This window comes from Brevibacillus centrosporus (genome assembly GCF_046622605.1).
Classification (GTDB): Bacteria; Bacillota; Bacilli; order Brevibacillales; family Brevibacillaceae; genus Brevibacillus; species Brevibacillus centrosporus.
Genome location: NZ_CP176856.1, coordinates 2,507,156 through 2,622,498, shown reverse-complemented (window position 1 = coordinate 2,622,498; position 115,343 = coordinate 2,507,156). Strand labels below are relative to the sequence as shown.

The 115,343-nt window shown below is 49.5% G+C and carries 124 protein-coding genes, 1 tRNA gene and 1 other annotated feature (1 of these 126 cut by a window edge); of the genes, 11 read left to right on the top strand and 114 right to left on the bottom strand.

Features of this window, described 5'->3' with window-relative positions; genetic code table 11:
* Window positions 1-469 precede the first annotated feature (469 nt).
* From asnS to ACLIN2_RS13390, 22 genes are all read right to left on the bottom strand, one after another.
* Complete coding sequence (asnS, locus tag ACLIN2_RS13495; RefSeq protein WP_122923031.1) at window positions 470-1,759, bottom strand: asparagine--tRNA ligase; 1,290 nt, start codon at window positions 1,757-1,759, stop codon at window positions 470-472.
* A gap of 193 nt (window positions 1,760-1,952) precedes the next feature.
* Entirely contained in the window at window positions 1,953-4,367 is a 2,415-nt protein-coding gene (locus ACLIN2_RS13490; protein ID WP_411504260.1) for a WIAG-tail domain, read from the bottom strand.
* A gap of 216 nt (window positions 4,368-4,583) precedes the next feature.
* The gene (locus ACLIN2_RS13485) at window positions 4,584-6,101 is read right to left on the bottom strand and encodes an AAA family ATPase (protein WP_092272285.1); all 1,518 of its coding nucleotides are present in this window, start codon (window positions 6,099-6,101) and stop codon (window positions 4,584-4,586) included.
* On the bottom strand, window positions 6,094-6,621 hold the full coding sequence (locus ACLIN2_RS13480) for a hypothetical protein (protein ID WP_411504259.1): 528 nt from the start codon (window positions 6,619-6,621) through the stop codon (window positions 6,094-6,096). The genes ACLIN2_RS13485 and ACLIN2_RS13480 overlap by 8 nt, the downstream gene beginning before the upstream one ends.
* A gap of 255 nt (window positions 6,622-6,876) precedes the next feature.
* Complete coding sequence (gene ltrA / locus ACLIN2_RS13475; RefSeq protein WP_411501843.1) at window positions 6,877-8,175, bottom strand: group II intron reverse transcriptase/maturase; 1,299 nt, start codon at window positions 8,173-8,175, stop codon at window positions 6,877-6,879.
* Between the two features lie 581 nt (window positions 8,176-8,756).
* Entirely contained in the window at window positions 8,757-9,239 is a 483-nt protein-coding gene (locus tag ACLIN2_RS13470) for a DUF5590 domain-containing protein (protein ID WP_411504258.1), read from the bottom strand.
* A gap of 29 nt (window positions 9,240-9,268) precedes the next feature.
* On the bottom strand, window positions 9,269-9,964 hold the full coding sequence (locus ACLIN2_RS13465) for a hypothetical protein (RefSeq protein WP_411504257.1): 696 nt from the start codon (window positions 9,962-9,964) through the stop codon (window positions 9,269-9,271).
* A 376-nt stretch (window positions 9,965-10,340) separates the two neighbouring features.
* Window positions 10,341-11,645, bottom strand: a complete 1,305-nt coding sequence (locus ACLIN2_RS13460; protein WP_411504256.1) for an amidohydrolase — start codon at window positions 11,643-11,645, stop codon at window positions 10,341-10,343.
* 16 nt (window positions 11,646-11,661) lie between these two features.
* Window positions 11,662-12,285 (bottom strand): redox-sensing transcriptional repressor Rex, encoded by a 624-nt coding sequence (locus ACLIN2_RS13455; protein ID WP_411504255.1) that lies wholly within the window; start codon window positions 12,283-12,285, stop codon window positions 11,662-11,664.
* A 16-nt stretch (window positions 12,286-12,301) separates the two neighbouring features.
* Window positions 12,302-13,198 carry a ComEC/Rec2 family competence protein gene (locus ACLIN2_RS13450; protein ID WP_411504254.1) on the bottom strand — a complete coding sequence of 299 codons (897 nt, stop codon included), beginning with the start codon at window positions 13,196-13,198 and terminating at the stop codon, window positions 12,302-12,304.
* A 40-nt stretch (window positions 13,199-13,238) separates the two neighbouring features.
* Complete coding sequence (gene dinG, locus ACLIN2_RS13445) at window positions 13,239-16,148, bottom strand: ATP-dependent DNA helicase DinG (RefSeq protein WP_411504253.1); 2,910 nt, start codon at window positions 16,146-16,148, stop codon at window positions 13,239-13,241.
* A gap of 94 nt (window positions 16,149-16,242) precedes the next feature.
* Window positions 16,243-17,727: a tetratricopeptide repeat protein gene (locus ACLIN2_RS13440; RefSeq protein ID WP_411504252.1), complete on the bottom strand. Its 1,485-nt coding sequence runs from the start codon at window positions 17,725-17,727 to the stop codon at window positions 16,243-16,245.
* A gap of 83 nt (window positions 17,728-17,810) precedes the next feature.
* Window positions 17,811-18,194 (bottom strand): aspartate 1-decarboxylase, encoded by a 384-nt coding sequence (gene panD / locus ACLIN2_RS13435; protein ID WP_092272259.1) that lies wholly within the window; start codon window positions 18,192-18,194, stop codon window positions 17,811-17,813.
* Window positions 18,195-18,224: 30 nt separating this feature from the next.
* A complete protein-coding gene (gene panC / locus ACLIN2_RS13430) occupies window positions 18,225-19,085 on the bottom strand; it encodes a pantoate--beta-alanine ligase (protein WP_328211337.1) in 861 nt (286 codons plus the stop codon).
* On the bottom strand, window positions 19,082-19,945 hold the full coding sequence (panB, locus tag ACLIN2_RS13425; protein ID WP_411504251.1) for a 3-methyl-2-oxobutanoate hydroxymethyltransferase: 864 nt from the start codon (window positions 19,943-19,945) through the stop codon (window positions 19,082-19,084). The genes panC and panB overlap by 4 nt, the downstream gene beginning before the upstream one ends.
* 261 nt (window positions 19,946-20,206) lie before the next feature.
* Window positions 20,207-21,190 carry a biotin--[acetyl-CoA-carboxylase] ligase gene (locus tag ACLIN2_RS13420; RefSeq protein WP_411504250.1) on the bottom strand — a complete coding sequence of 328 codons (984 nt, stop codon included), beginning with the start codon at window positions 21,188-21,190 and terminating at the stop codon, window positions 20,207-20,209.
* The gene (locus ACLIN2_RS13415) at window positions 21,180-22,403 is read right to left on the bottom strand and encodes a CCA tRNA nucleotidyltransferase (RefSeq protein WP_400582019.1); all 1,224 of its coding nucleotides are present in this window, start codon (window positions 22,401-22,403) and stop codon (window positions 21,180-21,182) included. Before ACLIN2_RS13415 ends, ACLIN2_RS13420 begins: the two co-directional genes overlap by 11 nt.
* A gap of 153 nt (window positions 22,404-22,556) precedes the next feature.
* Window positions 22,557-23,675, bottom strand: a complete 1,119-nt coding sequence (bshA, locus tag ACLIN2_RS13410; RefSeq protein ID WP_411504249.1) for an N-acetyl-alpha-D-glucosaminyl L-malate synthase BshA — start codon at window positions 23,673-23,675, stop codon at window positions 22,557-22,559.
* Between the two features lie 19 nt (window positions 23,676-23,694).
* Entirely contained in the window at window positions 23,695-24,390 is a 696-nt protein-coding gene (bshB1, locus tag ACLIN2_RS13405; RefSeq protein WP_092272240.1) for a bacillithiol biosynthesis deacetylase BshB1, read from the bottom strand.
* Window positions 24,387-24,797 (bottom strand): methylglyoxal synthase, encoded by a 411-nt coding sequence (locus ACLIN2_RS13400; protein WP_092272237.1) that lies wholly within the window; start codon window positions 24,795-24,797, stop codon window positions 24,387-24,389. Before ACLIN2_RS13400 ends, bshB1 begins: the two co-directional genes overlap by 4 nt.
* Before the next feature lie 49 nt (window positions 24,798-24,846).
* Window positions 24,847-25,599 (bottom strand): 4-hydroxy-tetrahydrodipicolinate reductase, encoded by a 753-nt coding sequence (gene dapB / locus ACLIN2_RS13395; protein ID WP_122961387.1) that lies wholly within the window; start codon window positions 25,597-25,599, stop codon window positions 24,847-24,849.
* Window positions 25,599-25,940, bottom strand: coding sequence for a nucleotide pyrophosphohydrolase (locus ACLIN2_RS13390; protein ID WP_092272232.1), 342 nt, complete (start codon window positions 25,938-25,940; stop codon window positions 25,599-25,601). Before ACLIN2_RS13390 ends, dapB begins: the two co-directional genes overlap by 1 nt.
* 216 nt (window positions 25,941-26,156) lie before the next feature.
* Here ACLIN2_RS13390 and ACLIN2_RS13385 point away from each other — a divergent pair, with 216 nt between their 5' ends.
* The gene (locus ACLIN2_RS13385; RefSeq protein ID WP_122961386.1) at window positions 26,157-27,014 is read left to right on the top strand and encodes a YitT family protein; all 858 of its coding nucleotides are present in this window, start codon (window positions 26,157-26,159) and stop codon (window positions 27,012-27,014) included.
* 74 nt (window positions 27,015-27,088) lie between these two features.
* Here the strand turns inward: ACLIN2_RS13385 and ACLIN2_RS13380 are convergent, their stop codons facing one another.
* The 21 genes from ACLIN2_RS13380 to trpE all read right to left on the bottom strand — a co-directional run bounded on the left by ACLIN2_RS13380 (window position 27,089) and on the right by trpE (window position 46,476).
* Window positions 27,089-27,904, bottom strand: a complete 816-nt coding sequence (locus tag ACLIN2_RS13380) for a sporulation protein YpjB (RefSeq protein WP_411504248.1) — start codon at window positions 27,902-27,904, stop codon at window positions 27,089-27,091.
* 49 nt (window positions 27,905-27,953) lie between these two features.
* Window positions 27,954-28,550: a DUF1405 domain-containing protein gene (locus ACLIN2_RS13375; RefSeq protein ID WP_092272222.1), complete on the bottom strand. Its 597-nt coding sequence runs from the start codon at window positions 28,548-28,550 to the stop codon at window positions 27,954-27,956.
* Window positions 28,551-28,625: 75 nt separating this feature from the next.
* Complete coding sequence (locus ACLIN2_RS13370) at window positions 28,626-29,426, bottom strand: menaquinol-cytochrome c reductase cytochrome b/c subunit (protein ID WP_411504247.1); 801 nt, start codon at window positions 29,424-29,426, stop codon at window positions 28,626-28,628.
* Between the two features lie 30 nt (window positions 29,427-29,456).
* Window positions 29,457-30,128, bottom strand: coding sequence for a menaquinol-cytochrome c reductase cytochrome b subunit (qcrB, locus tag ACLIN2_RS13365; RefSeq protein ID WP_092272216.1), 672 nt, complete (start codon window positions 30,126-30,128; stop codon window positions 29,457-29,459).
* Between the two features lies 1 nt (window position 30,129).
* Window positions 30,130-30,648: a ubiquinol-cytochrome c reductase iron-sulfur subunit gene (locus tag ACLIN2_RS13360; RefSeq protein WP_092272214.1), complete on the bottom strand. Its 519-nt coding sequence runs from the start codon at window positions 30,646-30,648 to the stop codon at window positions 30,130-30,132.
* A gap of 222 nt (window positions 30,649-30,870) precedes the next feature.
* The gene (locus ACLIN2_RS13355; RefSeq protein WP_092272211.1) at window positions 30,871-31,299 is read right to left on the bottom strand and encodes a DUF2487 family protein; all 429 of its coding nucleotides are present in this window, start codon (window positions 31,297-31,299) and stop codon (window positions 30,871-30,873) included.
* Window positions 31,300-31,390: 91 nt separating this feature from the next.
* Complete coding sequence (locus ACLIN2_RS13350; RefSeq protein ID WP_092272208.1) at window positions 31,391-31,606, bottom strand: IDEAL domain-containing protein; 216 nt, start codon at window positions 31,604-31,606, stop codon at window positions 31,391-31,393.
* Between the two features lie 9 nt (window positions 31,607-31,615).
* Entirely contained in the window at window positions 31,616-32,734 is a 1,119-nt protein-coding gene (locus ACLIN2_RS13345) for a hypothetical protein (protein ID WP_092272205.1), read from the bottom strand.
* A gap of 111 nt (window positions 32,735-32,845) precedes the next feature.
* Window positions 32,846-33,790, bottom strand: a complete 945-nt coding sequence (locus tag ACLIN2_RS13340) for a tetratricopeptide repeat protein (RefSeq protein ID WP_411504246.1) — start codon at window positions 33,788-33,790, stop codon at window positions 32,846-32,848.
* A 101-nt stretch (window positions 33,791-33,891) separates the two neighbouring features.
* Window positions 33,892-34,539, bottom strand: coding sequence for a zf-HC2 domain-containing protein (locus ACLIN2_RS13335; RefSeq protein ID WP_411504245.1), 648 nt, complete (start codon window positions 34,537-34,539; stop codon window positions 33,892-33,894).
* Window positions 34,539-35,129: an RNA polymerase sigma factor gene (locus ACLIN2_RS13330; protein WP_092272197.1), complete on the bottom strand. Its 591-nt coding sequence runs from the start codon at window positions 35,127-35,129 to the stop codon at window positions 34,539-34,541. Before ACLIN2_RS13330 ends, ACLIN2_RS13335 begins: the two co-directional genes overlap by 1 nt.
* Before the next feature lie 145 nt (window positions 35,130-35,274).
* Window positions 35,275-36,393 carry an amidohydrolase family protein gene (locus tag ACLIN2_RS13325; RefSeq protein WP_411504244.1) on the bottom strand — a complete coding sequence of 373 codons (1,119 nt, stop codon included), beginning with the start codon at window positions 36,391-36,393 and terminating at the stop codon, window positions 35,275-35,277.
* Window positions 36,394-36,781: 388 nt separating this feature from the next.
* A complete protein-coding gene (gene aroA, locus ACLIN2_RS13320) occupies window positions 36,782-38,062 on the bottom strand; it encodes a 3-phosphoshikimate 1-carboxyvinyltransferase (protein ID WP_400582028.1) in 1,281 nt (426 codons plus the stop codon).
* 108 nt (window positions 38,063-38,170) lie between these two features.
* On the bottom strand, window positions 38,171-39,274 hold the full coding sequence (locus ACLIN2_RS13315) for a prephenate dehydrogenase (RefSeq protein ID WP_092272188.1): 1,104 nt from the start codon (window positions 39,272-39,274) through the stop codon (window positions 38,171-38,173).
* 69 nt (window positions 39,275-39,343) lie between these two features.
* Window positions 39,344-40,438, bottom strand: coding sequence for a histidinol-phosphate transaminase (hisC, locus tag ACLIN2_RS13310; protein ID WP_122961381.1), 1,095 nt, complete (start codon window positions 40,436-40,438; stop codon window positions 39,344-39,346).
* A gap of 29 nt (window positions 40,439-40,467) precedes the next feature.
* Window positions 40,468-41,286 (bottom strand): tryptophan synthase subunit alpha, encoded by an 819-nt coding sequence (gene trpA, locus ACLIN2_RS13305; RefSeq protein ID WP_328211344.1) that lies wholly within the window; start codon window positions 41,284-41,286, stop codon window positions 40,468-40,470.
* A complete protein-coding gene (gene trpB, locus ACLIN2_RS13300; protein WP_092272179.1) occupies window positions 41,286-42,515 on the bottom strand; it encodes a tryptophan synthase subunit beta in 1,230 nt (409 codons plus the stop codon). The genes trpA and trpB overlap by 1 nt, the downstream gene beginning before the upstream one ends.
* Window positions 42,512-43,147: a phosphoribosylanthranilate isomerase gene (locus ACLIN2_RS13295; RefSeq protein WP_400582029.1), complete on the bottom strand. Its 636-nt coding sequence runs from the start codon at window positions 43,145-43,147 to the stop codon at window positions 42,512-42,514. The genes trpB and ACLIN2_RS13295 overlap by 4 nt, the downstream gene beginning before the upstream one ends.
* Window positions 43,144-43,953 carry an indole-3-glycerol phosphate synthase TrpC gene (trpC, locus tag ACLIN2_RS13290; RefSeq protein ID WP_411504243.1) on the bottom strand — a complete coding sequence of 270 codons (810 nt, stop codon included), beginning with the start codon at window positions 43,951-43,953 and terminating at the stop codon, window positions 43,144-43,146. Before trpC ends, ACLIN2_RS13295 begins: the two co-directional genes overlap by 4 nt.
* Entirely contained in the window at window positions 43,943-44,968 is a 1,026-nt protein-coding gene (trpD, locus tag ACLIN2_RS13285) for an anthranilate phosphoribosyltransferase (protein WP_122923061.1), read from the bottom strand. Before trpD ends, trpC begins: the two co-directional genes overlap by 11 nt.
* Window positions 44,962-46,476: an anthranilate synthase component I gene (trpE, locus tag ACLIN2_RS13280; RefSeq protein ID WP_411504242.1), complete on the bottom strand. Its 1,515-nt coding sequence runs from the start codon at window positions 46,474-46,476 to the stop codon at window positions 44,962-44,964. Before trpE ends, trpD begins: the two co-directional genes overlap by 7 nt.
* 122 nt (window positions 46,477-46,598) lie before the next feature.
* Between trpE and ACLIN2_RS13275 the strand changes: the two genes are divergently transcribed.
* Window positions 46,599-46,865, top strand: a complete 267-nt coding sequence (locus ACLIN2_RS13275; RefSeq protein WP_411504241.1) for a hypothetical protein — start codon at window positions 46,599-46,601, stop codon at window positions 46,863-46,865.
* Window positions 46,866-46,932: 67 nt separating this feature from the next.
* Here the strand turns inward: ACLIN2_RS13275 and aroH are convergent, their stop codons facing one another.
* From aroH to ACLIN2_RS13160, 23 genes are all read right to left on the bottom strand, one after another.
* Window positions 46,933-47,307 (bottom strand): chorismate mutase, encoded by a 375-nt coding sequence (gene aroH / locus ACLIN2_RS13270; RefSeq protein WP_092272168.1) that lies wholly within the window; start codon window positions 47,305-47,307, stop codon window positions 46,933-46,935.
* Between the two features lie 2 nt (window positions 47,308-47,309).
* The gene (aroB, locus tag ACLIN2_RS13265; protein ID WP_411504240.1) at window positions 47,310-48,410 is read right to left on the bottom strand and encodes a 3-dehydroquinate synthase; all 1,101 of its coding nucleotides are present in this window, start codon (window positions 48,408-48,410) and stop codon (window positions 47,310-47,312) included.
* Complete coding sequence (gene aroC / locus ACLIN2_RS13260) at window positions 48,410-49,573, bottom strand: chorismate synthase (RefSeq protein WP_092272162.1); 1,164 nt, start codon at window positions 49,571-49,573, stop codon at window positions 48,410-48,412. The genes aroB and aroC overlap by 1 nt, the downstream gene beginning before the upstream one ends.
* Window positions 49,574-49,778: 205 nt before the next feature.
* Complete coding sequence (locus ACLIN2_RS13255) at window positions 49,779-49,946, bottom strand: hypothetical protein (protein ID WP_170184360.1); 168 nt, start codon at window positions 49,944-49,946, stop codon at window positions 49,779-49,781.
* Window positions 49,947-50,027: 81 nt separating this feature from the next.
* A complete protein-coding gene (locus tag ACLIN2_RS13250) occupies window positions 50,028-50,801 on the bottom strand; it encodes a CheR family methyltransferase (RefSeq protein ID WP_092272159.1) in 774 nt (257 codons plus the stop codon).
* Between the two features lie 133 nt (window positions 50,802-50,934).
* Window positions 50,935-51,378 carry a nucleoside-diphosphate kinase gene (ndk, locus tag ACLIN2_RS13245; RefSeq protein WP_400582032.1) on the bottom strand — a complete coding sequence of 148 codons (444 nt, stop codon included), beginning with the start codon at window positions 51,376-51,378 and terminating at the stop codon, window positions 50,935-50,937.
* 103 nt (window positions 51,379-51,481) lie between these two features.
* On the bottom strand, window positions 51,482-52,447 hold the full coding sequence (locus ACLIN2_RS13240) for a polyprenyl synthetase family protein (protein ID WP_092272152.1): 966 nt from the start codon (window positions 52,445-52,447) through the stop codon (window positions 51,482-51,484).
* A 9-nt stretch (window positions 52,448-52,456) separates the two neighbouring features.
* Entirely contained in the window at window positions 52,457-53,320 is an 864-nt protein-coding gene (locus tag ACLIN2_RS13235) for a menaquinone biosynthesis protein (protein WP_092272149.1), read from the bottom strand.
* Window positions 53,321-53,324: 4 nt separating this feature from the next.
* Window positions 53,325-53,921, bottom strand: coding sequence for a UbiX family flavin prenyltransferase (locus tag ACLIN2_RS13230; protein WP_092272146.1), 597 nt, complete (start codon window positions 53,919-53,921; stop codon window positions 53,325-53,327).
* Window positions 53,918-54,787 (bottom strand): UbiA-like polyprenyltransferase, encoded by an 870-nt coding sequence (locus ACLIN2_RS13225; RefSeq protein ID WP_092272143.1) that lies wholly within the window; start codon window positions 54,785-54,787, stop codon window positions 53,918-53,920. The genes ACLIN2_RS13230 and ACLIN2_RS13225 overlap by 4 nt, the downstream gene beginning before the upstream one ends.
* 96 nt (window positions 54,788-54,883) lie before the next feature.
* Window positions 54,884-55,603 (bottom strand): demethylmenaquinone methyltransferase, encoded by a 720-nt coding sequence (locus ACLIN2_RS13220; protein WP_092272139.1) that lies wholly within the window; start codon window positions 55,601-55,603, stop codon window positions 54,884-54,886.
* Between the two features lie 5 nt (window positions 55,604-55,608).
* A complete protein-coding gene (locus tag ACLIN2_RS13215) occupies window positions 55,609-56,445 on the bottom strand; it encodes a heptaprenyl diphosphate synthase component 1 (protein ID WP_092272135.1) in 837 nt (278 codons plus the stop codon).
* Between the two features lie 119 nt (window positions 56,446-56,564).
* Window positions 56,565-57,080 (bottom strand): hypothetical protein, encoded by a 516-nt coding sequence (locus tag ACLIN2_RS13210; RefSeq protein WP_411504239.1) that lies wholly within the window; start codon window positions 57,078-57,080, stop codon window positions 56,565-56,567.
* Window positions 57,081-57,153: 73 nt separating this feature from the next.
* Window positions 57,154-57,384: a trp RNA-binding attenuation protein MtrB gene (gene mtrB / locus ACLIN2_RS13205; RefSeq protein ID WP_092272128.1), complete on the bottom strand. Its 231-nt coding sequence runs from the start codon at window positions 57,382-57,384 to the stop codon at window positions 57,154-57,156.
* Between the two features lie 39 nt (window positions 57,385-57,423).
* Window positions 57,424-58,116 carry a lytic transglycosylase domain-containing protein gene (locus tag ACLIN2_RS13200; RefSeq protein ID WP_122961373.1) on the bottom strand — a complete coding sequence of 231 codons (693 nt, stop codon included), beginning with the start codon at window positions 58,114-58,116 and terminating at the stop codon, window positions 57,424-57,426.
* A gap of 137 nt (window positions 58,117-58,253) precedes the next feature.
* Window positions 58,254-58,330, bottom strand: a tRNA-Pro gene (locus tag ACLIN2_RS13195).
* Window positions 58,331-58,407: 77 nt separating this feature from the next.
* The gene (folE, locus tag ACLIN2_RS13190) at window positions 58,408-58,971 is read right to left on the bottom strand and encodes a GTP cyclohydrolase I FolE (RefSeq protein ID WP_092272122.1); all 564 of its coding nucleotides are present in this window, start codon (window positions 58,969-58,971) and stop codon (window positions 58,408-58,410) included.
* A 209-nt stretch (window positions 58,972-59,180) separates the two neighbouring features.
* On the bottom strand, window positions 59,181-59,453 hold the full coding sequence (locus ACLIN2_RS13185) for an HU family DNA-binding protein (protein WP_092272119.1): 273 nt from the start codon (window positions 59,451-59,453) through the stop codon (window positions 59,181-59,183).
* Window positions 59,454-59,691: 238 nt separating this feature from the next.
* Window positions 59,692-61,170: a stage IV sporulation protein A gene (spoIVA, locus tag ACLIN2_RS13180; RefSeq protein ID WP_092272512.1), complete on the bottom strand. Its 1,479-nt coding sequence runs from the start codon at window positions 61,168-61,170 to the stop codon at window positions 59,692-59,694.
* A 184-nt stretch (window positions 61,171-61,354) separates the two neighbouring features.
* Window positions 61,355-62,080: a hypothetical protein gene (locus ACLIN2_RS13175; protein WP_411504238.1), complete on the bottom strand. Its 726-nt coding sequence runs from the start codon at window positions 62,078-62,080 to the stop codon at window positions 61,355-61,357.
* A 21-nt stretch (window positions 62,081-62,101) separates the two neighbouring features.
* Window positions 62,102-62,443 carry a 2Fe-2S iron-sulfur cluster-binding protein gene (locus ACLIN2_RS13170; RefSeq protein WP_092272112.1) on the bottom strand — a complete coding sequence of 114 codons (342 nt, stop codon included), beginning with the start codon at window positions 62,441-62,443 and terminating at the stop codon, window positions 62,102-62,104.
* A gap of 15 nt (window positions 62,444-62,458) precedes the next feature.
* Window positions 62,459-62,755 (bottom strand): 2Fe-2S iron-sulfur cluster-binding protein, encoded by a 297-nt coding sequence (locus ACLIN2_RS13165; protein WP_411504237.1) that lies wholly within the window; start codon window positions 62,753-62,755, stop codon window positions 62,459-62,461.
* A gap of 12 nt (window positions 62,756-62,767) precedes the next feature.
* Window positions 62,768-62,992 (bottom strand): DUF2768 family protein, encoded by a 225-nt coding sequence (locus ACLIN2_RS13160; RefSeq protein ID WP_246010936.1) that lies wholly within the window; start codon window positions 62,990-62,992, stop codon window positions 62,768-62,770.
* A gap of 99 nt (window positions 62,993-63,091) precedes the next feature.
* Here ACLIN2_RS13160 and ACLIN2_RS13155 point away from each other — a divergent pair, with 99 nt between their 5' ends.
* Window positions 63,092-63,604 carry a hypothetical protein gene (locus ACLIN2_RS13155; protein WP_092272105.1) on the top strand — a complete coding sequence of 171 codons (513 nt, stop codon included), beginning with the start codon at window positions 63,092-63,094 and terminating at the stop codon, window positions 63,602-63,604.
* 119 nt (window positions 63,605-63,723) lie between these two features.
* On the opposite strand, the gene ACLIN2_RS13150 is transcribed toward ACLIN2_RS13155, so the two are convergent.
* The 17 genes from ACLIN2_RS13150 to prsW form a co-directional block, all read right to left on the bottom strand.
* Window positions 63,724-63,999, bottom strand: a complete 276-nt coding sequence (locus ACLIN2_RS13150; protein WP_092272101.1) for a stage VI sporulation protein F — start codon at window positions 63,997-63,999, stop codon at window positions 63,724-63,726.
* Between the two features lie 75 nt (window positions 64,000-64,074).
* Window positions 64,075-65,103 carry an NAD(P)H-dependent glycerol-3-phosphate dehydrogenase gene (locus ACLIN2_RS13145; protein WP_411504236.1) on the bottom strand — a complete coding sequence of 343 codons (1,029 nt, stop codon included), beginning with the start codon at window positions 65,101-65,103 and terminating at the stop codon, window positions 64,075-64,077.
* Window positions 65,104-65,139: 36 nt separating this feature from the next.
* Window positions 65,140-65,742: a glycerol-3-phosphate 1-O-acyltransferase PlsY gene (gene plsY, locus ACLIN2_RS13140; RefSeq protein WP_122961371.1), complete on the bottom strand. Its 603-nt coding sequence runs from the start codon at window positions 65,740-65,742 to the stop codon at window positions 65,140-65,142.
* Window positions 65,743-65,757: 15 nt separating this feature from the next.
* Window positions 65,758-67,071 (bottom strand): ribosome biogenesis GTPase Der, encoded by a 1,314-nt coding sequence (gene der / locus ACLIN2_RS13135; protein ID WP_301170985.1) that lies wholly within the window; start codon window positions 67,069-67,071, stop codon window positions 65,758-65,760.
* Window positions 67,072-67,190: 119 nt separating this feature from the next.
* Complete coding sequence (locus tag ACLIN2_RS13130; RefSeq protein ID WP_092272091.1) at window positions 67,191-67,373, bottom strand: capping complex subunit for YIEGIA; 183 nt, start codon at window positions 67,371-67,373, stop codon at window positions 67,191-67,193.
* A 4-nt stretch (window positions 67,374-67,377) separates the two neighbouring features.
* A complete protein-coding gene (locus ACLIN2_RS13125; protein ID WP_411504235.1) occupies window positions 67,378-68,283 on the bottom strand; it encodes a YIEGIA family protein in 906 nt (301 codons plus the stop codon).
* A gap of 7 nt (window positions 68,284-68,290) precedes the next feature.
* Window positions 68,291-68,932, bottom strand: a complete 642-nt coding sequence (locus ACLIN2_RS13120; RefSeq protein WP_411504234.1) for a YphA family membrane protein — start codon at window positions 68,930-68,932, stop codon at window positions 68,291-68,293.
* A gap of 73 nt (window positions 68,933-69,005) precedes the next feature.
* Complete coding sequence (gene fni, locus ACLIN2_RS13115; protein WP_411504233.1) at window positions 69,006-70,058, bottom strand: type 2 isopentenyl-diphosphate Delta-isomerase; 1,053 nt, start codon at window positions 70,056-70,058, stop codon at window positions 69,006-69,008.
* Window positions 70,059-70,139: 81 nt separating this feature from the next.
* A complete protein-coding gene (gene rpsA / locus ACLIN2_RS13110; protein WP_092272079.1) occupies window positions 70,140-71,312 on the bottom strand; it encodes a 30S ribosomal protein S1 in 1,173 nt (390 codons plus the stop codon).
* A gap of 186 nt (window positions 71,313-71,498) precedes the next feature.
* Entirely contained in the window at window positions 71,499-72,092 is a 594-nt protein-coding gene (locus tag ACLIN2_RS13105) for a lysophospholipid acyltransferase family protein (RefSeq protein ID WP_092272076.1), read from the bottom strand.
* Window positions 72,089-72,760 (bottom strand): (d)CMP kinase, encoded by a 672-nt coding sequence (gene cmk, locus ACLIN2_RS13100; protein ID WP_092272073.1) that lies wholly within the window; start codon window positions 72,758-72,760, stop codon window positions 72,089-72,091. Before cmk ends, ACLIN2_RS13105 begins: the two co-directional genes overlap by 4 nt.
* A gap of 137 nt (window positions 72,761-72,897) precedes the next feature.
* The gene (locus ACLIN2_RS13095) at window positions 72,898-73,080 is read right to left on the bottom strand and encodes a hypothetical protein (RefSeq protein ID WP_122923086.1); all 183 of its coding nucleotides are present in this window, start codon (window positions 73,078-73,080) and stop codon (window positions 72,898-72,900) included.
* A 26-nt stretch (window positions 73,081-73,106) separates the two neighbouring features.
* The gene (locus tag ACLIN2_RS13090) at window positions 73,107-73,790 is read right to left on the bottom strand and encodes a flagellar brake protein (RefSeq protein ID WP_411504232.1); all 684 of its coding nucleotides are present in this window, start codon (window positions 73,788-73,790) and stop codon (window positions 73,107-73,109) included.
* Between the two features lie 118 nt (window positions 73,791-73,908).
* Window positions 73,909-75,276 carry a germination protein YpeB gene (ypeB, locus tag ACLIN2_RS13085; protein WP_411504231.1) on the bottom strand — a complete coding sequence of 456 codons (1,368 nt, stop codon included), beginning with the start codon at window positions 75,274-75,276 and terminating at the stop codon, window positions 73,909-73,911.
* A 33-nt stretch (window positions 75,277-75,309) separates the two neighbouring features.
* On the bottom strand, window positions 75,310-75,840 hold the full coding sequence (locus tag ACLIN2_RS13080) for a cell wall hydrolase (RefSeq protein WP_411504230.1): 531 nt from the start codon (window positions 75,838-75,840) through the stop codon (window positions 75,310-75,312).
* Between the two features lie 144 nt (window positions 75,841-75,984).
* Window positions 75,985-76,143, bottom strand: a complete 159-nt coding sequence (locus ACLIN2_RS13075; protein ID WP_183192840.1) for a hypothetical protein — start codon at window positions 76,141-76,143, stop codon at window positions 75,985-75,987.
* A 20-nt stretch (window positions 76,144-76,163) separates the two neighbouring features.
* Window positions 76,164-76,838, bottom strand: coding sequence for a glutamic-type intramembrane protease PrsW (gene prsW, locus ACLIN2_RS13070; RefSeq protein WP_092272061.1), 675 nt, complete (start codon window positions 76,836-76,838; stop codon window positions 76,164-76,166).
* An 83-nt stretch (window positions 76,839-76,921) separates the two neighbouring features.
* Here prsW and ACLIN2_RS13065 point away from each other — a divergent pair, with 83 nt between their 5' ends.
* Window positions 76,922-77,893, top strand: coding sequence for an asparaginase (locus ACLIN2_RS13065; protein ID WP_092272058.1), 972 nt, complete (start codon window positions 76,922-76,924; stop codon window positions 77,891-77,893).
* 91 nt (window positions 77,894-77,984) lie between these two features.
* On the opposite strand, the gene ACLIN2_RS13060 is transcribed toward ACLIN2_RS13065, so the two are convergent.
* The 8 genes from ACLIN2_RS13060 to ACLIN2_RS13025 all read right to left on the bottom strand — a co-directional run bounded on the left by ACLIN2_RS13060 (window position 77,985) and on the right by ACLIN2_RS13025 (window position 85,736).
* Window positions 77,985-79,274, bottom strand: a complete 1,290-nt coding sequence (locus tag ACLIN2_RS13060) for a Glu/Leu/Phe/Val family dehydrogenase (RefSeq protein ID WP_122923090.1) — start codon at window positions 79,272-79,274, stop codon at window positions 77,985-77,987.
* Window positions 79,275-79,765: 491 nt separating this feature from the next.
* Window positions 79,766-80,368, bottom strand: coding sequence for a genetic competence negative regulator (locus tag ACLIN2_RS13055; protein ID WP_092272051.1), 603 nt, complete (start codon window positions 80,366-80,368; stop codon window positions 79,766-79,768).
* A gap of 250 nt (window positions 80,369-80,618) precedes the next feature.
* Window positions 80,619-80,756, bottom strand: a complete 138-nt coding sequence (locus ACLIN2_RS13050; protein WP_411504229.1) for a hypothetical protein — start codon at window positions 80,754-80,756, stop codon at window positions 80,619-80,621.
* A 120-nt stretch (window positions 80,757-80,876) separates the two neighbouring features.
* Window positions 80,877-81,812 carry an NAD(P)/FAD-dependent oxidoreductase gene (locus tag ACLIN2_RS13045; protein ID WP_411504228.1) on the bottom strand — a complete coding sequence of 312 codons (936 nt, stop codon included), beginning with the start codon at window positions 81,810-81,812 and terminating at the stop codon, window positions 80,877-80,879.
* Between the two features lie 43 nt (window positions 81,813-81,855).
* A complete protein-coding gene (locus ACLIN2_RS13040) occupies window positions 81,856-82,518 on the bottom strand; it encodes a LysM peptidoglycan-binding domain-containing protein (protein WP_411504227.1) in 663 nt (220 codons plus the stop codon).
* A complete protein-coding gene (locus ACLIN2_RS13035) occupies window positions 82,515-83,096 on the bottom strand; it encodes a CPBP family intramembrane glutamic endopeptidase (RefSeq protein WP_411504226.1) in 582 nt (193 codons plus the stop codon). The genes ACLIN2_RS13040 and ACLIN2_RS13035 overlap by 4 nt, the downstream gene beginning before the upstream one ends.
* A gap of 16 nt (window positions 83,097-83,112) precedes the next feature.
* On the bottom strand, window positions 83,113-84,627 hold the full coding sequence (locus ACLIN2_RS13030; protein ID WP_411504225.1) for a RecQ family ATP-dependent DNA helicase: 1,515 nt from the start codon (window positions 84,625-84,627) through the stop codon (window positions 83,113-83,115).
* On the bottom strand, window positions 84,624-85,736 hold the full coding sequence (locus tag ACLIN2_RS13025) for a helix-turn-helix domain-containing protein (RefSeq protein WP_411504224.1): 1,113 nt from the start codon (window positions 85,734-85,736) through the stop codon (window positions 84,624-84,626). Before ACLIN2_RS13025 ends, ACLIN2_RS13030 begins: the two co-directional genes overlap by 4 nt.
* Window positions 85,737-85,800: 64 nt before the next feature.
* Between ACLIN2_RS13025 and ACLIN2_RS13020 the strand changes: the two genes are divergently transcribed.
* From ACLIN2_RS13020 to ACLIN2_RS12995, 6 genes are all read left to right on the top strand, one after another.
* The gene (locus ACLIN2_RS13020) at window positions 85,801-86,718 is read left to right on the top strand and encodes a hypothetical protein (RefSeq protein WP_411504223.1); all 918 of its coding nucleotides are present in this window, start codon (window positions 85,801-85,803) and stop codon (window positions 86,716-86,718) included.
* Between the two features lie 103 nt (window positions 86,719-86,821).
* Window positions 86,822-87,028 (top strand): ferredoxin, encoded by a 207-nt coding sequence (locus tag ACLIN2_RS13015; protein ID WP_031305339.1) that lies wholly within the window; start codon window positions 86,822-86,824, stop codon window positions 87,026-87,028.
* A gap of 363 nt (window positions 87,029-87,391) precedes the next feature.
* Window positions 87,392-87,632: a binding site (T-box leader), on the top strand.
* 164 nt (window positions 87,633-87,796) lie between these two features.
* Entirely contained in the window at window positions 87,797-88,951 is a 1,155-nt protein-coding gene (locus tag ACLIN2_RS13010; RefSeq protein ID WP_092272032.1) for a pyridoxal-phosphate-dependent aminotransferase family protein, read from the top strand.
* Window positions 88,944-90,527 carry a phosphoglycerate dehydrogenase gene (gene serA, locus ACLIN2_RS13005; RefSeq protein ID WP_400582048.1) on the top strand — a complete coding sequence of 528 codons (1,584 nt, stop codon included), beginning with the start codon at window positions 88,944-88,946 and terminating at the stop codon, window positions 90,525-90,527. Before ACLIN2_RS13010 ends, serA begins: the two co-directional genes overlap by 8 nt.
* A gap of 107 nt (window positions 90,528-90,634) precedes the next feature.
* A complete protein-coding gene (locus ACLIN2_RS13000; RefSeq protein ID WP_411504222.1) occupies window positions 90,635-91,918 on the top strand; it encodes an SLC13 family permease in 1,284 nt (427 codons plus the stop codon).
* A 12-nt stretch (window positions 91,919-91,930) separates the two neighbouring features.
* Window positions 91,931-92,206: a hypothetical protein gene (locus tag ACLIN2_RS12995; RefSeq protein WP_122961362.1), complete on the top strand. Its 276-nt coding sequence runs from the start codon at window positions 91,931-91,933 to the stop codon at window positions 92,204-92,206.
* Window positions 92,207-92,276: 70 nt separating this feature from the next.
* Here ACLIN2_RS12995 and ACLIN2_RS12990 read toward each other — a convergent pair whose 3' ends face one another.
* The 23 genes from ACLIN2_RS12990 to ACLIN2_RS12880 form a co-directional block, all read right to left on the bottom strand.
* Complete coding sequence (locus ACLIN2_RS12990) at window positions 92,277-93,413, bottom strand: HAD family hydrolase (RefSeq protein WP_411504221.1); 1,137 nt, start codon at window positions 93,411-93,413, stop codon at window positions 92,277-92,279.
* A gap of 14 nt (window positions 93,414-93,427) precedes the next feature.
* Window positions 93,428-95,218: an ATP-binding protein gene (locus ACLIN2_RS12985; protein WP_122961360.1), complete on the bottom strand. Its 1,791-nt coding sequence runs from the start codon at window positions 95,216-95,218 to the stop codon at window positions 93,428-93,430.
* 1 nt (window position 95,219) lies between these two features.
* The gene (locus ACLIN2_RS12980; protein WP_055743550.1) at window positions 95,220-95,936 is read right to left on the bottom strand and encodes a response regulator transcription factor; all 717 of its coding nucleotides are present in this window, start codon (window positions 95,934-95,936) and stop codon (window positions 95,220-95,222) included.
* Window positions 95,937-96,024: 88 nt separating this feature from the next.
* Window positions 96,025-97,254, bottom strand: coding sequence for a c-type cytochrome biogenesis protein CcsB (gene ccsB, locus ACLIN2_RS12975; protein ID WP_411504220.1), 1,230 nt, complete (start codon window positions 97,252-97,254; stop codon window positions 96,025-96,027).
* Between the two features lie 24 nt (window positions 97,255-97,278).
* Window positions 97,279-98,907 carry a cytochrome c biogenesis protein ResB gene (locus tag ACLIN2_RS12970; protein ID WP_092272012.1) on the bottom strand — a complete coding sequence of 543 codons (1,629 nt, stop codon included), beginning with the start codon at window positions 98,905-98,907 and terminating at the stop codon, window positions 97,279-97,281.
* A 13-nt stretch (window positions 98,908-98,920) separates the two neighbouring features.
* A complete protein-coding gene (gene resA / locus ACLIN2_RS12965; protein ID WP_092272009.1) occupies window positions 98,921-99,445 on the bottom strand; it encodes a thiol-disulfide oxidoreductase ResA in 525 nt (174 codons plus the stop codon).
* Window positions 99,446-99,555: 110 nt separating this feature from the next.
* Window positions 99,556-100,305, bottom strand: coding sequence for a pseudouridine synthase (locus ACLIN2_RS12960; protein ID WP_411504219.1), 750 nt, complete (start codon window positions 100,303-100,305; stop codon window positions 99,556-99,558).
* A 107-nt stretch (window positions 100,306-100,412) separates the two neighbouring features.
* The gene (locus tag ACLIN2_RS12955) at window positions 100,413-100,949 is read right to left on the bottom strand and encodes a spore maturation protein (protein ID WP_092272003.1); all 537 of its coding nucleotides are present in this window, start codon (window positions 100,947-100,949) and stop codon (window positions 100,413-100,415) included.
* An 11-nt stretch (window positions 100,950-100,960) separates the two neighbouring features.
* Complete coding sequence (locus ACLIN2_RS12950) at window positions 100,961-101,551, bottom strand: nucleoside recognition domain-containing protein (protein ID WP_092272000.1); 591 nt, start codon at window positions 101,549-101,551, stop codon at window positions 100,961-100,963.
* Entirely contained in the window at window positions 101,544-102,713 is a 1,170-nt protein-coding gene (locus ACLIN2_RS12945; protein ID WP_411504218.1) for a D-alanyl-D-alanine carboxypeptidase family protein, read from the bottom strand. Before ACLIN2_RS12945 ends, ACLIN2_RS12950 begins: the two co-directional genes overlap by 8 nt.
* A 96-nt stretch (window positions 102,714-102,809) precedes the next feature.
* Window positions 102,810-103,394 carry an SMC-Scp complex subunit ScpB gene (gene scpB / locus ACLIN2_RS12940; protein WP_092271994.1) on the bottom strand — a complete coding sequence of 195 codons (585 nt, stop codon included), beginning with the start codon at window positions 103,392-103,394 and terminating at the stop codon, window positions 102,810-102,812.
* Window positions 103,384-104,151 (bottom strand): segregation and condensation protein A, encoded by a 768-nt coding sequence (locus ACLIN2_RS12935; RefSeq protein WP_092271990.1) that lies wholly within the window; start codon window positions 104,149-104,151, stop codon window positions 103,384-103,386. The genes scpB and ACLIN2_RS12935 overlap by 11 nt, the downstream gene beginning before the upstream one ends.
* A gap of 18 nt (window positions 104,152-104,169) precedes the next feature.
* Window positions 104,170-104,838 (bottom strand): site-2 protease family protein, encoded by a 669-nt coding sequence (locus ACLIN2_RS12930; protein WP_092271987.1) that lies wholly within the window; start codon window positions 104,836-104,838, stop codon window positions 104,170-104,172.
* 147 nt (window positions 104,839-104,985) lie between these two features.
* Window positions 104,986-105,420: a peptidylprolyl isomerase gene (locus ACLIN2_RS12925; RefSeq protein WP_327930132.1), complete on the bottom strand. Its 435-nt coding sequence runs from the start codon at window positions 105,418-105,420 to the stop codon at window positions 104,986-104,988.
* Between the two features lie 68 nt (window positions 105,421-105,488).
* Window positions 105,489-107,765, bottom strand: coding sequence for a GGDEF domain-containing protein (locus ACLIN2_RS12920; RefSeq protein ID WP_411504217.1), 2,277 nt, complete (start codon window positions 107,763-107,765; stop codon window positions 105,489-105,491).
* 145 nt (window positions 107,766-107,910) lie between these two features.
* Window positions 107,911-109,233 carry a diaminopimelate decarboxylase gene (lysA, locus tag ACLIN2_RS12915; RefSeq protein ID WP_092268196.1) on the bottom strand — a complete coding sequence of 441 codons (1,323 nt, stop codon included), beginning with the start codon at window positions 109,231-109,233 and terminating at the stop codon, window positions 107,911-107,913.
* A 164-nt stretch (window positions 109,234-109,397) separates the two neighbouring features.
* Complete coding sequence (locus ACLIN2_RS12910; RefSeq protein ID WP_092268195.1) at window positions 109,398-110,867, bottom strand: spore germination protein; 1,470 nt, start codon at window positions 110,865-110,867, stop codon at window positions 109,398-109,400.
* Window positions 110,818-111,435 (bottom strand): stage V sporulation protein AE, encoded by a 618-nt coding sequence (locus ACLIN2_RS12905; protein WP_327930128.1) that lies wholly within the window; start codon window positions 111,433-111,435, stop codon window positions 110,818-110,820. Before ACLIN2_RS12905 ends, ACLIN2_RS12910 begins: the two co-directional genes overlap by 50 nt.
* Before the next feature lie 32 nt (window positions 111,436-111,467).
* The gene (gene spoVAE / locus ACLIN2_RS12900) at window positions 111,468-111,818 is read right to left on the bottom strand and encodes a stage V sporulation protein AE (protein ID WP_122923112.1); all 351 of its coding nucleotides are present in this window, start codon (window positions 111,816-111,818) and stop codon (window positions 111,468-111,470) included.
* Window positions 111,818-112,843, bottom strand: a complete 1,026-nt coding sequence (gene spoVAD, locus ACLIN2_RS12895) for a stage V sporulation protein AD (RefSeq protein WP_411504216.1) — start codon at window positions 112,841-112,843, stop codon at window positions 111,818-111,820. The genes spoVAE and spoVAD overlap by 1 nt, the downstream gene beginning before the upstream one ends.
* 13 nt (window positions 112,844-112,856) lie before the next feature.
* Window positions 112,857-113,342: a stage V sporulation protein AC gene (gene spoVAC, locus ACLIN2_RS12890; RefSeq protein WP_411504215.1), complete on the bottom strand. Its 486-nt coding sequence runs from the start codon at window positions 113,340-113,342 to the stop codon at window positions 112,857-112,859.
* 103 nt (window positions 113,343-113,445) lie between these two features.
* Window positions 113,446-113,865 (bottom strand): stage V sporulation protein AB, encoded by a 420-nt coding sequence (locus ACLIN2_RS12885; protein WP_092268190.1) that lies wholly within the window; start codon window positions 113,863-113,865, stop codon window positions 113,446-113,448.
* Window positions 113,862-114,476 carry a stage V sporulation protein AA gene (locus ACLIN2_RS12880; protein WP_092268189.1) on the bottom strand — a complete coding sequence of 205 codons (615 nt, stop codon included), beginning with the start codon at window positions 114,474-114,476 and terminating at the stop codon, window positions 113,862-113,864. The genes ACLIN2_RS12885 and ACLIN2_RS12880 overlap by 4 nt, the downstream gene beginning before the upstream one ends.
* A 170-nt stretch (window positions 114,477-114,646) precedes the next feature.
* On the opposite strand from ACLIN2_RS12880, the gene ACLIN2_RS12875 reads away from it, so the two are divergent.
* On the top strand, window positions 114,647-115,343 hold the 5' portion of the coding sequence (locus ACLIN2_RS12875) for a phosphotransferase family protein (protein ID WP_411504214.1). Its footprint extends 215 nt past the window's final position; only the first 697 of its 912 coding nucleotides appear in the window; its start codon is at window positions 114,647-114,649; the stop codon falls past the right edge of the window.

Below are 115,343 nucleotides of genomic sequence, written 5' to 3'. Positions count from 1 at the left end.
GCGGATGTGTTGACTTAATGTTCAGCCCTTCCCCGTTCAAGCGTCCTTTACTTGGGTACTATGGCTTCTGCTGACTTCTGCATGTTCAGCGTCTCCTTACGAAGACGGTTACCAACATTTGAAGGCACTTCATGCAGACCTCCCCAGGTAAGAGCGATAACTTTCATCCCATGTACCTGCCCAAGTTTACTGCTGTATTCCTTGGCTGTATGGGGCTTCGTCTTGTTTGGCAGACTCACCCGAATACAACAGCCTCAAATTGGGTTCGTGTACCTCAGGTCGGGACTTTGCCGCCGGCTTCCTTCAGATTCCACCTCGCGGTGGACACCCTTGCCTTGGGCTAACGGTTGGTACAGCCAACCCCCGTTCGGGACTTACACCCTAGAGCTATCGCCCATGCTGGGCGCACCAATAGGAACACCCTGCTGCCCTCCAGCAACAGGGTGTATATACAAGCGAGCAATAAAAATTACGGGTAGAGACGATACAGCATACGAGGGAATGGAATCGTTTCACGAACGTGATCCAATCCGCAGATCCATGCAATGGTACGCTCCAGCCCCAGACCAAACCCGGAGTGAGGCACGGTACCGTATTTGCGCAGATCCAAGTACCAGCGATAAGCGTCCTCAGAGAGCTCGTGCTCGGCAAAGCGCTTTTCCAGAAGCTCTGGATCGTCGATACGTTGGCTGCCGCCGATGATTTCGCCATAGCCTTCTGGAGCGATCATGTCCGCACACAGCACGACTTCTGGACGGTTTGGATCTGGCTTCATATAGAAAGCCTTGATCTCGGTCGGATAGTTCGTGATAAAGACAGGCTTGTCGAAATGCTCCGCAATGGTCGTTTCATCTGGAGCGCCAAAATCATCGCCCCATTTGATGTCGCTGCCTTTTTCTTGGAGCAGCTTGATCGCATCATCGTAGCTGATACGCGGGAAGTCGCCCTTCACGTTTTCCAGCTTGCTGGTATCGCGCTCCAAGGTTTTCAATTCCATTTGGCAATTTTTCAGGACGGATTGTACCACGTGGGATACAAATGCTTCCTGGATACGCAGGTTTTCTTCCTGGTCAACGAAAGCCATCTCCGGCTCGATCATCCAGAACTCGATCAGGTGACGACGAGTTTTCGACTTCTCTGCACGGAAAGTCGGACCAAACGAGTACACGCGGCCCAATGCCATCGCAGCTGCTTCCATATACAGCTGACCGGATTGAGACAGGTACGCGTCCTCGTCAAAATACTTCGTATGGAACAGGTTTGTCGTTCCTTCCGCAGAGGTTGGGGTCAAAATCGGAGGATCGACTTTGTAGAACCCATTTTCCTGGAAGAATTCATACATCGCACGAATGACTTCGGAGCGAACCGCCATCACTGCACGCTGACGTGGCGTACGCAGCCACAGATGGCGATGATCCATCAGGAAGTCTACACCGTGTTCTTTCAGGGAAATCGGATAGTTTTCCGCGAGCTGGATGATTTCTACACCCGTCACGTTCAATTCGTATCCGCTGGGTGCGCGATCATCTGCGCGAACAACACCTGTTATGTATAATGAGCTTTCTTGCGTCAGTTTCGTTGCTTGTTCCCAGACATCTTCAGCTACTTCTGCTTTCACAACAACCCCTTGAATAAAGCCGGAGCCATCACGCAATTGCAGGAATTGGATCTTCCCGCTGCCACGCTTGTTATACAGCCAGCAACCCAAACGTACTTCTTGTCCAACATGCTGCCCAATTCGAGCAATCGTCGTCAACATCGAATCATTTCCCTCCATTTACCGTCACAGACAAATAACTAACGGGTATACCTAGCAATTATACTATTGGGATTAGGCAAATTCAATGAAAGACTGCCTATAAAGTTTACCATAATTATATTATGAAAACAAACTCATTGATTGAGACCAGGATAAAAAAACCTTCCTGCCATTTGCAGAAAGGTTCCTATTTTTATGATTCTTCTTCTTGATCCTGTGATAATTCTGCAAAGTCTTCCAAACTCTCAAGATCCTCTTCCAATGCTGCTATCGGTTCCTCATCCGCCAGCGCTTGCAACTCGTCTGCTTCTTCCGTCGATTCGAGCAAGTCGTCTTCTTCGTCCACTCTGCTTCCTTTTTCGCCGATCGCAATCCATTGCAGAACACCGCTCGTCTCTTCATTTGCGGACTGTCGGAATACGGTAATGATCGCTGTCGACCTGTTTTGCTTTTTAAGTGCTGCTGCCAGACCCGCCTGATTTGTCATTCCGACGATACAGTAGTTCGTATTCGCGTAGTGCTCCATCAGTGACACTTTGACGTCCACGCTTGCCTGATTGGCCTCCATCCGAAAAGGGGCAAACCCAAACTGCTGCAGCGTTGTACCAAGACGCCTGTTGGTGTGCACAGTCTGGAAAGCGAGCTTATCCGCCGTAACCGATCGATCCTCCAGATGCGTCTCCTGAATCGATCCAGGTGCCAGCTTCGCTCCTGTCACACTGCCATCCGCAAGCTTCTCCTCTGTGACGACTCGGTCATTCAAATGCTTTGTCTCGACGACTTTTTGAGCCAGCTTCTCGCCTGTGACACTTCCTTCAGCCAGATGTTTGCCGGTCAAGCTTTCTAAAACGACGTGCTCTCCTGTTACCGATTTGTATTCCAGCTTGTTGCCGTCCACCACGCGATCAACCAGCTTCTCTCGCGTGACACTGCCTTCCTGCAGCTTTTCCTTCGTGATGGATTTCGGTACGAGATGTTCATTTTGAACGGACAAACTAGCCAGGTGTACGCTGGTAATTGCCTTTTCAGCAAGCTTCTCCCCTGTCACGGACGCTTTGCTCAGGTGCCGTGTTTTCACGGCCTCGCTCGCCATCTTTTGCGCTGTGACCGCTGAATCTGCCAGTTTGCCCGTGTTTACACTTAATTCCGTAATTTTATCGGTAGAAACGGATTCCGGGGCAAGCTTGGATGTCGTGATGACATGATCCGCGAGATGATGGGTTTGAACCGCATACTCCCGAAGATGGTTGCTGCCGATAAGGCGGTCGGTCAAGTGCTGTTCTTCAATGGACTTTTTGGCAATTTTTTCTGGAATGACGGCTCCGTCAGCCAGATGCTTGGCGTCCACACTGTCTTCCAGCAAATGATGACCCCATATACTGCGAGTTGCCAGCTTATCGCCGGTGATGGCACGATCCGCCACCTTGGAAGTCGTCACTTGGTCGTCGGCTATTTTTTTCGTGGTCACGACATTGTCTTGCAAGTGGGTGGTCTGAATGCTGCCCGCTTTTAGATGAACACTGCCAATCGATTCCTTCGCGACTTTCTCCGAGGTCACACTCGAATGATCCAGATGCTCAGTCAATACAGCAAACGTGCCGATTTTGTCACTGGTGACCGCCTCTGAATGGAGATGCTGACTGAAAATCGATTGAAAGCCAATATGGACATCCGTCACAGATCCGGGTGCCAGGTTGTCGCTATCGATTGCATGCTCTGCCAGATGATGATGAAAAATGGCCCCTTCACGTATGTGCTGGGACTCGACTGCATCCTCATCGATCTTGTTGGCCGTAACCGACGCATCGCGGAGCTTGTCGGTCGTAACCGCGCCATCCTCGAGCTTCACGGAATTAATGACGTAATTGGCCAAATGCCTGGTCTGTACACCGCCTGTCTTGATTTTGTCTCCGGTAATCGCCTGATCCTGAACCAGCTCAGTCGTGATCGACTGCTCCTGGATATGCTTGCTTTGAATCGCTCCCTCTGCAAATTTCATCGAGTCAATGACTTTATCCGCCAGCTTATCAGAAGTGATGCTGTTGTTCAGAAGCTTTTGACCGGAGATGGAGCGATCACAAATCATGTCACTGTTGATGATTCCTTTTGCGATGTGTTCACTTTGGACCGCGTGGGGTGCGATTTTATTCGAGGTCACACTTTGGTCGGCAAGCTTGCTGCTGTCTACGGCATAATCCTTGAGCAGCGCCGTTTCCAAGGTTCCAGGCTTAATTTTGCTAGCATCAATGGCGCGGTTTGCGATTTTTTCATTCGTGACGGATTGATCAGTCAGGTCATCTGTATAGACAAATGATCTCACCCGGTCATCATTGCGATCCTTAATCACACGGGTAAAAGTTGTTTGATTAGAAGAAATACCTTGTTTCGGTATCTTTTGAAAAGGTGGTGTCTTTGGCGCGCTTGGCTCGATGTTTGTCTGATTTGGGAAGCCTGAGGTAAGATCTACCTCCAGCAATTCTGTCTCGAGCTCCTGGAGCCAATCCGTATCTTTATTGGTTTGCAAGAGCGGAATTTCGTTTTCCAGGGAGTTTTGCCGCATCGTTTTCCCCAGATTTTTATTTAGCTTTCGCCGATTTACATTTGCCATAGAGTCTCCTTGCCTCCTGATGTCTTTCCCGTATCTTATGTAGGATATTCATGGAAATAGGCGTTTGGTACACGGTAGGAAAAATTATCCTTGATATGGCTGATAGTGTTCATTCGCGCGGTATCTCATCTGTCTCACAGACACAAAAAAACCTGCCAGCCAAAAGGATTAACCTTTGGCAAGCAGGCTTTAAAAAAGACGTAGCTTCCTTGTGTTTTACACGAGTACTTCTTCTTTTGTTTGGTTTTGTTCGAGCAGCTTACGGAACTCATCGCCCTGTAGAACCTCTGCATCCAGCAACGTCTGCAATCCGTTTTTAAAGACAGCATCGCATTTTCCAAGCATATCGTGCGTCTGCTTCAGAAGGTTGTCCAGCAGGTACTCGACTTCATCGTGAATCCGCGTCTTATCGATAAACTGCGGATGGATGATCCCCAGACGCGACATCCCACTCTGAACAATCTCCTGCGCCATACCTAACGCTTGCTCAAAGTCGTTCTTCGAGCCCGTACTGCGTCCACCATAATAAATTTCTTCCGCTACCGCACCGCCGAGGCTGACCATGATCTGTTTTTCCATGGCCTCTTTCGTATACAGGTAACGATCCTCCAGTGGATTTTGACGGACATAGCCCAATGCTTGTCCACGAGGGCTTAGGGTTACCTGTGAAACGGAGCCCGGACGTACCATTTCACTGACGATCGCATGTCCAAGCTCATGGAGAGCCACGCGTCTTTTTTCCTCAGCGGAGGCTTCACGGTCAACCTTTTCACCAAGCATGACCTTGTCTACTGCATAGGCAAAGTGACGCGCTTCAATTTTCGAGCTGCTGTCTCGCATCGCATAGATCGCCGCTTCATTCGCAACACTCTCCAGCTGAGCACCGGAGAAACCAAATGTCTCCTGCGCTACCTTTTCCAGCGCTACATCGGAACCCAGCGGCTTGTTAGCCGTATGAATCGTCAAAATTTGTTCACGAGCTGGCTTATCTGGCAAATCGACATTGATGTGGCGGTCAAAGCGGCCTGGACGCAGTAAGGCAGAATCCAGCATGTCTTTGCGGTTGGTTGCTGCCATGACGAGTACACGCGGCTTGTCGCTAGTTGCGACGCCATCCATTTCCGTGAGCAGTTGGTTCAACGTCTGGTCGTACTCTTTTTGCTGCTGGCCGTCGCGTTTTCCCCCGATGACGTCAATCTCATCGATGAAAATGATCGCACTGTCCTGACCATTTTTCTCCGCCATGGCTTTTACTTCTTTAAACATATCGCGAACACGCTGAGCACCAACACCCACGTACATCTCCACAAACTGGGATCCGGAGGCTGCCACGAAGGCAGAGTTGGTGTAGTTCGCCGCCGCTTTGGCCATAAGCGTCTTCCCTGTTCCCGGAGGTCCTGTCAGCAGGACACCTTTAATGGGACGGATGCCGTACTGCTCGATCTTGTCTTTGTACACGAGAAAATCCAGGGCTTCTTTCAGCTCCTTCTTTGCTCGCTCCTGTCCTCCGATATCAGCGAACTGTATATCCGTTTTGGGAATGACATGTTTGCTTTGCTTTTTCTTTCCTCCGAGCGCAAAGTTGCCTCCCTGACCGCCCTGCTGACGAATCAAGAGGAAAAAAAGACCCCCGAGTACCAATGCGAACAGTACAAAAGGAGTAATATTTACGCCTAGAAACAACAGAAAGATCAAGACTCCGGGGATGATACCGATCAAGGCTTCTTTACCCACGAGCCGTCACCTCATCTTCCAGGGTTCGGGGAACGATCGTATAGAAATCCTCCGTCCCCTTTTTTAGATAAACATAAATGTTGTTGTCATCCATCAAGGCAGACGCATCATCTAACTGATGGTCTTTTTTCCATTGGTCCACGAGCTGTGGAATCCGGCTGTATTGATGCAAATCGATTGCTTCTGTAAATACAAACTGACCATTCGTCCAGATCTCTCGCAAATCCTGTGACTGGTTATCAACGGAAATGACCACATTCTTGTTGGCGGACAGCTTCGATGTCACGTCCACCAGCTTGCGGTATTCTTCGGGAAACGATTCAGGCTTTGTTACCTTCAAATCTATCTGAATTTGATCTTTACCCACGTCCAAATGCGTTAATGAAGCCGATTGCAGCTGTCCGATTTCGGTACGGATCGGTTCCTCTATCTCGATCTTTTGATACAAGAACCATCCGCCGAACAGGAGAGCAAGTGTCGCTACCAAGGACAGTCCAATTGTACTCTTTTTCATTTGCACTGTAGCTTCTCCCCCTTGCCAATACGTTCTGTTCTCTCTCTTCAACGAAACCAGTATATCATATGAGTATATCATTTTATTATACAGTTACTGGTTATGATGCCATTGCAGCCTCCTCTGTAGAGTAGAAAACTGAAACTTTCGGGCGACCTTGAGGTCGCCTTACTTGTTTCAGCTCCCCCTCATCAAACCGTACGTGAGGTTTTCCCTCATACGGCTTTCCGATGTTCTTCTTTCTTTGGCATTCGGCACTGCTTATCCGGCAAGTTTCACAAGTATTCCTTGAGTATCTTTAATGACTTTTCCTTCCCACGAGTGTTTCTTTCGCACATTCCTTTTCTTGTTAACGAAAAGGGTAAGCCTTTCAATAACATACCAGTCAATCCGATTTAACCATCTTGCAGCTATTGGCGATAGCGAGTAGTAGTTCTTGAAGCCTTGAAGTTTTCGATTTAGCCCCTGTACTAACTCCGTTAACGACCAATACAACTTGCTGCGAGGTTCGGTATACACTTTTATTTTCCGGCGCATTTCCTTCATAGCTTTCTTACTCGGAATATGGGACATGACAAACACCTTCGATCCGCCCTTGTTAAGGACCGGAAATTTCCGGTGATGTAGACCAAGGAAATCAAAGCCCGAAGTATTATCCCAGATGTTGACCAGTCGAGACTTGTCCTTACTAAGTGCAAGATCCAATTTGTCCATAATAGCTTTAATGACCTGAATACTTTCCATGGCATCCTTTTTCGTTTTGCACATGATGACGAAGTCATCGGCATATCGAATCAGTTTTCCCAAATGGGCAAATTGCTTTCCCCATACCGTATCCATGTAGTTGAGATAGATGTTGGCTAACAGTGGGGAAATGACTCCTCCTTGCGGAGTACCCAATTCGGTGTCATGAAACTGTACATCTTCCATCACGCCTGCTTGTAGCCAGTTCCGAATCAGCTTTAGTACCCTACGGTCAGAAATCCTCTGCTCAACTAACTTCATCAGCTTCTCCTGATTGATGTTGTCAAAGTACCCTTTGATGTCTGCATCAACCACCCAGTAAGCATTTTTACTTGCTTTCCTGATTTGTGCAATCGCTTGATGAGCGTTACGTTTTGGGCGAAATCCGTATGAGCAATCTTTAAAGTCCGCTTCAAAGACTGGCTCAATGACCATCTTTGTCGCCATCTGAACAACCCTGTCTCGAATAGTTGGGATTCCGAGTGGTCTTTGTTTCCCATCCGCTTTCGGAATGTAAGTACGCCGTACCGGTGCTGGATGATACTGATTTCTCTTTAGGTCGAGATAAATTTCATTAAGGAATTTACTCTCTCCATACTCATGCACAATCTTATCTATCGTTTGACCATCCACTCCGCCACTTCCTTTATTGGCTCGTACTCTACGCCAAGCTTCTGCAAGAATGTCTGGTCTGTATACTTTGTCGTACAGAGCATGAAACCGCCGTTTTGGCTTTTCCTTGGCACAAAGATATAGAGTTGTCCAAAGTTGTCGAGCTTTTGCATCGGTGTAGTTAGCAAGTTTACTTGCATTCACTCACTCTTACCTCCTTTCAACTCTTGAACAAAGCAGGGCTCCTTCTCTCCATAGAGTTTTGTTGTCTCTACTTCATCGGTACTATGAACCCCTCCGACTCCCTTCCTGCCGTCCTCCATTTCCCTTTCGGTTATAGGATTCCGCTTTACGCTCCAACGGAGCGTGCAGGGGAGGGTCTCCCCAGTTCCGTTAGCTACTTTCTCAACATACCGCTCCCCATACTCCGGGAGGTTCCTGGGTGCTGCATTCCAAGTGCTACACACCTTCCATGGACTTCGCCCAATATCCCAAGGCTCGTCTCCCCCTTGTCCATCTTCCGATGGTCTCTTTTAACGAAGCGGCAGGATTCACTTTATGTTACGGTCTGCTGATTTGCTCGCACTCCTGTCGGAGTTACTTTGTCACAGGGCTTCAACCTTAGGATCTCTCCACCAGTTGCCTGTCAGCTACGAGGCGACTTGGCTCTTACCTCGGTCGGACTTTCACCGACTAGCAATTAACGGCTTGCTGGGCGCGCGAACAACAAAAAGACCTTTTCCCGTAGAAAAGGTCTTTTGCGCTTCAAACGTACTTTTCCTGTTTTAAAACGTAGGGGACAACACGTAAGAGGCAAGCAGGGCACCACTGAACAAATCGTAATGCACATAGCGGAAACGCCCATCCTTGTCTTTCAAGGTTACTTCCCAAAAACGCTTCTCGTTTTCCAGTCCAGGCACGATATGCGTGATGGTCGCTTCAGGGAAGCTTTTCAGCACGGCTGCTTCCACGTTTTTCCTCGGAACAGCACGATCCATCCGATCAAACGCAGCAGTTTTATCCGTCAGCCACGCTACGACTGGTGTTCCCACTTTGTTTTTCCCGAGTACGACTGCATAGCTCTGCTTTCCTCTGTACTCATCAATCGAATCAACCTGCGTGATCGTTGTGCGGTCTGCTACCCATTGCATGACTTGCTCATCAAAGTTACTTCGTGCCCCTACGACGGAAGAGGCTAAATGGTACGTGAAGCCCGTCCCGACAATTACGAGAGCGGCGATCACGACCACAATCATTCTCACTGCCACAGTCCAATAACTCCTTTTTCCCCATGACCCTACAGGCGGAAGCGCAGCTGATCCCGTTTTTCCCCTGCAGCGGTCTTGATTTGCATCTCGATATCCATTTGCTGGATAGTACCCGTGGCAGGCTCGTACCACAGCTGATAGGTGACGCCTATTCCTTTGGTTAGCTCCGGCGTCATCTCGGAGACCGGAAACGATGGCCCAAGCCAGAGGGATAACAGAGAAGTCACTTCCCTTGGCGGCAAGGACAGTCGATATCCCTTCCAGCCTTGCCCGCTAGGATCTTGCATAGGTTGAGGTGCTACCGATTGCATGACGCTCTTGATCACTGCCGCATGCTCGTGCGGTGTGTACAATGCGTAGGGAAGCGAGGCACTATCCTGCTTCTGCCCATCTATTTGTACGTTTACCTGTGGCTCACCGTTACGTGCAATCTCCAATTGATGACCACCAATTTCTCCACTCAACTCGAATTGTTCCTGCTGGTATCGCCCATTCAATGCTTGATCCTTCATATAAACGATGAAGGATCGCTCTTCATCCTTGGTCAATTGATCCAAAAGCATAGACAGTGTTACTGGATCATAGCCTGCCCCTGCTCCCTGCTCCATGACTCGACCGCCTTTCATGTCGCTCTCGCTGCCGAGCTTGCCAAGAGCGATACCCACGAAAAACAGACTGAGAAAGATGGGTACGAGCCACCAAAGCAGCCTGGGCCGTACATACATGTCCACATCCCCCTGTCCCGTTTTTGTCTAAGCCTATGCTATACGGGAAGGTTTTAGAACCGGACGGAAAAGTTGCTAATCATAGCATGGAACATGACGGTCATACTACATGTACACCCCGAGGAGGTGAGCGCGTGAAGAGTTCTGGGCAGACTACATCTCCTGACGTACTAGGGTTTTTGTTGCAGGAATACCGCGTCTCCTGGGCAGCATTGTCTTCACCACTGCGTAACTCGTCTCATACACCCACCCTGCATTTCCGCCATCATCTCTTGAGCGAGCTATGGCGAAAATGAACACGGCAAGTTGTTGAAACCAAATTCCCCTACCTACACCTAACCCTCTTTACTCCTGTCCTCACCTGACAGGAGCCTTTTTACCGTTTCAATGCTTGAAACACACGGTTGGCTTCGTAAATAGCCCGTTCTTCATCCAAGGTCAGCAACTGATGATTACGCATCAAATACTTCCCTGCTACAATCGTATCCTTTACATCGCGTCCATTCGCCGCGTACACCACATGGGAAATAGGTTCATGAGCCGGATGGAAATGAGCTTGATGGCTGTCCAGTACGATGAGGTCTGCTTTTTTGCCCACTTCGATGCTGCCGAGCGTATCTGCCTGGAATACACCCTCTGCCCCATAGCGAGTCGCCATCCGAAGGGCTTCCTCTGCCGGTACCGCTACAGGATCGTTGTTCACACCTTTATGCAAAATCGCAGCCAGCTTCAGTTCTTCAAACAGGTTCAGGTTGTTGTTGCTCGCAGAGCTGTCTGTACCCAGCGAGACGCTTACGCCCTTTGCCAGCATTATTGGTACAGGAGCCACTCCGCTCGCCAGCTTCAGATTGCTCACGACATTGTGGGAAACTTTCACTTGGTATTTTGCCAAAATGTCAATCTCTTCATCCGTCAGATGGACTGCATGCGCAACCAGTGTCGGACGGGCAAACATGCCGAGCTTTTCTAGATGAGCTACCGGACGAAGCCCGTAATCCTTTTCGTTTTGTCCAACTTCCCAAGCCGTTTCGGACATATGGATGTGAAGCGGGAGGGACAGCTCATCTGCTTTTTCAATGATTTGTGTAATGAACTGTGGATCGCATGTATACGGAGCATGCGGTGCCATCATGACTGTGATGCGTCCATCTGCCTGGTTGTGCCATTCCTTTGCAAACTTAACCGATTCTTGCAGCTTTGCTTGACGCTCCTCCTCCGAGCATAGGCCGATCATCCCCCGGCACAGACGAGCGCGCATACCAGCCGTATCAACTGCTTTTGCTACTTCATCCATGTGGTCGTACATATCGACGAAGGTAGTCGTACCCGTACGGATCATCTCGATCAGAGAAAGATGGGTGCCCCATTTCACGTGATTCGCCGTAAATTGTGCTTCCAGCGGCCACATCTTGTCCTCCAGCCATTGCTGCAGCGGCAAATCATCCGCGTACCCGCGCAGCAGAGACATTCCTGCGTGCCCATGCGTATTGATCAAGCCAGGAAGGACATAATCGCCCTTTTGATCGATAACTTCATCATAGCCTGCGTCAGACAGGTCCTCTGGTGTAGGACCCACATAAGTAATGGTGTCGCCTTCAAATGCGACAGCACCGTCGTGGATGACTTCGTTCGTCTCGTTGACTGTTAGAACCGTTGCGTGAATGAGGATCGTCTTTTTCATGGATACACTCCGTTCTTTACGTTAGATAATAAGCTAAGCTTTGCATATTGGATGTCACATCAGCATAGTGAATTCGCACATCTTTCGGGGCGCGAATCGTGGTGGGCGCAAAGTTCAAAATCCCTTTGATCCCCGCTTCAGTCAACTGATCACATACGGATTGCGCAGCCGGTGCAGGCACAGTGATAATCGCCAGCTTGATCTGTTGATCTGCGATGGTCTGTGCCAGCTCCTCCAAGGGCTGAATGGACAACCCAGCCACTTTTTTTCCCAGCTTTTCCGGATCGCTATCAAAGATGGCCGCAATACGCATGTTATCCTTCAAATAAGCGTTGTAGTTGCTGATCGCATGGCCCAAGTGCCCGGCACCAACCAAGGCTACCCGGATTTCATCCGTCAGCTTGAGGATTTGACGTATTTTTTCTACCAGGTAATTTACATCGTAGCCAATTCCCTTTTTGCCAAAGTCCCCGAACGTGGCGAGATCTTTTCGGATTTGCGCCGGATTGACGTCCAGATTCTTGCCCATCTGTTGAGAGGAAACAGTTGCCACGCCCACTTGCTGCAAGTAACTCAAATAGCGCAGATAGATCGGCAGGCGGCGGACAACCGCTTCCGAAATCTTTTCTTGTTTGGCCACGTTTGGTCTCCCCTCTTCATTTCTTAGCCTTCAATACCCGGTAATCTACTCCATTCGATAAAATCGTGATCGTCCCATCGTGACTGGTGATATACGTCTCTGCCCAAGACTCCCCCAGACGCTCTAGCACTTCGGAGTGGCCGTCTCTCATGCTGTCTTTGTTCTTTCCTGTCTGGATGATCGCCACCTGTGGATCGACCTTGGTCAAGAACGGCTGGGAAGAGCCTTGATTGCTGCCTTGGTCCCCGACCTTCAGCACTTCTGCTTTCAAAAGGTCTGGATGCCACTGCAGCAAACGCTCCTCCGCTTGCTCATTAATCCCACTGGTAAACAAAAATCGCAGATTCCCATGCTTCAGCTGGAAGACGAGCGAATTGTTCTGTGGAGACAGAAACAACGGCTCCTGTGGCAGCAGCACCTGCATAGATACCTCGCTGCTCAGTTTGAACTCGCCAGGAGCTGTGACTGTCATCCGTTTGAGGGTAGAGCGCACAGAGAGCGCTTTGACGATACTTTGCTCAATCAGCTTCGGTACAATCACGTTTTCAACCAGAATTTTTCCAGTGAGCTGCTCGTAGCCACCCACATGCTCCGGCTGGTCATTGGTCAGGACCAGGTAATCAAGTCGCGTTAATTTGCGCTCGGACAATCGTTCAAACAAAACTGGCCAATCTTCTGCACTTCCAGAATCGATCAGCATCGTCTTGCCACCTGGCAATCGGACAAGTGTGCTTTCTCCATGCGGAAGGTCAAAATAGGTAATTACAAGACCTGAAAAGTCTTGCTCGTTCTCACTGGCATACGGATCCTCCACCTTTACCGCACTCTGTGACGGACTCTCAAAAGAGTACGTGAAGAGAAAAGCCGCACAAAACCCCAGAAGCAACCAGCGCCATTTTGTTTTCCATCCCACTATTTTATCACCTAAATCCTTGGGAGACTATTGCTTCATTTTATGAGTCTAACAAGGTGGACATACCGAGGAATGGTTCGATTCTCTCACGTAGCTCTGGCCATGGACCGCTCTCTACGGCATAAGGCGGCAGGGATTGCAGAAAAGACCGCCCATATCTTGCCTCGACGATTCGCGTATCAAAGAGAACCACCACACCACGATCCAGGTGGTGACGGATCAATCTCCCTACCCCTTGCTTGAACAAAATCACCGCTTGAGGCAATGCCATCGACATAAACGCATTCTTTCCTTCTGTCTTCAGCAGCTCGGAACGTCCTTGATAAACCGGATGATTCGGTGGGGTAAATGGCAGCTTGACAATAACCAGACTGCTCAGTGCTTCGCCAGGGATATCTACCCCCTCCCAAAAGCTGCTCGTTCCAAGCAGTACGCTTTTCTCTATCGTTTGAAACAAACCGACCAGCTTGCTTCGGTTGTTACTGTCTATCCCATGTCCGAGAAGCGTATAGGAGTCAGGGGCATCTGTTAGACGTTCCTTCATCGCGTTGTAGACCAGACGCAGCATTGAATGAGAAGTAAACAGGATCAGCGTGCGTCCCTTCGATGCCAGTACTACATCCACACAGCCCTGCACCACTGCATCTACATAAGTCAGATCGTTTTCCTTGCCAGGCGCAGGAAAATCGGATGGGATGAGCAGCAAGCCTTGGTTTTCATAATCAAAAGGCGAAGGAATGGAGAGCGTTCTGACTCTCTCTTCCGGTAATTGATCCAGCCCAAATCGATTGATTACGTAAGAAAAGCTGTTTTTCACAGTCAAGGTCGCCGAAGTGAGAATCATGCTCTGTTTCTGAGCAAAAAGCGGCTCGGTAAGAGAATCAGAGACCTTCAAGAGCGCTGCCGAAAGATGCACCTGCTTGCGCGCTGTCCGTGCCTCTACCTCCATCCAGTACACGTACTGCGGATCTTGCTCCAGTAAAAAGAAATGGAGCAGTTCGGTTACCTTTTGCCAGTCATTCAATAGCCCGAACAGATCTGTCCGCAAACTGCGCAAAGCAAACGGCGGCTTATCGTCAGCCGGCAGCCCTCGAACAAAACGATCAAACACCTGTGCAAAAGCGGACATGCTTTCAATGAGCTTGCGCGTCGTTTTTCGGATCCGCTCATGTTTACCCGTAAAGGATTCCACTCGATAGCGGACCGTTTCTCTCCCCGCTTCCGTCGTTTCCTCCGCACGGTCCGAGGCCCAAGCATACAACAGCTGCGTCCAGTGGGTAGCTTTATCACGCAAAGGAGCGTATAGGGCTTGCAGCTCCGCCATATGTTCTGCGACAAAGTCTTGTGGAGCACCTACCCAGCTCTCCCATTCCTCTGCAAAGCGAGTCAGTGCCGCACCTGGCTCCACGGACGCCCGGTCCAAGAGAAACAAAAGCTGTGTCGTGGTAAACTGTTTTCCCATATGCTGGGTCGCGGCGTCTTCCAGATGGTGCGCCTCGTCGATTATCGCCACTTCATATGGCGGCAGTATCCGATTTTCCGCTTGCAGATCACTGATCAGCAATGCATGATTGACGATCAAAACGTCAGCGTCCTTTGCTCGATCCTTTGCCTGGAAGTAATAACAACGGCTAAACCAAGGACAATCTCTGTTCAGACAGGAGCCTGTATCGCTTTTTACTTGCTGCCAAAACAGCTGTCCGGTCGGGGGCATGCTCAGCTCTTCCACATCCCCCGTCTCTGTTTGCGTCAGCCATGCCAGCATCTGACCTTTGACCAGACGCATTTCCTGACTGCTGCCTTCGATCGGCTCCTCGAGTGCCTGCTCAAATTTGCGCAGACACAGGTAGTTTCCTCTGCCTTTCAAGGTGGCCGCACTGAATTCAAAGGGGAGTGTCTGCTGCAAGCTCATGATTTCTTTGTTGAACAGCTGTTCTTGAAGCTGGATCGTATTCGTGCTGACTACAAGCTGCTGTCCATTTTGCTTTGCCCAGATGATACCTGGAAACAGATACCCCAAAGATTTTCCTGTACCGGTACCTGCTTCGATCAGCAAATGCGTGCCGTCCTGCATTGCTTCAAAAACGGCGTGCATCATCGCCTCCTGAGCATCACGACGCTGATACCCCGCTACGTGTACGCTCATGCTTCCCGCGTCGCCTAACACTTGACCCAGCAGCTCGTCAAAAGGCGCTATTGACGTTGTGTCGTACGCAGGTGTGCGAAGCGAAGCAGTCAGCTTTTCTCGACGCTTTCGCAATGCCAGCTGACGGTAAATATCCCACATTTCAAACGGCTCGTTTAAAACGGGCTCGGCCTCGGCATCCAGCAATGGAATCTCCGCCATTTTTTCCATTTCCACATAGCGCAAAAGCGCGTCAATATCCGATCGAAAGGATGAAACGAGCATTTGCAGTCGCTGAATCGTCACGAGCGGCATTTCATTTACGATGTTCATCAGATGTAAAAACAGTTGAGCAGTTGCCATCGCATCGCTGTCCGCCTGATGCGGATTCTCATGCTCGATATCCAAATCGGAGGCCAGCTCACCCAGCCTGTAGCTATTTTGAGTGGGCATCAACAAGCGCGATAGCTCAACAGTATCGAGCACATAGCCGTCAAACGCATAATAGCCCTGGCTCAGCAGGGCTTCTTGTAAAAATTGGAGGTCAAAGCTTGCATTGTGGGCAACAAAAGCCCGTCCATCCAGCAACCGCAGCAAACGCGGAAAAACTTCCTCTAGCGAAGGAGCGTCTGCTACCATCTCCTCCGTGATACCCGTTAATTGTGTAATAAAGGGTGGGATCGCCTGTCCCGGATTCACCAAGGTGGAAAAGCTGTCAGTCACGATGCCATCGTCAATCGCAACGGCTCCGATCTGGATGATGCTGTCTCCTTGGCGTGGATGGCTTCCCGTCGTTTCAAAGTCTACAACCAGTAATCGATTCAAACGTTTGTCACCTCGTAACCTGGGCGGATCCTAGTCATCCGCTCCCCCCACACACTTCGGCAACCACAGGCGGATTTCCTGCTTTTTTGCTCCATTAGGATGGAAACAGTTCTTTATTGCGCACTGCTTCTCCTAATTTCGTTGCACACAGCTGCATGTATATCGGCACTTCGCGGAAATGCTCCGCATGTGTCAGTGTTCGCTGAAAATATTGTTCGGCAAGCCGCCAGTTTTCCTCGACGACAGCCAAACGTCCCAGATGGAAATAGCCAAGTGCACGAACATAAGGATCCTGATCGTTTGTAAAATCTTTTGCAAGACGCCTTGCCGAAGCAAGCTCACCCAGCTTTTCATACGCGGATATCATCCCGGATTGTCCCAAGCGATTGTCTCGATCCCTTTCCAGGATATGACGAAATGCTGCCATCGCCTGGTCCACCTTTCCGTCAAACAAAAGCATCCACCCGTAGCTAAAGGTAAAATCGTCGTTTTCAGGTGACAGCGTAATGGCTTTTTTCAACAAGGTCAATGCCCGTTTGGTACCTGCGATCAGCCATGTGTTCCAGGCCAGACCGTGCCAAGCCCAGCCCGCTTTTGGCAAACGCTCCGACAAGAAATGATAGCAGATCTGCGCCCTGTGATAGTTGCCCACCGATTCGTATAAGGACGCCATTTCCTGAAGCGTGTCGTTATCCAGCTCCCTCGTCGGAAGCTGCAAAGAAGGCGGCGGAGTCAGCTCTGCTTCCTCATCCATTGCTTGCAGCTGCTGGGCTGCTCGCAGCCATAGCATTTGGGCTTCCCAATCGTGCTCATCCTTTTGCATATAGCGTTCAATTTCATCCAAAGCCTCTTGAGCATCCCCGTCCAGATAGTAGCAGAGCGCCAGATTATAGCGAGCTTCCTCCTGATCCGGCTTCGCTTCCAGAGACAGCTTGAAAGCTTGAGCAGCTTCCAGCCATTGCTGCTCCTCCGCAAGAATGCAGCCTATGGCATTGTAGCTGATAGCCACGACCGTAGGAGAGCTGGCAGATCTGCTAAGCAAACGGAATTCGCGAAAAGCCCCCTCCTGTTCCTCGCAGAACAATAAGCTATACGCATAGTACAAGCGTCCGCTCTCCCAATCGGGGGATTCCTCAATCAGCTCGGCAAAGCACTTTTTCGCATCCTGATACATTCGCAGATGATAGAAGCCTTCTCCCCGGCGAAACTTCGGCTCATACGCGCTAGCTTCCTTGGGTGGAGAGGCAGGTGTATAGCTGGTTTTCTCCGTTTTTTCCATGGCTGATCCCTGCTCGTTTGTCATGGTTATCGTTGCTTTCACTGCGGACAGGCTTTCTGCAGCCGGTACACTTTTTTCTTCGGGGCTAATTTGCCCTTCCATTTCCTTCACACGCCTGATCGCATTGGATAATCGCTCTTCAAATTGTAGCCACAAATCTACGACAGTATCACTTACCTGACGCAAATAGAACAATTGGTCGGCCAGCTGCAGTCTCTCTTGCTCCGAGGCATCCGACCACTGCTCCTCAATCGTTTCCGCTTTGGAGCGCAAAACTTGGAACCACTCTTCAATTTTCACGCAAAAGCCACCCCCTATGAGGCGTGAGTACTTTCATTGTCTCACAAGGTGGGTGGCTCTATGCAGGGCGATCTGATAGCCGGTTACAGGATCGTCGCGTGGATCTCTTCTCCGAGCAATTCTTTGATCTGATTTTTCTCATCCATGATGGCAACGCGCGGCTTATAGGTGCGAGCCTCTTCGTCGGTCATCATCGCATACGCAATAATGATGACGATATCGCCTTCCTGTACGAGCCTAGCAGCCGCTCCATTCAAGCAAATGACACCGCTGCCCGGTGCTCCCTCGATCACGTAGGTTTCCAGGCGGGCCCCATTGTTGTTATTGACAATTTGCACCTTTTCATTTGGTAAAATATCCAGCGCATCCAACAAATTTTTATCAATCGTAATGCTGCCTACGTAATTGAGGTTGGCTTCGGTTACTGTGGCGCGGTGGATTTTTGCCTTCATCATCGTGCGGAACACAGGTAATTCCTCCCTTATCACTTGTGGATCTTAGATGTTTGTAATGAGATTGTCGATCAGTCTTGTATGGCCAAAACGGACCGCGAGCGCGATGATGATCGACTCTCCCGGTGTTCTCTGTTCAACAGGATTTAAATCCGGATAGCGAAGCAATTCCACATAGTCAATGGACGCAAGAGGCATCGCATCGATCATGTGGATAATCCTCTCACGAATCTCAGAAAGGGCAACCCCTTCCTCAATCCAAGACTTTGCCTGCTTCAAGCTTTGGGACAAAACCAATGCTTCCTTGCGCTGCTCGGCAGTCAAATACACATTCCGCGAGCTCATCGCCAGCCCGTCTTCCTCACGTACGATTGGGCAAGGAACGATCTGTACAGGCATGGACAAGTCATACGTCATCTGCGTGACGACTGCGACCTGCTGCGCATCCTTTTGGCCAAAGAACGCGAAGTCAGGCTGTACAATCTGAAACAGCTTGGTCACGACAGTCGCTACTCCGTCAAAATGGCCAGGGCGCGATTTACCGCACAGCTGCTCCGTTACATTGGATACGGAAATATTGGTCAAAATCGGTTTTGGGTACATCTCGCTGACTTCTGGCGTAAACAACAGGTCTACGCCTGCAGATTGGGCCATTTGCCGGTCGTGCTCGATGTCTCGAGGGTACCGCTCAAAATCTTCATTCGGACCAAATTGCAGCGGATTGACAAAAATACTCATGACCACGAGATCGCATTTTTCTCTCGCTGCTTTTACAAGACTCAGATGACCTTGGTGCAAAAAGCCCATGGTCGGTACAATTCCGATTGTTTTGCCCAGACGTCTTGCTTCCTTTATATGAACGCGCATTTCAGCTATGGTTGAAATCTGCTGCATGGTTTGAATCATTTCGTGGCCACTCCTTCGCCGTACAGCTGTTTGATGGTTTCCTCCGACGCGCGGAAGACGTGCTCAGGCGCAGGGAAGCTCCGTTTTTCCACATCTTGAACGTATCCCGCTACCGCTTCGCGAATCGTCTCTCCAATATCCGCATAACGTTTGACAAACTTAGGTGTGATCGAGGACGCATAGCCGACTACATCGTGGAAGACGAGAACTTGACCATCGCAGGTCACGCCTGCACCGATTCCGATTACAGGAATGTCCAATTTTTTCGCAATCATTCCCGTCACTTCCTCAGGAACACATTCCAGTACGATCGCAAAAATACCGGCTGCCTGCAGAGCAAGTGCATCTTCCAACAGTCGCTGTGCTTGCTCCAGATCACGTCCCTGTACTTTATAGCCACCTAGCTGATGAACGGACTGTGGCGTCAAACCGATGTGTCCCACGACCGGGATTCCCGCTTGAACACAGCGCGTAACCAGTGGAGCAAGCTCCTGTCCGCCTTCCATTTTTACCGCTTTTGCAAGGCCTTCCTGCATGAGGCGCCCCGCATTTTTTACACCTTCCTCTACCGTTCCGTGATAGCTGAGGAAAGGCAGGTCTGCTACAACAAACGCTCTTTTTGCTGCACGGGTAACCGCTTTCGTATGATGGACCATATCCTCCATCGTCACAGGAATCGTCGAGTCATAGCCGAGTACGACCATTCCAAGCGAGTCCCCTACTAATATCATGTCCACTCCCGCTTCCTCGACCAGCTTGGCGGAAGGGAAATCGTATGCTGTCATCATGGTGATGGGAATGCCCGCTTCTTTCTTCTTTCGGATGTCCGAAGTAGTGATTTGCTTAGTACCATTTGCCATCCTTTTCACCTCTGTACGCACCTAACCTGTGGGGCAAATGGAATCAAAAAACCTTCTCGCCGAAATCGGGAGAAGGTTGTCCATGCCAAAGAGACATTTAACGTCTTTTACGGATTCCTTCTGTCTCGGTCCACACAGGCTCTGAGCAGATTCTTGTCCATTCTTCATTCACTTAAGCTTTCGCAATAAGACCATAAATTACTCCGGGAGTACCGTTCACCACGTGATACAGCCTCCACTTTATGGAGTATAACAGAAGATTTACGGATTTGCACGATAATTGACGTCAGCGGAATACACTTTATGTACGACACCAGCCTGATCTTCCACCATTAGAACGCCTTCATCGTCCAGAGCGATGGCTCGTCCCTCAAGCCTTTGGGAAATCGTTTGCACATTTACCCAGCGGCCTATCGTGTAGGAATGAGCTTCCCACTCTTGTTTTACACGCCCGAAGCCGTTCTCCAAGTAGTAATCGTACTCCTCTTCAAAAAAGCGGCAAAATTGCTGGATGAACGATGCACGCTTTAAGGATTGTCCCGACTCGATCCGCAGGGAAGTCGCGATCTTCGCCAGATCCTGTGGAAAGTCCTCCTCCACGCTGTTTGCATTGATGCCAATACCGATCACAAGATAGTTCACTCGATCCGATTCTGCGTTTAGCTCCGTCAATATTCCACAAACTTTTTTATCCCCAATAAAAATGTCATTCGGCCATTTGATTTTGACGGGAAGTCCCGTTTCTTCCCGGATGGTTCGGGCGACACTTACCGCAGTCAAAAGGGTCATTTGCGGCGTCTTTGGCAGCTGTATGGCAGGTCGGATGATCAAGCTCATCCAGATGCCAGTTCCTTTCGGCGAATGCCATGGACGGCCCAAGCGACCTTTTCCGCCAGTCTGCAGCTCGGCCAAAACGAGAGTGCCCTCTTTTGCCCCTCGAGCGGCTGCTTCTTGTGCAAGCGGCTGTGTCGACACCACTTCATCGTGTGCGATAACCTGCTGTCCGATACGTTTTGTGTCCAGCCCGGCCGTGATCTCTGCTGCAGATAAACGATCCGGTGCAATCAGCAAGCGATAGCCGGATTTGCGAACAGCTTCAAATTCATAGCCGTCCTTTCGCAGCTCCTCGATATGCTTCCAAACCGCTGTACGCGAGCAGCCGCACGACTGGCTTAATTCTTCTCCAGAGATGAACTCTCCAGGGTGATCATGAAAGGCTTTTAAAATGACCTGTTTAATATTCATTTCGTGCAACCTCTTTCTTTGCCGCCTCGAGCAAGTCTTCCGGTGTATTGGGCAAACCTTGCAGGGCCACTTGAGACAACAGGGTCGCAAGTGTACGCCAAATCCATTCACCCGGCTTCTTCTGAAGTGCTGCTTGCAAATCCAAGCCTGACACCGCTAGCTCTTTTACGGTTTTGATCGGCATCGCTTCATGCGCTTTGCGCAGCGTGTGAGCAAGCGCTTCGTCCTGCCTGTTCCACCAGCAGCCTTGAAGCAGTGCAGCCAAGTCGGTGCAAACCTCCCAGCCTGCCTCCAACAGCAATGGCCCCCACTCAATCGCTTTTGGCTCATCCCAACGCGGCTGTATTCGCAGGAGTAACTCAACCAGAGTCACGCATGCTTCCGTTTCCTTTTTCGACATCCGCAGCTGCGTGCACACTTCTCGGGCAGACGAGACGGATAAGCCTGCCGCATACATCAGCATGGCCCATTTCTGCGAGAGCGTTGTCAAATGCACGAGTCTCCAAGCATGATTCGTTGATTGGACGAACAATTGGGCAAGCAGCGGCGAATAATCTAGCAGCTTCGTCTCGCACAGTAACTGACAGCCCTTTTCAGGTGCAGCGCTCGCGAGCATTTTGTTCAGCTCTTCCCTGACACGTTCGACCGCAATATGCGCCAATAACGGAGCTGTCTGCTTCATCGCATTTTGTGTATGCGCTTCTATCGCAAAGCCCAGCTGAGCGGAGAACCGAACCGAGCGCAGCAAGCGCAAGGCATCTTCCCGAAAGCGCTCTTCCGGGTCTCCAACGGCCCGCACCAGCTTCCTTGCCAGATCATCACGGCCAGCAAAAGGGTCCTGCAGTTGATCGCGCAGATCCATCGCCATGGCATTCATGGTAAAATCGCGCCGCTCAAGGTCTAGTCTCAGATCGTCCACAAATTGCACATCACTGGGCCGGCGATAATCTTCGTACTTGCCTTCAGTCCGGTAGGTCGTCACTTCAAAAAAGTGCCCGTCTATTTTCACAGAAACGGTCCCGTGCTTCAGCCCTGTAGGAACATGGTCGGGAAACAGACGGATGACGTCGCCAGGATGGGCATTCGTACATATATCTATATCATGCACGGGTCTTCCGAGCAGCCAATCGCGGACGCAGCCACCAACGAAATAGGCTTCAAAGCCGCTTTCTTCCAAGGTTTGCAGTATCCGTATCGCTAGTGCTTTTCCCATGTAATCTCCCTCCATTTCCGTCCCGTCCGCCTGCCAAAGGGGGTATTTCTGATGAAATTTTTGTACGGGTTTTTTATATTCATCTCCAAGCTGCATCAGCTGACCAAAAGCAACCTGCCGCGATCATAAATACGCGTGCAGGTCCTGCTGGCTCTACCCTTTCAGTAACTGAGTGTAAAGCTCTTCATATTGGGATGTAATCGTATCATGGCAAAACGTTTCACACGAGCGGTGGATGCTGTTACGGGAGAAAGTCTCGTATAGCTCCTGGTTTTGCAAAAGCTGTACGGTTCCACTCGCCATGCCTGCTACATCGCCGATCTCGTACAAATAGCCCGTTTCGCCATCGAGTACGACTTCTGGCAGTCCACCTGCGACAGTTGCAACCACGGGGACTCCGCAAGCCATCGCTTCCAGTGCAACCAGCCCAAAGCTTTCCTTTGAAGAAGGAAGCAGCATGATATCCGCGAGGGAGAGCACTTCTGCCACATCCTCCTGTTTACCTAGGAAACAGACATCATCTGTCAAACCCTTCTCGGCAATCATCTGGCGAACGAGTCCCATTTCCGGGCCTTCCCCGATCAGCAAGAGACGAGACGGCATTTGTTCACGTACTTTGGCAAAAACCTCAATAACGTCTGGTACCCGCTTTACGGCGCGGAAGTTGGATATGTGCATCAAGATTTTTTCCCCGTTCGGTGCAAACTTTTTCTTCAGGTCACGAACATCCTTGGGGTAGTACCTGCGTTTATCGACGAAGTTATAAACAGGAATGATTTCTTTGTCCACGTGCAACAGCTCATGTGTCTGGAATATCAGATCTTTGGATACTGCTGTCACCATATCACTGCGTTCAATACCAAACCGGATCATATCACGCAGGTTGGAATCGTAGCCCAACACAGTAATGTCGGTACCGTGCAAGGTGGTCATGATTTTCAAATGATCGCCGACCATCTGCTTCGCCAAAAAGGCGCACAAGGCATGGGGAACGGCATAATGAACATGGAGCAGATCCAGCTTCTCATTTTTGGCGACCTGCGCCATACGATTTGCCAGCGTCAAATCATAGGGCGGGTATTTAAAAACGTTGTAGTTGTTGACTTCGACTTCATGATAAAAGATGTTCGGGTGAAAGCTGCCCAAGCGAAATGGCATCCCCGAGGTGATAAAATGCACCTGGTGGCCCCGCTCTGCCAGTAGCTTCCCAAGTTCAGTGGCAACGACGCCAGATCCGCCAAGAGACGGATAACAGGTGATCCCGATGTTCATACCAGGGTGTCACTCCTTCTTACAGGTTAGCCAATACATAGGGTGTTGCGCTCATAAAACCTTCCGCATAGGTCACGCCCGCTTGCTGTCCGAAAAGGCGCTCGCGGTACTCGACCATCTCCAAATACCCGTTCGTGAGCGGCGTTGTCACACTGCCTTCCTCCAGCTCGAACTGGCTGCGGTAGCATCGGAGCACCTCCATTTTCTCTGAATAAACGGAGGTCACATCGACGACAACCTGGGGAGTCACCGTAGAATTGATAAAGTAATACAGCAACTGGCTGGGACGATAAGCAGGTGGCGTTTGATCCGCCAGATACTTGCGGATTCCAGCAGAAAAAACCGCCTCTCGCACAATTCGGCTGACGCTCTCATGGTCAGGATGACGATCCTGATGGTAGGGCGCCAGTACGATTTGTGGACGAGTCGTGCGAATCAGCTCCACCACTTTGCGAATCGCTTCCTCCTTGACCGCTTCCAACCCACGATCAGGCAAGCCAAAGTTATAACGCTCCACTACGCCAAGCAGTTTATCTGCGGCGGCGGCTTCTTGCTGACGACGCTCCACATTTCCATTCGAGGAAAGTTCAGCGTATGTCAAATCCAGAATGCCAACACGCTTTCCTTGTTTGGCAGCCAACAGCAAGCTTCCGGATGCCCCAATTTCCACATCGTCCGGATGAGCGCCAATGGCCAAAATATCGAGTGAGCTCATTCCTCATTCTCCTTGTGTACTACCTCACGCCAATCCAGCTCGCCCCGCTGCAGCGCCTTCAGTACAATTTCAGCCGTACCGAGGTTTGTCGCGAAAGGAATTTTGTGCACATCACAGAGCCTCAAGAGCGCCGTGATGTCCGGCTCATGCGGCTGGGAGGTCAGCGGATCACGCAAAAAGATGATAAGATCCATTTCATTGCGGGCAATCATGGCACCAATCTGCTGATCCCCACCCAGCGGCCCTGACAAAACGCGGCTGACGGTAAGCGATGTCGCTTCCATGATACGCAGCCCTGTTGTTCCCGTGGCAACCAGCGTATGCTTTGCCAAAATAGACTCATAGGCCATTGCCAAGTGAACGATTTCCTCTTTTTTTCGATCGTGTGCGATTAAAGCAATTTTCACGCAAACCTCTCCCTTACTGTTCACTCGAGATCGACTTTTAAACGATCGTTTAATCTATCAAATGCTCCAATCCATAGACCAGGCTGTTCATATTCACCACTGCCTTGATAGCCATATTGACGCCTGGCATGAACGATTCACGGCTGATCGAGTCATGACGAATGGACAAGGTTTGACCCACGGCACCAAATAGAACCTCTTGATGGGCAACCATGCCTGGAAGTCTTACGCTATGGATGCGGAAGCCTTCGTATTCTGCTCCACGTGCCCCGGCGATGATTTCTTTTTCTTCCGGATGTCCCTGCTTCAGCTCTTCCCGTACCGCTGCAATCATCTCGGCCGTCTTCAATGCGGTGCCACTCGGTGCGTCCAGCTTGCGATCGTGATGCAATTCGATAATTTCCACATGCGGCATGTATTTGGAAGCCAGCGCCGCGAATTTCATACACAGAATCGCCCCAATCGCAAAGTTTGGCGCGATGATTGCTCCCAATCCAGCTTCCCGATAGCGATCAGTCATTTCCTGCAATTGCTCGGGGGTCAATCCAGTCGTTCCTACAACAGGGCGAACACCATACTGCAGGCAAATTTCCATATGGCGATACACGCTATGCGGCGTCGTAAAATCCACCAGAACGTCCGGTTTCATTTCTTCCATTTGCAAGCGAATGGATTCCTCGTCGCCTCTCGTATCCAGATTTCCGGTGAAAATCAGCTGAGCATCTTCTCCCAGCATTTTTACTACTTCCTGACCCATGCGACCTTTGGCACCCGCCACTGCAACCCGAATCTGCTTCTCCATTATGATTGATTCTCCTCTATTCTTGTCCAGCGATCTTTATCGCGTGTATTAAATTTGTGCATAATACGATCAAACGCTTCTTGCATATCGATCCCAAGCGAATTGGCGAAGCAGATCACGATAAAGAGCACATCCCCAAGCTCTTCTTCCACCGTTTTCTCGCCTTCGTCACTCTTCTTTGGCTTCTCACCATAGAAATGGTTGATTTCTCTTGCCAGCTCGCCTACTTCTTCTGTCATTCTCGCCATCATCGAGAGAGGGGAAAAGTAGCCTTCTTTAAATTGCGATATGTATTGATCCACTTCCTGTTGCATCTCTTGCATGGTCTTCTTCCGTTCCATCTTCTCACTCCTTTAGTCACGCTTCTCTCTTTCACTTATCGTAACCGAAAAGGCTCCGTTTGCCAAATCTCAATACTTCCGCTTTCCAGCATATGGACAATCAAATAAACGTTCCATTATAATGGCAATCGTATGGATTCAGGTAACAGGCGATTTACCTGCATTACAGGTCAATTGGGATCGCAAACATGACCGATTGGCGAACAGGAGGACTTTATGAATGTACGTCTTAAAAGCATCATTGCCATCATCATTGGTTCTGCCATCATGGGATTTGGCATCAACTCGTTTAACATTCCCAATCACCTTGCAGAAGGCGGAATAACGGGCATCAGCATCCTCATCAAGCTGCTGTTCCCAGTCGTGGATCAAGGGGTTGTCTTTTTAGTCTTAAACATCCCGCTGTTTATTCTGGGGTGGAAGATTCTTGGCCGGACTTCTTTTTTCTATACCATTCTCGGTACCGTCTCCCTCTCTGTGTTTCTATCGGTCTTTGACGGCGTGCTCCCGCTCCCGATGAACGATCGCTTGCTGGCATCCTTGTACGCGGGGGTCGCTGTCGGTGTAGGACTGGGCATCATCTTCCGTTACGGAGGCACGACTGGTGGCGTAGACATCATCGCCCGACTGCTGCAAAAATACATGGGGGTCAGCATGGGGCGCACCCTGTTTCTCGGTGATATTCTTGTCATTGGAGCATCACTGTTCTATTTGAATCTGGAGAGCGCGATGTACACACTGGTGGTCGTCTTCATCGCCGCACGGGTCATTGACTTCTTCCAGGACGGGGCCTATGCAGGAAAAGCTCTCACCATCATTTCGGGGAAAACTGACGAAATCTGCAAGCAAATCCTCGATCTGGGCCGCGGAGTAACCTTACTTTCCGGGAAAGGTGCATTCTCTGGTGAGTCCAAGCAAGTCATCTACGTTGTCGTCAGCCGCAACGAAGTGATGCGGTTTAAAAATATCGTTCAGGAAGTCGACCCGCACGCTTTTGTCATCGTCAACGATGTTCACGAAGTATTGGGTGAAGGCTTTACCTTGGATGAAAACAAGCAGCCGATTCAAGACTAACCCTTCTATCTACAGACGAAAAGGACGCGGGAGCAGCTACCCGCGTCTTTTTGCTTTTGGCTATCCCCCGCCCTTTAGGCAGAGCGGATTTCCCCGTCATATTTTTTCCAAGCAACATAGGACAAAGCCACCAGCAGTGCAATACCAACCGACACCAGCATGACAATAGGCGAATCTGGCCTCATCATCAGCCTGGCAAAGGTACTTTTCTCTTCACCGACAAATGCCAGCTGCATCGATCCATTCAAATCACGCAGTGCTTCCCGGACCAACTGCCAATCCATCTGGGCATTGCGCATTTCTTTGGAGATCACCTCATAGGCAGTCGTGATCGAATACATCTGGCTCTCGGGAAGCTGTATGCTCATTGCCGGCTTGATCACGAGGTACAACTGATAATTTTCGTCAAACTGCTCCCGAAACTGCGCGTAATTGCGCTCGACCGCAGATTGCTGCAAATTTTGCACCTGTGTCGCAAAGGAAGGATAGTAGCTTCTCCACATGGGCTGGTGCACGTGGGTCAAAGCATCTATGGCGACTCGCACTTGCGTCGCATGCCACAGTAGCTGTTGTTCACTCACGTTTGCAGAGGCAAAGCTTTGTTTCGCTGCGAGGATCGACTGGGTCACCGCATTGAGACTTTCAATCCGGATGGGGATCGGCAAATGCTGATTGGGGAACTGATCAGCCAATTGAACGAGTTGTTTCTGAGCGTTCTCCATGTCCCCTTTTTTCACATTTGACAAGAACTCATGTGCGATCTGATCGAGGGCAGCCAGCTGCTTTTCTTCTACTGGCTGATCCAGCTGTGAGTATAGATTGTGAATCGGCCAGGATAAAAACAAGCCAACACTCAAGAAAAAGAGCAAGTAGCGGATGTTTTTCTTCAACGCAAAAAACCTCCTTTCCCTTGTACAGACTATGGAAAGGAGGACAAGATTAGACCTTGTTTGTTGTATATTTGCTATTTACAAACCATATAACGGAAATGGAAATTAAACTGAGCAGAACGGTAAACAAGCCAACTATTCCTTCGTAAGGATCGAGTACACTCGGCAGCCACGGATGGATATTCATCACGTAATCTAGAAAGTCGTTGTTAAGTGTCCATAGAGCCGCAATCCCTACTGGCAATAAACTCAGCTTGTAAAATCGAGCGTATAATACAGATTCCACAGCCATACCCGCATGCGAGACGATTAGCATGATGTCCGTCCAACGCACTTCATTTCCCATCATCCATCCAGCCAAAATAATGCAGACCGCCCAGACACCGTATTTAAAATTGGTGATGCCAGCTAAAGCTTCCAGTACAGGAATGTGGCGACCCAACAAATAGGTAAGTAGAACTAGAGCGAAAAGTCCGCTACCTGTCGGGCTATCCGGAACAAAAGGAGTTAAGAACGCAGGTGTTTCGGCCAGTTGATTACCATACCAGACAAATCCGTATATGGTACCCAAGAAGTTGACAACAAAGAGCGTCCATAGAAACCATCTTTTCCCCAACGAATGCCTAAACCACTCCCACCAGATCATGATTATCGTCTCCCGCTGTGTACGCCGCTAAAGAAAAAGCTGACCTTTGCGTCAGCCAGCTTTTTCCCTATTAGCTTATTTCAAGCTTGCCATGTATTCAGCCAGCTTTTTGATTTCCGCTTCATCTTTAATCATACCGCCTGGCATTGCAGGTGGTTTACCGTTATGGATGATATCGGCAATCTGAGTGGCATCGTATTTGCTACCGATTTTTTGAAGGTTAGGTCCCATGCCGCCTTCCATGTTTTTACCGTGGCATCCCATGCAGCTTGATTGCGCTTTCCAAACAGCGTCAGCGGTAAAGCTGGAATCAGCCGGAGCAGGTGCTGCTGCGCTAGATCCGCCGCTGCCACCGTGTTCTCCACCCGTTTTGCTGGATGGATGACTGAGGGAATGCTCATGGTCTGCAGCCCAAGTCAGATAGAATGTACCCACCAGAGCAGTCAGCATCAAGCCAGTTGCTACTGGGCGTTTGCTTGGACGACGTTCTTTGCTGGTATCCAGCCAAGGCGCCAGCATCAATGCACCAAAAGCGATACCAGGAATGATAATGGTTCCGAGGACTACCCAGTCACCGGATGCCCAAGGATACTTCAGCATTTGGTACAGGAACAGGAAGTACCAGTCTGGCAACGGTACGAATGAGGTATCATTCGGGTTTGCCTTGTCAGTCAACGGCGACGGATGGGAAACCGTCAGCACGAGGAAGCCGACCAAGCAAACAGCTGCCACCATCCACTCTTTCAACAGGAAGTTCGGCCAGAAGGCTTCGGTTTTACCTGGGAAGTCAGAGTAAGATGGAGAAATGTTTGGGATGCGCTTCGCCGATACCCGTGAGTCTCCGACGAAGGTAGCATCTTTGTCTTGTTTAGCCATGCTATTTCCTCCTTAGTAATCGAAGACTGTTTATAGTGGACCGGAAATACCTTGAGCGCGAATCATAACAAAGTGAGCTCCAAGCAGGCCGAGAAGTGCACCTGGCAGGAAGAATACGTGGATCGCGAAGAAGCGAGAAAGTGTCTGCGCCCCTACGATGTCTCCACCAGTCAAGAGCATTTTTACATAAGGACCAATGAATGGAACAGAGTTTGCGATCTCCAAACCTACTTTGGTCGCAAAGTAAGCGGTGTTATCCCAAGGCAACAGGTAGCCTGTGAAACCAAGACCGAGCATCACGAAGAAGATCAGCATTCCGACAACCCAGTTCAACTCGCGAGGCTTTTTGTAAGCACCTGTAAAGAACACACGCAACGTATGTAGGAACATCATCACGATAACCAAGCTGGCTCCCCAGTGATGCATACCGCGCACGATTACCCCGAATGCTACTTCGTTCTGCAGGTAATTTACGGACTCATACGCATTGATGATGTCTGGTACATAGTACATCGTAAGAAACATACCAGACAAGATTTGAATAACGGTAATAAAGAACGTTAGGCCACCAAAGCAGTAAACGAAAGCGGAAAAATGATGTGCTGGGTTCACGTGCTCTGGTACTTCGTGGTCAGCCAAATCACGCCACATTGGAGTAATGTTCAGGCGCTCATCGACCCAGTCGTACATTTTCTGTAACATCTTAGCCTGTCACCCCCGGACGAGGATTTCCTTTTACTTTCCCCAGATACAGCTTTCCATCTTTTACTTCCGTCTCGTACTCATCGAGGGATACTGTCGGAGGCGTTCCCAAGATGTGTTCACCGTTAATGGTATAACGGCCCAAATGGCACGGACAGAAATACTGATTTGGATGTTCAGGACTGGTGTTCCAGTCTACTGTACAACCCAAATGCTTACAGATCGGGGACAGAGCGAGGATCTCACCCTTGTCGTTTTTGGTTACCCATGCAGACAGTGTAGATTCTGATTCATACCAACCGTCCTTGGTATGTACCTTAAATTCAACACGCTTTGGCTCGGCATTAAACTCATCCGGACTGCCAACTGCCACTTTATCTCCACCTGCATGTCCTTGTAGCAAGGGGTCAACCGCAAAGCGAATCATTGGAGTGATCATACCCGCTGCAAGGAACCCGCCAGTTCCCATCAGAGCGTAGTTCAAGAATGTACGTCTGGACATTTCGCGTTTGTCGCCCATCTCTTTTTTCCCTCCTTATCCTGTAAAATAGCGCAACGATGGCGTTTTCTCACACATACACTAGGTCAATCCCAATCATAGCTAACGACTTTTGAGATGTCAAGAATGTCCAGTGGACATGTCTTCGTCCAATCCCTACTAGGGAGGTGATTGTTGCCATTTTGTCAAAAATTACACCTTGTCCCTCCCGTTTTCCTGTAGTATTACCGGAAAACGCTTACTTTATTGAGACGTTCTTTGCTGCCAATGACGAATTATTTCTTTATATAAAACGTCGACGGTAACCTCAAAGCGCAAGGAAGATTCCAGATCTTCATCCCCTACCGGCAGCATGAGCAGATTTGACTTTTGTTCAGGCTCGACGGCGCGGATGCGATCGCCTCGGAAGTGAAGCAGCACACAGAAGTTGAATCCCTCCGGCGTCTGCTGGGCAAGCTGCTCTTCGGCGAAATGATAGCTAACCGGATAAAGCAGGACCCTCCCTTTCAGTTTCTGCTCGATCGCGGCCGCTACATTCAGCAGGTAGTTCATCCGCCATGCATGCTCGGAAACTTCTTTTCCTTCCCGGTACAAATAAATAGGGAGAAGTGCGGTATCTACAAAGCTCCGCAGCTCCTCCCAGTTTTCCAATTCATTCACATTCCACTGCATATGGTCGTCTCCTCTTCCATCACGTAGATTCTGGAAACTAGCGTACCATGAATCTGTGGAGACTGGCAAATGCCAGGACGACATGATTGCCTTACGCTTGCTCGTACGCCATGATTTCCTTGAGCTCATCGGTCAGGCGCAGGAATACCTCTTTGTCTTTCGCAGCCAAAGCTTCGTCAATTTCCTGATACAATGTACGCTTCCGATATTGGCGCATCTGCTCGTCGATAACCATCTCGGACAGCAGTCCGGACACCATTTGATTGTTTGTTCCGTACGCGTTGGAATAGAAATTTGGCCACTCCATACCCATCCCTCACTTCAATAAAATAGTCGTTTCCGTAAAGCCATTGTATTTGCGAAGCCATGTCTGGCTAGCATACGTCGCGGTGTACATCCACTGCTCATTCTCATCCTGGCCTACGCGCAGCAAGCCGAGATGGACCATCATCTTGCACACGCGATTCACCAAAATATCGACAGGTGAATCGTAGTAAAACTCTTTGATCCATGGCAGAAGCGTGTCCATCAACCCTTGCTGGGTTACCCAGCCTCCAGAAGCGATTAACGGGATCAGTTGTACCAGCATCGGCAAGTTGGGAATCGCACGTTTGTACAATCTCATCCAGAAACGGATCAGATCGTGATAGTGCTGATCCTCGTACGAAAGCTGCAAACGCTCATTTCCTGCTTCCGTAATAGCCACTCTTCCGCCCGATTCGTCTATCCATTTATGGAAGTAACAAAAATCGTAGAGCAAGGAGAAGCGATCCGGGTACAGGTCAAAATGCAGGCCGTAGCCAAAACGCCATTTTTGCGGCTGCAGTGTTTCTTCTTTCACATGCAGAAACTGAAACAGTTGCTGCTGATGACGCTTGTACATCCCTCCCTCAGCCGTTAATGGAACAGGTTCCCTCTGAAGGAATTGTAAAAATTGCATGATATCGTCGCAAAGGGCAGTTCCTTCGTCTCGATACGCCTCTGGACCTGATAAAATCAGCGCTTGCTGCGTTCGCCATTTTTCCAGCCAGCCATGCAAATACGGCTCTCGGATGTCCAATGGAATCTGGTATTGACCCACCGTCTTGCTCTTCGCGGGAAAGATCCAGCCTCGCCGCATCGCTGCCGCAATATAGCGCCTCGCTTCTTCCTGCTTCTTTTCCTTGCTGCTCTCGAGGACGATCCCCGCCTTTGCCATTAAATCCTCCAAAGACATGACCGTGCGCTTATCGAGAAACAGCAGCAACATAAAATGCGTTTCTTCTTTTGAAAGCTGTTCGACTTCCTGCGAAATGGTCAACCTGTGCCTCAGACTCGACAGTAGTGAGGTGATCAGTTCGTTTTTGGAATGAGGGTTGCATTCGCATCCGTAATGGTTGGCAATCTGATGGAGCTGCCGGATATCGGTATAGACCAAGATCTCAGCTAAGTTCATCCTTGCATCCCTTCTTTACGATAACTTACTTGTATCCCTCATTCTTGCCAATAAGCGGAAAAATAAACAGGAAGCCACTAGTGTGACTTCCTGTTTTCTTCCCAGCTTTTGTTATTCTTCTTCCGACTGTTCATCCCACAAATCGTGCAGCTGTTGGTATTCCTTCGCTTCCTCGTAGCGTCCAGCCTGAGTGAGGAGGGCAATGAGTCTGCGAATTTGATCCAAATCAAAACCGGATAAAGAAACATACTGCTTCAAGGAATCGATAGCTTTTTCTGTACGGCCAAGCGATAGCTGAATATCTGCAGCAAGCGGATACGCAGCCACGTATTCTTCATCCAATGCCTGCAATTGATTGATCAGCTCGGAAGCCTCATCCAGCCGTCCCAGATGGAACGCCATCATTCCTGCTCCATAGAGAACCTCTGGAGAATGGTCGAGGACAAGCGCCTGACGGAAGACTTGATAAGCTTGCTCAAACTGTCCACTTTGTGCCAGTGAGCGACCCTTGATCATGAGCAAGGAAAGGCTCTCCTCCCCTGCCTGCTCCAGGACCTTCATCGCTTTGTCGTCTTCACCGATGCGGAAGTACAGATTGCCCAATGCCGCAAGCAAATCTTGATTATCCGGCTCTTTTTGACGTGCCTGCTCCAGGTATTTCACCGCTACTTCATCCAGATCCTGAAGCGAGTAAAGATCCGCTAACAGCAAATCCAGTTGAATGCTTTCGTAACCAGACTCTTTGCACTCATAAAGAAGATGCTGCGCTGTCTCAAAATCGCTGGAATCAAGAGCGATCTCCGCCAACAGCATTTGACATTCACGGCGCAGGGATGGCTCCATGCCCGGATTTTTTCCCATGACTTCTGTCAGGAGCGCTGACGCCTCTTCCAAATGACCGAGTCGATACCAGACCTCAGCCAAATACATCATGACATCAGGCAAGTCTTTGCCATGCTCTTGTACTTTTTGCAGAGCGGTTAGTCCGAGCTCCACTTCATCATTCTCGATCCGTTTTACTGCTTCGTCTATGACATATAGCCATTTTTTCGGCATTACTGCTCACCTCATATGTAAAGTTACGCGGATGCTATCATCCGATGTAGAGCTACAAAAGACCGTCCGAGGACGGTCTTCGTTTCTTTGATCATATACCATTATGCCCGCGTAAGCCAGCTCATTGTGATAACCGTTATGAGAATTCCAAAAACACTGAGCACAATGCTGTAGTTGGGTTTGCCCAAATCACTAGAATTCGGCTTTCCATCTAGTGGCTGGATCGACGCTGTCGCATTGGCAAGCGGGTCATCCGCTGAAATAGGAGTCTGCGCCTCTACCACATACGTACCATCGTCTGTTTGCATGGAGGACGAGATCACCTGTGCTTTCGGTGAGTTCATCGCCATCACTTCTCCGTTGATCACCAAAGAATTGGCTTCTTCTGTAGAACTTGTGTTCAGGTACAAGGTGAACGTGAACAGCATTAGCAGTGCTACCGCAACGCTTGCGCTCATGCGGCGCATTCTCGCTGTCACGCTAAAGATTTTCCGACCAATCGGAATCGCCCACTTCTCCTCGGAGAGAATCCTGGCCATGACCGCGTCCACGATGGAACGAGAAGGAGTCACATTGTGATACTCTTCTTTATCCATCTTCATCCATTCACCACTGTCTGTCCACATCTCGTAATCCGCCCGACAGGCAAGACAGCTCGCCATGTGATTGTCCACACGACGCTTTGTGACTTCGGGTAACAGATTGTCGGCGTATTCAGGCAAAATTTCCTGAACTTCTTCACATCTCATCATCGATTCATCCCTTCAGCTTCATCCAAATGAGGGTCCAGGATGTAGGTCTCCAACTGACCTCTAATACTTTGCCGAGCGCGGAACAATAGCGACTTCACAGAGCTGACCGTCAAATCGAGGATGGTCGCAATCTCCGTGTAATCCATTTGTTCATACTCTCGTAATATAAGGGCAGAACGCTGTTTTTCAGGTAGACTATTGATTGCCTGTCTGACCATCAATTCGCGTTCATTTCGCAGCAAAACCTGTTCCGGCAGAGCTTTGGCTGATGCTACAGGAACTTGCAGCGTATCATCCAAATACACGTCCGAATTACGGCTTTTGCGCAGCTCACTCAATACGGAGTTGCGGGCAATGGTATAGAGCCATGTCGAAAAGGTCGCCTCTACATCTCGGAAAGAATGAATGCTTTTATACGCCTTGTAAAACGTCTCCTGACAGATATCCTCTGCGATATGTTCCAGATGTGCCTGACGCAGTAAATGAGTGACAAAGGAGAGGATCTTTTTCTCATATCGACGAATCAGTTCAGCATAGCATTCCAGATTACCTTCTTTAATATCTCGGATAAGCTGGGAATCGGTCATGATCAGGATTACCTCCTTGCGATTCCGATCCCTAGCTGCCTTTGCATAATTAGACAGCTGGGGATGTAAAAAGTTGCGCGTCTCTACGATTCTTTTTCTCGATAGTTAGCCGGAATCCTTCACGAAAAAACCCCCATTTTTGGGGTTAAATGACATATGTGTAGGGTTTGGTGTCGAATAACCACCGCCCCATGCCTACTGTAGAACAAAATCGCGAATCTCGATATATCCACTTACCGTTCGACATAACAGATGTTGGAAGATGCGTTTCACTAAAATTGAGAATAGTGGAAACATCAGACTTTGTCAACCAATTTTCCTTTTTCAGGAAAACAATATCTGCATCTGATCCCGGGAGCAAGCTCCCTTTTTTCGGGTATAGCCCGATGGCTTTAGCGACATTTGTCGAAGCAAGACGAACTAACAGGCAGAGCAGTTCCTCATGATACCACCATCGCTTGCGCAAATCAATCTGAATATCATGCAAGGGCGCGAGAAACGGCAAGGACTGAAACCAGTTTCGGTGCAGCAGGCGCATCCCTCGATCAGTCCATTCCCTTTTCAAGCGAAATAGATGGTAGTAAGGGTCATAGCCCTCCATATCCAGCTCTGTAGTGGACTGGGTAATAACTGTTCGCAGCTTCCAATGCTTTGTCGCCTCCAGCCAGGATTTCAGCAAACGCTCCTTTTGATCCTTTGTCACGCTGCCTGTCGTCAACTGTAAATGAAGAATCGATTTATTTGACGTATGAAGTTGCGATATCGTTTCCCAATCTACGCTGGAAATTTCTTCTGGAGCTCGTCCCGTTATTTGCAGGGCCGTATATCCGTATTTTTGCCACATGGAAACCTCTTTCGGCTTCAGCTGACTGATGTCCAGTCCCACATGCCAGACATAATCAATCAAGCTGTTGAAATGAGCGGTCTGCTGATAACGGACCTGGGCGAGGTTCATCCACGCATCGGGATAAAAGGTATCAACGAGGCTTGTACAGCCCATTTTTATCAAGGAGTGCATGCTCTCTAGGTAGACAGCACGATCTCGAATTCGATAGAAGGGAGTGTGTGGCATGGCGATAAAGCCCGGAAGCAAATACATCCCGGAGACATCCACTTCGATGGGCGAATGGCCGTATGTAGTCTTGAGGAGGGTATCTTTCGCGACTCGCGTTATTTTTCCGTCTACGATCCATACATCAGCTTCCTGCACCCCGTAAGGTGAAACGACTGTTCCACCACGAAGAATCATTTCCTGCAGCGACATTGCTCGTCCTCCTCCCGATCCCCACGTCGAGATGCCAATTTGTACGAGCATATGCGCGAATCAGGAAAAAAGTACAAAAAAATACCGTCGTTGATGTAAGCGCATTCAAACGACGGTAGCACCACTGTGCTTTTTATATTGGATAGGAGTGGAGAGAAACCATACTGTAGTTTTATAATAAACGGAATGTAAGCGCTTGTCAAATCATTTTCGCTAAAAATAGGATCTTCAGACATATTTTTTTACTGGGAAGATTTGTTCGGCTTTCAAACGATTCTCTACCTGCACAGAAAACTTGGCTGTATTCGAAAACGCAGCTCCACCTTGCTTTATGGCCCTGTACAAGCAAAAAATCCGCACGACCCCATGCGGATTTTTCCTGTCTCTTCTATTTACTGATTTGCTCGAGCAGTTCAGCGAAGCCTGGGAAGGATACATTGATCGCTTCCTCATTTTCGATGATGGTTTCACCGCGTGCTGCGAGGCCAGCAATCGCCATAGCCATCCCGATACGATGATCTCCCATACTGTCGATCGTTGCCCCTGTCAGCGCTGTTTCCCCTTCAATAATCATACCATCGTCCGTTGGAGTCACCTTGGCACCGAATTTACTCAGTTGACCTACTACTGTCGCGATCCGATCCGTTTCCTTTACCTTCAGCTCCTCGGCATCCCGAATCACCGTTTTCCCCTTTGCCTGCGTGGCCATTACTGCAATCACAGGGATTTCATCAATCAGACGAGGGATAATATCACCCGCGATCTCGATGCCATGAAGCTGAGAATGCTTGACCAGTAAATCTGCCACTGGCTCTTCATTTACTACGCGCTCATTTACCAGCTCCAGGTCTCCACCCATCTGCTGTACGACTTCAATGATTCCCGTACGGCTCGGGTTGATCCCTACGTTTTCAATCAAGAGAGAACTGCCTGGCACCATCATCACAGCAGCAATCAGGAAAGCTGCAGAGGAAATATCCCCTGGTACCTGAATCGCACGTCCTTTCAGCTTTTGTCCACCCTCTACCGATACGGTAAGTCCGTCACGTACGACATGTACGCCAAAAGCTTGCAGCATGCGCTCTGTATGATCACGAGACAAGTGAGGCTCCGTGACGCTCGTGACACCCTTTGCCTGCAAGCCAGCCAGTAAAATTGCGGATTTCACTTGAGCACTCGCTACAGGAGATTGGTAGGCAATTCCTTGCAGGTCTCCCCCGCGAATCGCCAGTGGAGTAAACTCTCCGTCTTTTCTTCCGTCAATTTTGGCACCCATTTGACGCAGCGGTCCAATCACACGACGCATCGGTCTTTTCGCGATGGACTCGTCCCCTTCCATGACTACGTGGAAAGGCTGTGTGGACATAATCCCCGACATCAGACGAATCGTGGTACCGGAGTTGCCGACATCCAGCCGCTCCGCTGGCTCCTGCAAACCATACCAGCCTTTGCCGTGTACGGTTACTTTATCTCCCTGCTGCTCGATCTGGATACCCATCCGACGAAAACAACTGATCGTGCTAAGGCAGTCCGCACCGGGCAGAAATCCTTCGATCGTAGTAGTGCCCTCTGCCAAAGACCCGAACATAACTGCCCGGTGAGAAATCGATTTATCTCCTGGAACTCGAACGGTTCCTTGAATTGTATTAGCTTGACGTACGCGAAGCACTGTTCCACTCCCCTTTTTTCTCATGACAGTCATGCTGTGAAGCGTCTTCGTTGTAAAGTCTGATTATAGTAAAATACCCCTTGCTTACTGCCCGCTGCCTTTCGGTTCCTACACTCGCTTATAAACGTTGTAGTCGAAGTAACGAAGCAGCTCCTCGCCTTTTTCCATTTCAGACTGCGATTGGAACGTGATACGCAAGGCTCCGTATATATCTTCACGCGTTTCCCGAATCTGCAGGTTGATAATATTGATCTGTCGCGCGCCCAGAAGTGTCGTGATTCGTCCGATCTCTCCTGGATGGTCGGGAATATCGATATACAAATCGTATAAAGGCGGCAGCGCTCCCGCTTTACGCTCAGGCAGCCCATCGCGAAAATCTCGCGCTGTCTGGAAAAATTGCTCAATTCGATCTGCATCACCAGCTTTGACCAGATCCATGACTTCTTCCAGCGCATTCGCCCAATCCTTAGCTATCTTTAATAGAGGCTCGCGGTTTTGCAGCAAAACATCTCGCCACATTCGTGGATTACTGGAAGCGATACGGGTAATATCTCGGAAGCCCCCTGCTGCCAACCGAGCATGCCACCCGTCATCCCCGTCGTAGCCTGCTACCAGGTTGACGAGTGCCGATGCAAGCACGTGAGGGAAATGACTGACTGCCCCTACTACTTGGTCATGCGTCTCAGGGTCCATCTGTACGACTTTTGCTCTTGTCAGAGACAAAATGTCCGCTAAACGATTGACCTGCTGCTCGGAAGTTCCCGCAGAAGGAGTCAAAACGTAGTAGGCGTTTTCCAAGAGGCGGTCCGAAGCTGCTTCTACGCCGGACTTATGCGATCCTGCCATTGGATGGCCCCCGATAAAGGTCACATGGGGAGGAATCACTTTGAGCGCTTCTCGTACAATCTCTGCTTTCGTACTGCCAACATCCGTCACAATCACATCGGACTGAAGCTCCAAGTCATCGAGCATCCGGAGGGTGGAGAATATCTGTTCTACAGGTGCTGCTAAGAAAATGATGTGGGCCTCTCTGACAGCTGTTTGCAAATCTGTCGTACCCGCGTGGATGACGCCCGACGTCAGAGCCTTGTCCAGCCGATCTTGTCTCACGTCATACCCGACAACCCGAATCTCGGGGTCGCGACGCATTGACAAGGCGATTGATCCGCCAATCAGCCCAACACCTAGTACTGCTATGGTGGTTTTTTTCATTTTGACTTCTCGATCCTTCCTGCTTGCGTGTAGACAAAGATGCCGGGGGTGTCCCGGCATCTTCTATGATTATTTCAATGCGCCTGTGACGATTTCCTTCAGAACGGCTAGAACCTTCTCATTTTGCTCCGGCGTACCAATTGTAATGCGTTGGTAGCCTGGATGGCCAAGTGCATTCCCGGAGCGGAGAATGATCCCCTTGCTCAAAAACTTCTTGAATACTTCGTCCGAATCTTGATTCAGGTTCACCAGAATAAAGTTTGTTTGAGACGGGAAGTAGTCAAGACCCCATTCTTCAAAGGCATCCGTGTATTGCTTCATGCCTTCACGGTTGAGCTCGCGGCATTTTTTCACGAAGTCTTGATCGTGAAGAGCGGCACGCGCTGCCACTTGGCCCAATGCTCCTGTGTTAAACGGCTCACGAACATGCTCCAGTTGAGAGACGAGCTCTTCGGATGCAATTCCGTAGCCCACACGCATGGTAGCCAGTCCGTAAATTTTGGAGAATGTGCGCAGGATGATCAGGTTTGGGTATTCCGCCAGCATCGGAATGGTTTTCGGATATTCTGGATCTACCACGTACTCGTAATACGCTTCGTCCAAAACAACGAGCACGTCTTTCGGAACTTTCTTCAAGAAGGCTTCCAGTTCCGTTGTCGTTACGATCGTACCGGATGGGTTGTTCGGGTTGCACACCCACACAACGCGCGTCTGTTCGTTAATAGCCGCAGCCATTGCTTCGAGATCGTGAACGCCATTTTTCAAAGGAACTTCGATCAGCTCAGCACCTTCAATAATAGCATTGGAGCGATATTGTGAAAAAGTCGGCGATGCCATCACGGTATTCGTACCTTCGCTCAAATACGCGCGAGAGATCATCAGCAGACTTTCATCTGATCCATTTCCGAAAATCAACTGACCCGGTTTTACTCCGAGGAATTCAGCCAAATCCCAACGCAGATTCAGGCTTGCACCGTCCGGATACAAAGCCAAATTGTCCAAATGAGCAACGATTGCCTCTTTTGCTTTTGGCGATGAACCATACGGGTTTTCGTTAGACGCCAGCTTGATGACTTCAGTCAACCCGTATTCCCGTTTGACATCATCGATCGGTTTGCCGGGTTGGTATACTGGCGCATTCAAAATTCGTTGCTTCGGTTGCATCTACATTTCACTCCAGACCTTTTTAGTGATTATTGTAACGCACTGGCTAACTGTTGTACAAAGGTTTTTATTTTTGCGACAGCCTCTTCGGATTGCGCTGGATCTCTCAATTGCTCCTCGTGTCGCTCGATTTCGAGGACGATGGCGCTCCCGACGATCACACCATCCGTATGTGGCGCCACTGCTTTGACCTGCTCGGGAGTCGAGATGCCGAAGCCAACAGCCGTTGGAACCTTCGTGCTCGCCTTTACTCTGCTGAGGAAATCAGACAAGTCCTCCCGCAGGCTGGCGCGAGCTCCTGTTACTCCCAGGGACGACACGCAATACAGAAAACCAGTGGCTTGCTCCCCGATCGTTTGAATGCGCGATTCTGAGGTAGGTGCCACCAAGGAAATGACGTGAATTCCGTTCTTTTTCGCCGCCTCGACTGCAGGTCCGTTCTCCTCGATCGGCAAATCAGGAATCACGACGCCATCTGCCCCATAGGTAGCCAGATCCGCAAAGAATCGCTCCACACCATATTGAAGGACGGGATTAAAGTACGAGAACAGGACCAGAGATGCTTCCATGCCGGAATCACGCAATCTTTTCACGAGCTGCAAGGCATCGATGATCGAGATGTTATTTGCCAGTGCCCGTTGCGAGGCGCGTTGAATGGTTGGCCCATCTGCCAGCGGGTCCGAGTACGGAATGCCCAGCTCGATCAGGTCTGCTCCCGCTTCTACCATCGCTTGTGCTAGCTGATAAGTGGCTTCCAGCGTAGGATCCCCTACTGTGATAAACGGAATGAAGCGTTTGCGGCTGCGATCTTCGAACAATCGGTCAATACGGTTTACGGCTGCTGTCATTATTGCTCGCCTCCCTCTGCGGTTTGCTCCAGCGCATCCTGGATCGTCAATACGTCCTTGTCTCCCCGACCAGACAGGCAAATGACAAGAATTTCCTCTTTGGACATTTGCGGTGCTCTCTTGATCGCTTCCGCAATGGCATGGGCACTCTCCAGAGCAGGGATAATTCCTTCTGTTCGGCAGAGAAGCTGTACTGCCTCCAGTGCCTCAGCATCGGTAACGGACGTATAGGTCACGCGGCCACTGTCTTTTAGATACGCGTGCTCCGGACCTACCCCTGGGTAATCCAAACCTGCCGAGATCGAGTGGGCTTCCTGTACTTGTCCATGCTCATCCTGCAGCAGATACGTCAAGGAACCATGGATTACTCCGGGACGACCAAGGCTCAAGGTCGCCGCATGTTTGTCCGTGTCAACACCTTGCCCAGCAGCTTCCACCCCTCGAAGGGCAACCGCTTCGTCCGAAATAAACGGGTAGAACATCCCGATCGCATTGCTGCCACCGCCTACACACGCGATTACTTCATCTGGAAGTCTTCCGAGCATTTTCAGAATTTGGGCACGCGTTTCTTCTCCGATAATCTTTTGGAACTCACGAACGATGTATGGATAAGGATGCGGACCTACGACAGAACCGATCACATAAAACGTCTCTTCTACATTGGAAACCCAGTAACGAATCGCCTCATTCGTCGCATCCTTCAACGTGCGAGAACCCGAAACCGCCGGGATCACCTCCGCCCCCAAGAGCTTCATGCGGAAAACGTTCAAGGATTGACGGCGAATGTCTTCTTCCCCCATGAATACCTTGCAGGAAAGACCCAATTTCGCAGCGACAGTCGCACTTGCCACTCCGTGCTGACCCGCTCCTGTTTCTGCAATAATCGAGGTCTTCCCCATACGCTTAGCCAAAAGTCCTTGACCCAGTGCATTATTCAGCTTGTGTGCTCCTGTATGATTCAGGTCTTCCCGCTTGAGGTAAATACGGGCTCCACCCAGCTCTTCTGTCAAACGCTCGGCATACGTGAGTGGCGTTGGTCGGCCTGCATACTCGCTCAGCAAATGATTTAGTTCCCCGCAAAAAGCCGGATCCTGGGTCGCTTCCTCAAAAGCAGCCTCCAGCTCGGTCAGCGCGTTCATCAGCGTTTCCGGTACAAACTTTCCTCCAAACGCTCCAAAGCGTCCTTTTTCGTCTGGCACGATTCGCGTAGTTGTCGTTGCTTGCTTCATGCGCCTTTCACCCTCTCCACCAGTGTTTTTATTTTCTCGGCATCCTTTTCGCCGTCTGTTTCGACTCCACTTGATACATCAATCATCTCTGCTTGATAACGGTTAATGAGCTCCGATACATTTTCCGTATTGATCCCGCCAGCGATGATGCACGTTTTTTCCTGGCAAGCCTCCTGTAGCTGCGGGATCTGCTCCCAAGAAAAACGTTTGCCCGTCCCTCCTGCCTGGCTCGGATCGTACGTATCGAACAGGTACGCGTCAACGGAACCGGCGTAACGTGCGATTTCTGCTGCGGCATCTTCCTCTCCGCCAACCGCCAATGCTTTCCAAACAGGGAGAGAATAACGTGCTTTGACCTGCTGGCAGTACTCTGGCGTCTCCTGACCATGTAGCTGAATAACAGCTAACGGTACGTCCGCGAGAAGGTCATCCAATTCCTGAAGAGTGGGATTGACGAACACGCCGACAGCTGGTGGATGTTCAGGGATCTGACTCAGCAAGGATTTGACTGTTTGGCCATCTACCTGACGCTTGCTTTGGGCAAAAACGAAGCCTACGTAATCAACGTCCAGCTTTTTTAAGAGAGCAAGCGTCTCCACCCGTTTTATGCCACATATTTTGACGCGCGTCACAGGATCACCCCCGACTTCGCACCATTCGTTTCGCCAACCAAGGAAATCACGGCTTTCGTCACATCGGACTGTCGCATGAAATGCTCGCCTACTAGGACTGCTCTCGCCCCAGCCTTCCTCACGTTTTCGATATCCGCTGGAGCTGAAATACCGCTCTCGCTGACGACTGTGATCGAGGACGGGATCTCGGCAATCACTTCATGTGTCACTGCCAGATCCGTTTGGAACGTATGGAGGTTGCGGTTGTTAATCCCCAATAGCGTGGGAGTGATGTGCCTTAGCACCATCTCGGTCTCTCGGCGATCATGCACTTCCACCAGTACATCCAGGCCCAGCTCTTCTGCTGTCTGGTACAAATGACGCAGCTGTGATCCCTCGAGAATGGCCGCAATCAGCAGGATGGCATCTGCTCCTGCTGCCCGGGCTTCTACGACTTGCATTTCATCGATAAGAAAGTCCTTGCGCAATAAAGGTCGATCGATTGCCTCGTGGATCGTCTGCAGATAAGTCAGGCTTCCCTGGAAAAAGGATTCATCGGTTAATACAGAGAGACACTCTGCCTGCGCCGCTTGATATGCTTTGGCGATGGTCACTGGCTCAAAGTCAGGACGGATCAGTCCTTTCGATGGGGAGGCTTTCTTCACTTCAGCAATGACACTGACAGATCTTGTGCTTGTTTCCAATGCTTTGCGGAAACCTCGCGGCGCTTCTACGGATTTTGCAGCTGAAAGCAGGCCGGCCATTGTGTTCTCTATGTGCAGGCGGCTAACTTCTTCCCGTTTTTTCTCGACAATTTTACGAAGCATGAATCATTCCTCCTGCAATCTGTCGGACTTGCTCGAGCTTATTCATCACGAGTCCGTCGTCAATCAGTTCAGCGGCGCGGATCACGCCTGCTTCAATCGAGCTCACCCGATCTGCCAGGTACAGGATCGCTCCTGCGTTCAGCAAAACGATATCGCGAGGCGCTCCGCGTTTCCCTGCAAAAACATCGTGGATGATGGCCGCGTTTTCCGTTGCATCTCCACCGCGCAAGGCATCTTTTTCATAGCGCCGCAATCCGAATTGCTCAGGCTGTATTTCATAGGTAGTGATTTTGCCATCGCGCAGCTCTGCCACATGGCTGATTCCGGTTACTGTCAGTTCGTCCAAGCCGTCTTCTCCTGCTACGACCAGCGCTCGTTTGACATCCAATTGAGCAAGAACGGAAGCGATCGTCGGAAGCAGCTTGGCATCATAAACACCCATCAGCTGATGACTGGCATTGGCTGGATTCGTCAAGGGACCGAGCAGGTTGAACACGGTGCGAACAGCCAGCTCCTTGCGTGGTCCAGCCGCATGCTTCATCGCTTGGTGATACAGCGGCGCAAACAGGAAGCACAGATTCGTTGCACGCAGGCAGTCTGCCGCATTTTTCGGAGTTAGATTGACCGGAACATCCAGTGCTTCGAGCACATCTGCACTCCCACTTTTACTGGATACGGCACGATTGCCATGCTTGGCGATGCGAACCCCGTCGCTCGCTGCGACGAAAGCACTCGCCGTGGAAATGTTAAAGGTATGACTGCCATCGCCGCCTGTTCCACACGTATCCACCAAGCCCGGAAGCTCGATCGGAAACGTCGTAGCGCGTGCTCTCATCGCTTTGGCGAAGCCGAGAATTTCTTCTACCTGCTCACCTTTCAAGCGAAGGCTGGCGAGAAAAGCCCCGATCTGGGCAGGAGTCGCTTTGCCGTCCATAATCTCTCCCATGGCTTCCTCGGCAACAGCGGTATCCAAATGCTTGCCTTGCAGGATCTGCTCGAGTGCTTGCGTTAGCATGACAATTCCTCCTTGCGCGAAAACAGCTGCTCCGCTTTTTCGAGTGCGGAAATCATAGCTGCTGCCTTGTTGACAGTCTCCTGATACTCATTCGCAGGTACAGAGTCAGCGACAATCCCTGCTCCGGCCTGCACGTGTGCGTATCCATCCTGGAAAAACAGCGTGCGGATCGTAATGCAGCTATCCAGCGAACCGTCAAAGGAAATGTACCCGATCGCCCCTGCATACAAGTGGCGGGCATCCGGTTCCAGCTCTGCGATAATTTCCATCGCTCGAAGCTTGGGAGAGCCCGATACCGTACCTGCTGGAAAAGCGGAAAGCAGTGCGTCAAATGGATGCAGATCTTCCCGAAGCCTGCCTGTCACGTGCGACACCATGTGCATGACATGGGAGTAGTTTTCGATTACCAGGGCTTCCTCTACTTTGACACTACCGTAGGCGGACACTTTCCCCACATCGTTTCGTCCGAGATCGAGCAGCATGTAGTGCTCGGCTCTCTCCTTGTTGTCCGCTAGCAAATCTGCCGCCAGCAGTTCGTCTTCTTGTGGAGTAGCTCCTCTTTTGCGCGTACCCGCGATCGGCCGCATTTCTACTTTTTCATCCTCGACCCGTACCAGCAGCTCCGGTGAAGTCCCAACTACTGTTTCCCCTTCATACTCGAGGTAGTACATGTACGGAGAAGGGTTTAGCGTACGCAGCAATCGATAGACCGCAAAAGGATCCACATCTGTTTTCACGGAGAATCGCTGGGATAACACCACTTGGAAAATATCGCCCGCGGCAATGTATTCTTTTGCCTGCTCCACGATTTGCTCGTACTTCTCGCGACTCATATTGGGTTCCACAGTGAGAGGTGTCGGCTCTTGTTCAGCTACCTGGATACGGCGGTCTGCCTGAAGGGGCTCACTTACTTTCGCAGCCAGCTGTTCAAGGCGTTCACAGACTTGCTCGTATTTTTCGGCAATGACGGCTGGTGTATCTCCCGTCTCGACATGCAGGTTTACAATCAGCTGGATTTCTTGCTTCAGATGGTCAAAGGCAATCATTTCATCCACAAACAGAAAACGCATATCCGGAACAGCCAAGCGCTCTTGTCGATGGGCTGGAAGATTTTCAAAATAACGTAGTGTATTGTAGCCGAAAAACCCTACAGCTCCACCACTAAGCCGTGGGAAACGAGGCAGCTTAGGGCTTTTGAAACGATCCAATTCTTCACGGAGGTACTGAACCGGATTCCCTTGGAGGGACGTACGCTCTCCATTACGGCGCAGCACGGTAATTTCTTCTTCCTTTGCTTCGACGATCTGAAAAGGATTCATCCCGATGAAGGAAAAACGTGCCCATCTCGCTCCGCCTTCCACACTCTCAAGAAGGAACGAGTCACTTTGGCGAACCTTTTGGTACAAACGAATGGGTGTCTCATGGTCAGCTAACAAGGTCATGCTCACGGGAATTAAAGAATACGAAGCCGAAAGGGATTGGACCTCGGCTAAAGTGGGGAAATACATGGACTCTCATCTCCTTTTTCGGGGGAAAGAACGGGACGGAATTTTGATCCGTGCTCTTCCCTGCCCGCTAACTAGAGCGAGAGGTAGGGGGAGAATTTCTATACAAACAACGAGACTGCCCGTTGTTTGGTGGCCGTTTTGAGACCACGTTCAAGCCTTATGAAAATCCTGAGTGGAGTTTTCATAATAAACTTGAAATTGCCAAGCTTCTGGCACAGGTGAATGATCAGCTGCCCACCTACTATCCTGTTATGCTTACAAAGCATTGGGATAATAAAAAAACCAGTGCGAGCACTGGAATGGGCGCAAAAAATATACCCAGCCTGCTCTTCTCTCCTCAACCTAACTCATCTCAACTCTGCTCTACTTGCTCTGCTCTCAGCCGGTAATTCATCAATCCGGAAAACGAGACGCTCTCGTTTCACTTATCGTAAAAGAGAGCGCCCAGAATGTCAACTATCGATTTGTCAGATCGGGGCGTAGTTTAACCGCATCCCGCAAAAATACGTGTTGAATATCTTTTGCTTGCTTGTCCGTGTTCACATGCATCATGACACGCACACACATAGGCAGACCGCCTGGAACAGGAATTTCGCGCGCGCACATCAGCGGAACGTATTGCCATCCATCGCCCTCAAGCAAGCGTGCAGCCTGCGCAGGGAAGGTAGCACTTACATCTTCTGTCGTGGTAATGATAATACTTGCTATGTCTTCTGCTGCAATCTCATTTTTGCTGACCATTTCTTCCAACAGCCATTTGGTGGAGGACACGATCTCTTCACGTGTGTCGACCTCTACTGTAATGGCTCCTCTGACTCCTCGCACTCCCATGATTACGCCTCCACTTCTTCTCGCATCACTGTCAAGATGATTTCTTCGTCGATGTCTTTAATTAGTTCTACATGGCCGATTGCCCGTGGCAAAACAAGAGCGAGCTTGCCGCCAACGGTCTTTTTATCCCGCTTCATCGCTTCCAGCACCGCTTCCGGCGTGAGACCTGCTGGCCATTTTGTCGGGAGATGGTACAGGCTCAGCACGCGCTCTGTCTGTTCACATACGCCCTTCTCCGCAATTCCTACCCGTTCTGCCACTTTGGCTGCGATACACATCCCAATCGCGATGGCTTCTCCGTGGTTCAGCGCGGAATAAGCGCTCAATGCCTCAAACGCATGCCCAAATGTATGGCCCAAATTAAGTAAGGCCCGCTTCCCTTGCTCTGTTTCATCCTCTGACACGATCGCCGCTTTCACCGCACAGCCTCTGTGAATCGCTTTTGCCAACAATTCAGAATCGAGCTCCCACAAACGGTCTGCATTCTCCTTCAGCCAATCGACAAAGGCTTCATCCGAGATAAGCCCATGCTTGACTACCTCAGCAAAGCCAGCTGCTACTTCCCTTTTCGGAAGCGTATGCAGAGCAGATGTATCGTAGATGACCACGCGCGGCTGATGGAAGGCACCGATCAGGTTCTTCCCGAGGGGGTGATTGATGGCAACCTTGCCCCCTACCGAGCTGTCATGAGCCAGAAGCGTAGTAGGCAGCTGAACAAAGTCGATTCCGCGCATATAGGTAGCTGCGACAAAACCTGCTAAATCACCGACAACACCACCGCCCAGCGCCAGCACAGCTGACTTGCGATCGAGACCTGCCTGAATGGCTTCTGTCATAATTCGGTCGTAGACGCTCAAGCTTTTGGATTGCTCACCCGCAGCAATCACACTCGCAGTCGTACGGTAGCCTTCCGTTGCCAAGACTTCACGCAGCGGCTCCAAATAATTCTTTGCCACGTGTTCATCTGTTACAATCAGCAGCTGACTCTTCGAAGAAATGCCAGCCTCCTGCAGCAGCTTCGGTGCATGCTGCAAAAGACCTTCTCCAATAACAATCGGATAGGATCGCTCGCCCAATTCTACAGTCAGAGTCTCGTGTTTCATTAGAATTTCTCCGTGTAAGCCCGGTATTGACGAACGTTTTCCACCATGTCGTCCATCGAGTCGGAAGGGAATTTATCACACATCGCATTGGCAATTTCCCATGCCACAACTGCTTCGGCTACGACACTCGCTGCTGGAACCGCACAGCTGTCCGAACGCTCAATGCTCGCGGAAAACGCTTCTCGGGAATCGATGTCAACGCTCATGAGCGGCTTGTAAAGCGTAGGAATCGGCTTCATCACACCGCGAACCACTACCGGCATACCCGTTGTCATACCGCCTTCCAAGCCGCCTGCGCGATTGGATTTTCGGCTGTAGCCCGTCTCTTCATTCCATTCGATTTCATCATGGACCTGCGATCCTGGAAGACCAGCCGCTTCAAATCCGATACCGATTTCTACCCCTTTAAAAGCTTGAATGCTCATGATGGCTTGTGCCAGACGTCCGTCCAGCTTGCGATCCCATTGTACATGTGTTCCCAGACCAATTGGCACGCCTTCTACGATTACCTCAACGATCCCACCGAGAGAATCGCCATCCTCTTTGGCTTTATCGATCGCAGCCATCATTTTCACTTCAGCTTCCTTATCAAGGCAACGAACCGGCGATTCCTCTGTTCGAGCAATCAATTCGTCGAGACTCACATACTCCCGTTTTGCAATGATGTCATTAATTTGCAGGACTTGTCCGCCTACGCGGATTCCAAACGCTGCGAGCAGCTCGCGAGCGACAGCTCCTACTGCTACGCGAATCGTCGTTTCACGAGCGCTGGAACGTTCCAGAATATTGCGCATATCCCGCTGATGATATTTGATCGCGCCATTTAAATCCGCATGGCCCGGACGTGGACGGGATACACGACGTTTTTCCTCTGCTCCCTCTTCCACCGGTTCTGCACTCATGATTCCTTGCCAATGTGTCCAATCCTTATTTTCCACGACCAGCGTAATCGGAGCTCCTGTTGTATAGCCATGACGAACACCGGAAAGAATTTTCACCTGGTCCTTTTCAATTTGCATTCTTCTGCCACGGCCATGTCCTTTTTGACGACGAGCCAACTGCTCATTGATCGCCTCAATGGAAATCGGCAGATTGCTTGGCACACCCTCAATAATCGCAGTCAACTGCGGCCCATGAGACTCTCCTGCTGTCAAGTAACGCATTACTAGCTTCCTCCATCCTCCAGGCAGCCCGATCCCTTTTTCCCTAAGCAAACGGGATGCTGTCCTTTATCACTTTTAAGCGCTATAATATCATACCTAGTACTCGGTGGAAATACCAAAGTCATAAACGATTACAGATTCTCCCCTTTTACAGGAAAAACGCCTCTCCCTTTAGGAGAAGCGCTGCTGGACGTCTTGGCGCTGTTCAGAAATGATCTACCATCAAAAAAGGATTGGACCCCAAAGAATGACGGGAGTGATCCGCTCGCAATAAATCGTCTAGCTGCTGCTTTTCCGCACCGAGTATTTGTCCGCACTCTTGCAGAGTGATCAGACCCCGGCGATATGCCTCAATGACTTTGTATTTATCCATCTGCTGCCCCCCAGAATATACATGTCGATAATTCTAGTCTTGGGAAAAAAGGGCAGAGATATACAAGCAGCGGCACTCAAATCATCCCATTTTGCGATAAAAGAATGTATCTTCTGTCTCCAGCTGGTATTGTTGCGGTTGGAAAATTTGCTCCGTGCTGCCTACGAACAGTACTCCGCCCGGCTTCAAGGCACGGCTGAATTTTTGATACAGCTCGTGTTTCGCTTCTTCCGTAAAATAAATCATGACATTCCGGCAAATGATCAGGTCAAACTGTGTATCAAACGTATCCGCAAGCAAATTATGCTTTTTAAAGGTTACGAGATTCTTCACCTCATCCGTAACCCGATAGCTCAGCGCGTCTTTCGTAAAATACTTCGTGATCAAATCCTTCGGGCAATCCTGCAAGGAACGGTCCGTATAGACACCTTGCTTTGCCTTTGCTAATGCACCTTCATCGATATCGGATGCAAGCACAGTGGCCGCTAGTTTTTTTCGCAGCAGAATGAGCGACAGCGTATACGGCTCTTCCCCCGTCGAACAGGCAGCGCTCCAGCACTTGATCCGGGGCGATTGCTTGGTCAAGCGCGGAAGGATCTTGTTTTCTAGCACTTCCCATCTTCCAGGATTGCGGAAAAATTCGGATACGTTAATTGTCATACGATCCAAAAACTCATAGAACAACGTCTTGTCTTTGGATATCGCATCAAAATAATGCGTAAACGTATCATATCCTCGTTTTACCCGTAGAGATGTCAACCTGCGCTTCATCTGTGCTTCTTTGTAGAGGGCAAGGTCAATTCCGGTCATTTTTTTGATGTTTGCAATAAATTGAAGAAAGTCCTTATCTTCCATGGGAACGCTCCCCCTTTGACAGCTTACCTTCTATACATTCGCCAAAATTCGAGAAAACCCTATCAAATACGTGGGGATATTTGTCAAAATAACGAAAAAAACCCCGAGCTCGGGGTTTTTCTGCATTTCATTCTTAGATCCAGCGTTGGATTGTTTTTTCGAAGGAAAGAACTTCCTCAGCGGAGAACCACAGACCGATTTCACGCTCAGCGCTCTGTGGGGAGTCAGAACCGTGGATGATGTTCATACCAACGGAAGTAGCGAAGTCGCCACGGATTGTACCGGAAGCAGCATCAACTGGGTTGGTTTTGCCCATCATTGCACGAGCAGTTGTGATTACGTTGTTACCTTGCCATACCATAGCGAATACAGGACCGGAAGTGATGAAGTCTACCAGTTCGCCGAAGAAAGGACGCTCTTTATGCTCTGCATAATGTTCTTCAGCCAGTTCGCGGCTAACAACCATCAGCTTCGCGCCAACCAGTTGGTATCCTTTTTTCTCAAAACGGGAAACGATTTCCCCGATCAGGTTACGTTGTACGCCATCAGGTTTTACCATAAGGAACGTTTTTTCCATTGTAAGTATGCCTCCATTAGAGCTATGTATTGGTGCACGTTACACCAACGAAAATTTTATCAAAAGAATAGTGGTCAAGCAACAGCCACTCGGTTAAAATTCATTAAAATTTGCGTTCAATAATAAAATCGGCGATGCCGGACAAAGAAGTCTTGGCTTGGTTGTTAGGTAAATCCCTTAATATGGCATGCGCTCGCGCAATGTACCGCTCTGCAAGCTGCTGCGAAAAAGCAATGCCTTCGTCTGAACGGATCAGATGAATCGCTTCATCGACATGATCCCAAAACGTCTCTTCTTTCATCCACGTTTGAAAGCGATCCCGCGTGCGACCGAAGTGAGCGGTATAGAGGGCAGGCAACGTAATGTTGCCGTTCACAAGATCACTACCTGCAGGTTTCCCAAGCTGCTTTTCTGTTCCTGTAAAATCAAGAATATCATCCGTAATCTGAAAGGCCATACCGACATTGTAGCCGTACCAGTACATTTTCCGGATCAATTCCTCACTTGCACCGCTTGCCACAGCCCCGAGTTGGCAGCTGATTGCGATCAACAATGCTGTCTTCCGTTTGATCCGACGCAAGTACGTGCGAAAATTTTGATCCCAGTTCTTGAGATCCTTAACTTGCTCAATTTCCCCTTTGCACAGCTCCACCATTGCATTAGACAATATTTGATGCAGCTGTGGGATGGGCAGCTCAGCCGCGATAGCCAAGGCACGGGCAAAAATATAGTCGCCAGCGTACATAGCCACTTTATTGTCCCATTTCATCCGAACCGTATCTTTTCCGCGACGCTTGTCAGCATCGTCAATGACATCATCGTGAACAAGCGAAGCCATGTGAATCAGCTCCAAAGGAACAGCTACATGCTTCAAACGTTTGACATCGTAGTTTCCCCATTTTCCTCCGAGCAGGACAAAAACCGGACGAATCCGCTTTCCTCCTGCCTTGAGAAGATGAGTAGCAGATTGATTCAGCTCTCGCATATCTGTATCAATCGATTTTTCCAGCTCGTCTTCAATATACTGGACGTCCTTTTTCATTTTAAAATAAATATCGACCAGGTTCATCCGTTCCACCTATCTCGTCAACGTAGTATTGGTCTGCCGTCCACCAGCCTGCCAAAGGTCGACGGTTGCCGGTGCCGGTAGAAGTCCCAGCTCCGCTGCGCATCGGTAGTAATACAAAAGTCCAATCCGCTGTACGTCGCCGAAATCGTGCTGTAAACCTTGAAAATATTGAGCCCATTCTTGCTTGTCGCCACCAAAGTGGGTGTGGACATAGTCAATGAGCGGGGCTGGATTTTCCCTTGTCTTTCTCTTGCTCGCAAGAAAAGAGTTATGCACTTCAGCAAGCAGTTCACTTTGCTCGGCCAGGACCTCTTTTCGCACAGCCCAGATCGCAAAGGTCATTGAGTATCCGGTGAACTGATGCCACAGCTCTCCCAGATCATACACGTGGAGGTCGCCGCCGCGTCTCACTGCCTGAATCGCGTCGTCACCGATCAACAAAGCAGCATCTGCTTCGCGCAGCATGTCAGCAAGTATCGGCTCCTGTGTAACGTAAGAAATCTCATAATCGTAAAACTTAGACAGAATGATCTTCAACAAATTGACTGTCGTCGCTGACGTGTTCGTCAATGCAATCTTTGCACCATTCAGCTGTTCAATCGGCTTTTTGCTAAATAAGAAAAGGGAGCCTACTCTCCCATTGGCACTGACAGACAAATCTGCTAGTGCCACATAGCGGGAGGCATGCTCTGCGTAGCTAAAGGAAGAGATTGGACCCAAATCGATTTCTCCGCGTGCCATCGCCTGATTTAGTGTAGCGGGTACTTGCCGGATAAATTCGATCTGATCCTCAAAACGCTCCTGCTGAAAGTAAAAATAGACCGGGAGTACATTTGTATACAAGATCTGTCCAATTCGCAAGGACTTTTGCATGCTTCTATTCCCCCCAACGCCGAAACAGCGAGTGTGGTACATCCAGTGCATCCAAAGCTTTTCCTACGACGAAGTTGATGAGATCATCCATAGTTTGCGGCTTCTGATAGTAGCCAGGCATCGCTGGCAGGATTTTTACACCCAGCCTGCTTAATTGTAGCATGTTTTCCAAATGAATGGCATTCAGCGGTGTTTCACGCGGCACGAGAACCAGCCTGCGCCCTTCTTTGATCATCACATCTGCTACTCTCTCCAGCAGGTTTCCAGATGCCCCATGTGCAATTCCTGAAACGGTACCCATTGAGCAAGGAACGACGATCATCCCGTCACATTTGTAAGAACCACTGGCAGCCGGGCAATTAAAATCACGAAGGCCCCAGTAATGGAGCTGCCCGGGAAAATCCTGCTGCAGCTTATCCCGCAGCAGGCCTTCACGGTCATCCGTCACCCAATCGAGCTCGTCATGAAAGACTTGCCAGCCAGCTTCCGTGATGATGAGATGCACGGTATGTCCAGCTGACAGCAGTTCCTGCACCAGTCGAACGCCATAAATAGCACCACTCGCTCCTGTTATCCCGACAGCCCATTTCTGTTCACTCATGAAATCACCAGATCAATCATTGTAAAGGCAAACATGACCACACTCAAAATCCCGTTCATATTGAAAAAGGCTACGTCCAGCTTGGACAAATCCGTAGGCTTGACCAGGCTGTGCTCATAGATCAAAATCGCGCCGGAGATCAAGACGCCGATCAAGAACCAGATCGACAGGTCAGCTACCACATACAAGGACATGAGCCCCACAAAAGTAATCACGTGACAAATACGCGCGACCATCAAGGCATTCGCCACACCAAAACGGCTCGGCATCGAGAACAGCCCTTCTTTTCGGTCGAATTCACTGTCCTGGCAAGCATAAATAATATCAAATCCAGCTGTCCAAAAGAGCACAGATGCGAACAAGAGAAGTCCAATCCCGTCAACCTGTCCTGTCGTAGCCACCCAGCCACCCAGCGGACCAAAACCAATGGCAACCCCCAGCACAAAATGGCACAGCCAAGTAAAGCGTTTCGTATAAGAATACAAAACCAATACGAATACTGCGAGTGGCAGCAGCTTCACAGCCAAATCGTTTAATTGGAACGCGGCAATGAAAAGCACTGCGAAGGAGACGACGATAAACAGAGTGACTTCCACAATGGAAATCAAGCCTGCGGGAATCGCTCGGTTCGCTGTCCGCGGATTTTTCGCATCAATGAGACGGTCAATAACTCGGTTTAAGGACATCGCCGCACTGCGAGCCCCTACCATGGCAACTGTTACCCAAAAGATTTCCATCCAGGTCGGCCATGCTTTTTCTATAACAATATTCCCCAAAACCGCGCCCATAAAAGCGAACGGCAGTGCAAAAAGCGAGTGCTCAAACTTAATCATTTCCAGAATAATTTTCAATTTACGAAGACTCATGTAATACACTTCCCATCACTGAAAAAATACCGAAAGCAACCTACCCGGTCAGCGCTTCAAACGTTGCTCCCGCAGGTAGGCGGCCAAAAGAATCCGCTATGGCTTGGTACCGATGTGCAGGGCTGCTACTCCACCCATGAAAAGCTTGACTTGTACTGGATCAAGTCCAGCTTGTTGAAACATCTTGGCAAGCTCACGGCTGTCTGGAAAGTTGGTCAATGACTTTGGCAGCCACGCGTATTGCTCGTACTTGTTTACTGTCCACTTCGCCACCAGTGGCAAAATATTGTAGAAATAAAAGTAAAAGAGCTTGCGATAAGGTATAAACGGAGGCTTGGACACCTCTAGTGAAACGACTTTACCACCCGGCTTCACCACACGTGCCATCTCATTTAAAACGGTCTGGACATCCGGTACATTTCGGAGCGCAAACCCGATTGTCGCATAGTCAAACGTATTATCTTCATAAGGAAGCTGCATCGCATCGCCGTTGACGAGCTGTACGTTATTTCCTACGCCTTTTTGGGCCACCTTGTACGCACCGACATCGAGCATGTTCTGGCTAAAGTCGAGCCCGACTACACTGCCTTCTTTCCCCACTGCCTGCGCGAGTGTAATGGTCCAGTCAGCCGTTCCGCATGCAACATCTATCGCTTTTTGTCCGGGCTGGATGTTCATCTGCTTCATCGTGTAGTTCCGCCATGCCACATGGCTTCCAAAGCTGATGACATTGTTCATTTTGTCGTATTCATCCGCAATGCTTTCGAAAACGGAATGAACGTATTCTGCCTTCTCTTTCATCTGGGCTTGGTTCACGTAGACTACATCTCCTCAATAACCCGTTTCAGGCGGTTGATCCGGTGGGAGTAACGGGCCGTCATGGTTGCAAGCATATTGCGGGTTTCCACAGGATGCAGCGTTCGCACCATTTGCTCGCACAGACCAATCATCTCAAGTGCTTTTTGCTCAATACCGGACATGACCTGTGAGATCGTCGTTCCTGGTTTTTGCAGCAAAAAACGGGCAAAACCAAAAGGTACTTGTTCTTGCCATTTCAACTGTTCCCATTCTCCAATGACACTCTCTACTTTTGCCGTCTCTTTCATGAGATTCGTCCAGAAACGACGCTTCTCATCCGTGCCAGCATACGCTTGTACTACGGCGACGTACAATCCCGTGTCGATCGTATTTCGCAGCTCCCAATATTCTTCAGCTGATGGGAGTCTGCTGTCCTTGCCTGCCAAGTACAGCTTCATCTTCGCCTCGTTTACTCGCTGCACGGCTCCAGACAAGACTTGGATCGCCTCGATCTCACTAGCTTCTGCCAGTAGGGCATAATAGCGAGCACTGTAAAAATCTCCTGCTAGAACAGTTAACTGCCGATTACGCTCGTCACTTTGTGTCCGTTCATAATCATTTTTCACGTACTCGTGAATGTCCAAGCCTAATTGGACAAGCCCAGTCGCTGTGCAGAAAATCATCGAGCGTTCCTTGGTCATCCCTTGTTCCATCAAAAACAGGTACAAAAGGGCGAGACGATTCTCCGCCATGGAAGGAACGTCTACATAATGTTCTACATAGGAGTGGGTACTTCTCTTGTAGATCTGTTCGATGATCACTCGAACTTCTTCTACGTATGGGGTATGTTCTTTGCTCATGCGTCCTCCTCCACAAGCTGTGCACAACCTGATGATGTCTGATGTGTTCCGTACACGATCGGTCTATCTGTACTACCCGGTCAAATGGCCGTCCTTGCTATCATACCATACTTCTATCATCAGGGACTAATTCTCTCGTAAAAATACGGATCGATTCGAACCGGAAAAGAATCTCTGACGTATTGCTCCACGTCCATCTGCGCCTCGAGCGGCTTGTCAAATGCATCCGCGTCTGTCCCATTCGACTCAATGGCAACGAGAAGTCTCGACTCTTTCGGAGTGTCTCTTTCCTCCAGCACGCGAAAGTACACCTGTTTGACATTATCCGTGAGTGTGAACAGCTCGTGAGTCAAGCTGTAAAAGTCCTGATATACATGGGAAAGCTCAACCTTATCAGAGGGCTTCACCGCCAAATCGACATAAAGCGACGGGTTATCCCATTTTATACGCTTAATATTATAATGTGTTGTCATGCTTGTAAACAAATCCAATGCATTTTGCTCGCTTAGATGAATCGGACGGGAAGCTTGGAAAGTCGGAACATCCATCCGTTTCCACCCTGTGTTCGGGACAAGTGACAGCATCAGAGCCAAAAAGGCAGAAACAGCGATGGCCGCAAACAGTCTACGTGGCATAGACATCCCTCCTCTCCATCATTGTACAAACAAAAAAAGCAGGCTATGCCTGCTTTTGCACAAAACGTACAGCTTATTCAGTCGTGTCGATCGTTCCGTGTTGAGAGTAAATAACCGCTTTTCCACGTACTTTAATTGCGGAAGTATGCTCGGTAAATTGAAAAATCATGACCTCGCCTTTATCGAGCTTTTCCGTGTGATGAAAACGAGTATCGGATCCCCGAGTGAGCCCGATGACGTGGACCCCGTTTTCTTTCGCCTTTACTACGAAATAATCTTGATTGAACACGGTTGGTTGTGACACTGTTTATCCTCCTTGCCAAGCGTTATGTGTCATTGACTACTATGATGTCCGGTCAGCCTGCAATCTGTTCATGATTTTTTCCACATAGCGCTGCGTTTCCTGCGGCAACTGGCTATATTTCTCCTCCAGCTCCGCATCGTTGTCGATACCCAATCGTCCGATGCGACCCGGGCCGGCATTATACGCTGCCAAGGCTACTTTCACATTGCCATCGTAGCGATCCAAGAGACTTTTCAAGTACTTGGTTCCACCTGCCAGATTTTCATCCGGGTTGTATACGTCACGGACCTTCATCGCTTTTGCCGTCTGGTCCATCAGCTGCATCAGTCCTTTGGCACCCGCCTGCGAAACCGCCGTTGGGTTGAAATTGGACTCTGCTCGTACCACTTCACGAATGAGGTCATTGTCTACACCGATCGAACGCGCCATGCGATCAATCTTTTCTAAAAGAGCGGAAGTCGGGAGATTGGAAGCTCGTCCACCTACTGTCGTATTTGCCGCAGATGAATTCGTGTCTACCTCTTCTAGTCTCTGCGCAAAATTCCATTCTGGCGAACCGTCCAGCTCGGCAATAATCTCTTCTGCTGTAATAACACGCTGACCCGAAGCGAGCTGCGCTTGAAGTACATCAGAAAACAGGCCGTCATCCACGGATGGAAGAGCTGCCTGAGCAGTATTTGTGCCATAGGAAAGCTGGTTCAAATAGGGCTGAAGCGATACGGGTACATTCATAACTACTAACAACCTTTCCTTGCTTGTCTCCCTCTTATTATAGAAAAGAAAGAACAGGAAGCCAATAGTGAAATTGGTATCATCTTGAAAAACAAAAAGGAACCTGAATCCTCAGGTTCCGCTAATTGCGATGTAAATGGTCGGAATGCAGGGATTCGAACCCTGGACCTCACCCACCCCAAGGGTGCGCGCTACCGGGCTGCGCCACATCCCGACGTACATCTGTACTATACAATAATTTACCTGCAGCGTCAAGATAAATTTCCGTATTTTTCTTGTTTACAAGCCGTTTTACGGACGGATCAAACTGAATACTTCTGCTCTAGCAGCAGCATCTTCTTTAAACAATCCACGCACAGCTGAAGTCACTGTTTTGGAGCCAGGTTTTTTCACACCACGCATCGTCATACACATATGCTCGGCTTCTACCACAACAACGACGCCATGCGGATCCAGCTTGCTCACGATCGCGTCTGCTACTGTCGAGGTGATTCGCTCTTGCAATTGGGGACGTCGCGCTACCGTATCCACAGCGCGAGCCAATTTACTCAGACCGACAACTCTTCCGCCCTTTGGAATATACGCCACATGTGCTTTCCCAAAGAAAGGCACGAGGTGATGTTCACACATCGAGTAAAACGGAATGTCCTTGACGAGTACCATTTCTTCATGATCCTCGCTGAACACAGTCTCGAAATAGTCTTCTTCGTTTATGTGCATGCCTTCGAAAACTTCGGCGTACATTTTCGCTACACGTTTAGGAGTATCTAACAATCCTTCACGATCCGGGTTATCACCAACTGCCTCCAGAATCATGCGAACTGCCTGTTGTATTTTATCTAAATCGACGTTCATCTCGGTACCTCCTACTTTCTGACTCTCACTCTACGAGATCTTTCTAAGTTCTGACAGACAAGCAACACCAATCTTATCATATTGAAATCAAAAAAACAAAAAGATCTGACAAGAATTCCCCTATGTAAGTGTTTGAAAGGCAGAAAAAAATCCACATCACGAAAATGTGGATTTTTTTATGTAAGTGTTTCGATCACGAAATGTGACGATTACTTGATGGAGTCTTTGAGTTGCTTACCTGGTTTAAACGCAGGTACTTTGCTGGAAGCGATTTCGATCTCTTCACCTGTTTGTGGGTTACGACCTTTACGAGCCGCGCGCTCACGAACTTCGAAGTTACCAAAGCCGATCAGTTGGACTTTGTCACCTGTTTTCAATGCCTCAGCGATCGCGTCGAGTACCGCGTCAACTGCTTTGGTAGCATCTTTCTTGGTGAGTTCAGTGGTGTCAGCCACTTTTGCAATCAGTTCTGTTTTGTTCATTCTTGTTCACCTCCCCTCAAAGAACACCAAGTCCCTCGTTACTATTTTTCTTAACCGAAACAAGTCGTTTTATACACGATTGGTTGTTTTTACCGTTCTGACAAGCTTATAGTAATACACGGATTTCTTAAATTCAAGCCCCTCCTGTCGAAATAAAGCGAAATACAAGAAAAAAAGGCATCCCGTCACGCCGGATGCCTTATTCCCTTCCTACCTTTATAGGACTTTACACCTGATTTTAGAGGATGATCGCAATCAGTCCGCCCGAGCCTTCGTTGATAATTCGTCCCAGTGTTTCCTGCAATTTGTAGCGCGCATTGTCTGGCATCATCGTGATTTTCGCCTGAATTCCTTCGCGAACGATGGAGTGCAGCGAACGTCCGAAAATGTCCGAATTCCAGATCGAAAGCGGATCTTTATCAAAGTCCTGCATCAGGTAGCGGACGAGCTCTTCGCTCTGTTTTTCCGTACCGATAATCGGCGCAAACTCTGATTCTACATCCACTCGGATCATGTGAATCGAAGGCGCAGTCGCTTTCAATCTGACGCCAAAACGCGGTCCCTGGCGGATGAGTTCAGGTTCGTCCAAGGTCATCTCATGCAACGACGGAGCCGCTATCCCGTAGCCCGTACTCCGAACCATATGCAGAGCTTCTGCTACCTGGTCGTACTCCCGTTTCGCATGAGCAAACTCTTGCATAATCTTCAACAGATGATCCTTTCCGTTGATTTCCACTCCGACGATTTCCATCAGAATGCGATCATACAGCTCATCAGGAGCGTAGAGATCGATCTCCGCGATCCCTTGCCCCATATGCATGCCTGCGAGAGAGGCCCGCTCCACGAAGTCATAGTCGTTGAAAAAGCCGACGACACGGTCCACATCGCGCAACCGGCGGATATCCTGCACGGTTTCACGTACGGCCTCTTCATAGTTCTGACGCAGCCAGTGGCCATTTTCCAGGACCATAACCCAGCTCGGCAGATTGACGTTTACTTCATGGACAGGGAACTCAAACAGGACTTCTCTCATCAGAAGCAGAATTTCCTGCTCGGTCATGTGATCCACCGACAGGGCGACTACAGGTACATCGTATTTCTCCTGCAGCTGCAAGCGCAGATTTTGCGCTTCATCTGAACGTGGGCGAGTCGAGTTGACCACGATGACGAAAGGCTTTCCGACTTCTTTGAGCTCATTGACTACCCGCTCTTCGGCATCAATGTATCCCACACGCGGGATTTCCGCGATGCTGCCGTCTGTTGTAACCACGATCCCGATCGTCGAGTGCTCCTGAATCACTTTCCGCGTTCCGACCTCGGCCGCTTCTTCAAATGGAACAGGCTCCTCATACCAAGGAGTGTTGACCATGCGCGGTCCGTTGTCGTCTTCAAATCCTTTTGCACCCTGTACCGTATAGCCGACGCAGTCAACGAGGCGGACGTTGATGCTGAGCCCTTCGGTTACATGTACATTGACGGCCTGGTTAGGAACAAATTTTGGTTCTGTCGTCATAATTGTTCGGCCAGAAGCACTTTGTGGCAACTCATCCGTGGCACGGATTCGCTCTGCTTCTGATTGGATGTTCGGGATGACGACCTGCTCCATAAACCGCTTGATAAAGGTCGATTTTCCCGTACGTACAGGCCCTACCACTCCCAGGTAGATATCTCCGCCCGTCCGTTCGGCAATGTCTTTAAAGATGTCGACTCGTTCCACCATCGATGACCTCCTTCTATTTGTCTATTTTTACACTATGACCATTTTTCCGAATTATCCCTGACCGCCAGTATTTTCCCGGGAATCTCGTACTAGTTTTGTGGACAGTACAAATATATGTGAGAAACAGATAACTAGAACAAAAAAACGACTCTGCTTTGAGTCGTTTTTCCTCATGACCGATTTACAGTTTTAACAGCCGCGGCTCTCCATTCACCATTTCATAAGGGAAGGACTTCGCCGGAACAAACATGGACTCCCGTGCAAATACATAGCGCGGATCCGTATTTTTCGGAACGGCTGCTTTGGTATCTCGCAGGACTTGCGCAATATCCGCCGCGTAATCGATCCCTACTTCCCCATTTGCATTCATCACGAGAGGCAGCAAAGAGTTCCCCAGCGTGGACGGTACTTGCCACGTTTTTACTCCAATTTCCTCATGATCGATCGTAAAGTAGCCATTTCCTAAATCGTCCTTTACCGGGAGCTTGTTGTAGAAATTGCGATAGCGATTCACGGCTGATTGCACGTCGGCAACTGTACTGACAGCTCCGAGGTTTAGCAGCTTTGCCGCAGGCTTGGTCTCTACGTCAATCAAAACGTATTTGTAAACGCCGCCTTTTTCAAAGGCATTGCCTGGCACATCCGGCATGTATCGCGGCGTCATTTTTCGGAAATCAATCTCGTATTTTTCAAAAATCGGCGTATCCAACGGCTTGGTCACGATCGGCAGAACCGCTGTATCCTTCTGAAACTGTTCGATCGCCTTCTGTGTTGCTTCTAGATAAAATGTACTAGGTACTTGATTTTCCGCTTTTCGCTCATCCGGATACAAACAGCCGGAAAGCAATACGGAAAGAAGAGTCAAGCTTAGCATCAGCTTGAACGATTTTTGCCATGAATGCCACATTATGTACGTACACCTCTTAACCTAATCTTCGTTTTCCTCGCGCTGCCGCTCCAATGCCGCCTGTACGACGGATTTCAAGCGACCCTCTGGTATTCGAATCGTGCAGTCTTTATCCGTAGCCTTTGCTTGACAGCCTAGTCGGATTCCTTGTGCCAGATCCTTTTCCGGCATTTTTCGGCGCTCCAGCTGGCTTGGAGGTGACAATTCCCCACTCTCCAGAACAATGCGACACATGAGACATGAAGCATGTCCGCCACATCGCTGCGGAATGACTACCCTCGCTGCCGCTGCTGCACTCACCATAGTTTGCCCGGATCTCGATTTGATGCTTTTTCCGCTTGGTAAAAACGTTACTCTTCCCATTTGTTGAATCTCCTGTCAATACGGTCGGTGTGCGAGCTTTACGTCCCCATCCTGCACAACCTGAATCTGGCAGCCGAGCCGGAAGCCCTCTGCCCGCTCTGCTTTGCGCAGTCGGAGCTTTTCTTCCTTCGTGACTTCATTCAAAAATTCGGCACCTTCCAAAACGAATGTTCGACACTGTGCACATACTCCTCGCTTGCAGGCGTGTCCCCATACAACCTTATGTTTTTTGGCGATAGCGACCACCGTCTGGTTCAGCTCCACAGGCAACTCGTGGCTCCCAGCGCGTGTCACTAGCGTTAGTTGAGACATTCTTTCCTCTCCTTATACAAAAATAACGATCAGAATCATGACAAAAATCGCAAGTAGCATTAAAAATGCGAATGTCTTGACCAAAAATCGCAGAAACGCATTGGTCATTTTCCTTGCATAAATCATGAGTAAATTGCAGACGAACATCAGACCCATGGCAATCAGGGAAATGTTCATCTTCGTCATAGGATCGATATACATCTGGAAAAACAGCACCCTTTGCATTTTTTGCTTCATTATACCATACTTCGACGCTGTCCGTCTGACGCTTGCGAACCTCCCTCTGGACATTCGCATAGACTATCGTGATGAATTCGCCCATTGGAGGGATGGCAAGTGAGCAACAAATCGAGCAGCAGCAAACGCAAGTGGCGCAATCCCTACGCTCCCATACCCAGCAAAAAGCTGAGCGAACAAGTGACAGAAGCATCCTTGGCCGTGACACCGAAAAAATTGCTGCCGCTACCAGCTGTCGATCTGCGGACGTCCGTTTCCAAGATGCGCAATAATATTAAAGGAATCAGCACGACGATCCGACAAGTCGAGGAAACCATGGATTCCTTGTACGGGGCAATGGAGATATTTGAAAACCTGGGCAAGAGCCCTGCCGAAAAAGCAGAGACGGTTTCCGCGGAACGCCCCACTTCCAAGCGCAGAGGAGCCTCGGAGGCCTCTCGTATGGTGGAAGAATCCTCGGAGCCTGAAGCTACCACCAGCGGCAGCGGCAACCCTTTCGGAAATATCGACATCGGCCAGCTACTGGGGCTGCTGCAATCCCCGCTCGTTCAGAGCCTGCTGAGTCAGACCGTTGGCAGCAACAATTCCAAGCAACGAAAAAAAGAGGGATGAGATCCCTCTTTTTTTCTTCGTTCTGTAGGTCAGCCATGTCCCTGTAGAGCCATGATTGTTCCTAGTCTTACTGTATGACGGTTTCCCCATCAGGTAACGGGCATAATCGCCCATTTCTCTTATTTCAGGAGCTTTGTCAAGGAAGACATGTCGTGGATGTTGATTTCCTGGTTGTAAAACATCTCGATGATCTTATCTTCCTTTTCAGCTGTCAGCTGTTTCCCACTCATTGCAGCGAGTGTTTTGATGATTTGACGCAGCTTTGTCTCGTCTTCAAAATCGCTTTTCTTCACTTGGCTTGCCAACGAGCGCAGCTTGGATTCATCAATTTTGTCAGTGCCTGTTCCTTTGCCTTTCAGACGATCCAAAAAACCGCCAGAAAATGGATTGTTCATGGATGGGCCTCCTCCTGCTACCAAGGTTTACACCCTTATGGTATGTGCAGGAGCCTAAATGTGTGAGACATTCGCCTACACATGATCCGGATTCAAATATTCCGTTTCATAGGTTTTTAGTCTTCCCATCAGCTGCTCCACGCCTTGACGAGGATCTTTTCCTTCGAACAGTACGCCGTACAGAACATGGGTGATCGGCATTTCTACATCCTCGCGCTTCGCAAGCACATCAGCGGCCTGCGTGGTGCGCACACCCTCTACCACCATGCCGATTTCCTGGAGCACTTCCTCGAGCTTTTTCCCTTGTCCCAAAAGGAAGCCTGCTCTCCAGTTTCGACTGTGCTTGCTGGTGCAGGTCGCTACCAGATCGCCGATTCCAGCCAGTCCTGCAAAAGTGGGCGGCATGGCTCCGAGCTTGAGTCCCAGACGACTGATTTCTGCAAGGCCGCGAGTCAACAATGCAGCCTTTGCATTGTCGCCAAATCCGAGCCCATCCGACATGCCAGCTCCCAATGCAATAATATTTTTCAAAGCTCCCGCGAGCTCCGCCCCAATCAGATCCGGGTTGGTATAGACGCGGAAGTTGCGATTCATCAGCAAATCCTGGGAACGAAGCATGCTGCTCTCTGATTCAGAAGCTACAACAACCGTTGTCGGCTGGCGGCGGACTACTTCCTCCGCATGGCTTGGACCAGAAATGACTGCGAGTCGAGAAGAAATTTCAAACGGAATCTCCTCTTGGATCACCTCGGACATACGCTTAAGCGTCCCCAGCTCAAAGCCTTTCACCGCGTGAATCATGAGCACATCCGAAGCGAGAGATGGTGCAAGATCGCGGCAGATTTGGCGCATTGCATGCGAAGGTACCGCCAATAAAACAATCGGCTTCTCGGATACAGCTGCATGCATATCGGAGGTCGCAGCAATTCGCGCGGAAAGCTCGACTCCCGGTAAATATTTTTCATTCCTGTGTGTGGTCGTAATTGCTTCAGCTTGCTTGGGGTCCCTCACCCAGAGCGTGACTTGATGCCCGTTATCCGCCAATACGGAAGCGAGAGCAGTACCCCAGCTGCCAGCACCGATCACGGCAACATTTTGAATCAATCAAACTCCCTCCCCTTTTCCCTTATGGACAAGGTTTTAGCTTAATTTTCGGTTTGACTTTTCACCCAGTTTTCTTTCCGTGCCTGCGAGAAGATTTCGGATATTATTATAATGACGAACGTAAGCAAAAACAGCGAGAATTAAGCTTGTCCAGAAAAAAGCAATCGGCTTATCCAGTACGTACACCGTGATCGGAATCGTGGTAACCAGTACGAGCGATCCCAGTGACACGTATCGCGTCACTGCAATGACCAATACAGCCAAGACCGCTCCAATGAGAAAAGCAATGGGAGAAAAGCCAAGAGCTACCCCAAGTGTAGTCGCAATGCCCTTTCCCCCGCGAAACCCAAAAAAGATCGGCCAGTTGTGGCCCGCAATCGCAAACAGACCAGAAACGGCATAGGCAGCAGGATCGCCAGTGATCAGATGAGTAATCCCCATCGCGATGAGCCCTTTAAGCGCATCTAAAATCAATACAGCGATTCCTGGCCCTTTTCCCAATACACGCAACGTGTTCGTGGCACCCGCATTGCCGCTACCATGTGAACGGATGTCAATTCCTGCAACTTTTTTGGCGATGAGATAGCTAAAGCTGATCGATCCGATTAGATAGCTGATCACCCAGGATAATAACACCATGGCGGTTTTCTCTCCCTACGTTTTTTTACGTGTCCAGATCCGTACTGGCGTGCCTTCGAAGACAAATGCCTCACGTATCTTGTTCTCTATATAACGTTCATAGGAAAAATGCATAAGCTCCGGATCGTTCACAAACAGAATGAACGTCGGCGGCTTGACAGTTGCCTGTGTCGCATAATTGATTTTGAGTCGTTTTCCCCTGTCGGACGGTGGTGGTGTCCGGATCGTTGCATCTGTTACCAGATCGTTGAGTACGGACGTAGGAACCCGCATAGCATGCGCCTGGGAGATTTCGTTTACTTTTGGCAGGATCGTATGTACGCGCTGCTTGGATTTTGCCGAAACGTACAGGATCGGAGCGTAGTCCAGATACTTGAACTCTTCGCGGATCAGCTCTGTAAATCGCTGCATCGTCTTGTCGTCCTTTTCCACCGCATCCCATTTGTTGACGACAATCATGATACCGCGACCGGCTTCATGCGCGTATCCAGCGATTTTCTTGTCTTGCTCGATGATGCCTTCTTCCCCGTTGATCACCACGAGTACGACATCGGAGTCCTCAATGGCACGCATCGCACGCATGACACTGTATTTCTCCGTGCTTTCGTACACTTTTCCACGCTTGCGCATCCCTGCCGTATCGATGAGGATATAGCTTTGGCCATCTCGCTCGAACGGCGTGTCAATTGCATCGCGCGTAGTACCCGCTACTTCACTGACGATCACGCGTTCTTCACCCAGGATCGCATTGGTCAACGAGGATTTCCCTACGTTTGGACGTCCGATAATCGATACGCGGATGACATCCTCGCTGTATTCGTCCTCGTTTCTTTCTGGGAAGTGCAGCACGACCTCCTCCAGCATGTCCCCCAGTCCAAGACCGTGACTACCGGAAATCGGAAACGGCTCCCCTAGTCCCAACGAATAAAAGTCGTAAATATCCGCGCGCATTTCCGGGTTGTCCGCTTTATTGACGGCGAGCACGACTGGTTTTCCTGTGCGGTTCAGCATCCGCGCCAGTTCAACGTCAGCATCCGTCACACCTGTGCGGCTGTCGGTAATCATGATGATGACATCTGCTTCATCAATCGCCAATTCCGCCTGGTAACGCATTTGTGTGAGAATTTCGTCGGTCTCTCCGAACTCGATCCCACCTGTATCAATTACATGAAAGGTATGGGTTAACCATTCACCTTTTCCGTACAAACGGTCACGGGTAACACCCGGCATGTCTTCTACGATGGCGATGCGCTCACCAATCAATCGATTAAAAATCGTGGACTTGCCCACGTTGGGTCTCCCCACAATGGCTACCACTGGCAATCCCATAATCAACAACACTCTCTCTCATTAACTTTTTGAATCCATGATGAACGATCACTCGTGCACGATCACTCATCACGAAATAACCCTCACTGGAGTTATTTCACAGCTTATCATACCATAGACTACTTATGCCGAACAACGATGAGGGTATCCTCACTCACTTCATGCACCATCGCGTCTAAAATTTTTTCCAGCGTAAACGCTGTCTGCTGCATCTTTTCCTTGTTTGGCTCAATAAAAATGGGTGCCCCACCTGCTATGTTCTCCTTGGACAAAGTGATCACGGCCAAGATCTGGCTGGTCAAAAGCCTACACCTCCTGCTTGGCTGCATTCGTCTTTTGCGGCATCCGGAAAACACTTTCCAAAATCGGAACGGCGCGTATAACAGCTTCTGCCCGATCTTGATCTTTCACTTGCGGCAACAAGAACACGCCCAAGCGCCCCGTATGAAGATCTCGCTTCACCAAAGGCGTCAGCGAAGGCTCTCCTGCATCCGTAAAAACTCCCAGCTGAGTCGCTACGTCGTGCAAAATCGCCTGACGTTGCCCCGGATGGGCGATCGTGACGGTTGCATTTGCGTCTTTTGGGATAAGAATAAACCCCATGCCCTGCTCTGAAATTACTTTCTGGGACTCCTCCAAACCTACGTTCATGATGTAAATGTCACCTACGTAAAGATCCTTTCCTTCCACCCGCAGAGGTGCCTTTTCGACCTCCACGATCAGCTGGAGCGTCTTCCCCGATTTTAGCTTGGAGGCGATCGCCAGGGCAATGACACCTGCTATTACCCCTCCCCACCACTGAAAAAAGATCATCGCGGAAGTCGTCACCAGAGACGTAAACATTACCAAATAATTGCGTCCCTCGAAGACCATCGCGATCCCTTCAATATAGGGACCTCCCCGTGGAACAAGCTCCTGTTTGTCTATTTCATTCAAAGTCGTTCTCTCCATATTTCGCACATCACGGAACTGCTGTGCAGCGACCGTAAGAAAGGTGACCGCCGTATAATTTTCCTTCAGCAGTGCCGGAATAGCTAGCGCTCCCAAAGCGGATGCGATGACTCCGAGCGAAACGTGAATAATTTTGCCATGCGGATAGGTCGGGTATTGTCGATAGTCGGTGCGCAGCAAATTGATTCGGCAGAGAATCCCGAAGACAAAGCCCAGCATGAGCGGAAAGACGAACTCATTTGCTAGCAGCTCTTTAAACAAAGGAGCCTCACCACCTTTTCTGCTGGGAATGGGATGACACAGTCTTTCTCCATTTTACTATCCGTAAAACCGCAAGACGGGTGACACTCACCAAATACCATAAAGACACCGTACTCCAAAGCATATCCTGGGCATACTCACCGCCAAGCTGACAGGTTCCCGACAGCTTCCAGACAAACAGAGAATAGAGGACATCTGCCAAAGTAAGGGAGATGATCACTTGGAAAAGCTGTGCTACGCTCTGCCGGCTCATCGCCAAAATCGATAGGATGGCCGCTACCGGAATGATGATACGCTCGTCCCAGAACATCAGGATTGGATCCGTAAAGAACAGCCATTGCAGCCAAAACAGCAGAATGGCTGTTGCACATGCCCCGAGCACATGCAATCGGCGTCGCAGCTGCTGCATGCGAGCGTAATACAGCCATGCACCCGTGAGCAGCGGCAGCAATGTGCCGCTTAAGCTCACTTCAATCGGGGCAAAGTACAGCTTCCAGCTGACAAAGGTGCAAATCAAGAAGGAACAAATGACAGCAAGCACACGTTTTGGCGAGATCCTCATTTCTAGCAGCTGTGCGTCTATACTCCCCATCCAGACCAAGCAAAGCAAACTCCATTGGGAGAGGAGCGCAATGGTTCCCTCGTTCATGTTCATCTCCTCAAGATGTGGTGTTCTCCCCAAAGTATGCCTCAAGCCCCAGTCTTTCATGAGTTTTTTGCTCTTACATCTTTTGCGCCCATTCCTCCAGGGCAATTCCACGCAGACGAGCTTTTTCCGCTGTTTTTCCCGTGATCATAACGGGCTGTTCTCTCAGCTGTGCAAGCCGATGCGCACCAAGTGCCGTCATCGCGATACGCACCTGCTGATGCCACTCATCCAAAGCAGCGAGGCCGCCCTCGACGTCTCGTGTCTGGACCTGCTTCAGGACTGCACCTGCCACGCCTACTGCGGAAGCACCGAGTGCAATTGCTTTGGCTGCATCAAACCCGTTCCGAATTCCCCCCGTCGCCACGAAATGCACACCCCGGCCAGATTCGCAAGCAGCTTCCAGCAGGCTATCGACAGTAGTCAATCCCCAATCATCAAACATCGTTAACGGCTCTGGCCTGCGCATGTTCTCGACTTTTGCAAAGTTTGTGCCTCCCTTGCCACCGACATCGATGATGGTGATCCCTGCCTGTGCCAGCTCTCGGATCGTTTTTCTCGCCATCCCAAAGCCGACCTCCTTTACCATCACAGGTACTGCCGCGCGCTCCTTTATTTCATGAATGCGCTCGAGATACCCTCGAAAATCCCGATCTCCTTCTGGCATCAAAAGCTCCTGCATGACGTTCAAATGGATCTGCAAGCCATCTGCTTCGATCATTTCTACGGCTGCCATCGCTTCTTCGACAGTTGCTTCTGCTCCGACATTTGCGAACAAAATTCCTTTGGGATGCTCTTTTCGCACAACTCCATAGCTATCTTTCACTTGTGGATCACGGATGGCAGCCATCTGCGAACCGACCGCCATCGCAAGTCCCCTCTCGCGTGCGAGCACGGCGAGCTTCCGATTGATGTTGGTCGTGGTGGCTGCTCCTCCTGTCATCGCATTGATCATAATCGGAGAACGCAGGCGATAGGGCCCTACCTCACAATCCAAGGATGTCTTCTCGTAGCTCGTATTGGGCAGGCTGTTTGGCAAAAAGCTTACATCGTCAAAGGCATTGGCTCCGAATTCATTGGTTGAAAGTGCATGCTGAACATGTTCGACCTTTCGCGTAGCACGGTCCATGCTTGTCCCCCCTTGTCTGCTATATCTCCATACAAAAAGGGATACGCCTCATGCGTATCCCCTCCTCTATCTGTGCGAAGCTTACTTGAATTTATCCTTCAGATCAGCGAACAATTCGCCCAGTGTCACACCCATTGGCTGGTTGTTTTCCTGTTGGAATTGCTGTTGTTCTTTTTTGCTGGCGCGCTCTGCTTGCTCTACACGATCTTCTTCAACCGCGCGGATGCTCAGGCTGATACGCTGCTCTTGAGGGACAACGTCCAGGATTTTCACTTGAACTTCTTGCCCTTCTTTGAGCACTTCGCCAGGTGTGTTCACACGGCGATTCGCGATTTGGGAAATGTGCACCAGACCTTCAATGCCAGGAGCCACTTCAACGAATGCACCAAAGGAAACGAGGCGTTTTACTGTACCAGCAACGATCGAACCTGCTTTGAACTCTTCCGCCACTTTCGCCCAAGGACCTGCTTGCGTTTCCTTGATGCTCAGCCCGATGCGTTCATTTTCTTTGTCAACCTTGAGGACCTTCACAGTTACTTTGTCGCCCTCTTTTACTACGTCAGACGGTTTGTCTACGCGGTTCCAAGCGAGCTCCGAAACGTGAACCAGTCCATCCACACCACCGATGTCGACAAATACGCCGAAGTCAGTCATGCGTTGCACAGTACCTTCCAGCACTTGACCAGGCTGGATTTTATCGAGAATAGAGCCTTTTTGTTTTTTCGCTTCGTCTTCCAGCACAGCTTTGTGCGAGAGGATGACTTTATTCTTTTCTTTATCCATTTCAACCACTTTGAGGGTCAACGATTTTCCTTTGTAATCGGAGAAATCTTCAACAAAGTGACGCTCAACCATGGAAGCAGGGATGAAACCGCGAACGCCTACGTCAACGACGAGACCGCCTTTCACGACTTCTTTCACTACTGCCTCAATGATTTCGCCTGCTTGCATTTTTTGCTCCAGATCAGACCAAGAAGATTCCATGGCAACTGCTTTTTTGGAAACCACGAGCTCTTCTTTTTCATCGTTGAGCTTGATTACTTTCACTTCAAAGGTGTCGCCTACTGCTACTACATCCGACACTTTCTCGACATGCAGTGGGGAAAGCTCACTGATAGGAATAAGTCCATCGTATTTGTAGCCAACATCTACCAACGCTTGTTTGTCTTCAACTTTTGTGACGGTTGCTTTGACAACATCCCCCACAGAAACCGTTGCTGCATCTGTTAGACTTACATTCGTTTCTTCCATCATCAAAAAGACCTCCTTAATACCATCCAGTCCCAGACCATCTATGTAGACGTTCTTTTCACCACGTTACAAGAAGCGGGAGCAAGTATATTTTTAACTGCCGTCGTAAGACTAGCAGTTCCTGCTGATGAAGCCAGTATGTTCCAGCAGAATTAGTATTCTACCCTTTGGTAATTCTATACTCTCTGCTTAGGAACGATGCTGATCACGCAATTTTTGAATGTGCGTCATGATCAGTTCACTCGTTTCTTTCAACGTATCCGCGCTCGATTTGGCCTCGCGCAGTGTGGTGAGGTCAATCGGTTCACCGTATACGATTTTAATAGGACGGAACATCCGGTAAGGTCCAATAATGGCTACTGGAATGACTTGCGCCTGCGACTTCAGGGCAAACATCGCACTGCCCGGCATCGCTTCACCCAGTTCCCCTGTTTTGCTGCGGGTACCTTCTGGAAAGATTCCTAAGATTTTTCCATCTTCCAACAATTTCAACGTCGTACGGATGGCAGATCGATCGCCAGCACCACGTTTCACTGGAAAGGCACCGAATTTCGCGATGAGAAACCCGACCACTGGAACACGGAAAAGCTCTTCCTTCGCCATGAAGTTGACCATTCGCTCAATCCCCGAGCCGAGAAGTGGCGGATCCCACAAGGAAATGTGGTTGCAGCAAAGAATGACTGGGCCTTCCTTAGGTATATGTTCACGCCCGATCACTTGCCATCGAAAGACAAGCGAAAAAATAATTCGAAAAAATCCTCGAAAAGTACGATAATAGCTCACTGGGTAGACTCTCCCATTCGCTCGCAGATTTGCAGGATCCTGTCGACGACCTGATCGATCGAGATCCCCGTGGTATCTACCAGTACAGCATCATCAGCCTGGCGCAAGGGAGCTACATCCCGATTCATGTCGCGATAATCCCGCTCTTCAATTTCTTTCTCCAGATCAGCCAATTGTACTTGGCTTCCCTTTGCGAGCAGTTCTTTCCATCTTCTTTCCGCACGCTCCCGAATGGAAGCAGTCAGAAAAATTTTGACTTCGGCATCTGGCAGTACGTGCGTCCCTATGTCTCTACCATCCATAACAACGTTGCCCTGCTTTGCCAAATTCCTCTGCAGCACCAGCATCTGTTCACGAACGCTACCGTAGCTAGCTACGATCGAAGCGTACTGACTCACCTCGTTGGAACGAATAAAGGAAGTCACGTCGGTATCATTCCAGTACACATGCTGCTGTCCAGCTTTTCGAACCAAGCGGATCTCGTTGTTTTGCAATAATTCGGAAACAGTAGCTTCATCGTCGATCGGAAGCTGGTGATGATACACAGCCCAAGCCAACGCGCGATACATGGAACCCGTATCGATATACACGTATTCTAGCTGACTGGCAACCTTTCCTGCGACAGTACTCTTTCCTGCTCCCGCTGGCCCATCAATGGCAATGTTCATTTACATCTCACCTGCTATGTACAGTAGTTCTGAAAGGGAATAGAAACAAGAAAAGCTTCTGTCGAAGCCCCTGAAAAACGTGGTTTGTTCCTATGTTATCTATAATAGTACCATAGTATGGAAGCATGCGCAAACCCTCATGGGAGCCGAGAAACGCCTTCCAACCGCTCTGTCTCGATCAAAAGCATGCGAGCAGGTACGTATGAAATGGCGATTTCCCCAATGATTAGCATTAGGGCGCAAACTACAATTCCGATCATGATGCCTCTTTCCATCCTGCTTGCGAAACGTCGAAAGCGCTCGTTATACTGGCTCGTCATCAGGGCCACATCCTTTGTCGTAGACGTTATTCTACAACGCCTTTTTTGCGAAGCTCTAGCTGTCTTTCATAGCATGCTCTCACGACTTTTACCCGATCCTGCTCGCTTATTTCCGTAAATTTTCCGGAGATCCACTGATGCAATCCCTTTTTCTCTGCAGGCTTCTGTCTGACGACTTCCACGACTGCATAAGCGTGCTGGACTTGACCTGTTTTGCTAGGCATGGAAATCCAAACCTTCAGTGAATCATGGTCCTGAATACGGAACGACTCATCGCATGTAAAGGAAAGCCCGCCTCCAGAAATGTCCACCGTCCTCGCCACAAAATGATAATTGCGAATCGGATCTTCGAGTTTTACGGCAATATCGAGCGCGGTGTCAATCCGCAAGTAGTTTCTACGCTGTGTCCGTAAAATTTCTTCTTTCGGCGGAAGCTGTAAAAACAATACCGGGATCGGCTCGCTTCTTCTGCCTGTAATGGACGTGTGAAACTCATAGCGGGAGCCGTCTTCTCCCACATACCACACCTCACACACCGCACCTGCTCCAAACAAACCTGTCCGACCCGTCTCTTCACTGGTCGGCAGTTCGATCGAAGCGATCTCGTCTTTCATATCTACGACGCGGCTCTTGAATGTTTGTAGACTTGTATCCTCAGAGGAACCCGCAAAGGTTAGCCTGATCGTTTGTCCAATTCTTGGTAGTAACATATGGAAACGTCCCTCCTTGTCCCTTCTCACGTTCCCATTATATACCGCCTTCTTCCAATCCGGCAAATAGGGAAAGCCTTTGTAAAGATAGGCTTTCCCCATTTCCTGCAACCATTTTTTATCGCTCTGCTTGGTCGCCTTGTCCCGTATCCATTTTGACAATTTCTTCTTCGTCGCCATTCATGGCATTGATGTAAATCATGTACGGACTGCCATCAAACGAGCAGGTCATTTCCCATACCAGCACTTCTTTTCCGTCGTTTTTGCCTTCGATCAATGCCAGACGCTCGCTCGTGACCTTGACACTCGGATTTACTTTTTTCCGCGCCTCTTCTTTGCTGATACGCGGCTTGGAAAGGATCCGCTGCTTATGATTGAACAAGTACTCCGTTGAGTTAAAGGCAGTTACCTCACCATTGTCCAAAGCGACTTCCACCGTAATGGAATCCGGGTAGATCCGCACACCGCCCTGCTCTGGCACAAACGTATAGACGGCACTTCTTTCGTAGCTGTCAGTCTCCGCTACTACCAGATCGTCATAGCCATGGTCTTTTAGAAACTTGCGCCCTTTTTCTTCCGCCTGCTTCATATCGAGCTTTTCTTCCCCAACCTGCCGTTCATTCATCATCCAGACGACTTTTCCCCCACGCTTGGTTACGTCTAGATTGATAGCCTGTTTCTTGTCGGGAGAAGTAACGCGGACACTGTAAGCAGAATATTCCTGGCCTTTTCCATTCTCATCGACTTCTACCTGAGCGCCCTTTGCCCTGTCTCCCAGGAAATCAACCGCGATCTTATGCGCATCTTCTTTTGTAATCGATTTGCCATCGATCCCTTTGATCCGCTGCTGCTTCTTTTTATCCAGGCTCTGAATGCCCACTCCCCAATCGAGGTCGGGATACTCTTGCACCTTCTTTTCTATCGTCCGGAACCCATCAACAATGGTGTTGTCCGACTTCTTGTCATCAGAAGCGAGCGCTGTCTCGACATCCATCCAGCGCAGCTGCTTGTCGATGACGTTGGACTGTACTTTTCTCAGCTCGTCCTGTATACCTGCCGCATGCTTGTGCAGATTTTTCAGCGTACCGTACTCTTTTTCGGTGAGCGGCTCTTTATCCAAATCCCGTACGGCTACTCGGTACGAGAAATCCGCAACGCGCGACAGCATTTCCTCCGTCTTGTTAAACGGCATCAGCGTCAGCGGCAATTGCCCGACATCGGCTTGAGCCGCGTAGGCCAGTCTCCATACATTCGTCAAAGTCGGTGTCATCTGGCGCCGTGAATTGATGACTAGTGCTTTGCCCAGCTCATCATGCAGCTTGTCTACGTGATAGGTCAGATCATGAAAAGCTCGTTGATAGGAGTTTTCCGCTTTGATCAAGACCGAGTTTTTTTCGTTATGCTCCTGATATCCCCACATTCCGGCTCCAATCAAGGCGACTACTGCCACCGGAAGCAAGACTCGTGCTGTAGCTCCGTATACCATACGTTTCACTCCTTCTCTTACGCAATCAACTGCTTATCGGCAAAAGATATGCTTCCCAATCTTTTTGACTTGTGGTCTGCTCCAGATCCATTTAGAGGTTGCCGTGACGGGATTGAAGTAGTATGTACATCCGCCAGTTGGATCCATTCCATTCAACGCATTTTGAACAGCTTTGCGGGCATTTTCGTTAGGCGTAAGCCAGATCTGTCCATCTGCAACTGCTGTAAATGCTCGCGGCTCAAAAATGACAGCAGATGGCGTGTCCGGAAACGATGGGCTTTTTACTCGGTTGAGGATGACCGCCGCAATCGCAACCTGTCCCTGATATGGCTCCCCTCTCGCTTCTCCATAGACGGCGTTAGCCATGAGCTTCAGATCATTTGCGGAGATTTTCGAAGAATGAAAGGTTTGATTGCCTTTGGTCTTCGGTTTCTGCTTGGCTGGAGCCGTCATTTCCACTCCTGATACAGCAGCACTCCCTCTCTGTGCAAAGAAAGCTTCGTACCCGGTAAACCCAGTCGCAACGAGCACCAGTAGAACACCCGCGATCCATTTCATCCGCACGGCGTGTATCCCCCTTGGCAAGTAATGATATCTGTGCATATTGTTAGTGGAGGAAGAATGGATTATGCATCTGTTTCTGGGGGAGGCTACTAAAAAGAAAAAAGACCCATGCTGTTCGCATCGGTCCTCTTCACACATATTCGCTTATGCTTCATTGATACTAAAATGTTTATCATTGTCACACAGACACTGTTTGAAACCCGTTTCTACCTGCCCTCCCGGTTCTCGACGACCGCGCAGGGTAAACTTTTCTCCACATACGTTGCAGCGAATGGTCACTTTGGCTCGTTGATTTTTAAACACGTCTCGTCTCCTCCTCTCGTCTATTGTGGACGGGAAGAGAGCTTTTTAGAACCGTAATCATGCGCTCGCTGCACCTTTTTCAAGCCCTGCCACCAGAGTACGAGCATAAACGGTACAATGACGACCAGCCAATTCTGAACAGACAAGAAAATCGCATTGTACAACGCGTGCAAGCTGATTGGCAAGAGGACGGAAACCCAGAGAAAGATTCTCTCTTTGCGCACTCCTCGCGAAAACTTTGCTAACCCTAGGTAATACCCCATCCATACGGCAAACAGGGCGTGGCTAGACACTGGCAGCAATGCGCGCCAAAAGGCGATATCCAATCCATTCAGAATCAAATAAAACAGATTTTCCAACGTAGCAAAGCCGAGAGAAACCGCCACGGCATAAACAATTCCATCATAGGGCTCATCAAATTCTACATGCTTATACGCTGTGAAATAGATGACCATCCATTTAAAAAACTCTTCTACAACAGCGGACTGGAAAATCTCCGCGACAATGCCGTCCCGCCAGTTCCATTCGTTCTGCATGACGTATTGGATCACCATGATCGGGATCACCAATAGGACACCAAAGATAAATGACCGGATTACCATGGAAATCGGCTCCGGCTCCAAACTGTCACGCAGGTAAAAATAGCTCAAGATGGCAATGCCGGGGGCAACTGCCGCTCCGATCATAGCAATCATCTGTGTATTGCTCCTTTACACAAGGCTGATATTCATCGTACCATGAATACTGGTTGATGAAAACCCGCTACAGGAGAGAGATCATGTTGAAAAAAATATTGGTATTAAATACAGGTGGTACCATTGCCATGTCGGTGGATGACTCTGAAGGAGTAAAACCGATGGATGACCAAGCTGTGAGTAAAATTGTTCCGTTTCTCGAACGCTACGCCGATATCACCATGAAAAACGTCCTGAATCTACCAAGTCCCCACATGACTCCAACCATCATGAATCAATTGCGCCTGCACATTGAAAAAGAGCTCGCTGCAGAGCCTTTCGACGGGATCGTCATCACACATGGCACGGATACTTTGGAGGAAACTGCCTATTTTCTCGATTTGACCCTACCTCACTCTGTCCCTGTTGTGGTTACCGGTGCGATGAGAAGCAGTAATGAGCTTGGAGCAGATGGACCTGTCAATCTGATTTCCTCTGTTCGCACCGCTGCAGATCCTGACAGCCACAACAAAGGGGTTCTCGTCGTTTTTAATGATGAGATTCACGCAGCATGTCATGTCACCAAAACGCACACGAGCAACGTAGCCACCTTTCAGTCCCCTCAATTTGGGCCTATCGGTACGATCGCGAAGAAACAAGTCCACTACCATCATGCACCCTTGATTCGTGAACATTACGCCATTTCTCACGCAGACGCCAACGTCCCCCTGATCAAAGCAGTTGCCGGCATGGATCCTTCCTGGCTGCAATTTTTGCTGGAGCAGCCGATCGACGGCTTGGTCATCGAAGCTTTCGGACTCGGGAATTTACCACCTGCTATCCTTCCCACCCTAAAGCAGCTCCTGGATAAGGGAGTTCCGATCGTTCTTGTCTCCCGCTGCTACAATGGCCAAGTCCAGGACGTTTACGATTACGAAGGCGGAGGCCGTCAGTTAAAAGAGCTCGGTATCATCTTCTCCAACGGCTTAAACGGACAGAAAGCTCGTTTGAAGCTCATCGTTACGCTGCAGCAGACTCGTCATTTCCAGCAGCTTCAGCATCTTTTTGACCGCTAAAACTGCGAATACACACTCATAAAGAAAACCCCTCCTGCTTCGTAGCTTGGAGGGGTTTTTGGTTCTGTGTATGTGGAGAACAGTCAGGAGTTTACACCCAACCGCGGAAACGAGAAGCTTCAGCCATTTTGCGAGCGCCCACCATGTAAGCGGACAAACGCATGTCTACACGGCGTGTTTGAGACAAGGAGTAAACATTCTCAAACGAACGCACCATGACTTGCTCCAATTTCGCTTCCACTTCTTCTTCTGTCCAGTAGTAGCCTTGGTTATTTTGTACCCACTCGAAGTAGGATACAGTGACACCGCCAGCGCTAGCCAGTACGTCTGGAACAAGCAGAATGCCACGTTCCGTCAAAATTTTGGTTGCCTCCAATGTCGTTGGACCATTGGCTGCTTCTACCACGATCTGAGCTTTGATATTGTGAGCGTTCGCAGCAGTAATTTGGTTTTCAATCGCTGCAGGCACCAGGATATCGCAATCCAGTTCAAAGAGCTCTTTGTTCGTAATCGTGTTGTTGAACAGCTTCGTAACTGTACCGAAAGAGTCACGGCGATCCAGGAGATAGTCGATATCCAGACCATTTGGATCGTGCAGTGCTCCGTAAGCATCGGAGATACCGACTACTTTAGCCCCTGCATCGTGCATGAATTTCGCCAGATAGCTACCAGCATTACCAAAACCTTGGATTACGACGCGAGCACCTTTTACGTCGATGTTGCGGCGTTTTGCTGCTTCGCGAATGCAAATCGTTACACCTTTTGCAGTTGCTGTTTCACGACCGTGCGAACCACCAAGCGCGATCGGTTTTCCCGTAATGAAGCCAGGGGAGTCAAACTCACGAATACGGCTGTACTCATCCATCATCCAAGCCATGATTTGCGAGTTCGTAAATACGTCTGGAGCCGGAATATCTTTTGTCGGGCCAACGAGTTGGCTGATTGCGCGAACATAACCGCGGCTCAATCGTTCCAGTTCGCGGAAAGACATTTCACGCGGGTCACAAATGATACCGCCTTTACCACCACCATATGGCAGATCGACGATACCTGCTTTGAGGCTCATCCAGATGGACAGTGCTTTTACTTCATCCTCTGTAACTTCCGGGTGGAAACGAATGCCCCCCTTGGTTGGACCTACTGCATCGTTGTGCTGTGCACGATAACCAGTAAACACTTTTACTTCGCCGTTATCCATGCGAACCGGAATGCGTACAGTCAAAACGCGTAGCGGCTCCTTCAAGAGTTCAAACATCGATTCTTGGTAACCTAGTTTCTCCAGTGCTTCCTTGATCACCACTTGAGTAGATTCAAGCAAGTTCAAGCTCTCTTGCTTTTGTTCCCCTTGGGTGCTTTCGGTTACCACGTCTTGATTACCCATTACTTACCACCTCAAAAATGTTATCGGTAAACGCAGGTCTTAGTATACATGTTTGTCCCCAGTATGAGAAGGTATAAAAAAACCTTTTTTCCATTTCGTAAGCGTTTTCTCGTGTCGAAAGGCATAAACATGCAAAATATTGCCAATCCGCAAAACCCTTGATATAAGTAGTCTGAATTTGCTGTACAAACAAAAAAACGCGATAGGAATCGTACTTATAGCCTCTCCAACTTGGCAGGTTTCATTACCAATCCTGAGGAATCATGTCATTATAAAAAGAGTAATTCTGGAAGTTTATACATGGGGTATTTTGTTGAATAATTTATTGGGTTGTCATTATTTTTTCCCATTCGGAATAGATATCCCCTCACACGAAGAACAGCTTTTCCCAGTTATAGAAATAACCAACACAGCGACCACGTCGTCATCTACTCACAGCAAAAGCACCTAGCAAGAAACTAGGTGCTTTTTTATCTCCCCAAGCATTTTCCTTACGTAAAATGCCTGCATATTTCTTTTACTGCATCATCTGCCACGACAACCTTCCCGTATTCCTCCAATACGTAGATGGTTGTTGGCGTCGCTTCCCCGTACTCAGAGAGGATCGCAATCAGTTTGTGGTAGCGCTCCTGATCCAATTCCACTTCTTCCAGCACCAGGTGATACTTGCCTTGGTAGAAGTAAGCGGAGCCTCCATTGGTTAAAAGAGCATTTATTCGGTGAGCAGCTTCTACCATGTGCTCAAAATCACGGAAGGCGTAGATGATGAGGTCGCTTTCTTCAAGCGTCACCTCAAGCTCATATACTTCTTCGTCGTCGAAATCCTCTTCTTCTTTCCCGTCTTTTGAGCCGGTTTTGCCACGAGTAACGATCACGACCATACCCTGAGCTGGCAAGGCGAACACTTCAACGGCAACAGGCCCTGACACTTCAAAACCTAGTTCATGATACGCCTGCTCCATCATGTCGTTGAACAGTTCATGTACTTTAGGAATGTCACGCCACATGTCTTCTTTCTCTATCCCGCGCTCTGACAGGTCATCAAACGTTAAAAAGATTCGTATTTTATCTTGACCAAGGCGTTCAACACGCATGACTGTCCCTCCTCGCCATCCAGTCGTACTACAAAATATGATTGTAAGCCTGTAAGAGTTCTCCGCATTTTCCGACGAATACCTGTTGTCATTCATCCATTTTTTCTTCGTTTAGGAAAATCCGAGGTAGTCCTATCATATCACATTTGTCATCTGGAACATAGCCACGCTACACCTTGCGCTTGTCTTCGCACCTTTCAAGTGTGCTGTTGATAGTAGGAGAGTGAGTATCGGACTTTGTTGGCAGCTGTCAGTTTTTGCGCTTTCCCAGGAAAAGCAGGCGCTTTTGCGTTGCCTCGTAGATGACGACCCAACCGGCCAAAAGTGCAGTCGGGATCGGCATTTCCACAAATTGAACAGTAAACAAAAAGAGTGAAAAAAAGTACATGAACACATGCATCCATGCGTTTTTCCTATCGACAAATCGAACATTCACCTCACGTGCATTCTTCTCCCCATCTTATTGAGTGCTGCTAGTTCGGGTTCCTGTAAAAAGAAAAAACGCCGACTACCGGCGTTCCGTAAAGCCTTGCTCTCTCAGTCTCTTCTGAATCCAGATGGCGGCCTGTGCGCCGTCCCCCATCGCGATCGCTACCTGCTGGGAATGCTCCACTATATCTCCAACCGCCCACAGATTCGGATGATCCGTCTCTTTCGTTCTCGGGTTCGTAAGCACATGTCCTTTGGGATTCAGCCTCACGGATAGCGGCTTTAAAAGAGCTGTCTGAACTTGTGCGCCCGGAAACGAGAGAAAAGCTCTGGTTACCTCCAGATGTTCACCTGTTGCAAGTAAGAGCTGCCTCAACCTTCCCTCGTCATGAAGCATTCTTTCCACGGCTGCTTCCAGCAAGGTATACCCTTTTTCTGTCAACGTCTTTCTCAGCTCTGGCTGCACGGGTACCTGCTCATGGTTAATGATATAAATTTTCGAGGTATAGAAAGTGAGCTCGTCTGCCATCTCGATTGCCTGGGGGACAGCTCCAATCACAGCAGTACGCTGCTCTAGGGTCTCATAGCCATCACAGTCTGGACATAGAAAAATGGATGTTCCCAGACACTCCTCGATGCCGGGGATGGCCGGAAATGGGTCCTTTATCCCCGTCGCCATGACCAAGGTCCGGCATTCCAGTGGCTGTACTGCGTTCCTCATATGTACCAAAAAGCCAGCTTTTCCCTGACTTTCCAATTTAACGACTTCATCAGCAAAGAAGACAGCCCCGTATTTGGCTGCCTGCTCCCTGCCTTTCCTGCGTAAGCTCTCTCCGCTTACCCCATCCTCAAAGCCAAGGATATTCCGGTAGGATTTGGCGACAGTTGACCTTCCCCCCGGAGTGTCTATAACCGCTACACGACGCATGCTCCGCGCCAGCTGGATCGCTGTTTGAAGTCCGCCAATCCCACCGCCAACGATAATGGTATCGTACATCAAGCGCTCCCCGCCCATCGTTTGCATTTCTCCATAGCATAACCTAGGTCAGAGAGACTCATTACGGAAGAAGTGGGACGAGGACGACCTTTCCCGCTGTCAATTGGGCTTCGAGTGAGAGACCATTGTAGTTTGCAATTTTAGCCACATAGGAGTTGTTCCCATAATATTTGCGCGAAAGCATGTACAGTGTCTCGCCTTTTTGCACGACATGCTTGATTGCTTTCGGTTTTTGCACAGCTGCAGCTGGTTTGGCTGCCGGACTCGATTTGGTTTGTGTACTTGCTTTGGCATCTGTCTGCGGCTTGGTGACGCTCTGTGCTTTCCCGGCAACTTCCTGGGTCCCTGTTTGTCCTGCCGGGGATCCATCAGGCTTTGGTCCCTGTACAGCGTCTGGAAGTGCTGGTTGATTAGGTGCAGATGCCACTTCGGTTGTCTTGGCTGTTTGAGGCTGTTCTACTGGTGCTGGTGTAGGGGAATTGGGCTCTGTACTAGCTGCCACTGACTGGGTCGGGGAATTTGTCACGGTTGAAACAATAGGACTACCTTCCCCCTCAGACAGGTGACTCACTTTTGCTTGGTATAGTTCAACACCAATCAACCCGAAAAAAAGGGCACCAAACAGATACAGTCCGGACGTAATGAGCTTTTTTAACGAGATGGAACCAGAAGGTCGTTTTGTTCGCGAACGACGAGGAGGCAAGCCAGTTTGTTCCGTACTCACTGTTTCTTCCCCTTTCTCCTATTTAATGTAAATTGAAGATAGTAAGCCAATACCAGATCGATGAGAATATGAGCGATAATCGATGGCCACAAAGTCCCTTCCCGTTCATAGAGCATTCCTAGAAGCAGGCTGGTGACAAACACACTGATAAACAACAGCGGCTTTTTCAGATAACGTACATGGATGAGCGTGAAGATGATACTCGTCCATAAGTTCCCGACCCAGGACTGGACGACGCCACGGAACAGCCATTCCTCACCCACTCCAACGGAAATGCAAACCAGCAGGGTCATGAACGGCGACATGTTTCCAAACACCGTTTCATTCACGTTGCCGTCGTCTTGCCAGCTGCTCGGCAAGTACCGATCCATCGCAACACTTGCCAAAATGATACCGAGAGCAACGAGCAGCGCCAGCGCCAGCCCAGATCCGTCTGGGGCCGTAAACAACCTGACGGTGCGTTCCCAGCCTAAGAAGAACAAGCTGCTTCCTGCGGCAATTGCCAAAACCAAACCCTGAGTCAGCCAGAGATTTAACCGTAGATTAGCTTCATCTATCTCTTGCCCGCTGTCCTTCACTGGTTTTGTTCCTCCTTTATTTTTTCGGCAAAAGCTTCTCCAAAGCCTGCCGCAAATCCCAAGAGTTTTCATCTTTCTTGTTCGTCGTATTCGTCCGATCACCTTGATATGCTTGTCTATCAAGCCCGCAGCACGAACAGCAATGAAGAGTAAATGCCACCTGCTCCTCTCCAAAATAACGGTTCAGCTTCTTCCGCAGACAATCATTCACGTCTTCTACATACCTGAGCATTTCGTACAGCTTTTGCTTTTTCAACCGTTTTCGTTTCTCGGTTTCCTGCCAAATGCGCTGTACATGCTCGGCTCCAGAATCAGACGCAGCGGCAACCTCCTGGTCAAGACCTGTCTGCTCTGCGTAAAAAGTGAGCATCTGAACCATCTCTTCAGTCATTTCAGTAGATCCCCATGCGTCCTTATTTGCTGGCGCAGCGGTTTTGAAGGCTTGAAAAAACTGCATCACTTGCAGCTGAGTAGGGTATTCCTTTTCCACCATGTGCTGATGGATCTGCCAATCATCCTCTACATAGAACAAGACGGCATAGCCTGGCTGGCCGTTTCGCCCAATGCGACCGATTTCCTGCGCGTAAGCCTCCATGCTGGAAGGAAGCTGGTAATGGATCACATATTGTATATCGGGTTTGTCGATCCCCATGCCAAATGCATTGGTAGCAACGATCACGTCCAATTCTCCTAAGAGAAACTGCGACTGGATCAGCATCCGCTCCATGCTCTCCATGCCACCGTGATAACCGTGTACTCTTTTTGATCCCTGCAATTGATAAGAGGCAACGAGTACCTCTACTGCATTTCTCGTACTGCAATACACAATACCTGGACCTTTCAGTTCATCCATCAACTGCAGGACTTGCTCACGGCGCTCTCCCTCATCGCTCACCCTTACCAGATCGAGTGCGATATTCTCCCGATTCAAAGGCTGCGACATCACATTCTCTTGGGCAATTTGTAGCAGCTGACTGATTTCTTTCCGCACATCCTCTGTTGCGGTTGCTGTAACTGCCAGCACCGGAGGGTTTCCCAGATGTTTGATCGCATCCGGCAGACGTAAATAGTCCGTCCGAAAATCATGTCCCCATTGGGAAATACAGTGCGCCTCGTCGATTGCAACGAGCGACACCCCTATCCGCTTCAGTACGGACTGGATGTACGGCTGCTGCAGTTTTTCCGGAGAAATATACAAAAGCTTGTACACACCGTTACCGAGCTCGCGCAGGATCTCTCGTGATTCAGCCGGATCCTGCGAACTGTTCACATAGGCTGCTGGAATCCGCCTGCGTGTGCGCAGCTGCTGCACCTGATCAATCATCAGGGAGATTAACGGAGAAACCACCACTGTGATACCGGGTAAAAGCAAAGCTGGGAGCTGGTACGTAACCGACTTTCCTCCCCCTGTAGCAAGAATCGCAAGGACATTTTGCCCGGAAAGCAGTCTCTCGATAATTTCTCTTTGACCTGGTCGAAAGGAAGCATGTCCAAAATGCAGCTGCAATTTCTCTAGCAATATTCTGTTCACGTCCACCTCTCCCCCTGTCTGCGTGCCAAGGCCAGCCGAATCTGCAGGTACGAGACAGCTTCGCCCAAATGATCCTTGATGAGACGAAGTCTGCTCGTCTGCAGCTGTTCGCTGGTCTGGATGATTAAAGCGCTCAGTTTTGGCTCTAAATAGGCAGAGCAGTCCCACTCTGGACAACGCAAAGCGATTTCGGCCAGATGATCCTCCACGGTACTTTTTTTGATTTTGCGCGCATCAGCGATTTGCTCGATACTCATCCCGCGCTGCACCAAGGCATACGTGCGTGCAGCGCTCTCAGTCAAACGCGTGTCCCATTTTTCTGTTTGAACGACGAGATGGGACAACAATGGAAAACGAACAGGGTCTTCTTGTAGCTGCAGGATGGACATAGCTAGCCCATAGCGGAATGGCAATTGTAAATAAAATGTCGATTCCTTTTGCTGCGCGGCTAGCTGTCCCAGCGTTTTCCCGACCTGAGTAGCCCCGGACAATTGTCCAATCAACAGTTTTTGGACATCCTCAGGAAGTGGGCTCCAGAGCGTGTGCAATTCTTCCCCGAGCCGTTTTTGCCATTGCTCGCGAGCGGTTTGTGAAGCCAACTGGGTTTTTACCCACTGCTGTATTTTTTTGTCTGAAACGACGGGAAAGAATCCCAAATCTCCTGAGAGAAGTTGGGAAACGGTTTGTACGAGCAAGTGAAGACGCTGCCAAAACAGCTCTATTTTTTCTGCCATTCCTGATTCTGTGAAAGGCTCGTTCCACCGATCCAGTTGAAAAGCAGACTTCCATTGCTCTGCTTGGTCAATCCCTTTTTCCGTGATCGAGAATGATGGTTTGGACGTCGGCGTTACTGCTGGAAGCTGTACAATCCATTCTTCCTGCAACAAAGTTGAAACAATTTTCTCCCAATCCTCTTTTGAAAAACGCGGAAACATCCGATAATACGGATAAAGGTGGTACAAATGTACGTCTTGCAAAGTCTGATTGGCTTTTCGGCCTCGCAAAATGTAAAAGGCTGCCTGAAGCGTTCGCTCATTGGCAAGAGGAATCATGGCGTTTATGGTCACAGCGCATAAAAAATCCTGTGCCGCAATGCTCCGATTGTTCATTGGTACTCCTTTATGGATCTATCTTTATCACTTATCTGCTGCAATTATCATATGGGGGAGTTTTATGACAAAACGATTGAAAAAATCAGAATTTATGATGGCCTATATGATCATCATAACACTTGCTTGTACGGTTGGTGGATTTTTTTTCGGGGCGCATTATATGAAAACAAAAATCGAGGCGGAGCGTGCTGCTGCCCTTGAAGCTGAACAACAAGAAGCCATGCGTGACCAGCAATTAAAAGCACAAAAGCTCTACAATGAGCAGGATTTTATCCGCTTTTATTATTCGGTGTATGCTCCACTGCTCCATTTCCGTCAAGCGCACTTTGATGAAATGGCCAAATGGAATGCCTTGGATAAAAAAGAACAGGCCGAGTCTTTAAAATATTTGACGAAGCAGGCTGAAGAGACACTGAAAGCATTGGAAAAGAACGTGCCGCTCCCGACATCTCCTCTATTGGTACAAGCCCACAGCAATTTTGCGAACAGCGTACGGGCTTATTTGGATAGTATGGATCAGGTGCGATCCGATCAGAATAGTAATGCCCTAACCCCAGCTGCAATCGCAGCACGCATGCCGCTTTTTCAAAACAGCTGGCTGACGGCTCAAGAAATGCTGTACCGCTCAATTGCCGCATGGGAGTCCGCTTATGTCGTGAAACAGCCTTTGCCTAAATCATTGCCCGCTTCAGTGACCACTGGACAATGGAAGCAATATCCCTTCCATTACCGGACGTACGTTGCTGCTACTGCGATGGCAAAAGACAAGCAATGGAAAAGCTACAGCCCCGAAGACTTGACGGCTCGCATTGACAGTCTCGTTGCGACACAAGATGCCCAGAACCTTGGCATCCAGGATGTGGCAGACGCCATTCGGTTGCTAAACGCCACAGACGCGATTCATCCAGGTGACTTTAAGCAAATGAGTGGAAAGCTCTACTCCCAGCTGAAGGCTCCTGAAATTCCGCTTTACAAGTAGTCGTACATTTTTAGACTGATTCAATCTTGAAATCTTTTGAGCAAGAGCATACAATGGTCTATGATAGTGGACGTACCACTTCGTAATGGGAGGTGAAACGACGATGACAACATGGGTAGATAAAGATACTTGTATTGCATGCGGCGCCTGTGGAGCAACTGCTCCTGACGTCTTTGACTACGATGATGAGGGCTTGGCCTTCAACAAACTGGATGACAATGCAAACAGCGTTGAAATCCCGGATATCCTGCAAGACGACGTTCGCGACGCCGCAGAAGGATGCCCAACTGATTCTATCAAAGTGGAATAGTTCATTCCATCTACATGGATCGAAACCTCTCCGCCTCGTGCGTGAGAGGTTTTTCAGTTTCTTCACACTTGCAAGTGAACGGTTGATCAGCAAATTACCATTTCAACTTCCAGCACTTTTCGATACAATAAAAGCAACGCAAAAACCGAACATTAAATCCGGTATTTCCCATTTTTTGTGAGATGAATATCTTAACGTTCGGATTTTATGTGTTTTTAACCTTCCGAAACTATTGATTAGCCTATTATTTACGAACGTTAAATACATTTTTATTAGCATTGTTCATTTTTTCCGTTTTTTGTGCTTGACGACACCCTTTTTGCCATGATATCGTAAGTACAAATCTTACGAGACACATACTGATAAACAGCGATGACGAAGAAACGCTGTGTCCGGAAACCCTCAGAGAGCCGATGTTTGCTGCGAATCGGTGGTTCCACTCACAGATAAGCACTTCCGAGTTGTTGCGTCGAACAACGGTTGTTTAGTAGACGCGAACGGTTGATCCGTTATCTCTTTAGGTCATGTACCTGCTAAGGCTCTTCTTTGAGAAAAGAAGGGTAAATGAGGGTGGCACCGCGAAGCAAAGCCTCTCGTCCCTCACTGTTCTGTAATAGGAGCAGTGTGAGAATGGGAGGCTTTTTATACTTTCATTCGCTTGTGTTCGCTAACGCGATACAGAGCGAAAGTATAAGAGCATACAGGCTCTGCCATATGGCTTGGCGCCGACAAGTTTATTATCGCAATCATACTTAGGAGGAGAGAAACATGTTTACTGACAAACAGATCTTGAGAATTCCTGGCCCTACCCCTATCCCGCCGCGCGTTCAACAAGCGATGAACCAGCCTATGATGGGACACCGCAGCGGCAAGTTCTCTGCTCTATTCGCAAAAACGGCGGAGCGCCTAAAGCCGTACTTCGGTACACAGCAAGATGTGTACATCATCACAGGAAGCGGAACAAGCGCTCTCGAAATGGGTGTGGTCAACACGCTTGCGCCTGGTGATGAAGCAGCCATTTTGGTCAGCGGAAACTTCGGGGAAAGATTCGCAAAAATCTGCGAGCGCTACGGCGTCATTGCTCACCGTCTTGAAGTTCCTTGGGGCGAAGCCGTAACACCAGAGCTTCTGGATGCTTTCCTGAAAGAAAAGCCGCAAGTCAAAGCCGTTTTTGCTACCTACTGTGAGACTTCTACAGGTGTCCAAAACCCGATCGCTGAGCTTGCAGAGGTCATCCGCAAACAATCCGATGCTCTGTTCATCGTAGACGCTGTTAGCTGCCTGGGTGCTGTTCCTTGCGAAATGGACGCTTGGGGTGTTGACATCGTCGTGACTGGCTCGCAGAAAGCTTTCATGCTCCCGACTGGACTTGCTTTCCTGGCTGCCAGCGAGCGTGCATGGTCTGTCATTGAGCAAAACAAATCCCTTGCTTTCTACCTGGACCTGAAAGCATACCGCAAGAGCTTGAAGGATCAAACGACTCCGTACACACCTGCTGTATCGTTGATCTTTGGTCTCGCTGAAGTACTTGATATCTTGGAAGAAGAAGGCTTGCCAGCCATCGTGAAGCGCCACGAGCTGATGCGTGATATGACACGCGCTGCCATGCGAGCTTTGAACATCAAGCTGATGGCTGAAGATGCTTACGCGGCTACTACCGTTACTTCCTGCGACCCACAAGGCGCATTTGATGCCGAAGCGATGCGCAAAGCATTGACCAAGCATTACAACATCTCGATTGCGGGTGGACAGCAGCACCTGAAAGGGAAAATCTTCCGCATCGGTCACATGGGCTATTGCGAGCCGCTCGATGTCCTGCAAGTGATCGCTGCTATTGAAATGTCGCTCCACCAAATCGGCGCGCCTGTAGAACTGGGTGCCGGTGTCAAAGCTGCTCAGGAGGTGCTCATCGCACATGTATAAAGTACTGATTACTGACCCACTTAGCGAATTTGGAATTCAACAACTGCTGGACGCGCCTGATGTAGACGTCGTTCGCAAAACAGACCTCTCCCCTACTGATCTGCTTGAAGTCATTGGCGATTACGATGCCCTGCTCGTACGCAGCCAAACCCAAGTGACGGCAGAAGTGCTGGCTGCTGGTAAAAAGCTGAAAGCCGTCGGTCGTGCAGGTGTGGGTGTCGACAATATCGATATCAACGCTGCTACACAAGCAGGGATTCCTGTCATCAACGCTCCAGACGGAAATACGATCTCTACGGCAGAGCATTCGTTTGCCATGCTGATGGCTGTTGCCCGCAACATTCCACAAGCTCACAAAAAGCTCGTTGACGGTACATGGGATCGCAAAAGCTTCCAAGGCGTGGAGCTCAACAATAAAGTACTGGGTATCCTCGGTATGGGCCGTATCGGCTCCGAGGTAGCCAAGCGTGCAAAAGTATTCGGTATGACAGTCATGGGCTTTGACCCGTTCCTGACAGAAGAACGCGCACAAAAAATGGGTGTGATCAACGCAACCGTCGACGAGATTTGCCGTGCTGCTGACTTCATCACGGTTCACACTCCACTGACCAAAGAAACACGCCACATCATCAGCTCCCGCGAGTTCGCCAAAATGAAAGACGGCGTTCGTCTCATCAACTGCGCTCGCGGTGGGATTATCGATGAAAAAGCGCTGTACGAAGCCATCACGACTGGCAAAGTCGCGGGTGCGGCTCTCGACGTATACGAAGTGGAGCCGCCAGTAGACAATCCATTGGTCGGTCACCCAAAAGTGGTAACCGCTCCTCACCTGGGTGCTTCCACAATCGAAGCGCAAGAAAACGTAGCGGTAGACGTATCAGAAGAAATTCTGAAAGTACTTCGTGGCGAGCCGTTCAAAAATGCGGTGAACCTGCCATCCATCCCTGCTCATGTGATGGAAAAGGTGCAGCCTTACTTCACACTTGGCGAGAAGCTCGGTCATTTCCTCGCACAAGTAACGGTTGGCTCCATCTCGGAAATCGAAATCAAGTACAGCGGTGAATTGACGGATGTAGATACCTCGCCACTGACTCGTACCGTATTGAAAGGTGTGCTCTCTTTCCGACTCGGGGAAGAAGTCAACTTCGTCAATGCCCCTCTGCTTGCCAAAGTTCGCGACATCACGGTTACCGAACAAAAAGCGGCACAAAACAAAGGCTTTACCAACCTTTTGACGGTAGCCCTGAAAACGACTCAGGAAACCCGTACAGTCGCGGGTACTCGCCTGAACGGTTATGGTGCCCGCATCGTGAAAATCGATGACTATGCGATCGACGTGGCTCCAGAAGGCTATCTTCTGTACATCCACCACAATGACCGTCCTGGGGTAATCGGACGCGTTGGTTCGATCCTGGGTGAAAACAACGTCAACATCGCGACCATGCAGGTAGGGCGCCGCGACGTTGGTGGAGATGCGATCATGATGCTTTCTGTCGATAAACCGCTGACTGGTGAATTGCTCGATACCATGGGTGAATTGGCGGAAGTAAAAAGCGTTACACAGATCGAGCTGTAATAAATGACTAGCTCAAAGACCTGGTGAAAAACCGGGTCTTTTCCTTTACCCCTTTTTTGCGAATGGATATAATAGGACAAGAGCTATGTAATAGAAAGGAGCAGCTTATGACAAACCAGGCAGTGATTGCCATTGGTATCTTTTTAGTTACCTACGCATTTATTATCAGTGAAAAACTGCACCGTACAATAGTAGCGATGTCCGGCGGGATCCTCATGGTACTGTTCGGGATTGTCTCTCAGGAGCAAGCTATCCACCATATTGACTTCAATACGCTGGGCTTGCTTATCGGCATGATGATTCTCGTAGCGGTAACCGCACAGACTGGCGTTTTCAAGTACGTGGCTATTCGTGCAGCCAAGGCTGCCAAAGGGAAACCGATACGCATTCTGGTGTACCTGAGCATTATTACAGCTGTGGCGTCTGCTTTTCTGGACAACGTAACCACTGTATTGCTGATTGTACCAGTGACATTCAGTATTGCCCGTCAGCTTCAGCTAAATCCCATCCCTTTTCTCATTACTGAGATTATTGCATCTAATGCGGGAGGTACGGCTACGCTTATCGGAGATCCGCCGAATATTATGATCGGGAGTGCGGTTCCAGAGCTTGATTTTATGGCTTTCATGATCAATCTGGCACCTGTCGTCTTGGTCATAATGGCGGTAACTGTTCTTTGCTTCGTCTTCATTTACCGCAAACAGCTTGTTACCTCCCCAGAGTTAAGTGCCAAAATTATGCAGATGAATGAACGGGATGAGATCACCGACACCCTCTTATTAAAAAAATCGTTGACGGTCATGGCTCTAACGATTATTGGCTTTATGCTACATGGCGCTTTCCATCTGGAGTCAGCTACGATTGCTTTGACCGGCGCTTTCCTCCTCCTGCTGTTGACGGGCGAGCATTATTTGGAGGACGCAATCAGCAAAGTCGAATGGAATACGATCTTTTTCTTCATTGGTCTCTTCGTTCTCGTCTCGGGCCTCGTGGAAACTGGCGTCATCGCGAAGCTGGCCGGCGAAGCCATCAACCTGACAGGAGGAGATCCGCTGCATACCTCCCTTTTGATCCTATGGCTGAGTGCCATTGCTTCTGCCTTTGTGGACAATATCCCTTTCGTCGCGACGATGATCCCGATGATCAAAGAGATGGGAGCGCTCGGAATTACCAATTTAGAACCGCTGTGGTGGAGTCTTGCACTTGGAGCTTGCTTGGGCGGTAACGGTACATTAATCGGAGCAAGTGCGAACGTCATTGTTGCTGGATTGGCATCCAAGGAAGGCTACAACATCAGCTTCATGGGCTTCCTGAAGGTTGCATTCCCCCTCATGCTTCTCTCGATTGTCATTTCGCATTTGTATGTGTATCTGCGCTATTTTATCTGGTAAGGAGGAGTACGAATGCTGCTCTATACATTTGATGAATCTTTGATCACTATCACAGAAGCTGCAAATACAAATGACGTCACCTTTCAGATTTCCGTCCACACGGAAGAGATGCGCAGACGGTTAAAGCAGGTACGTTCCTACTTCGAGGACAACAAAGATTATACCGACGTCTTGTTCTACACACAAGCAGACGGGACCTATGAAGTGATCGTTAGAAATGATTCTATCCATCCCTTTTTGATTCATGCTTTTCGCTTTCAATGCTTAAAATCGCTGCAGTGGGAATAAGCTTGCAGACGCAAAAAAGACTCCGCCGAAATGATTACGGCAGAGTCTTTTTTTTGGTTCGTTGAATCCTCTACTCAAGAATCGACAAGAGATCTCTCACGTCGTCGAGAATATAGTCAGCTTTTACGTCCTCAAACTTCGCACGAGCCTCTTGACCAGACAGCCCCGTAAGAGTTGCGGCAAATTTGCAGCCAATGGACCGTGCGGCTAGAAAGTCTGCCGGCGAATCTCCTACAATCAAGACTTCATCTCCCTTTTGAATAGGCAAGGAGAAGTTTACCACATCGCTATTTGGAGCAGACAAACCAAGCAGCCCTTTTACATACGAGTACGGATGCGGCTTGGACATTGGCGCATGAGACGGGAATTCCTCTTCTGCTTCTAGGACATGAGATGCAGTAACCACGCGATTTGGGTCAAACCATTCCAGGATCTTCATTTCCGAGAGTGGAACATGTGTCTCGATCGTAGGACGGCCAGTACCGATTCCAAGCGTATATCCCTTCTCCTTCAACGTGCGGAACAGCTCGATCATTTCCGCAGGCGGTACGATCGGGATTTCGTCTGTCAGAAAGCCTTTCTTACCAGTCTGGCTGGTTTCCCGACCGATGGAAGCCGCTACCCTCTCGTCACCCAAATACCATTCCTGAAACGTTTCGTAGCATAGCTGCCACAGGGTGCTGCTGCGAGAGAAGATTTCTGTGTCTACACCAAGACGCTCTTTCGTGATTTGATTCAAGTACAGCAGCATTTCTGCCTTTTGTGCGGAGCCTTTTGCAAAATCAGGGATAAAGGCTGCATAGTCAACCGTAAAGTCGGGTGCATAAGCAGCGCCCCACTCTCTGAGCTTGGCCAGTTCAGCGCGGTCCACTTGTCCACGGAGAATACTCTTTGCCTCATCGCCTACATGCGGCATCAGAACTTCTACCAACCGAATCACTTGATAGGAGAACGCGAGATAAACCATGTCCCAGTTGGAGTTGATTCCACGAGCTTTGATCAGATCCAGCACTTCGTCATTTGCAAACACTTGCTCGCGCACCCGACGTATTTCCTCTTCCACCGGAGCGGGAGTAAAAGAATCAGACCTTACGCCCAAATACTGCGTGCTGTACAGCATTTCCCATACCGTCAAGGCAGAAGCATCGAAGTAACGTTCTTCGCTCAGCATAACTCCATCTACATCAAAAAGAATCGTCTTGATCATTTCTCTCTACACTCCTATTTTGTTTTCGATTGCAGCATCAAGGCAATCGTAAACGTCGTTCCTTCTCCCATTTTGCTCTGTACGCCTATCGTCCCGCCGTGAGCCTCGACAATGTTCTTGGCGATGGCAAGACCAAGTCCAGTGCCACCTACCCGACCTCGCGTACGCGCTTTGTCGGCTTTATAGAAGCGTTCAAATACGAACGGCAGATCTTCCTGGGGAATACCACTGCCCGTATCACTAATCTCCAGCAGCAAAGTCTTGTCGCCGCGAGCCCGGATGGTCACGCTGCCTTTGCCCGGAGTATGTCGTAGCGCATTGTCAATCAGGTTGGTCAGCACTTGTTCCATGCGATCGGGATCCATACTGACCACATTGTGAGAGGTTGACATTTCCAAGAGCAAATGAATATCCCGTTCCCGCGCCAAATTCGTAAACTTGCGCTGGATACGCTCCAAATACGGCCGCAGCTCCACAGGCTCGCGGAACAGCTCCACATGACCTGCTTCCATTCGTGCCAGGCTTAGCAGCTCATTGACGAGCTTGGTCATGCGGACGGACTCATCGTATATGATTTGCGCCAGTTCTTTGTGTTCTTCCGGTGTAGTGGCGATGTCGTCCACGATCGCTTCGCTGTATCCTTGCAGCATGGACAGCGGCGTCCGCAGCTCATGGGATACGTTTGCTACAAAATCGTTGCGCATTTTATCCAGTTTGCGCTCCTGTGTCATATCGCGCAGGACAGCGACTGCCCCACGAATTTGCTCGCGATCAATTACCGGAACCATGACCAGCGCCCAAATCCGCCCTTGTAGCGGGATATCCTCTGTCACTTCCTGACCCGTTTGAACAACCTGCTGATAGATTGGGAACAACGGGGCAGGTTCATCTGGATGCTCGAATTTCCAGTCGCGCAAAAAGCGCTCACCCGGAGGATTCGTTAAAGCGATTTTGCCCTCTGCATCGATCATGACTACACCGTCAACCATGCTTCTCAGTACGCTCGCCAATTGTTCTTTTTCCTTGGACAGCGCATCTACCAATTGGTTGAGGCGAGCAGCCATCGTATTAAAGGACGCGGCAAGCTCCCCTGTCTCATCTGCAGTACGGACGGGAATCTCTGCATGAAAGTCCCCTTCCGCAATGCGATGCGCGGTTTCTTTCATCTGACGCAAAGGAATCGTCACCCTCGACGATAGGAAGAAGGCAAACACCGTGGTAGAAACAAAAGCGAGAACGCCAACCACAAAGATCAGGAAGCGAACTTCATTCACCGTATCATCAAAATCTTCCATCGCCTGATACATGACGACAGAGCCATGCTTGCCAGCGGAATACTCCATCGGCACGGCTACCGCGATCAGCTGCAGACTCGCATTGGGATTCTTTTGGTCGTTCGCCCCCACTTGCAAATAGATGCGTTTCGGTGCGGGATGTTGACCCGCCAAGGCCTCCTCAAGCTTTAGCTCAGGAGAAGCTAGCAGGTCATCGACCGGTATGCTGGGAAGACCTTTCCCCTCGCTCTTCCCAATGACGTTTTTCTGATCGTCCAAGACCACCATTCCGGTGTGATGCACGACGCCAAATGCCGCTGCCATCTCCAAAGCGCCTTGTGTATTGTCGCTTGCTGACAATCCGCTTGATAATCCTTCCGCCAGATCCTGCAAATTTTGCGTCTGTCTGTTCGTATAGAAGCTGTCAAAGGATTGTACGATGAGCAAGCTGAAAATCGTGAGTACCAAGGCAAACAAAGCAATGATCGTCATCCAAAGCTTTCCGACAACGCTGCGAAAAAAAACATCCACTTTATTTTGGCACCTCTAATTTGTAACCGACGCCCCATACGGTAGCTATCATATTCGCTGCCTGAGGAGAGACACGGTTTAATTTTTCGCGCAAACGCTTGATGTGTGTATCAACTGTGCGAAGATCTCCAAAAAACTCGTAATGCCAAACATCTTTCAGCAGCTCCTCGCGAGTGAATACCTTGTCTGGCGAGAGCGCCAAATAATGCAAAAGCTCGTATTCCTTTGGAGTAAGGCTGACTTCTTGACCACTGGCAATGACTTTGTGCGCGTCATGATCAATGGTCAGTTCCGGAAAGACCAGGACAGAATGGCTGTTAAAGGTCTCTGTTTTCAAATAAGCAGTTGCCGACGAACGACGCAGGATCGCCTTTACACGATACATGACTTCACGAGGACTAAACGGTTTCACGACATAATCGTCAACCCCGGCTTCAAAGCCATGAACGCGATTGGTCTCTTCTCCCTTTGCCGTCAGCATGACAATCGGAGTCGCTTTGAATTCCCGAATGCGCTGACAAACTTCGATCCCATCCATTCCCGGTAGCATCAGATCGAGCAAGATGATGTCGTAGTCGCTCCCGACTGCCATTTCGACTGCCTGTTCTCCGTTGTCTGCCTCGTCGATCAAGAAGTTTTCTCTTTCCAGATACATTTTCAACAGACGGCGGATGCGTTCTTCGTCATCCACCACAAGGATACGTGCCAATTTCTCCATGCCCAACACCTCTTAGCGATTTGATTTCGTATAAATGATGGAAGATAGTCCAAAAAGCTGGTCTAGACCAGCTTTTTTCTCGGATAAATTATACACCAGCATAGGAGTGCAAACCAGCAATAACCAGATTGACTACGACCAGTGTGATCAAGATGATGACAAACCCGATAACGGACATCCAGGCAGACTTCGCACCGATCCATCCGCGGGAGAGTCGTAAATGCAAGTACGCGCTGTAGAACAGCCATACGATCAATGCCCATACTTCTTTCGGGTCCCAACCCCAGAAGCGACCCCATGCTTCTTGCGCCCAAATCATGGCAAAAATCAGGGCACCCAGCGTAAACACGGGATATCCGATACTGATGGCGCGATAGCTGATTTCATCCAGCAGTTCTGGTTCAATGCCCTCAACAGATGGCTGGATCAATGCACCCAGACGTTTTCGGAAGATCAACCGCAGAACACCGTACAAGACAACACCTGTAAGTACCGACCAAAGCATGGTGTTCAGCTTGCGAGCAGCATCCTTGCCTTCCATCCACGTAGGAGCTGTAAACAGCGGGGACATCGGACCTTGCTTGATGATCGTAGCATCAGCTGGAGCTACTAGAGCTGGCATCGTATACTCAGCCTGAGCCTTTTCCATCTGCCCCATTGCACTCTGTGTTTCTTTGTTCATTTCAAATACTGTTTTCTGGTCCATACGAGCGAATGTCGATTCCATCCCGATAAAACCTACCAGCATCAGCACAACAGCCAGAACGACTTCTAGCCATTTTGTACTCTTCGTAGATACAGTTTGCGGTACTGTGCGGATCAAATACATCAGACCAGCCGCAAAGCCGACTGCCAAAATTCCTTCACCCAGCGCTGCTGTCGTTACGTGAATATGCAGCCAGTAGCTTTGCAGAGATGGGATCAGCGGTGTAACATCCTTGGGAAACACATAGGAGTACGCCAGCATGATCACGCCGAGTGGCAATACGAATGCTCCGATTACCGTCAGCTTATAAATCCTGTAAATAATCAGATAGGCAAGAATAATACAGAAGTCCAAAAACGCCATGAACTCGAACATATTGCTGGTTGGGCTATGTCCTCCCCCAATCCAGCGAGTCACGACATAGCCTGTCTGTGCGATAAAGCCGATGACGGCGAGCCAGTAGGCAATCCGTCCATACTTTGCTTCATGTTGCTTGGGGTCGCGCCCCGCCCAGTTCTTCCCCGTCATAGCTATGACGAAAACAATGGACGAGAGCACATAAAGCAGAAACGCAATATCCAATAACCAGTCACTCACTTGGATGAACTGCACGTCGAGTGTCCCTCCTTGAAGCGATTACGCCTTCGATTTTTCTTCTACGGTCAATGGCAGCTTCGTCTGTTCGATCAGCCCGTCGACCTCTCTGCGCAGGCCAAACCAGTTTTTGTTGGTATGTCCTGCCAGCATCACGTCATCCTCCTGGAATTGGACCCAAATCCGTCTATGTTGCCAGAAGAAGCCCATCGCTACCCCGATCATGAAAATGAAGGATCCGAAGTAGATCAACGGCACTGCTTTGTCCTTTCTAACATTCAACCCCGTAATATCGATCAAATCCGGCTTTCGGATGACCAAGCCAAATTGTGGATCGGTTTTTTGGGTGATAACCGAGCCTTGCAGGTACACCATCTTTTCACTGATCTTTCCGTTGTCCGCAACAATCTCCAGAGCGACCATCGGATTTTTGGGCAGGTTGGTTTGCGTGGCTGGCTTACCGTCAGCCCCCATAATAAAATCGGGGAAGTAATCCAGTGTTCGAACTTTGATACCATTGCCTAAATCCTGTTCTTTGGGAGGGTCGTACAGATCGACCTTGATCAAGCCAAGTTCTTTATTCCCGTTCTTTTGATCGATGAGGTTGAAGTTAAGCGCTCCCAATTGCATTTCTTGTACACCTGATTGATAGAGGTAAAGACTCTCGTGCTCCATCGGATGATTCACGACGATCGGTCCACTTTTTACTTCTATCAAGTCTGGCTTTGCTCCCGGCAAGTCCGCGTTTTTATTCAAGTACAGGATGGCATCTGTCTGAAAGCTCTTTGGAATGACCCCGCCTTTTAAATCCAGCTTCTCAGGCATTTCGCTCTCCGACCAGTATTCCGTGTGATAGGAAACATTCTTGACGTAATAAGGCGTATCCGGGATCGCAACGGTTTGCCCTTCGCGGACCCATACGTATTCGTCCATGAAAAAGCCAGGAATACTACGCATCAAAACGCCGATCAAGAAAAGAATCAAACCGATGTGGTTCGTGTAGGGCCCCCAACGGCTAAAACGGCCTTTTTCCGCCATCAGAGCTCTATCTGTGGAGAAAATCCGATAGCCTTTTTTACGCAGCACTTGCGCGGCATTTGCGAGAAGCTCGTCCTGCTTGGCTCCTTCCGGCATCGGCCCTTCCGCAAACAGCTTTTGTCCCTTCAAAAAAGACTTGTGCTGGTTGAGTCGAGGTTTTTTCAACGCTTTGTACAGGGGAATGACCCGGTCAAGACTACAGATCACGAGGGATGTCCCCAGCATCACGAGAAGCGTTACAAACCACCAGGAAGAGTACAGATTGTGAAAGCCCAATTCATAGTAGATCGTACCCAGCTTCCCGTATGTTTCCGTATAAAAACGGGCGACATCGGCTTCGGTGGGCACTGGTACAGGTATGTATTGCTGCTGCGGAAAAATGGTTCCTACAGCGGATCCTATCAAAATGACAATAATGATACCGATTGCAATTTTGACAGAAGAAAACCAGTTCCAAACTCGATCAATTACTTTTTTCGTATACGTTTGTGAACGGCGCGCCATTCCTTCGTAGCGCATGTCCGGAAATGCTGTCTGCTCCTCAATCTCAATGTCCAGCGGCTTGCCGCAAGATTCGCAGAGCAGCGTCCCAATGGGATTGGTATGTCCACATTCACATTTTCGCTGATCCATTATTGAACCTCACTTACGGCAAGATTTTTGACACTTTTTGTGCAATCATAGCTTCGTTTAATTGACCGATAAAGATTTCTTCTACATCCCCGTCCGGCGAAATGAAAAATGTCGTCGGGATCGGTCCGATGCGATACAGCTTGGTAATTTGCGATTGACTGTCCAAGAGAATCGGGAAGTTAACACCGAACTGCTTCACGAAAGGCTCTACGGCAACCGTCGACTCTCCAATATTGACCCCCACTACGACAAGTCCTTTATCCTTGAACTGGTCGTATTGCTGCTGCAAGGCCGGCAATTCCTTTTTACAGGGCTCACACCAGGTCCCCCAGAAATTGAGGACGACTCCTTTGCCCTTCAGATCACTCAATGCCATATCTGGCCCGTTCAGCTGCTGCAGACTGAAATTTGGTGCAGCTTTCCCTACCTTAACAGCGTTCGGATCTTTAACGAAGCTGGAATAGAGAGCAAAGACAAGTGCCACGAGCAAGAGGCCCAATACGGCGACTCTTATGTATGTACGATTGCTTTTGTTCATGTTGCTCTAACTCCCATCTACCACTATTAGAATTGCAACGTTTTTCCTTTCTATTATAGCGTTCCTAGATTTTCCGGCAGCGCATAACTTATGAACACATTTTGAACGAATCAGCGATTGCGTGCTCTGCTTTTCCGATTCTGTACAAGTCCTTGCTTCAGCTTTTCAACTTCCGAGCTGGTCAGATGGCGATATTGTCCTGCCGAAAGTCCTTCCAGTGTCAAAAAACCGAGACGTATACGTTCCAGTGTAAGGACGGGATGTCCGATCGCATCGCACATGCGCCTCACTTGTCTGTTGCGCCCCTCGTGAATAGTCAGCTCTACCAATGCCTTGTCTCGCGCAGGCGCCGTCTCCAGCAGCCTAGCCTCACCGGGCGATGTCATGCCATCCTCCAGCGAAATACCCGTTGCCAGCCTCTTCACTTTGTCGGGGGAAGGGACTCCCTTCACCCATGCACGGTAGACTTTATCAATCTCGTAGCTCGGATGAGCCAGCCTGTTGGCAAGCTCGCCATCGTTGGTAAGCAGCAGCAAGCCAGACGTATCATAGTCCAATCGTCCAACGGGATAGACTCGCTCTTTGATTCCTTTTAACAAGTCGGTAACAACCCGTCGTCCACGGGGGTCGGATACGCTCGTAATGACGCCTGTGGGCTTATGTAGCATCAGATAGACATGCTGCTCGGTTTGGATGGGTCTTCCATGTACCAAGATTTGATCAGCCTGCGGGTCTACCCTCGTACCCAATTCTCGTACCACCTTGCCATTTACCTGTACATGCCCTTGCACAATCAATTCTTCACAGTGACGACGAGAGGCGACTCCGGCGTGTGCTAATACTTTTTGTAATCGTTCCATTCATGGTTCACCTCTACAACATCATACCCATTCTTACCAGTGTGGACAAGAAAAAGGGAAAAACTTCCCCGAGGTGCGGAAGTTTTTCCCTGTCCATCCTATATGGATCATTTCGAAAAAACGTACGTAACGATAAGTAGTGAAAAGATAACCCCAGCCAGATCCGACCACAGCCCGACCTTCAATGCATAGGAAGAGTTGCGTATCCCCACGGCTCCGAAGTAGACAGTCAGCACGTAAAGGGTCGTATCTGTACTGCCTTGCATGGTTGCAGCCAATCTCCCCAGGAAAGAATCCGGTCCGTGCTGAGCGATCAAATCAGTCGCGATGGCCAGCGAACCTGTACCTGTCAACGGTCTCAGCAAGGCCAGCGGGACCAGTTCTTCCGGAAAATGCAGCGTGTCCAGCACGGGTCTCAATAGGCCAAGCAAAAGCTCGAGGGCACCGGATTCCCTGAACATCGTTACTGCGACCATCATCGCAATCAAGTGAGGGAGTATGCGAATCGTTGTCGTCAGGCCGCCTTTTGCCCCCTCGACAAACGTCTCATACACCGGAACCTGCTTGCGCCAGCCGTAAAGCAGCACAAAGGCGATCGTGACGGGGATAGCCCAAAGAGAAATCAGGGATACCCATTGGTACATGCGGTTTCCCCCTATCGGTAACGACGTACATGGCGATAACGATACCAGCGATCAATCAACAGAGCTACTATGGTAGCAGCAAAGGATGAGAGCAAGGTAGTCCCGACGATCTCTACCGGATTGACCGAGCCGTACTGCATGCGAATCGCGATCATGGTCGTCGGTATGATCGTGATGCTGGCCGTATTGATCGCCAAAAGCGTGCACATGGCGGGTGAGGCTACCTGCTTATCGCCATTCAGCTTTTGCAATTCTTCCATGGCTTTAAGGCCCATCGGTGTTGCTGCATTTCCCAATCCCAGCAAATTGGCGCTCATATTGGACAGAATGTAGCCAATCGCCGGATGCCCTTTGGGAACATCGGGAAACAGCAGCTGGATGAGAGGTGACAGAGCACGTGCCAAAAGCTCCAGCAATCCGGATTTCTCCGCGATACGCATCAGCCCCATCCAGAATGCGAGTATGCTCAAGAGGCCGAAGCATACGGTCACTCCTGTTTTCGCGCCATCGAACGCAGCTTGGTTGATCAGCTCCATCCGTCCGTTAATCGCCGCTACGACGATACTGATGACAATCAGAGCCAGCCAGATGATGTTAAGCACTCCACAGCCCCCCCGCAGCGATCTCCCAGAAATGCTGCCAGAAGCTTTGAGCCTTAGCTTTTGGAAGAGCTGATGTCGGTGTGTCCACGTTCACGAGAAGCGGCACCTGGCCAATCATATTGTCTTTCAGGTAGATCTGCATGAACCCTACCAATTGGCCGTTCATTTTGCCATTGATGATCGACTCACCTAAAACAATTTTCTTATGGACAGCTTCTGTTTCCGTCTGCTGCAAAGGATAATGGAACGAATTCATCGTGACCAAATGAGTACCTGCTTCTAGCGTGACGGGTGTATCCGGCTTGACGGTTTCTTTTTGTCCTACGAGCTCTTTCACAGGAAAGTTCGCAAACCCCCAGTCGAGCAGTTTGGCTGAATCATTCCAGTCATCCGATGCATTCAAGGTAATGGTAGCGAGCTGTCGTCCCTCTCTCGTTGCAGAAGTAGCGAGACAGCGCTTTGCCAGCTTCGTATAGCCTGTTTTTACGCCATCCGCACCGTTGTATAGGTGCAGCATTTTATTCTTGTTGAGCAGTCTTCGATCCCACTGCTCTCCTTCCCACGAAATATCTTTTACTTTTGTAGAGACAATTTGCCGAAAAACGGGGTTGCGCAGCGCGTAGGCAGAGAGCTTGACCATATCCTCCGCCGTGGAGTAGTGCATGTTGCTGTCATCCAGCCCATGCGGATTGGTAAAGTTGGAATGCTCCATCCCGATCAATGCCGCTTTTTCATTCATCATGTATACAAAGCCAGGCAAGGAGCCGCCCACTGCTGTCGCAATCGTCACAGCCGCATCGTTACCGGAGCGGAGCATCAACCCGTACAGCAGCTCTTCCAGCGTCAGTTTTTCCCCACGCTTCAAATAGATCGAGGAGCCTTCGACACCAACTGCTTCCGGGGGAACCGTCACGACTTGATCCAGCTTGCCCGACTCGATCGCGACTATTGCGGTCATCGTTTTAGTCAGACTGGCAATCCTCATTTTTTTTGAGCCATTTTTCGAGTAAAGGATGCGACCGCTCGCAACGTCTATCAAGGCTGCGCTTTCCGCAGACAATCCGGGTGGAGACGCTGCTGCTTTCACCTCAGTAGCTGGCAGCAGAGCCTGTATAAAAAGAAAAACGACGAGCACGCCGGACAATAATTTTCGCACGTTCATAAACGTCCTCCCCATTACAAAGTACAGCGAAGCAAAGGTTTGTACCATGTATATGGGGACGAGTCATCTGTTAGTACGAAAAACTGTCCGGTGTGTCTAGTCGTTTGTCGTCTCTTCTGCTTTCCCGAAGAGAGCGGAGGCTTCCAAGCGCGCTTCCTCAATATCCAGATTGACCGGGGGTTCTGGCAGATCGCCTATTTCCCGCAAGCCAAAGTGTTCCAAAAAGTCTTTGGTCGTCGCGTAGAGGATCGGCCGTCCAATCCCTTCGGCACGCCCCGCTTCTCGAATCAATTGCTTAGATAAAAGGGTGTTTAGTGCCTTTTCACATTTTACACCCCGTATTTCCTCGATTTCCGAACGGGTCAGCGGCTGCTTGTACGCAATAATCGCCAATGTTTCCAAAGCTGCCTGCGATAGGGTCGATTGGCTAGGCGAGCTGGCTAATCGCTCGAAATAAGGCACATGCTCAGGCAATGTCGTCAGCTGGTAAGCCCGCGCGACCTCTACGATCTGAATCCCCCTGCCTGCCCGGCGGAAATCTGCTTTCATGTCTTCAATCAAGTCGATGACTTCTTCCTCAGATACCTCGGTAATCTCGCTGATTTCCTTGGCATCGATGCCTTCATCGCCCGAAATGAACAACAAGCCCTCAATGACACCTTTCAGCTTGTCATAGTCCATCCTCAGGGACTCCTTTCGTCGTGTTCTCACAAATCATGATGTCTTGAAACAACTGATTTTGAACGCACGTAATTTCTTTTGCTTTCATCAGCTCCAGAAGAGCCAAAAAACTAGTCACAATCTCGGAACGAGTCGCTCCACGGGAAAATAGCTGAGAAAAGCGCACCATTCCTCCCCCAACCCGCACCAGCTGGCGAATTTCATGCATTCGATCTTTAATCGACACTTCGTCACGGGATACCCTGGTAATCGGCTGCTTGTCATTGACCTTCTTCACCAGCTTTTCCAGGGCAGAGATCAAATCGTAGAGGGTCACGTCCTTGACGGTGTTTTCCTCTTCTTTCACATACGGTGCCAAATTCTCTGCAGGTCGAGTAAATACCTGATTGCGTCCGATCTCCATTTCTCGCAGGCGCTCGGCGAGCATTTTATAGCGTTTATACTCCAACAGACGCTGTACCAGCTCTTCCCTTGGGTCGATCTCTTCTAAGTCCATATCGAGGTGCTGTTGAAAGACGTGCTCCTCTTTTTTCGGCAGCAGCATCTTGCTTTTGATCGAGAGGAGACTCGCCGCCATCACGACAAATTCGCTCGCGACATCCAGCTGCAGCTGCTGCATCGTATCAATCGTCGCCAGATACTGCTCGGTTATTTCCGCGATGGGAATGTCGTAAATGTCCACTTCGGCCTTGTCGATCAAATGGAGCAACAGGTCGAGCGGCCCCTCAAAGGAATCCAGTTTGATGCTGTAAGCCACGGTAGTCCCTCGTTTCCTTTATATGAACAGTGTAACGATCTGAACGGCTACTTTTTGCACCCAGAGGATCATAAAGCCCATCGGTATTCCGAAAATGGTAGAACTGACTCCTGGAATAAAAATAAGCAATAGCAGGATCCACGGTCCATAAACTTCAAAATTGTAGTAGAATCGGTCCAAATGTCTAGGGGACAAGAAACGCAAAATTTTGTATCCATCTAAAGGCGGAATCGGCAATAAGTTGAAAACAAACAAGGCGGCGTTGATCACAATACAAAACTCCATCGTGGTTTGAATCGCGAAAGCCAATTTTTCATTCATTCCCACCAATGCGTCATTGTGGCCTACCACAATGTACAAGACGGAGAACAAGATGGCAAGCACCAGATTTACCAACGGCCCCGCAGCAGACACGTAAACAATCCCCAGCCGTTTGTTTCCGCGAAAATGCAGCGGGTTGATCGGTACTGGCTTCGCCCAACCAAACGGTCCAAACAAAATCAGGATCAAGCCGAACGGATCGATATGGGGGATCGGATTTACGGTCAAGCGCCCCTCATCCTTGGCCGTGTTGTCACCCAGCTTCCAGGCCACAAAAGCATGTGCCCATTCATGCAAAGAGAAGGCGATGACGAACGCGATCATGCGGAACGGCACCGTCTTCCAATCAAAATGAAATAGATCCATTGGTTCCTCCTCAAAAAAATCGTCTATTTTCTAGCATACCAGTAGATGGATATGCTTACAAGCCTTCTCCCCCTAGCATTCACGTGTCCTTCCCCAAACAAAAAACACTGACGAAATCCATCGCCAGTGTTTGGAGAAAAAGCCCTCTTATTCAGCAGATACTTTTACAGTACCCATTTTGTCGCCTTGCTTGATTGCATCCACGTGTTCCATACCGGAAGTAATGTTTCCGAATACGGTATGTACGCCATCCAGATGTGGGAAAGAATCGTAGCAGATGAAGAACTGGCTTCCGCCTGTGTCTTTACCAGCATGCGCCATAGAAAGGGCACCACGCAGATGTTTGTGTGGGTTGCCTTTCGTTTCACATTTGATGGTGTATCCAGGGCCGCCTGTACCTGTTCCATAAGGGCATCCGCCTTGTGCTACGAAACCTGGGATAACACGGTGGAAAGACAAGCCGTTGTAAAAGCCTTCGTTAGCCAGTTTTTCAAAGTTGGCAACCGTGCCAGGAGCTTCCTGATCGTACAGCTCGAGCTCGATCACATTCCCATTTTCCATGGTGATTTGTGCTTTTTTCATATGTATAGCCTCCAGACCTGGTAAAGTTAACGTACCCATTTTACCATGCGTTTGGTGCGCCGTCCAATTTAACCCTGGGACGCAGTGTTCACATCATCCGCTGCACAATCCCACTCGTCCAAAAAGATGGTTCCCGGCAGCTCCTTCGCCAGCTTTTTCACAAAGGCTGCCCGCTCAGCAATTGCTTCCACATTCGCATAACGCCCCGGTGTCAGACGTACGCCTGCCATGGACATAGAGAGTACGGAACCATCCCCCATCCGGCGTTTTTCATAGATGTCGATGAAATACGGCGAGAACGCGTTGATCAAAAAGCTGACCAGTTCAGCGGCACAGCTCTCCTGTGTAATGACGATGAAATCATCTCCGCCAATATGACCCACGAAATCAGTCGCACTCCCATAGCACCTCACAGCTTCCTTTAAAAGATTCGCTGTACGCACGATAATCTGGTCTCCGACTTCAAAGCCGTATCGATCGTTGAACCATTTGAACCGATCCAGGTCGCAGTAGATGACGACTTGTGACTCTTTTTGCTTGATTCGCTTGTTTAGTTCCCGCTCGATCTGTATATTGCCTGGCAGACCTGTGAGGGGATTGGCAGAGCTGGCCATTTCCAGCTTAATGGTGGCCATTTTGTCCAGCAAGCTTTGGACCGTCACAATTCCCAGGTACTCCTTCTCCTCACCCGTAATGATCACCACGTCATAGAGATGGTGGGAATCACGGGCCATCGCCTGCCTGGCTACTTCATCCAGCTTGTCGTCCCTATCCACGGTGAGTGGATTCGCATTCATGACCTGTGAAACTGGGCGCTCGTAATACAAGGCGATTCCGTACTGGCCACCCAGGATTTGATACAGCTGAAAACGCATCACGAGCCCAATCGGCTTTCCTTTTTCCAGCACAACGACACTTTCGATTCGCTGGTTCTGTTCAAAGATTTCATGGACACGCCTTACTCTTTCCTGCTTATCCACGCAGATCGTCTTCACGAGAATTTCCGACATGGCGGGGGTAAAGAGCAAAGGCTCGTCTCGTCCGCTCGTTCGTTTTTCCTGCATGAACCGCAAGAAATTCAAGGCCTCGCCGCGGACATGCGTCATCCCTTTGTCTGGCCGCCCTAGATAGTAGCCCTGCCCATAGGCGACCCCTACTTCCATCAAGGTTTCCAGCTCTCTTTGCGTCTCGATGCCCTCTGCAATGATTTTGCACCCTACCTTGTTGGCAAATTGGACGAATGTCTCCAGCAATGCCTGTTTGATCGGATCAACATCTACATTGCGAATGAGGGACATGTCGAGCTTGATAAAATCCGGGTAAATCTCGGTGATCGACTCCAGACTGGAGTACCCCGCTCCTGCATCGTCTACGGCGATCAGGTATCCTTTTTTCCGGTATTCTTCAATGATTTTACGAAAAACCGCGTAGTTGGAGATCGCGTGACGCTCTGTAATTTCCAGCACAATATTATGAGGATTCAGTCCAAACTGCTCAATCTGGGAAAAGACCTCTCCCCGCAGCAGGTACGGATCGTCGATCGCACGCGGATCGAGATTGATAAACAGCTTCTGTGACGGCTTCAGGTAGCGCAGCTGATCCATGGCTCGTTTCCGACAAATATGCTCCAAGCGAAAAACTGAGTCCGTCTCCTCTGCATATTTGAACAGCATAGCTGGAGACTCGAAAAGACTGTCCACCGGCCCCCGTGCCAATGCTTCCCAGCCCAGTGTTTCTCCGTCCGGCAAATGAATGATGGGCATAAAGCGCATGCTAACATTTTCCTCTGATAGCAGCTTGTGAAACTGTGTAACATTCGTATAGGTTTCGGATGTGACTCCGTATTTTGCCATATGCACAGCACGCTTGACGGACGTGTACATTTCTTTGACAATATCTTCTCCCGGTATGTCCGCATAGCCGATATGGACACGCAGCGCTTCCCGATTGACAAAGCCTACATGACGATTCAGCTGCTTCTCCGCCTGCTCCTGAAAATGGATGGACAGCATCCGACAATCCTCTTCATTCAGGCTCCCTTTAAAAGAAACATAAATGGCAAAATCATCGCCCCACAGCTTCTGGATCGCAAGAATTTTCCCTCTCATCTCAAACACCTGCCTAGATACAGGTGGCATAATCCTTTCAAATTGCTGCAGAACCCGTTTGGCTATCACATCGCCATAACGATTCTCCACCTCAGTCAGCTTGACGATGTCTACATAAAACATGATGATACTGCGCCCTTTGTCTACTTCCTGACGAATGATTTGTTTCATCCATTGGCGCTTATCCAAAGAAAAAAAGGGGATGCGTCGAAAGTGTTGCTTCAGCGTCGACCACATGGTGAATCGTTCCTCCTCGCCACCCCCATTATGGCAGTCGCTTGTTAATTTCTTGTAAATGAGGGATGGAGGATTCATGAATAATGTTACTTCGGACCTAAAAAAGCCTCCCCGCATAGCCAGGGAGGCTCATTTCTCTTCCTCATTACCGCTGCAATTGAGCTCGTTTCGGCAGCAGATCATGACCAACGACGTCAGCATAGCTCTCACGCTTAACCACCAGCTCGGATTCGCCTTCTTTTACGAATACCACTGCTGGACGGGCGATGCGGTTGTAGTTGTTTGACATGGCGTAGCCATAGGCACCTGTGCTCGGGACAGCCAGAATGTCTCCGGCAACCGCCGCAGGAAGCTTGACATCCCAAATCAGCATATCACCGGATTCGCAGCATTTTCCTGCGATGGACACCACTTCTGTCGCAGCTTCATTCATTTTGTTCGCGATCGCTGCTTCATACTCGGCCTGGTACAAAGCAGGTCGGAGGTTATCAGTCATGCCACCGTCTACCGCGATGTATTTACGGACATTTGGAATTTCTTTTTGGGAACCGATTCGGTACAGAGTCGTGCCTGCGTCGCCGACGATGCTGCGGCCTGGCTCGATCCACAGTTCAGGAAGCGGAATATGACGAGCGTTCAGCTCTGCTTTCACCGTGTCTGTGATTGCCTTGATGTACGTTTCAGCAGGCTGTGGTGTATCGCCGTCTACATAGCGAATACCAAAGCCACCTCCAACATTCAATACCTCAGGCAAAAATCCAAAGGAATCTTTTGCTGCACCCAGCAGTTCTGTGAGCTTTTGTACCGCAACGATAAAGCCGTCCGTCTCAAAAATTTGGGAGCCAATATGACTGTGAACACCGAGCAAATGCAGATGGTTGCTTTCATGAGCAAATTTCATTGCTTCCAGTGCTTGACCGTGTTTCACATCAAATCCAAATTTTGAATCAACCTGTCCCGTAGAGATGTACTCATGGGTATGAGCTTCCACACCAGGAGTCACGCGCAGTAGAACAGATACCTTTTCTCCGCGTTCTGCTGCCAAGTGGTCAAGCAGGTGCAGTTCATAAAAATTATCGACGACGAAGCAACCGATTTTGGCATCGAGTGCCATTACGATTTCATCGAGAGATTTATTGTTTCCATGGAAATGGATACGCTCTACCGGGAAACCCGCTTGCAAAGCTGTATACAGCTCTCCCCCGGATACCACATCGAGAGACAAGCCTTCCTCTTCCACCAATTTGCACATCGCCATTGTACAGAAAGCCTTGCTGGCATAAGCTACCTGAAAAGCAAAGCCAGATTTACGGAACGCCTCAACATAATCACGGCACTTGCTGCGAATCTGTGCCTCATCGTATACATAGAGTGGTGTTCCGTATTGTGCTGCCAATTGTGTTGTGTCACAGCCGCCAATTTCCAGGTTCCCCTGCTCGTTTACTCGACTTGTCCCGTGTAAAAACATGTGTCTTTCCTCCCCAATTCTTCTGCGACGAATCTCTCCTATAGAGAAAGGCAACCGACAATAGTGTCAGTTGCCGAACATACCAGGCTCCGTAAGGCTTCCCATCCAAATGTACTACATGGACGTTCATTTGACAATGGGTGTTCACTGCCGTTTTCAGAATATTATTGCCTGGAACTATTTTGCGATCGGACAATGCTTGGCCGGTTGTTCTTACTCGGAACCGCGATTCGGATCAGGATGTCTTTGAATCCTTTGTAGTTGAACGGGATGAATGGCCACAAATACGGCGTGTTCAAAGAGCGCGTACCTGCCAGTCCAATCAATACAACCATGAACCCGATCATGAGCCCTGGAGTCGAGAAGAAGCCTACCATCAGGATCAAAAAGATCCGCACCAAGCGGTTGGCCAGACTCAACTCATAGCTGGGGGTTGCAAACATCCCGATGGCGGCTACCGCTAGATAGAGGATGACTTCTGGGGCAAACAATCCAACCTTGATCGCTACATCCCCCACTAGAATAGCCGCCAAGAGTCCCATAGCCACTGACAAGGGAGCTGGAGTGTGAATGGCCGCCATCCTCATCAAATCAAGCCCGATCTCAGCCATCATAAATTGCGCCAATAACGGTATGCTTCCTTTGTCTTTAATCCCTATAAAATGGAGCTGATCTGGAATCATGGACGGATGCATAACCAACAGCAGCCAGACCGGTAGAATGAAAAGAGATGCAAAGATACCAAAAAAGCGAACCCATCGCAGGTAAGCTCCCACAACTGGCGTTTGCCGATATTCTTCCGCATGCTGAACATGATGAAAGTAGGTCGCGGGAGTGATCATCACACTGGGTGAATTATCGACGTAAATGAGGACGTGTCCCTCCAATAAATGAACGGCTGCCACATCCGGCCTCTCCGTATACCGGACCATGGGGAACGGATTGAACGTCTTTCCGATAATAAATTCCTCGACCGTCTTCTCGGCCATCGGGATCCCGTCGATTTGAATGTTTTGCAATCGTTCCTTTAGGGTGTCTACGAGCTTTGGATTCGCAACATCCTGCAAATACGCCACAGCTACATCCGTCTTGGTTCGCTCGCCAATTTGCATAATTTCAAAGCGAAGTCTCTCATCGCGTATTCTCCGCCGAGTGAGTACGGTATTCATCACCAAAGCTTCCGTAAAACCGTCATGCGCCCCCCTTACGATTCTCTCTGTATCCGGTTCCTGTGGGGAGCGAACCGGGAGCACTTTCGCATCCATGATAATTGCTTCGGAAGAATGGTCCATGATCAACCCAATTTGTCCAACTAACAGCTTGTCCATGAACTCGTCCGTTTTTGATACTTTTTGGAGCTGGAAAAAAGGAATGTATTTGTAAAACAGGTGGTCAAAAATATTGTTTTGGACGTCTCTCCCCCTCAAATCATTTAAATCTCGCATGATTTGTGTGATCAAATGGCTGTCTGCGAACCCATTTATGTAATACAGGACGACTTGGGTGCCTCCGATAAAAAATTCGTGTGCACCGATATCAAAGCTGGTGCCAATGCCAAGCCGATCATTCAAATAGGCTTTGTTCTCATCGATCCTCTCTGAGATGGGACGACGCTTCTCCGTTACTTGGGTCATGAACTTTGCTCCTTTCCAAAATCCATTGCACGGCTATTCTGGTGATCGGGCATCCTTTACTCAGGCTGTCCTTGCCTTCCATCTTTCCGATGTCTCCGATGCCAATTACATTTTGGATCTGAAGAGAGTTCAAAATATCTACGGTATCCCCATAGATTCGATGCTTCAATTCCTGATCCGCATAGCCATCCTTATCTACAGCTTCTTCCACGATCTGTCCGTGATTGTCGACGGAATAGGCGACTGTCGCCCCCTGTACAGAGCGCGTATTGGAAGCCACAGCGATCGCACCGATCACCTCAATATCCGGATGCTTGGCCACATACTCGATGGCCTGCTCTCCTCGCCCCTGCCCAAAGTCTCCATTGTCATCAAACATGACGATGACGGGGTCGTGTGGAGTCATTTTAATCAGCTCGACCATTTGCTTACCACGAAGCGGCGTCGGGTTGCCGGAAGAAAGAGAAATGCATCGGCCTCCCAGCTCTCTGGCTACCGTTTCAACTACCTTTTGCGCGACGTGGTCCCCGTCTGTCACCAGAATTACCTTTCGTGGCTCTTGATCCATCCTCTTTCACCGCCTCTACGTGCGAAACTCGGTTATCCTTTTGGCTTGAACACGAGTGAAGCTAAAAAGCCGAAAGCAATCGCTGCCGAGATCCCTGCACTGGTCACTTCAAAGATTCCCGTCGCGACCCCAATTAGACCGTGCCGTTCAGCCTCGCCAATCGCCCCGTGGTAGAGAGAATGCCCAAAGCTCGTGATCGGGACCGTTGCACCCGCCCCGGCGAAGTCAATAAACTTGTCGTAGACCCCAATGAAATCAAGGACGACCCCCGTCACGACCAACGTACTCATCACGTGTGCAGGAGTCAGCTTGGCAACGTCCATAAGCAGCTGACCGACTACGCAAACGAGACCTCCAATGACAAACGCAATCACGTATTCCATCATATGCCTCCTTCGAGTGCTACCGCATGAGCGATACACGGAATGGAATGTCCCTGCTGATAGCTGACCGGACTCAATAACGCACCGGTTGCGCAAATCAAAACTTTCTTTAGCAACCCTTTTTGCAGCTGATCCATAATGTAGCTGTACGTAACCACAGCACTGCTCGCGCAACCACTCGCGCCAGCGAAGACGTCCTGGTCAGGAGAGTACACCATCAAACCGCAGTCGTTGTAGACAGGCTCCATGTTGTATCCGTCTTTGAGCATCAGCTCCTTCACGATCGGATACCCCACGGAAGCAAGATCTCCCGTTACGATGAGATCGTAGGTCTGAGGAGATCGACCCGTGTCCTGAAAATGTGTCTGCAAGGTAGACACAGCAGCCGGAGCCATAGCCGAACCCATGTCAAATGGATCTTTAATCCCCATATCGATGACCTTTCCCAACGTGGCATAGGTGATGCGCGGTCCATTGCCGCCTATGCCGACGAGACCTGCTCCCGAGCCCGTCACCGTCCACTGTGCCGTGGGCGGCTTTTGACCACCGTATTCCGTTGGATAGCGGTATTGCCTCTCTGCTGTCGCATTGTGGCTGCTGCAGGCTGCGATAGCCTTGCTTGCGTAGCCAGCGTTGACCAGTGCGGCCGCATTCGATAAAGTCAGCATCGAAGTCGAGCAGGCACCATACATTCCGAGCAAAGGTATCGCCAGCTTTTCCGCCGTGAAGTTGGTCGTGATATTTTGATTGAGCAAATCCCCTGCGAGAATGACATCTACGTCCTTTTCCGTGATCTTGGCTTTCTGCAGGACCATCGTCACGGCATCCTCCATCAACTGCTTTTCCGCGTCCTCCCACGTCTGCTGACCGGCGTACATATCGTCGTGTATTTTGTCAAACAAGGCAGCCAGCGGTCCCTCCCCTTCTTTGGGACCTACTGCCACTGCTGATGCCTGCAAGCGAACATCCTGTGCGAAATGCCATGTTTGCCGATTGATACGGGACACTTGCTTCTTGCTATCCACCGCGTTCCCTCCCTCAGAAGATCATTTTGAACAAGGTTTTGATAATACCGGCGATGAATGCGGCTACCACTCCGAAAACAATGACGGACCCGGCGAGCTTGAACATGTTGCCACCGACACCGAGCACCAAGCCTTCACTACGGTGCTCAATGGCTGCCGCTGCGATCGAGTTGGCAAAGCCGGTTACAGGAACGGCAGAGCCTGCGCCTGCGTATTGACCGATGTTGTCATAAACCCCAAACCCGGTAAGCAAAACCGAGATAAAAATGAGCGTCGCCACGGTCGGATTGCTTGCCGTTTTTTCCGTAAAGCCGAAAAAGTGAATGTACATATTTTGCAGGATTTGCCCAAACAGACATATGGCTCCCCCTACCCAAAAAGCACGGATGGAATTTAACAGCACGTTTCGCTTCGGCTGGTATTTGGAAGCCTGCTGCTGATATAGCTGTTTGGTCATTTGCATGGACCCGATAGGTTTTGACTTTGCTTTGGTCGCCACATTTTTCACTCCTTTGTTCACTATGATTCATTGCCCAGTATGTCAACTGTACCTATATCCTTCCTTTTTCAAAAGATGCCTATGAATAGAGGTATTTACCAGTTCACAAGTGAAGAAACCATTGCAAAAGCGAGCCTGTCACTTTGCCAAATACGACTGCCATCAGCAAATAGAGCAGCTTGCCATCCATATGTAAACGCTTGGCGAGGATCGGAAATACGTTCAGTACTTCGGTTAAGCCAGCTGCCAAAGTACCGACAAAGATACCAGCAAATATCCCGTAAATCGACGATACGAACAAGGGAAGTCTCGCACCCCAATGAAAAAAATCAATGAGCGTGAAAAAGAGAGCTCCCATGACTAAGGACCACTCGAATGCGCGAATATAGCGGTGAGCATTTGTGAGCTGCGTCAAGCGCGGTATGATATCCAGCACAGTAATAAACGCTACCAAACCGCTTCCGACAGCAAGACCGCCACCCAGCCCGATGAGCACCTGCAGCACCGTGATCCAGATACTCATGTCTTGGTCCGCTGATTTTCCTTGTTCTCGTGCTGGAGGTAGTATTGATCGAGACTTTGTTGATACATGAACAGCTCGACTTCAAGCGGGCTGGGCTCTTCGTTAATTTTCTTCTTGAAAATGTGATTAAAAAACAGGATCATCCCCATGCCGATACCGATCGAATACGGAATCTGCAGCCAGAGTGGCTGTTTGCTCTCCAAGCCTGTAATAAGCGTATAGATTCGCTGATGGACCTGAAGCATGCTCACGTCAGTATGAAAATTCATGATCGCCAAACCGGATCCGACAAACAGAAGAATCCATACCAAGACCACGAGCACCGGGTTGGCATTCTTTCTTGGGTTAAGTACCTCCACAATAAGCTGAGGTGCTCCCTGGATATCCAGCTCCACCTCCGGATAGGCAGAACGGAGCCGCTGGATGACTTGCATAATGTCAATAATGATCAGGTTGCCATCCTCTGGCTTCACCCGGTAGATCGGCATGCGCTTGATTGCCTCTTCCCTTTCTCCATTCCAGTAAATCTGACAGACATCACCCATCGTGATCAGCGCCTCGGGTTTGACCGCCAAGCGCTTGCGCAGCCGTAAAAACATCGGCTCTTTCAAAATAACCCCCTCCTTCTTGCTCCCTCTCCTGTATACGGTAGTATGTGCCCCTCCTCAAATGCCATTCCTTATCGAAAGGTAGTATCAATTAGGCCAATCGTAAGACACATACTCCTTCCCTTTTGTTCACAGGCTCATATAATGTATCATCGAGGCTGACAGTCGAGAGGATGAGTGAATTGCTGCTAGTCGAGAAGTTAGTTACCTTGATTAAAACGCGATATTCTGTTCTTTCAACAGAATCTATCAGCGTAAATGAATCCGGTTGGTCTAACCTTGTAATCATCGTAGGAGGGCGTATGGTTTTCCGTTTTCCTCGCACAGACAGCGCAAAAAGAACCTTGCAAATAGAGCAACGCATTTTACCTGCTTTGCGCCCAACATTGCCTATACCGATTCCTCATTTTGTATACGAATCAAGTCCTACAGACGAAATTCCTTACGTCGCTTACCCTCTTATCCAAGGTGATCCTCTCATGCCTGTAACATTGCGATCTATACTTAAATTTCAGCAGGAGCGGCTTGCCTGCCAACTTGGAGAGTTTTTGACCGCCCTTCATTCCTTTCCATTAGAAAAAGCATTTCCAACGACGTTAGATAGTTCCGGTACGATTAAAACATGGCAAAGAATTCACGAAAAAATTACGAGGACAGCCTTTCCCTATATGGACCCCCACCTCGTTGCCTGGACGGATCACGTATTTACCGACTTTTTAACTGACTCCAATTATTTTCTCTTTTCACCGTGTTTATTGCACAATGATTTTAAACCCGATCATATTTTGTACAATTCCAGGCAAAAAGCTATCTCTGGAGTAATCGATTTTGGCTCCATGTGGGCGGGAGACCCGGCCTATGATTTTGTCG

Coding starts and splice junctions, on each gene's coding strand:
- asnS (WP_122923031.1), bottom strand. CDS start 1,759: ATGTTGACGACGATTGCTCGAATTGGGCAGCATGTTGGACAAGAAGTA.
- ACLIN2_RS13490 (WP_411504260.1), bottom strand. CDS start 4,367: ATGGCAAATGTAAATCGGCGAAAGCTAAATAAAAATCTGGGGAAAACG.
- ACLIN2_RS13465 (WP_411504257.1), bottom strand. CDS start 9,964: ATGTATGTACGGCCCAGGCTGCTTTGGTGGCTCGTACCCATCTTTCTC.
- ACLIN2_RS13460 (WP_411504256.1), bottom strand. CDS start 11,645: ATGAAAAAGACGATCCTCATTCACGCAACGGTTCTAACAGTCAACGAG.
- panC (WP_328211337.1), bottom strand. CDS start 19,085: ATGATTCAAACCATGCAGCAGATTTCAACCATAGCTGAAATGCGCGTT.
- panB (WP_411504251.1), bottom strand. CDS start 19,945: ATGGCAAATGGTACTAAGCAAATCACTACTTCGGACATCCGAAAGAAG.
- ACLIN2_RS13420 (WP_411504250.1), bottom strand. CDS start 21,190: ATGAATATTAAACAGGTCATTTTAAAAGCCTTTCATGATCACCCTGGA.
- ACLIN2_RS13415 (WP_400582019.1), bottom strand. CDS start 22,403: ATGGGAAAAGCACTAGCGATACGGATACTGCAAACCTTGGAAGAAAGC.
- bshA (WP_411504249.1), bottom strand. CDS start 23,675: ATGAACATCGGGATCACCTGTTATCCGTCTCTTGGCGGATCTGGCGTC.
- bshB1 (WP_092272240.1), bottom strand. CDS start 24,390: ATGAGCTCACTCGATATTTTGGCCATTGGCGCTCATCCGGACGATGTG.
- dapB (WP_122961387.1), bottom strand. CDS start 25,599: ATGGAGAAGCAGATTCGGGTTGCAGTGGCGGGTGCCAAAGGTCGCATG.
- ACLIN2_RS13390 (WP_092272232.1), bottom strand. CDS start 25,940: ATGGAACGGAAGAAGACCATGCAAGAGATGCAACAGGAAGTGGATCAA.
- ACLIN2_RS13385 (WP_122961386.1), top strand. CDS start 26,157: ATGAATGTACGTCTTAAAAGCATCATTGCCATCATCATTGGTTCTGCC.
- ACLIN2_RS13375 (WP_092272222.1), bottom strand. CDS start 28,550: ATGATCTGGTGGGAGTGGTTTAGGCATTCGTTGGGGAAAAGATGGTTT.
- ACLIN2_RS13370 (WP_411504247.1), bottom strand. CDS start 29,426: ATGGCTAAACAAGACAAAGATGCTACCTTCGTCGGAGACTCACGGGTA.
- qcrB (WP_092272216.1), bottom strand. CDS start 30,128: ATGTTACAGAAAATGTACGACTGGGTCGATGAGCGCCTGAACATTACT.
- ACLIN2_RS13360 (WP_092272214.1), bottom strand. CDS start 30,648: ATGGGCGACAAACGCGAAATGTCCAGACGTACATTCTTGAACTACGCT.
- ACLIN2_RS13355 (WP_092272211.1), bottom strand. CDS start 31,299: ATGCAGTGGAATGTGAATGAATTGGAAAACTGGGAGGAGCTGCGGAGC.
- ACLIN2_RS13350 (WP_092272208.1), bottom strand. CDS start 31,606: ATGGAGTGGCCAAATTTCTATTCCAACGCGTACGGAACAAACAATCAA.
- ACLIN2_RS13345 (WP_092272205.1), bottom strand. CDS start 32,734: ATGAACTTAGCTGAGATCTTGGTCTATACCGATATCCGGCAGCTCCAT.
- ACLIN2_RS13340 (WP_411504246.1), bottom strand. CDS start 33,790: ATGCCGAAAAAATGGCTATATGTCATAGACGAAGCAGTAAAACGGATC.
- ACLIN2_RS13335 (WP_411504245.1), bottom strand. CDS start 34,539: ATGAGATGTGAAGAAGTTCAGGAAATTTTGCCTGAATACGCCGACAAT.
- ACLIN2_RS13330 (WP_092272197.1), bottom strand. CDS start 35,129: ATGACCGATTCCCAGCTTATCCGAGATATTAAAGAAGGTAATCTGGAA.
- ACLIN2_RS13325 (WP_411504244.1), bottom strand. CDS start 36,393: ATGTCGCTGCAGGAAATGATTCTTCGTGGTGGAACAGTCGTTTCACCT.
- ACLIN2_RS13315 (WP_092272188.1), bottom strand. CDS start 39,274: ATGAAAAAAACCACCATAGCAGTACTAGGTGTTGGGCTGATTGGCGGA.
- hisC (WP_122961381.1), bottom strand. CDS start 40,438: ATGCAACCGAAGCAACGAATTTTGAATGCGCCAGTATACCAACCCGGC.
- trpA (WP_328211344.1), bottom strand. CDS start 41,286: ATGACAGCAGCCGTAAACCGTATTGACCGATTGTTCGAAGATCGCAGC.
- trpB (WP_092272179.1), bottom strand. CDS start 42,515: ATGAAGCAAGCAACGACAACTACGCGAATCGTGCCAGACGAAAAAGGA.
- trpC (WP_411504243.1), bottom strand. CDS start 43,953: ATGCTTCGTAAAATTGTCGAGAAAAAACGGGAAGAAGTTAGCCGCCTG.
- trpD (WP_122923061.1), bottom strand. CDS start 44,968: ATGCTAACGCAAGCACTCGAGCAGATCCTGCAAGGCAAGCATTTGGAT.
- trpE (WP_411504242.1), bottom strand. CDS start 46,476: ATGTATTTCCCCACTTTAGCCGAGGTCCAATCCCTTTCGGCTTCGTAT.
- aroH (WP_092272168.1), bottom strand. CDS start 47,307: ATGGGAGTGCGAGGAGTCAGAGGAGCCATTACAGTAGAGGTCGACACA.
- aroB (WP_411504240.1), bottom strand. CDS start 48,410: ATGAAACACGAGACTCTGACTGTAGAATTGGGCGAGCGATCCTATCCG.
- aroC (WP_092272162.1), bottom strand. CDS start 49,573: ATGCGTTACTTGACAGCAGGAGAGTCTCATGGGCCGCAGTTGACTGCG.
- ACLIN2_RS13255 (WP_170184360.1), bottom strand. CDS start 49,946: ATGGATAAATACAAAGTCATTGAGGCATATCGCCGGGGTCTGATCACT.
- ACLIN2_RS13250 (WP_092272159.1), bottom strand. CDS start 50,801: ATGGAAGATAAGGACTTTCTTCAATTTATTGCAAACATCAAAAAAATG.
- ndk (WP_400582032.1), bottom strand. CDS start 51,378: ATGGAAAAAACGTTCCTTATGGTAAAACCTGATGGCGTACAACGTAAC.
- ACLIN2_RS13240 (WP_092272152.1), bottom strand. CDS start 52,447: ATGAACCTGGTCGATATTTATTTTAAAATGAAAAAGGACGTCCAGTAT.
- ACLIN2_RS13235 (WP_092272149.1), bottom strand. CDS start 53,320: ATGCAAAAGTCCTTGCGAATTGGACAGATCTTGTATACAAATGTACTC.
- ACLIN2_RS13230 (WP_092272146.1), bottom strand. CDS start 53,921: ATGAGTGAACAGAAATGGGCTGTCGGGATAACAGGAGCGAGTGGTGCT.
- ACLIN2_RS13225 (WP_092272143.1), bottom strand. CDS start 54,787: ATGAGTCTTCGTAAATTGAAAATTATTCTGGAAATGATTAAGTTTGAG.
- ACLIN2_RS13215 (WP_092272135.1), bottom strand. CDS start 56,445: ATGAGCAAAGAACATACCCCATACGTAGAAGAAGTTCGAGTGATCATC.
- ACLIN2_RS13210 (WP_411504239.1), bottom strand. CDS start 57,080: ATGCCACGTAGACTGTTTGCGGCCATCGCTGTTTCTGCCTTTTTGGCT.
- ACLIN2_RS13200 (WP_122961373.1), bottom strand. CDS start 58,116: ATGAATGTACCCGTATCGCTTCAGCCCTATTTGAACCAGCTTTCCTAT.
- folE (WP_092272122.1), bottom strand. CDS start 58,971: ATGAACGTCGATTTAGATAAAATACAACAGGCAGTTCGCATGATTCTG.
- ACLIN2_RS13185 (WP_092272119.1), bottom strand. CDS start 59,453: ATGAACAAAACAGAACTGATTGCAAAAGTGGCTGACACCACTGAACTC.
- ACLIN2_RS13175 (WP_411504238.1), bottom strand. CDS start 62,080: ATGTGGCATTCATGGCAAAAATCGTTCAAGCTGATGCTAAGCTTGACT.
- ACLIN2_RS13170 (WP_092272112.1), bottom strand. CDS start 62,443: ATGGGAAGAGTAACGTTTTTACCAAGCGGAAAAAGCATCAAATCGAGA.
- ACLIN2_RS13165 (WP_411504237.1), bottom strand. CDS start 62,755: ATGTCTCAACTAACGCTAGTGACACGCGCTGGGAGCCACGAGTTGCCT.
- ACLIN2_RS13160 (WP_246010936.1), bottom strand. CDS start 62,992: ATGAAGCAAAAAATGCAAAGGGTGCTGTTTTTCCAGATGTATATCGAT.
- ACLIN2_RS13150 (WP_092272101.1), bottom strand. CDS start 63,999: ATGAACAATCCATTTTCTGGCGGTTTTTTGGATCGTCTGAAAGGCAAA.
- plsY (WP_122961371.1), bottom strand. CDS start 65,742: ATGGTGTTATTATCCTGGGTGATCAGCTATCTAATCGGATCGATCAGC.
- der (WP_301170985.1), bottom strand. CDS start 67,071: ATGGGATTGCCAGTGGTAGCCATTGTGGGGAGACCCAACGTGGGCAAG.
- ACLIN2_RS13120 (WP_411504234.1), bottom strand. CDS start 68,932: ATGAACGAGGGAACCATTGCGCTCCTCTCCCAATGGAGTTTGCTTTGC.
- fni (WP_411504233.1), bottom strand. CDS start 70,058: ATGGACCGTGCTACGCGAAAGGTCGAACATGTTCAGCATGCACTTTCA.
- rpsA (WP_092272079.1), bottom strand. CDS start 71,312: ATGATGGAAGAAACGAATGTAAGTCTAACAGATGCAGCAACGGTTTCT.
- cmk (WP_092272073.1), bottom strand. CDS start 72,760: ATGAACATTGCCATTGATGGGCCAGCGGGAGCAGGAAAGAGTACTGTC.
- ACLIN2_RS13095 (WP_122923086.1), bottom strand. CDS start 73,080: ATGACGAGCCAGTATAACGAGCGCTTTCGACGTTTCGCAAGCAGGATG.
- ACLIN2_RS13090 (WP_411504232.1), bottom strand. CDS start 73,790: ATGTTACTACCAAGAATTGGACAAACGATCAGGCTAACCTTTGCGGGT.
- ypeB (WP_411504231.1), bottom strand. CDS start 75,276: ATGGTATACGGAGCTACAGCACGAGTCTTGCTTCCGGTGGCAGTAGTC.
- prsW (WP_092272061.1), bottom strand. CDS start 76,838: ATGATTGCTATGATCGGAGCGGCAGTTGCCCCCGGCATTGCCATCTTG.
- ACLIN2_RS13065 (WP_092272058.1), top strand. CDS start 76,922: ATGTTGAAAAAAATATTGGTATTAAATACAGGTGGTACCATTGCCATG.
- ACLIN2_RS13060 (WP_122923090.1), bottom strand. CDS start 79,274: ATGGGTAATCAAGACGTGGTAACCGAAAGCACCCAAGGGGAACAAAAG.
- ACLIN2_RS13055 (WP_092272051.1), bottom strand. CDS start 80,368: ATGCGTGTTGAACGCCTTGGTCAAGATAAAATACGAATCTTTTTAACG.
- ACLIN2_RS13050 (WP_411504229.1), bottom strand. CDS start 80,756: ATGTACTTTTTTTCACTCTTTTTGTTTACTGTTCAATTTGTGGAAATG.
- ACLIN2_RS13045 (WP_411504228.1), bottom strand. CDS start 81,812: ATGGGCGGGGAGCGCTTGATGTACGATACCATTATCGTTGGCGGTGGG.
- ACLIN2_RS13025 (WP_411504224.1), bottom strand. CDS start 85,736: ATGAACAATCGGAGCATTGCGGCACAGGATTTTTTATGCGCTGTGACC.
- ACLIN2_RS13020 (WP_411504223.1), top strand. CDS start 85,801: ATGACAAAACGATTGAAAAAATCAGAATTTATGATGGCCTATATGATC.
- ACLIN2_RS13015 (WP_031305339.1), top strand. CDS start 86,822: ATGACAACATGGGTAGATAAAGATACTTGTATTGCATGCGGCGCCTGT.
- ACLIN2_RS13010 (WP_092272032.1), top strand. CDS start 87,797: ATGTTTACTGACAAACAGATCTTGAGAATTCCTGGCCCTACCCCTATC.
- serA (WP_400582048.1), top strand. CDS start 88,944: ATGTATAAAGTACTGATTACTGACCCACTTAGCGAATTTGGAATTCAA.
- ACLIN2_RS13000 (WP_411504222.1), top strand. CDS start 90,635: ATGACAAACCAGGCAGTGATTGCCATTGGTATCTTTTTAGTTACCTAC.
- ACLIN2_RS12995 (WP_122961362.1), top strand. CDS start 91,931: ATGCTGCTCTATACATTTGATGAATCTTTGATCACTATCACAGAAGCT.
- ACLIN2_RS12990 (WP_411504221.1), bottom strand. CDS start 93,413: ATGATCAAGACGATTCTTTTTGATGTAGATGGAGTTATGCTGAGCGAA.
- ACLIN2_RS12980 (WP_055743550.1), bottom strand. CDS start 95,936: ATGGAGAAATTGGCACGTATCCTTGTGGTGGATGACGAAGAACGCATC.
- ACLIN2_RS12970 (WP_092272012.1), bottom strand. CDS start 98,907: ATGGATCAGCGAAAATGTGAATGTGGACATACCAATCCCATTGGGACG.
- resA (WP_092272009.1), bottom strand. CDS start 99,445: ATGAACAAAAGCAATCGTACATACATAAGAGTCGCCGTATTGGGCCTC.
- ACLIN2_RS12960 (WP_411504219.1), bottom strand. CDS start 100,305: ATGGAACGATTACAAAAAGTATTAGCACACGCCGGAGTCGCCTCTCGT.
- ACLIN2_RS12955 (WP_092272003.1), bottom strand. CDS start 100,949: ATGTACCAATGGGTATCCCTGATTTCTCTTTGGGCTATCCCCGTCACG.
- ACLIN2_RS12945 (WP_411504218.1), bottom strand. CDS start 102,713: ATGAACGTGCGAAAATTATTGTCCGGCGTGCTCGTCGTTTTTCTTTTT.
- scpB (WP_092271994.1), bottom strand. CDS start 103,394: ATGGACTATGACAAGCTGAAAGGTGTCATTGAGGGCTTGTTGTTCATT.
- ACLIN2_RS12930 (WP_092271987.1), bottom strand. CDS start 104,838: ATGGATCTATTTCATTTTGATTGGAAGACGGTGCCGTTCCGCATGATC.
- ACLIN2_RS12925 (WP_327930132.1), bottom strand. CDS start 105,420: ATGAAAAAAGCACAAATCACCATGGAAAATGGGAATGTGATCGAGCTC.
- ACLIN2_RS12920 (WP_411504217.1), bottom strand. CDS start 107,765: ATGTGGTCGACGCTGAAGCAACACTTTCGACGCATCCCCTTTTTTTCT.
- lysA (WP_092268196.1), bottom strand. CDS start 109,233: ATGTTTTTACACGGGACAAGTCGAGTAAACGAGCAGGGGAACCTGGAA.
- ACLIN2_RS12910 (WP_092268195.1), bottom strand. CDS start 110,867: ATGACCCAAGTAACGGAGAAGCGTCGTCCCATCTCAGAGAGGATCGAT.
- ACLIN2_RS12905 (WP_327930128.1), bottom strand. CDS start 111,435: ATGGATCAAGAGCCACGAAAGGTAATTCTGGTGACAGACGGGGACCAC.
- spoVAE (WP_122923112.1), bottom strand. CDS start 111,818: ATGGAATACGTGATTGCGTTTGTCATTGGAGGTCTCGTTTGCGTAGTC.
- ACLIN2_RS12885 (WP_092268190.1), bottom strand. CDS start 113,865: ATGAGTATCTGGATCACGGTGCTGCAGGTGCTCATCGGGCTGGGTGGC.